A 107,606-nucleotide genomic window follows, 5' to 3' on the forward strand; every position below is an offset into this window, starting at 1 on the left:
CTTCTCAGGAAACTCCGCGGTCGATACGGAGCACGCGGCCAGGACTCGACCGAGTAGTAGCTCCGAAGCCGTACCAGGAGCCGGTTGGGCTTGTTGGGACAACGAGCCCAACCGGCTGACGTTCTCATTTCCACCGACGGTCGGCGACATGACGGCGCGGGTGACCATCTCGGCGGCGACGAGGTCTTCGAGGGCTTGGCGCTGAACGGCGTCGTAGCTGTCGATACGACCGTTGGTCCAGACACGGTAGGCCTGATGACAGCAAGGCTCCGGCTCTGTTGATCTCTGTTGCCACTCCCCTCATAGGCGGTGCATACCCCGCTGCGCTCATCGAGGCGGCAACGCAACCAGCAGGACGACCGGGACAACGTGACAGTTGTGGGCCGGAAACGCCCTCGGGCGGGCATCGCCAGAGGCCCAGAGGAGTGGTGCGCCCGGCGGGGCTGGAGGGGATCCGGGGAGGGCTGGGCAAGGGTCAGACCGGTGGGGGTAGGCCCGGTGCGGAGGTGGGGTGAGGGGGGCCGGCGGCTCGGGGTTTGGTTTCGGGCGCGCCGTCTGCGTCACCTTCCACGACCGGCGAGACGGGAATGCCCGGCCGGGCTGGAAGGGGCGTGAGCCGGCCCGACCGCGCCCGACTTTTGTCCGCGGACAAAAGTCGGGGGCCGCCAACCGCACGACCAAGTCGGTTTCGGCAGCAAGAACCTCCTGCGGTTGCGGCACGTTTGGTGATCCCCGCAGGCTCAGGAAGCTGGTCTCGGCGGCAAGTAGGTCGACCGCCCGTGTGGGTTCATCCTGGGCAGGGAGCAGACCTCCAGGTAGCTGAGGGTACGCCGGCAGCGGGTTCATCCCCGCGTGGGCGGGAGCAGGACGCCGGCGCGCTGAGCCTCAGCCTGATCCGGGGTTCATCCCCGCGTGCACGGGGAGCAAGTGAGGTAGCCGGACGCCTCCGTGATCACGTGGGGTTCATCCCCGCGTGCGCGGGGAGCAGCGCCAACGTCCGCGCCATTCGCAGTTGATCCAGGGTTCATCCCCGCAGGCGCGGGGAGCAGGCCACTACTGTGACGCCCCATTCGGCCCGATGGGGTTCATCCCCGCAGGCGCGGGGAGCAGCGATCGAGTGCGCTCTCCATGGCGGTGGGGCGGGGTTCATCCCCGCAGGCACGGGGAACCGGCTTGCTGAGCTGGGACTCTATGCGGGGATGCAGCCGTTCTGCATCACTTTCATCGAACTGGGCAATCGCCGCGCAACCGGCATTCGCTTGGAGCGGGGCAATGCCCCTCCCACCGACCCCCCAAAAGCCCTGACCCACCGTCATAACCCCCGTAAGGTGCCCAGTAGTGATCACCAACTCACGGACAGGGGCGGGCGCCATGGGGGGCGAGCGGAGCCGGCGGAGTCGGATCGTCGGGTACTGGCGTGCGGTGGAGCTGTTCAGCCCGCAGAAGATCCCGGCACTGTCTGTCCGGGACCGGGTGTATGCCGCCGAGCCCGGCCAGCCCATGCCATGGGAACCGGGCCACCCCCTCCGGACCGTGCCCCTGGAGCCGGGCTACGGCTGGCAGCACGTCGTGTACGGCGGCGCCTACACCCTCAGCGCCGTACGCGACACCCTGCTCCACGTCTTCGGCGAGAGCGGCGAGGACCACGACGGCCGGATGGACGGCGAGAGCGCCCTCTTCGCGTTGACCGTCACCGACGAGGGCCGGCTCCTGCTGGACTCACCGGTCTTCTCCTCCTGCGCCTGGGCGACCGGGCGCGCCGGCTCCCCCGGTCCTGCCCGCCGCGGCTGGCTCGACGGATTCGAGGAGGAGGCAGACGCCTGGGTCAGGCGCGCCTCCGAGCTCGGCGCCCCCATCGGCGGCCTCGTCCCCGGCGCGGCGGGAGTGCCTTCCGAGATGCCCTCCGAGATGCCCTCCGGGCAGGCGACACCCGACCCGGACGACGAGTCGCCCATCGGCCCGGGGCTGGTCACGGCCCGGCACCTGTTCGGCTTCGCCGACGAACTGGCCCGTGCCTGGGGCGTCGACGTCCCGCTCAAGCCCGCCGGCATCCGCGTCCGCAGCGTCGCCGTCCGCCTCGACCACGCGACCTCCGGTGGCGGCGCCGACCAGCAGGACTTCCTCAACAGCTTCATCGCCGCAGACCTGGATCTGGTCGCCACCGAGCTCGCCACCACCGATCCGGGCGCCGGACTCGCCGCCTACCTCACCCCCGACACAGCCTTCGACCGCACCCGCCGGATCGACCTGCGCCTGCATCCCGAAGCCGCCCTCGCCGGCGTCGCGCCCGGCCGGACTCCCCCCGGGCGCTGGCCCGCCAATCCCAAGCACCCGCTGGCCCTCAGCCAGCAGTTCGCCGTCAACGCCGTCCACTCCGAGCTCTCCCCCGCCGCCGGGGTCTTCGCCGTCAACGGCCCGCCCGGAACCGGCAAGACCACCATGCTGCGCGACTGCTTCGCCGCTGCCATCGTCGAGCGGGCCCGCCGCCTCGCCGCGCTCCGCCTGCCCTCCCAGGCCTTCGCCGAGCAGGCCCCGTACGTCTGGAAGAACGGCGACTACACCCGTACGGTCACCCCGCTGCGCCCGGAATTCACCGGCTTCGAAATGGTCGTCGCCTCCGCCAACAACGGGGCGGTGGAGAACATCTCCACCGAGATCCCCGCCCGTGCCGCACTCGGCGACGACTGGCGGGAGGAGGCGGACTACTTCGCCGAGCAGGCGACCCGTCTCCTCAAGGGCGAGCCCGCCTGGGGCTCGGTAGCTGCGCGCCTGGGCAGCAAGCGGAACCGCCTCGAGTTCGTCAACCGGTTCTGGCACGGCAAGTACCGCCAGACCGACGTCGGCGCCCCTCCCCCACCGCCCGTCCCGGCCCAGTCATCCGCCGGCCGCCGCACCCGCAACGTCTGGATCGACAGCGGCAGCGGCCTCGCCCACCTGCTGCGGCAGTGGCGCGACACCCCGCAGACCGGGGTGTGGCGCGAGTCCAAGCAGCGGTTCGAGGCCGCTCTCACCGAGGTCGAGCGGCTGCGCCGCGAGCGTGCCGAGGCCGCCGAGGCGTACGCCGACCGGCAAGGCGCGTACGAGAACCAGCTCCGGACCCGCCGGGCCGTGGAACAGGGCACGGCCGAGCTGGTGCGCGTACGGGAGGCGGAAGTGCCGGCCGAGGCCGCCCTGGCCCGTGCCGAGCAGGAGTTGGCGGAGGTCGAACAGAGGCATGAGGCCCACCTGGCCCGCCGCCCCGGGTTCACCGTAAGCCTGTTCACCCTGGGCCGCGCCGCGCGCACTTGGCACGCGGAGGAGGCGGAGGCCGCAGGGTTGGTCGCCGCCGCCCGCCGGGCCCGCGACACCGCTTTCGCCCGACTGAACGACGTACGCGCGACCGTGGGCGCGGCGGCCGCCGCCCTGCGCCGCGTCCAGGAGACGCAGCAGGCTGCGGAGGCCCGCGCCGACCGTACGGACCGGACGTTGACGGCGGCCCGAGCCCGCTGGGAGGGCTTCGTACCGGAGGAGTCGTGGCTCACCGACGACACGGCGCGCGAGCTCTCGGCCCCCTGGTCCGACCCGGAGATCACCCGGGCCCGCAGCGAGTTGTTCCTCGCGGCCCTCGACCTCCACCAGGCGTTCCTGCGCTGCACGGCCCGCACGATGTACGCGAACCTGATGGGCGCGATGGACGCCGTCGCCGGCGCGGTGCCGAAGACGGTGCCCGAGCCGCACCTGCGCGCCGCCTGGCAGAGCCTGTTCCTCGTCGTCCCGGTCGTGTCGACCACCTTCGCCTCGCTCGACCGGGTCTTCGGACGGCTCGGGGCGGAGGCGCTGGGCTGGCTGTTCGTCGACGAAGCCGGGCAGGCGACCCCGCAGATGGTGGTGGGCGGCATGTGGCGGGCCCGCCGGACGGTGGTGGTGGGCGACCCGCTGCAGCTGGAGCCGGTGGTGGTGCTGCCGTGGACGGCGCAGCGGGCGCTGCGGGACGACTTCGGCGCCGCGGAGGAGTGGGCGCCGGGGCGTACGTCGGTTCAGCAGCTCGCCGACCGGGCGAACCGCTACGGCACGCTGCTGCCCGCGGAGCTGCCGGACGGCAGCCACGAGGTGTGGGTCGGCTCGCCGCTGCGGGTGCACCGGCGGTGCGACGACCCGATGTTCTCCATCAGCAACGCGGTCGCGTACGACGGTCTGATGGTGCAGGGGGTCGATCCGGGTGCGCGCGAAGCGTACGTGTACCGGCCGGCCAGCAGCTGGGTGAACGTGGTGTCGACGGAGGCGGACGGGCACTGGATCCCGGAGGAGGGGCGGGCGCTGCGGCGGATCCTGGAGCGGCTGCGGGACGAGGGCGGGGTGGACCTGGGGCGGGACGTGTTCGTGATCAGCCCGTTCCGGCAGGTGGTGGCGGGCGCGAAGCGGGCCTGCCGGGACCTGATGCCGGCGGAACGGGTGGGCACGGTGCACACGACGCAGGGCAAGGAGTCGGACGTGGTGATCCTGCTCCTCGGCACGGACCCGCGGCGCGCGGGCGCCCGCGCCTGGGCCGCGTCCCGTCCCAACCTCCTGAACGTCGCCGTCAGCCGCGCGAAACGCCGCCTGTTCGTGATCGGCGACCTGGAATCGTGGCGCGACCAGCGCTTCTTCAGCACGCTGGCGGAGTCCCTTCCTACCCACACGTGGCAATCCCGCGAGGAGGGGGACCGCGCGTAGACCGCGGGTGGTCGTCCCCGCGGGCGCGGGGCACAGACAATGTCGATGTATCCAGGTCGGAGGATGTCGGGTTCATCCCCGCATGCGCGGGGAGCAGGGCCGAAACCCCCAATCTGGTCCCGTCACTGGGGGCCATCCCTGCACGTGCGGGGAACAGACCTCCAGGAAGAAGGTCAGGGTTGCCTCGTAGGGGTCATCCCTGCATACGCGGGAGAGAGCCTGTCAAGGGCCTGCCCGCAGTCCGGGTTGGGTTCATCCTCACGGGGCGGGGACCAGGAGGCACTATGGGTGCCCGTCGCATAGCCCGTGGGTCCATCCCGCATGCGTGGGGGGAGCCGAGCTCTACCAGGCTAAGCCGGAGCGGTGGATTCCTCCCTGCGCGCGCAGGAATCTGGCCACCGTGGACGGCAACACCCACCTCTACGGGGGTCCATCCCCACGTGCGCGGGGAACAATCAAGTAGCCGTCTCGACCCTTGAATGCCTCGGGGTCATCCCCGCCTACGGGAAGTGTCACTGCGGAGGATGCCGTACGCACGGCTGGCAGGTTCATCCGCGCACGCGCGGAAAGCAAACGAGCACCCTGGCCCTAAGCCTACGGCTCGCGCTTCTACCCGCGTGGCGGGGAGTAGACGAACAGCCTGACCCCTGTACCCGCGGTGGGACCATCCCCGCATACGCGGGAAGCGGACGGACTTCGCACCCTGTGACTTTAGACGCAGCGCGGAGCGTTCTCGCTCGGTTTCTCAGAACTGGACATTGCGGATGTTCCCCTGCGTGGACTGGCGCCCCCCATCCCCTCTGGCACTGGCGCCGTAGACACGGTGGGCGGCCCCGGCCCAATACTGCTGTCCGACCCGGGGCGCGGCGGATATAGTGGGGGCAACTTGTTACTCAGGCGCGAAGGGCCCTCCACCATGTGGAGGGCCCTTCGTCTTTCCGCGTCCGGTTCAGGCGACCTGGAGCTTCGGTCGGCCCGTCGGAGTCGGCGGGGCCTGCTGGTACATCGGCAGCTTCAGGTTGGGCAGGTCGCCCGCCTGGATCCGCGCGAGTGCCGCGCGGAACGCCGCCTCCATGGCCTCCGGGGTCTCGTACTTCGCCGCGAGCGGGTGGAGCCGGTACGAGTTCCCGTTGCGCTCCTCGCTGCGCGGCCGCAGCACGATGTTCAGGTCGCACAGCGGAGCGATGAGCCCGCTGACGGCCTGCGGGGTGACCCCGTACTCCGCCGCCATGTCCTTCTGCCGGACCTGCAGCGTTCCACCGAAGTCGCTGCGGGCGACCAGGTACTGGAGGAACTTGACCGCGGACCCTGACAGCGGCAGGGCCCAGATCCGTTCCGCGACGATCGGAGACATGACGTTAGCCATGAGACAGCCTTCCTCGTGAGCGGGCGCCCGCGCGGGGGCATGGGAGCACTATCACCCGGTACGCCTCCTTCCGCGAGAGCTGATCTCGGTGGGCCCGAAGTCGAGCTCCAGCTCTTCCTGGTGGGCGCCTTCCGGCCCCACCGCGTAAGGAAACGACTCGACGTCGTGTTCGTGCCGGTCAGCGAGCTCGGCCAGCACCTCGTGCTGGGCCGTGCTGTTGCCGTGGAACCACAAGCGCACGTTGATCTGGATCCGGCCGTTGCCGACCTTCTCCACCCAGTTGTAGCCGCACAGCGCCTGGACGGCACGGTTGACCGTGGAACGCGTGATCATCTTGCCGCCCTTCTGAGCGGCGATCTTGTTCAGCCCGTCCGTGATCTCCTGCTGCGTGTACGGGGTGATGCCGGTCCCCGGCACCTGCCCGCCGGCCACGAAGAGGAACACACAGAGCTGGGACTTGGTGATGCTGTTCGCGACGGCCAGCTGCGCGAGGAGCTGCGTGAACCAGTTGCTGGCCAGGCTGTAGCCGGCGCCTCCGGCCATGTCGTGGACGGCCTTCGGATCGGCCGCGTACTCGAAGTGGACTCCCGTGAGCCGACGACGGCCACCGGGGTCGGTGGTCTGCGCCACCTGCTCCCCCAGCTGCTGGCCGAGGACGGCCAGGATGTCTCCGTACTCGGCACCGTCCCCTGCGGCGGTGGGGGCCGGGATTGGACGGGGCCCGCGCTGTCGGCGACGTGCGGGCGGATCAGATGTCACAGGACCTCCTTGTTACTCAGGCGGTCCGAGAGTATCCAAAAAATCAACGTGTGCTTGTCTTTTGCTCTGGCGACACGCCAGACGGGGCCTCGGATCCCGGCCCCGTTCGAACGGGGCGCCAAAAGTACACGGCTCCTGAAGTTTTTCGGCCTCCAAGCCCCGAAAGTACACGACTCCTTGAGTTCGCGTGTCGTGATGGCGGCACACTTCGAGAGCCCTCCGTGTACTCACCTCGCGCCGGGCGCCTCCGACCTCAAGCCTCTGACCTGCAGCGATGCGCGAGCGCAGCCTGCGCCCAGAAACTCAACGTCTGCTTTACTTTTTCGCGAAATGTGCTCGCCAGATACACATTTCAGAGACCCAAATGTGTCCTGGGGAGCACATGGGTCTCGAAGAACCTGCAGGTCAGAGGCCATGTCGCGGCCGCGCCCTCTTATAAAAGAGCAACCTGACCGACGGCCTGTCACCACCCCCATCAGCGACCTCTGTTGGGCACACCGACGCCACGCAACCCCTCTGTCTGGCTCCGCAGGTCTCACTCAACCTCCGCCCTCGGTGACCCTCCTGAACCTGCACCACCGAAAGTCAGCCACAGTGATGCCCGCACCCTCAGGAGCAGGCGCGTGTGCACCTCAGCCACTTCCCGGTCCCAGCCACGCTGCTGCTTCTCCTAACCCCCATCGGCCCGTCCGCCGCCACGAAACGTGTCGGCCCCGGCGGGGCACCGCAAGCCCGCCAGGGCTGAGGAGCTACCGACCCGATGCGATACCCAGGAGCTGGGTGAAGGTAGGGAACTCGGGCACCCATCGGGTTCTGACCTCGTGGCGGGATGCCAGCAAGAGTGCTGATCCAGGAAGCAGCACCGAGCGTCTCAGGGATCACATCGACTCGGTCAGAAGCTGGATGTCGGCCGACAGTCAACCCGCACGGTATTCCCTAGCGACGACTCAGCAGCTCGGCGATGCGCATGAACCCGTCAGCGCCGTGGCCCTGTCCGATGGCTCGGCGGGCCAGACCTTCTGCCGCGCGCATCACGCCCGCGTCGATGCCGTGAGCCTCGGAGGTGTGGACGATATGGGCCATGGACGACGCCGCTGAGGTGAGGGGGTTGCCCTCGCCGGAGAACGTTCCGTTGTCCACGTCCTCCGCGAGCCCTTCGAAGATAGGCGGGAGTATGTCGCCGATACCCTTGGCGAACGGCGCCAGTTCTCGCGCCGTGATCCCTTCTGCTCGTGCCACCGCCAAGGCATGGGCATAGCCCGTCATGGCGGTCCAGAAGATGTCGAGCAGCGCGATGTCGTATGCCGCCGCCCGGCCAATCTCCTCGCCGAGGTGGGTATGGGTGCCGCCCAACGCCGCCAGGACGGACCGGTGCTCGTGGTAGAGACCTTCTGAACCGCTGTGAATAAACACTGCGGCCGGGGTGCCGATGGTCGTGATCGGCGTCATGATCGCACCGTCCAGGTAGCGAACGCCGTGCTCAGCCGCCCACGCTGCGGTATCCCGGGCCCGGTCCGGCGTGTCTGCGGTCAGGTTGACCACCGTACGCCCCTTGAGCGCGTCGGTGACCGCCTCGCGCCGCAAAACGGTGTCCACCGCGTCGTAGTCCACCACGCAGACCACGGTCAGCCTGCTCGAGGCAGCGGCTTCCTCAGCCGACCGGCAGCTGACCGCGCCCCGCGCGACCAGCTCCCGGTCCCGGCCCGGCGTCCGGTTCCAGACCGTGGTCCGCAGGCCGGCATCCAGGAACGCGCCCGCCAGGGATCGACCCATCGGACCCAGGCCGAGGACGGTGACGGCAGACTGTTCGGTGTGTAAGGACATGGTTCAACTCCATTGAAATATCGGCAAAATGTAACGAATGGGGCGAAGATGACACGCAGTCGTGCCCAGGACCCAAATGTCTGTGGGGTAACCGCCGCGATCGCTGTGATCGACGGAAAGTGGAAGACGACTCTGCTCTGGCTGCTGGAATCCGGTCCGCACCGCCCGGGCGAGCTGCGTCGGCGGCTGCCGGGCCTCAGCGAGAAGGTGCTGACTCAGGCGCTCCGCGAAATGGAGACCGACGGACTGGTGCACCGGGAGGTGCACGACGTACTTCCGCTGAAGACCACGTACTCCTTGACCGTGTTCGGCCGAGAACTTTCCGAGGCGTTGGCTCCCCTCTCCGACTGGGGCTACCGCCGTTTGGAAAAGCTCACCGACGCCCAGTCGGCTTCCTGACGCATCGCACAGCCACCTCACGTCTCACCCGGATCTGGTGGCCCTCCGACCGCCCTTCACCAGGATCGGTCGGCCGCTGACCGCCGCCAAGTACCCACAAAAAAGTGGCTACGGGCTCAGATCGGCGTCGACTGTGCCGTGCCTTCGGCGTACGAAGCAGTCCGGCGTATGGCTCACCCGGCGGACCCGGCCGCAGTACCGCCACGACAACCGGAACGGCTGCGAGGCCAGCCCGCACACCTCCGGCTCGGAGTCGAGCCCGCCCGGCCGTCTCAAATCGGACCGACAAAGCCAGACGCGCGACCAAATCGTTCAGATAGACCGAGGCTGGCCCACCTCCAGCAAGACAGGTCACAGGTCATACCGGACAACAGTTGGCATTCAGGGGCAAGATCTGCCCGCGTGGCTCGTCGCCTTCCTCGGGGAAAGTTAGTAAGGTACCCGCATGACCGCTCCATACGATCCGGAAGTCAGGGAAAAGGTAGTCGCGAAGCTGCCGGCCTCCCTGCGGCAGGAACTCAAGGTCCGCGCAGCCCAGTTGGGCGTGGACATCCAGGACGCCGTAACCGAGGGGATCGAGGCCTGGCGTATGGACGCCTCCGCCGCCACCCCTGTGGACACGTCCGGCGCCTCTTCCTTCTCCACCTACCTCCCCACCGGGCTCTACGGGGACTTCAAGGAGGACTGCCGGGCCCGGGAAGTCGCGTACAACCAGGGCGTGGCCCAGTCGATTCGGCTCTGGCTCGACACCCACCCCTCCCCCGCCGGGCGCCGCAGGCCGTCCACCGAAGGCGCGCGCCGGATCGTGGTCTGTAACCAGAAGGGCGGTGTGGGCAAGAGCGCCATCAGCAACGGGCTCTCGCAGGCCCTTGCCGAGACCGGTGCCCGGGTCTGTGTCATCGACTTCGACCCGCAGGGTCACCTGACCCGTCACCTCGGTGCGGAGATGCTCGGCATCAAGGAGCCCAGCCTTGCCAAGCACATGCTCGGCGAGAACGAGGGACGTATCAGGGAGCTGCTCGTACCCATCGAGCACGGGGTGTTCGCAGGCCGGCTGTTCCTGCTGCCGTCGTGCAAGGACGCCTTCCTCCTGGACGCCAGGCTGGCGACCACGCGCCACGTCCGGACGAAGGAAACCGCCCTGGAGAAAGCCCTGGAGGATCTGGAGAAGGAGTTCGACTACATCGTCGTCGACTGCCCTCCGAGCCTGGGCTACACCATGGATACGGCCCTCTATTACGCGCGGACCCGCGAGGGCGAGGAACCGAAGACCTCCGGCATCGTCGTCCCGGTCCAGGCCGAGGACACCTCCGCCGACGCGTACGACATGCTGAGCGAGCAGCTCGAGGACCTGGTCGACGACCTGGACATCGAGATCGCACAGCTGGGCTTCGTCGTGAACCTCTACGACAGCCGCAAGGGCTACGTGGTGACCTCCTCCCTCGACAGCTGGAAGGAGTTCGGCGACCCGCCGGTCATCGCGGTCATCGCCGACCTGAAGGAGCAGCGGGAAGCCGTGCGCGTCAAGCTGCCCCTCCTCCACTACGCCCCCGAGTGCGAGCAGTCCGACGCGATGCGCGAGATCGCCCGGAGGATCGCGGCATGAGCAAGAGCGACCTCCTGGGTACGGGTGCGGCCTTCAGCAACGCCCGACGAGGCAGCGGCGGCCGGAGCGAGCGCGGCCGGGCCAAGGCCATAGCGCAGGGCGACCTGCCGGCGTACGAACTGATCCGGATCCCGCTGGAGCAGGTGGCGGCCACGCCTCTCAACCCGCGCCGCAACTTCGGTACGGACGAGGAGAAGACGCGGTTCGGCGAGGAGCTGCGGCAGGCACAGCTGTCGGCGTGCGTGGCAATCAGCCGCAGCGCCTACCTGGGGCTGTGGCCGGACCACGAGTCCCGGATCGGCGCGGCGACGCACGTCCTCATTAACGGCGAGCGGCGCTTCCGCAGCGCCCTGCACGTGGGTCTGGAGACGCTGGACTTCGTCGTGCGCGACGACCTGGCCGGCTCGCGCACAGACTTCATCGACCACCTGCTCGCGGAAAACCTCGAGCGCGAGGACTTCGACGTCATCGAGCGGGCCCGCGGTGTGCAGCAGCTCGTCGAGACGTGCGCGGAGGACGGCCGGGAGCACGGTGCGAAGTCGCGGGCGGCGGAGCGGCTGGGCAAGTCCCCTTCGTGGGTGACGAACCAGCTGGTGCTGCTGGAGCTGCCCGAGGAGATCCAGGCGATGCTGAGCTCGGGGGACCTGCCCGAGCGCGACGGCAGGCTGCTGGCGCGGACGGCGAAGGACCGGCCGGGAGCCGGGGCTGCGGAGCTGCTGGACTTCCTCCGGGCGAGCAAGGAGCAGGAAGCCCAGGTCAAGGCGGCACAGCGGGAGATCCTGCGGAGCGCACAGGAGGCTGCTCCGGTGACCGCGGCCACCGCTGACGCTCCCGATTCGGGCCCTGCCGAGGACCCTTCGGAGCCTGAAGCGGGGGATGGCCGGCAGGCCCGACTTTTGTCCGCGGACAAAAGTCGGGAGCCGGAATACGCTCCGCCGGCGGTGTCGGAGACGCCTCGGGTGGCGAGCGAACCGGCCGCGGTCAGCCCCACTTCCCCGCCGGCTGCGGCAGCCACGCGAGCGCCTGCGCCTGAGGCCGAGCCTGCCTTCGCTCCCGAGCCGGAGGGTGTGATTCCGAGCCAGGGCAGCAGGAACACGGATGCCTCCCCGGTCTCCTGGCACGACCCGAAGGCGGTCTTCGACGCAATCCAGCAGAACATGTCGGCGAAGCAGCGTGCGGAACTGACGATGCTCCTCATCGACAACAACTAGCGGAGCCGAAGCGCTCAGCTCCTACGAGCCCCACCTTGACGTTCTGAGGTGGGGCTCGAGCCATGTCGGCGAGAGGCTGCTGCCGAAGCAGCGCAGACGCCCTGGCCGTCGTACCCGGTCTACTCGACGGCTTGCCGCGGGCCCTTCGATTGCCTGCGTTCTCAGCGCGCGGTGTACCGTGCTCGCTCACGTCGCAGTTGGCGGTGCCGGAGGGATGTCGGGGCGTGCGCGGCGCGGGCGGTGCGGCGGTCTCGCGGGATTCCGGCTACGTCCGCCCGCCTCCTGTCCGGCAACCCTTGCCGGGCCACTGCCCACCTTGGACTTCGGCAGCACCCGGGCCCTTTCGTCGTGCAGAGCACAACCATCGTCCCGAAGCAACTAGGACGGGTGCCGGAGCACTATGGATGAACTCCTTGACCTGCGGCAAGGGTCCCTGATCGTTCGCAGGCGTCCGACGTTGTCCACGCCGGATGTCACGCAGTTAGTCACTCAGGCCAACGACAGGCAGGGACCCCGCCCTACGATGCTGGGACGATCCATTCGGTAGCCGTCTTGGCGCTCGACGGGTGATAGACGATCTTCGCGGGCCGCTGGTTCTTGGGAACGGGGAAGGGGATCCTTCCGCGCAAGCAGTCACCTGCTTTCACCACGGTGGGGATCGTTGGGTACTCAGGCTTGGGTAGGTCCCCGCCGTTCAAGCCCGTCGTCTGTGTCCGAGTGCCGTCGGCGAAGGCAAGGGACCACGGCTGCTGATCACTGCTGATCTCCGCCCCTTGTTTATTGCAGATCTTCACCTCGACCGCAGCCCACACACCATCCACGACACCAAGTTCCGCCCCGGGTGGAGTAACCCCCTTGACGAAATGTTGGTAAGCCAGCACGGTCGTCGTGCCACTTGCCGTTTCGTTACCACTTTCTCCCCAAATGGCCTCCTGGCCAATCTGGAGCGGGGTAGCCGGCGTGGTCGGAACCTGGGTCGGCACTTCTGTCCTGGGCGTCGGAGTGCTGCTGGCCAGGTCAGTAGAGTCTGTCGATCCTGAGCAGGCCGTCAGACTAAGGAGCAGGCACACTCCCACGACAGTGCGTACGCGCATGGTGTCTCCCAAGCTGCTGATATGCAGAGACGATCATCTCGCTTCACTGCCCGGTGCGTCCTAGAGATTGGGCATTTACACACACGCAAACGCAGTTGAACTCGGGCGACAAGCCTGCTGGAGCATGCCTACGGCCAAGTGCCAGCCCCGCCATTCTTGCTGCTGCTGCGGGTGGCTTGCTTCCTAGGCGTCCAACACCTGCTGGCGGACACGCTTTCCAAGTCTGTTGATGCAGGTCAGAGGGGCATTCACTCTGGTTCATCTGCGTTCGCAGACATTGTCGGGTGGCTGCCAGTCAGCGCTCCAGACGGTGCCGAGCGATGGCGCACGAGGCTGAATGAGACGGAAAAATGAGACGGCGCTCACTGCGATGCATGCTGTGCTCTCTTGGTGAGGCCAGGTCGGTGCGTCCCTGCAGGAGCGGGGAGAAGTGGTCGCCTTCCTGAGTCTCAAGGCCCGTCACGGGTTCATCCCTGCGTACGCAGGTCTGGGGCTGGGTCGAGGCTTGCGCGATCCAGGGACCATCCCCGCATGTGCGGGGAGCAGTACTTCGTCAACAAGTACGGTGCGCGCTTCCCGGGGCCATTCCCGCATGTGCGAGGCATAGTCTTCTCTTGACCCTGCAAGATTATGGTGCTCTGCCTGTTCCTCGCTGCACTTTCCCCGATGCTGGCAGTCCCTCTTCCTGCAGATTGGCCGGCCGTCCGCGGTCGTGCCCCTGATGCCGGATCCCAAGGAACTGCCCGAAAGCAGCGTCTCTGCTCGTACAGTTGCAGGTCACGAAGCCTTCTTCCCGCGCGTGCGGGGATGGACCCGACATCCTGAGACCTGGATACATCGACGTTGTCTGTGTCCCGCGCCTGCGGGGGATGAGCCCCACCTGTGCCGCATCCGGGGTTGTTGCAACGCTGCTCCCCACCCCTGTGGGGATGAACCCCAGGTCAAAGGCGGCTTGCACGAGAAGCCGGAATGCTCCCCCGTGGGCGGGGGATGAACCCAACACCACCACCGGCGACGGGCCGATGTCGCTGTGTTCCCCGTGCACGGGGATGGCCCTAAAGCCGAGGACCTGGCAGACACGTTCAACGGCTGCCCCCGCGCCGGCGGGGATGAACCTGTCCAGGCAGGTGTCACAGGAGCTGCGCCGGATCCCCCTCCCGCTGCGAGCGCGCCGAGGAGGCAACTGCCTCTCCCTTAAGCATGGTTGGACTTTCCCGAAACCTGCCAGATCGTCCTCGTTCGCCTGCTAGCGTCCTGCCTCATTCCAGCAAGCAACCGTTATGAGCAGAGAGCGAACGATGCAACTTGGCTGAATCACGCACCCTGCGCGACGGGGCGATACGCCCCCGATGGGATCCCCGGCAGGAGGCATGCGTCACGGCACTGACCCTGGACGACCAGCTCGTCGACCTGAACCTCGTCGACCTGCTCCACGATGCCGACGAGATCCGGACCGTGGAAGGTTCCACTCCGGGGGAGAAGGTCGCGTTCATCGAGTTCCTGCTGGCCATCTGCTACGCCTCGGGCACCTGCCCGACGTGTGCAGAGGAGTGGCCGGCCTGGGTGGACGAGAAGCACTCCCTCCGCCCCGTCGCCGAGTGGCTCGCCAAGCGCCCCGACGACGAGGTCTGGGACCTGTTTCACCCCACCGAGCCGCTCGGGCAGAACTCGCTCCTCGCCCCCTTCCTCGACGAGCACGGAGCCGGTCCGGCGCAGCTGGTGATCGAACAGGTCGGGGACTACAACCAGTTCTTCGACCACCACCACCTCGAGCACCCGCGCCCGTTACCCGTCGCCCAGGCCTTCCGGGCCCTGCTCACCCAGCACGTGTACGGGCCGGCCGGCCGGGCCCGGATCTCCGGCAAGGAGACGCTCGGCCCCACCATCACCAACCTCGCCGCAACCCGCCTGGGCACTCGGATCCGGGTCATTGCGCTGGGCTCCACCCTCGGCGAGACCCTCCGCCTGAACCTGGCCCCCGTCGCCGGGCCGCCCGGCGAACTGAACCTCTCCTGGACCGCGGGCAAGGAGCGCCGGGGCTTCAAGACGAAGCCCAACGGCCGCCCCGTCAGCGGCCCGGCAGACCTGCACAGCTACCTCGGCCGGTCGGTCCTGCTCCGCCCGACGCCGAAGGGGGACGCCGTCGACCGGGTGCTGCTCGGCGCGGGGGAGTTGCTCTCACTCAAGGACGAGCACCTTCAGGACGCCGTCTACGCCAAGAAGGCGGACGGCACGACGAAGCCGCTGTGGGCATCGGCGTCCCGCGCCGTGTGGCGCGACGCCCACGCCCTCTACGCCGCGGTCGCCGAGGCCCGCTCCTCCAAGGACGCGAACGACGGCGACACCTTGTACCGGCGTCTCGCGCTCTTCCCCCCGGAGGACGTCGCCCCCGAACCCGGCCAGCAGCCCGCGCGCCGCGTCGAGCTGTGGACGGTCGGACTCGTGGCCAAGCAGACCACCGCCATCACCTGGGTCGACGGCGCCTTCCCCTTCGCCCCGGGCCTGGAGGCCAGGCTTTACCTCGCCTCCCGACGCGGTTCGGAGATCGCCGAGTACGTGGCCACGGCCCTGAGCAGAGCGGCGTACGCGGCCTGGACCGTTGCGTACCCGAATCCCAAGCCGGCCGATAAGGCCGGCCAGATCGCACGCTTCGACGCGCGCCGGATGCACTTCGAAGCCACGCGGGAGCCGTTCGACCTGCTGATGGACGAGACCACCATCGGGGAGCCCGTCCACGAGTGCCTGCTCGACTACGCCGCCACCGTGTCCACCGCGGCCCGCAGGTTCCTCACCGAGTGCCTCGACTCGCTGCCCAGGAACTCGCAGGGCGCCAAGGCACAGGCCGCCGCCCTCCAGCGGTTCGACGACGAACTGGCATCGCCGAAGGCCCCGGCCGAACTCCGAGGGGAGAGGGCATGACCACCCAAGCCACGTCCGAGTCCACGCCCGGACCCGAGAGCAGCGAGAGCAGTGCCGCCCTCACGGCCTGGCTCGCCAGCCTCGTGCACAACCGGAACTACGGGAGCCTCGCCGAGCTCCGCCGGCCCCGGGTCCGCAAGGAACCCCACTTCCGGGCCATCTGGTACAGCCCGACCGAGGAACAGTGGGAGGTCTACGAGCAGGTCGCCTTCCTCTTCGCGGTCTACCACCAGGGCCGGTCGAAGCCCGCGTACGGCTACGGCAGCCTGGGCGAAGCCGCCCGCCGCATCGGCAGCGGGGCTGGACGCGGTCCGGACGATCCCGGTGCGGCCCGACTCGTCGACCGGATCGTGTCCAGCCGCCGGATCCCCTGGCGCCACCTCCAGCACGCCGTCGCCCGGCTGCGCGCCTGCGACCAGCCGCCGCCGAACTGGGCCCGGCTCGTCGACGACCTCTGCCAGTGGCACGACCGCAAGGCCCGTATCTCCTACCACTGGGCCGTGGCCTTCCACATGCCCTGGTCCCGGTCCGCCAGCGCCCGGACCAGCAGCACGACCGCCGCCGACACGACCCAGAAGGGCACCACCACGTGACCAGCAACGCCTCTTCCACCGGCAGCCAGTTCCTCTCCCTGCACCTCCTGGAGACCCTGGTGGCCGTGCTGCCGGTACGCGATGAGAACGGCTCTCCGAAGTCGATCGTCTACGGCGGCGCCGAGCGCCACATGATCACGAGCCAGGCCCGCCGCCGCGCCGAACGGGTCCACACCCGCGACCGGGCCAACGCGGGCGTCGGCGCCCTGGCCGGGCGGAGCACCGGCATCCGGACCCGCGAGTGGGCCCTGATCACCAGCCGTGCGCTGACCTCCGTGCACGGCTGGGACTCGGACGAAGCCGTCCGTACGGCCCGTGCCGTCATCGAGGCCACCGGGCTGAAGTTCGGCGATCCGGCAAAGAAGACCGTCGCCAACCTGACCAAGGTGCTGCTGTTCGCCCCCTCCGACGCGGGCGCGCGCATCGCCGCCCACATCCACGCGCAGGCCGAGGAACTCCGGCCCTGGACGGCGGAGTATCTGGGGGTCCAGGCGGCGGCCGCGGCCAAAACCAAGAAGGGCGGCCGCAAGGCTGCCGACCAGGAGGCCGCCGACGCGGCGGACGAGGGAGCAGACGGCACCGCTGCGGGGGATGCGAAGCTGCCCGGTCTGCCGCCCGCGACCCGTGCCGCCGTCCTCACCGCGCTCGCTCCGCGCGACGCCATCGACATCGCCCTCTACGGCCGCTTCCTCGCGGAGATCGCCGATTCCCCCAACGTCGACGGCGCCGTCCAGAGCAGCCACGCCTTCACCGTCCACGAGGCGGAACAGGTCGACGACTTCTACGCGGCCGCCGACGACGCGAAGCTCGACCGCAAGAAGAACGCCCTGGACTTCCTCGACGCGGCCGACGACGCCGGGGCCGGCATGACCGGCTACCAGTCCCTGATCACCGGCACCTTCTACCGGCACGCCGTACTCGACCGCCTGAAGCTGCGGAGGAACCTTCAGGCCGCCGGCATGACCGCCGAGGAAGCCGAGGAAGCGTCCGTCGCGGCCGAGGCGGAGTTCGTCAACGCCTTCGTCGACGCCTTCCCCGAGGCGAAGAAGAACTCCACCGCCTCCACCGGATCGCTGCCCGCCCTGGTCCTCGCCTTCGAGGGGGAGCGGCCGTACAACTACGCGGCCGCCTTCCAGTCGCCCATCGACGAGAACCCCCTGGACAAGGGCGGCGAGGGGCCGGCCGGGCCGGCCGCGGTCAAGCGGCTGCTGAAGCACCACGCCTTCGTCAGCCGGCGCCGCCCCGACATCACGTCCGGCCGCGTCCTCACCTACGACCCGCAGATCGACGAACTGCTGGGCACCCTCAAGGCGCCCGGCGCCACGCCCGTGACCTCCGCCGAGGAGCTGACGGCGTGACGTACGTCCTGCTGGTACGGCTCGCCGCTCCCCTGCAGTCCTGGGGAGCGGGGTCACGGTTCTCCCACCGCGACACCCACAGCCGGCCCACCAAGTCGGCGGTGATCGGCCTGTGCGCGGCCGCCCTCGGCCGGGACCGCACCGATCCCGTGGACGACCTCGCCCGGCTGCAGTTCGGTGTGCGCGCCGACCACCCCGGCACCCCGGTGCGCGACTACCACTCAGTCGGCGCGGGGAAGTACCCGCTGCGTCCCCGGGACATCATCACCGACCACCGGCGGGCGGCCGCCGTCGCCAAGAGCATGGAGGCGGCCGACGGACCCGGCTTCGGCCACCACGAGCTGGCCGGGTGGTACGGGGCGCCGAAGAAGATCGCAGCCGACCCCGTCTCCGGCGCCCTCGTCTCGGGGGAGGTCTCCCGTACGGCGCTGATCACCGAGCGGCGGTACCTGTCGGACGCCGCCTTCATCGTGGGCCTCCAGCACGAGGACCAGGCGCTGCTGGAGGAGATCGCCCACGCCCTGGAGCATCCGAAGCAGCTGCTGTGGCTCGGCCGGAAGTCCTGCCCGCCCTCCGGCACCCTGGCCGCCGGCATCCTGCCCGGCACGATCGCCGAGGCCTTCGCGGCCAAGCGGCTGCTGCCCGGCCCGGACGGCCCCGACTCCTCCGGCCGGCGCCCGTGGGCGTGGATCCAGACCGTGCCCGGTGCCCGGGGAGCGTCCCAGGTCAACGACCAGCCGGTCAGCTTCGATCCCGCGCGCCGGGTCCATGCCACGCGCTGGGAGACCCGTACGCGCGTCACCATCGCCCCGACCGCCACCGATTGGGACATCATCCCGTGAACAGCACACGTGCCTCCACAGCCCGCTTCGTCGCCACCCACTCCGTGCTGTCCCTGAACGCCCGCCATCCGCTCGTCGCCAAGTCCCTGGTCGACGCCCAGGAGATGCACCGCACCGTGATGAGCGGGTTCCGCGGCTGGGTGGAGGACGGCGATCCGGCGGCCCGTTCCCAGATGGGCGTCCTGTCGACCTGGTCGGTGGACCTCAAGGCGGCAGCACTCGTCCTGGTCGTGCAGTCCCGGGTCCCGGGAGACTGGTCGCGCATACCCCGCGCGGCCTTCACGGCCCCGCCGCACATCATCACCGTGGACCGCACTTTCAAGGCGGGGGAGGTCGTGGGCTTTCGTACGGTCGTCAATCCGACCCGCAGCAAGCCCTCCGGCAAGCCGGCCGAGGAGAAGGTCCGCGGCACCCGGACCGCCCACACCACGCCGGACCACGTGAAGAACTGGTTCCTGCGCCGCCTCCAGGCCGACGGCGAGCCGGGGACAGCCGAGGACGGTGTGGTCCGCATCGGCGCCACCGCAGACCCCGACACGCTGGGGATCCGCATGCTGCCGACCGTCTCCAGCGCCCACAGGCGCAAGCCCGTGCGCATCGGCCGTGCCGAAATCCGCGGCACCCTGACGATCACCGACCCGGACACCCTGGCCACCACCCTCTCCAACGGCCTCGGCCACGCCCGCGCCTACAGCTGCGGTCTGATCCTGACCCGCTGAGGATGCTGATCTGGGGGCCGACTTTTGTCCGCGGACAAAAGTGGGCCTCCCCAAGAGGGCGCTCCGCAGCCCCTCCCGCTCCCGCAGGGATGAGCCGGTGGCGACCCCATGGTGTGTCGCCGACCTCGGTTGCTTCGCTTCCCGCATCCGCGGGGATGAACCCGTCGGCCTGGGCACGTTTTTCCTCGGCGGCGCCTGTCGACCTCGCACATGGGGATGGACCCGGCACCGGCCCGGCCCGGATTTGTCTCTGCTCGGGTGCCCGACTTTTGTCCGCGGACAAAAGTCGGGCACCCGGCACCCGATTTCCCTGACGCACGGCACGAGGCCACACCGCAGGTCACGAACGCAGCGGAGGCCAACGGGCCAGGGGGCCGGAGGAGTCGCCGCGGTCGCCGCCGTCACGGATACCCCGTTCGAGGAATGGCTCCACGGGGCGCTGGGCGCACGCTGCCTTCAGGTATCCGTCCACCAACGAACATGCGCCGACCAGGTGATCATCCGCCCGTACGGACCCCGCGTGGGACTGGTTTGGTCGTCGGGCGGACGACGCCCGCCGGGCCGGCGACCCCCGCGCTCACTGCGCCGGGCGCGGCGCTGCGATGCTCCTGTGGGCTGATGCCGTACACCCGCTTGAAGGCCGAGCTGAGGGCGAATCCGCTGCCGTAGCCGACCTGCCGGGCGACGGTGTTCAAGGTGGCGTCGGATTGGCGCAGCAGGTCGGCGGCCAGGGCCAGGCGCCACTCGGTCAGGTAGGTCATCGCCGGCGTGCCGACGGCGTTGCGGAAGGACTCGGCCAGCGTCGCCCGTGACACGCCGATCTCGGCGGCGACCCGCGCCAGCGTCCAGTCGTTCGCCGGGTCCTCGTGGAACAGGCGCAGCGCCTCGCCGGCCACCGGGTGTGCGTGGGCCCGGTACCAGGCCGGAGCCTCGGTCTCGGGCCGGTCGAACCACACCCGCAGCACCGAGATGAGCAGCAGGTCGAGCAGGCGGTCGAGCACGACGCCCTGGGCCGGCCCCTGTTTGGTGGCCTCTTTGGCCAGCACCGGGATGAGCGTCGAGTCCCACGTGTCGTCGGACACGACCAGCACCGGCGGCAGCACGTCGAGCAGGCGCTGGCCGACGGCGCCGACCTCCTCGTACACGCCGAGCAGCATCTGCACCGACCCGTCGGGATTGCTGCCCCACGTGCGCACCCCCAGAGCCATCCGCTCGCGCAGCTCGACGCCCTCGGGTGTGACGCACTGCTGGCCGGGGTGCACGATGACCTGCGGCGGGGTCGCCGCCTCGTCGCTCATCACGTAGGGGTCCGTTCCACGGACGATGGCGACGTCGCCCGGGCGTAGCCGCACCGGCTCGCCGTGGTCGGGCTCGATGCATGCTTCGCCGCTGAGCATGATGGCGAGGCACAGCGGTGATCCGTCCTGGACCCGGATCGACCAAGGGGGGTCCAGCACGATGCGGAGGAGGAAAGCGCCGCTGGCCCGCGGCCCCTCGAGTAGCGCTGCGAGTGCATCCACCCGACCGACACTAGACGATCGGTTATGGATCCTGGCATCTCGGCCATGGACCGTCCAGATCGGTGCCGTTCAGACTGCTGGCATGACAACAAACGAGCACACGATGTTGGTCCTCGGTGGTACCGGCCGGGTCGGCCGCCGGGTGACCCGGAGGCTGATCGAGCGAGGCGTGAACGTCCGGGTCGGCTCTCGCACCGGCGAGCCCCCGTTCGACTGGGAAGACCCCTCGACCTGGGCCGGCGCCGTCGCCGGCGTCCGGTCGGCCTACCTGATGTACTACCCCGAGGTCGAATGGCCCGGCGCCGGCGACGCCATCGCCGCCCTGGGCCGGCTGGCGGTCGACGCCGGCGTCCAGCGCCTGGTCCTGCTGTCCGCCCGCAACCAGGACGAGGCCGTCCGGTGCGAGAACGCCGTGACGAGCCTCCCGGTCGAGTGGACGATCGTCGCCCCGTCTTCGTTCAACCAGAACTTCGACGAGGGCGTGTTCCTCGAACCGCTGCGTCACGGAGTGCTGGCCCTGCCCGCCGGCGACAACGCCGACCCGTTCATCGACGCCGACGACATCGCCGACGTCGTGGTGGCGGCCCTCACCGAGGACGGGCACGTGGGCGAGCGCTACGAGCTGACGGGCCCCCGCCTGTGGACCTTCGCGGAAGGCGTCGACGAGATCGCCCGGGCGACGGGCCGCGCACTCCGCTACGAGCCGATCACCCGGGACCAGTTCGCCGACGCCATCGTCAACGACGGCGCCCCGCGCGATTTCGCCGAGCCGCTGGCCACGCTCATCTCCGAGTTCTTCGACGGCCGCAACAGCTCGCTGGCCGACGGCGTCGAGCGTGCCCTCCACCGCAAGCCCCGCGACTTCGCGGACTGGGTGGCCGAGATCGCGCCCACCGGCGTGTGGGACGCCGTCTAGGGTGCGCATCATGACCATGAACGGGGAATATCTGCGTGTTACACCAGCGGAGCTGGACCACGCACTCAGGGATCCGGACTGGGCCTACGGCCTCGCAGAGGAGGCGATGGATGCCACCGGGGAGGGCGACGACACCCCGGCGGACGCCCGGCACTTCACCACGCACCAGACGTGGGCTCTGCTCGACTTCCTGCTGCGACGCTCGGTGTTCCCCGTCGACATCGTGAACGGCGAGGAACCCCTTGCCGAAGCCGACGACTGGGGCTACGGCCCACCCCGCTACCTGCCGCCGGCCCGGGTGAGGCTGGCCGCCGACGCGTTGCGCGTGATCTCGTACGACCAGCTCATCCGCAATGTCGACCCTGCTGAACTGACCCGGGCCGACGTCTACCCCCTGATCTGGGACTCCCCGGACTGCCTTGAGTGGGCCCGCGATCTGTTCACGGACCTGTCGGCCTTCTTCGCAGCAGCGGCCGGCGCGGGTCACAGCTTGCTGCTCTGGATCGACTGAACCCCAGCTCCTGATTCTCCCGATACCGAGCCGCCCGGCGTTACGGACGGGGCTGTTGGGTGCACTCAACAGGTACGAGGGTCCCCATCCGCCTCCTGCGCCCCCCGGGTAGCATTCGAACACTTTCCGGGGGGATGGTTCATTCACCGCTCTGTCCGTAGTCCGCCGTGTGCGTTCGCGACAGCGAGTCAACGCCTCCCCCGGTTTCACCTGATCCAGGGGGGATCCCTTGTCTTCTTCGCGCTCCCAGCGCCTGGGCCGCATCGCGGCCTGCACCGCCCTTGTCGTCGCGGCGGGCACCCTGCTGTCGGCCGGACCGGCTTTCGGCGCCCCGCAGGAATCCTCGACCGCACCGGGCAAGTCCACGTTCGCTTCCAAGCCCGCCAAGCCGCGCCTGGACCTGGACGGCGACGGCTGGAGCGATGTGCTCTACCGCAACCACCGGGGCCTCTCCTACTCCGTCCAGACCACCAGCAACTCGCTTAGCGGCACTGGATTCAAGGTGTACGGGCAGGACAAGGAGGCCGTCCGGGACATCGTCGCGCTCGGCAACATCCGCGGCGGCTGGGGCCCTGAGCTGCTTCAGTGGTCCCGTGACGGCCGACTGTCGCTGCACCAGGCGTACAAGAGCGGCACCCAGGCTCCGACCTGGACCGGCACCGGATGGCAGATCTACAACAAGCTCATCGCCGTCGGCGACCTCACCAAGGACGGCCGCGGCGACCTCCTCGCCCGCACCCCCTCCGGCAATCTCTACCTCTACCGCGCCACCGGCTCTGCCTCCGGCAACCCCTTCGCCGACCGGATCAAGGTCGGCAGCGGCTGGGGCAGCTACGACCAGATCGTCGGTGCCAACGACCTCGACGCCGACGGCATCGCGGACCTCGTCGCCAAGAACCCCGACGGCAACCTCTACTACTACAAGGGCACCGGCAACGCCTCCGCCCCCTTCAAGACGCGCACCCTCGTCGGCGGTGGCTGGAACATTTACAGCAAGATCGCGGGCGGCGACGACTTGACCGGCGATGGTAAGGCGGACCTGTGGGCCATCGCTCCCGACGGCACCCGGTACATCTACGCCAGCAAGGGCAACGGAGTCTTCGGCGGCCGGATGATCGCTGGCGGGCCCAACGCCGGCCCCGGCTGGACCAACGCCGACCTGTTCGTCAACTCCGGTGTCACCCCCATCTACGGCAAGCACGGCGTGCAAGGCGTGGATGCATCGCGGTCCGTCTGGGAACACGGCAACCTGACCACCGGACGCTTCGCCCCTGAGCCTTTCCCCTACGCGGAGAAGCTCCCGGCCGGCATTACGCTGATCAACGCGGCCGCCGTGAACAAGTACAACTGGACCACCCGCTACGGCTGGAACGGCTCCACCCTGACCGAAGCGTCATCCGGCACCCCGATCAAGGGCACCTTCACCGGCAGCAACCTGATCCTCGGCCCCGGTGACCTGACCGGCAACGGCCTCGGCGACCTCCTGACCCGCGACACCGGCGGCACTCTGTGGCTCCGCGCAGGTAACGGCACCGTCGACTGGTTCGGTGCCCCCACCAAGATCGGCCCCGGCTGGGGCGCCTACAAGTCCATCGTCGGCGGCGGCGACATCACCGGCGACGGCCGCACCGACATCGTGGCCGCCGCCACCGACGGCAAGCTCTACCTCTACCGCGGCACCGGCAAGGCCACCGCCCCCTTCGGCGCCCGCGAGCTCATCGGCTCCGGCTGGAACACGTACAACACCCTCGCTTCCCCCGGCGACCTCAACGGCGACGGCCGCGCCGACCTCGTGGCCCGCGACGCCAACGGCGACATGTGGCTGTACAAGACCACCGGCAACGGCGGCAGCAAGACCTTCACCGCCCGCACCTTCCTGGACAAGGGCTGGAACGGGTACAAGCAGTTCAACTAACCGGTGTTGAGCAAGGGTGGGTGAGCAGATCAGCGTGTTGGCCGGCCTGCTCGTTACCCGTCTGGCCAGGTAGGTGCGGACTGGCTCAGACTCATCCGCCTGCTGGCGGTAGGGGAGCACGCAATCGAGCTGCTCGAACACGGCCTGTTCGGCCGGTCTCCGGCTGCATCCCCGCGCGCGCGGGAGCTGGACTGACTCTGCTCTTAACGGGAGCCATCCCCGCGCACGCGGGGTGAGCTGCAGGCGCAGTGCGAACACCTCTGACGGGCCATCCCCGCGATTGCGGGACATAGTGACTGCAGGTATGCAGCCGGAACACCTCTGACGGGCCATCCCCGCGATTGCGGGACATAGTGACTGCAGGTATGCAGCCGGAACACCTCCGACGGGCCATCCCCGCGATGGCCGGGAGCACCGTACCGGCCGAGGTTAGCGCCCTGCGGAGCACGCGACCAGGGTCTGCAACCATGCCAGGGCGCATGCAGCCCGGCATCTGCCTGCATGAACCGCACCCCTCGTCCACCGGTCTGTTCTAGGCTGGAAGGCGGCTGTGAGCCGGCCCGGATTCTTGCCTCCGACAGCTCTGGGCCGCTACAGAAGCCGTCCCTTCCGGAGTTGGCCCCCGACCCGCTGGAACGGGTCAGGGGCCCGGTGAGAGGGGCGACGATGGCTGCTCCTCGGCGTTGATAGCGCGCCGAGTAGCAGCCATCACCACATGGTGTCGACCAGTTTGGCCGTCAGCGCGGTAATGAATCCCGCGACGACGAGTGCCAGTAGCCACTTGACACCAGTCAGCGCAAGCCGACGCACGTCGGGCTTGCGCAGCCTCTCCCGTAAGCGAACCTGCATCTCGGATACCTCCTGCACCGAAAGCTCCTCCCCACGGTGGGGAGGACGTTTCGGGACAGGGCTCCTCGTTGAGGTCCACGGTGCTCAGCAAATCACGAAGACGGCTCTGAAGTAGGGGAGTTGGCGAAGGTCGCCACGAATGGCTAACTCCTCTGAGTCACCTCAAGAACTCGGATGTGTTCTCTCTCCATACCGTGTCGGCGGCATGGTGCATCGCATCGGGATTGTCAGTGTGGCCCGGGTGCCGTGGCGGTGCTGCGGTTGCGGGAGACTACGGAGGGCACGGCCACCGTGAAGACAGCGCTGGGGCGCCGTGGTAGAGGGCTATTCGCTTTTCAGTTAGGGGATGCGGTGATTCCGGAGAAATCTGCAGCGGACGGTGCGGACAGCGGTGGGACGGTGGACGGGAGCGCCCGGTTACCGGGCTTCATCAAGGACTGTTTGAACAAGCCCTCGGCTCTCCTGCCCGTGGCCGGTCCGGGTACGGGCCGCGCGCCCTTGTGGCTGCCCACCCTGGCAGGAGCACTCGTAGGCATCGACGCCACAGAGGACGCCGAGCTGCTGATCGGCATGTGGGAAGACCCGGCCGATCGGGCGCGGGCGCACGCCGCCATGGCTATGGCTTACGCAGACTTGGGCCTCGCACACGATGCGCGGAGGCACGCTTACCAGGCAACGGAGGGGCCTCCCGCCGAAAGTTGGGCGCACGCCGCGCAGGCGTTGGCCTGCGCGGGAGAGGGGCCGGCCGCGGTCCAACTCATCGAGCAACACACGATGCCCGCGGACCGCAGCCAGAAGGCGGCATGGAGGAAAGCCGACCGGCTCGCTCGCATTGCCGTAGCCGCCGGACTGGCGGACCGTGATCCGGAGACGTCGGGCGAGATGCTGATCCCGCTCCTCGACGATCTGCACGCCAGCAGGAAGGCGCCGCGCGGGCTGGCTGCCCTGCTGGCCCGGTTCGCCGAACTCCTTCCCGCTGCGGCCGATACCGGGCACCCGTACGAGGCGCGGCTCAATGAGCTGAAGGACGCCGGACTCGCCTACGCGGACAAGAACGGCCCGGAGACCTGGCTGCCCGAAACGGTCCTGGTGCATGCCCTATTGCGGATCGGAGCAGGGGAGGATCCAGGCCGACAGCTGGACTGGCTGACCCGTGACCTGGCGAACCGCGGGCCCGAACACTTCCCCACGGCCGCCCTCGCAGTGGTGCACGCGGCGCGGGGCGACGTCGAAGCCGCCCGGCGGGTGGCCGAACAGCCCTCGGCCCCTTGGACCCGCGCGGCCGCACTCGCCGCGGTCGCGGGGCACCTGGCCCGGGTGCCGGTCCGCCCGGTGCCCGGCACCCACCCAGGGCAGACGGATCCCCTCACACGCGCCGTCCAGCACCTGGCCCTGACCAGCTCCCCGTACACATCAGCCGACACCCAGGCAGTCACCGGGTTCCTCCACCAGGCCCTGGACACTGACGGCTGGTACCACGCCTTGCCGGTCCTGGCGCAGATCGAACCCGACGCGGTCGCACGCGTCCGGGACACCGCCCTCGTCCACGTTCGCGCCGCAGCAGGCAGCTGATCCGTGGGCGTCAGTCCCGCGGTCAGGAGCGGAGGCGGTCCGCGACGTTGAAGACGGTGATGCGGAGCATGCGGATGTCGGTGATGAGGCCTCATGCTCGCCGCCAATAGAACAAACTCCCCCCGCCCTGCACCGCCGGACCGGACGAAGGTGATGATGGAGAGGTGAACGCCCGCGACCTAGAACTCACCCTGGCCGCCGCCCGCGCCGTGGGCCCCTGCCCGCCGGGGGAGGAGGCCGCTTGGAGCGAACAAGTCCGGGCGCGGGCCGTCCACCTCTACACCCTGGCCGACACCGTCGGCATGGACCTGGCCCGGCTGGACGCGGCGAAGCAGTTCACCGCCACCTTGCTCTCAGTCCGGGTCGAGGACACCAGCACCCGCGGCGTCCTGCTGCTCCGTAACACTTCCGGCGAACTGGAGCACCTGCGCACCGACCGCGGTGACACCGAGGCCGGCCGGGCAATGATCGAGCGTGCCAGGACGCTGGTCGGCCACCGGCTGCGCGTCTACCGGCTCAACGAGCAGATGGCCTCCAACGCCAAGCTCCAGGTCCGCACCGTCGTCCACCTCACCGACCACGGCCCCGACACCGACCCGGTCCAGGAGCACAGCGCGAAGGAGAACGTGCTGGCCGCCGCCGAGGGCGACAAGGAAGCCGCGCGTAGCGCCTGGCAGGAGGCGGGCCTACCCGAGTCGGGCTCGGTGTCCGTACGCCAGCTCATCGACGCACTGACCCGCGTACCGGCGGCCGACGCCGCACCGTAGTAGCGCTACCCGTCCGATTTGGGATTAGGGCCTGTTGTGAAAGTCCTGGTCGCGTGGGGTCTGGCGTACATAGGGGGCGTCGTTGTCAGTGGTGCTGTGCATGATCGGCGCGTCAGGTCTTCGCGGAGGTAGGAAAGCGCCATGCCGATCACAAACCAGCAGGTGGAGGGACACGCATTTCTGCGACAGATGTACGACGACTCGTACTTCCCTGATCGCGTAGTCGACCGGGGGAAGGCGATCCTGCTGCGGCTGTGCGAGCGAATTGAGGCCGAGCAGCCGTCGGATCTGGGGACCCCGTATGCGCTCACCCAGGCTGCGACGGAGCAGTTCAACCTGCTGGACAGGGAGTTCGTGGCGGCCGGGAGCGGGATCGAGACGGCTGCGCGTGAGTGGATCTGTGACGAGTTTTGCTTCGTCGCGTCGGCATACGGGTTCACAGACGCGGATGTGGAGGTGCTGACCGCTGGCCGGGACTGGTGAACGATGGCGGGAAAGCCACCTCCGATCAGAGCCATTCGTTAAGGGCTGCGGGGAGCAGGCTTGCTGACCAGGGAGGTTACCTGGGAAGTCCATGGGTTTCGTACACTTTCATGGAATCGGGCAAAGGGGACAGGAGCGCCTTCCTCTGTCGCTTCCCGACGGTCTCGTTGCGCCACCCACCTTCGCTTCGGTCGACTACCCCGTTGTCTCCGCAGTCCACCCGACGCGCTTACGCCGGTGACGGCTGTGCACCAGGGCAGCCCACGAGCACCGCCAACATCAACCCCTTTCCGTGAGCGCCGCCAGGGAGCGCTCCACCCGGACCATGCAATCCGCCCTCCGCTGACAGCCCCGGCGGAGCCGGCCCCCGAGGCGCGCGACACCAGCCTGGCTGATAACTCGCAAACTCAATGTGACCTGCGAGAACACGGTCGCCTGATGAGTCCGGCCCGGTGGATGGTGCGGCTGCGCTACCGGAGGCGGGCGCGGCACGGGATAATCGGGGCATGGTTCCGCTGTCCCACTCGCTCTCCCCGTCCCCCGCCGCCGACGTCCTCCGCGCGCGGTACGCGGGCCGTCTGCCGGCCTCGCTCGACGACCTCGCCGGTCCCACGAGCGGTCAGGTGGAGCTGCCGCTGCATGTGGCCTGGTCGGGCCTGCGTACGTACGACCTCGACCGGCCGCGCCAGCGCATGAGCCTGTACCGGACGGTGCTGGCCGAGGGGCAGCACGACGATCTCGTGCGCTTCCTGCACCGCGATCTGCTGGCCGCGCAGTGGCCCGTCCTGCGCACCCTGGTCAGCCGGCATGTCCGGCAGGTCTGGGAAGACCGCTTCCCCGCACTCGCTTCCGCCGGCCGGACGTCCGCCGCCGCGTGAACCTCAGCGCCCTGCACCGCCGGCTCCTCGCCGATGTCCTGGCCATCGGCAGCCCGTACCCGCTCGTGATCACCGGCGGCTACGCCGTCCAGGCCCACGGCCTCGTCAGCCGCATCAGCCAGGACCTCGACGTCGCCACCGAGAACCCGGCACCCATGTCCGACATCGCGGCCGACCTGGCGCACCAGCTGGGCAAGCGTGGCTGGCACGTCCGTGTCGTCAGCACCGACCCGCTGTCCGCGCGCCTGATGGTCACCGACCCGCAGGACGGGGCCGAGTGCGAGGTCGACGTCCTCAAGGAGAACCTCTGGGCCGCACCCGAGCCCACCGAGTACGGGCCCGTGCTTGCCCTCGACGACACCATCGGCACAAAGGTCCGCGCCCTCGCCGACCGCGGCGCCGTCCGCGATCTCATCGACGTCCATGCCGCGTCCCGGCTCCGCAGCGACGCCGACCTGGAACGGCTCGGGGAACGGCACGGCCGCGACGCCTTCAGCCTCGACGACCTCCGCGACCGCCTGACCGGAGCGGACTGGTACGACGACGAGGAATTCGCCGCCTACGGTCTCGACGAGGCGGCCATCTCCGACATCCGCGGCTGGGCCCAGCGTTGGGCCACAGACATCGAGGAACGCCTGGCCGCAGCTGAATACGGCGACGGTACTCCGTAAAGAGCTGCTTCCCGACAGCTGCTTCAGGCCGGCACACCTCCCCGAACCGTCCATGCCAGGACCTGCGTGTACGCCGCTGGCGGCTTCGTACCACCTGCTGCCGTCGCGCTCGCGGAGGGCGGCGGCTCGGGGCCGCAAGCGCGGCGTCGAGGCGTTGTAGTTCGCGGAGCGGCCGACGAACAGGGTCGGGCGCAGCGGCCGGGAACCGGGCCTCCACCTTGAAGTACTTCAGCAGCAACGCGACCCAAGCCGGGTCGCCTCCGGCTGGAGGCGACCCGCACTTCTGTGCGGAATGATGGGGATGTCGAGTGAGCTAGGGAAGGTTCGCGGGCAGGGTGCGCCCTCCATCGGCAGGACAGATCTGGCATGGAGGCCCCGGACACGATGTCCGGGGCCTCCTGTCGGTTCCATCCAGGCCGCTCTACCGGCGGATCTGCACCGTGATCTGGATCCCGCCGAAGCCGAGGGCAGCAGCTGCAACAGCCCCGACGGCCGTCGCGGTCTCGCCCTGGCCCATGGCCACGAGCACCACCACGGCGATGACGGCGATGAGCCCGGTAACAGCGGTCATCCAGCCCAGCAGATGGGCTTTGGGGTGGGAGGGCGTTGGGGTACGGTCAAGTGACGCCAAGGGTCTGGTCTCCTCGCAAATGGGCGGCCGCCCGACGTAGGCGAGAGGGAGATTCCGCGAGGCCGGCCCTAGGAAGCATGGGCCTCAACGGAGTCTCCCTTCGCCGTTTGACGGGCGTCTGATGGGCCATAAGGCTACGTGGGTATCCCTACATGGACACGCGTGCCCACCCCCAACACCCTTTGGCGGCGGAGACTTTCATGCTTCTACGCCTATCTCACCGGCGCCTGAAAACCCGCCTCCGGTGGGCCCCGAAATCTGCTGGTCAACGCGGCTTCAAATGCAACTGGTGTCGCATCGCGCACTACGCAGGAACGAAGCCTACAAGTGATGCAAGTCACATGAATCACTCGGGGTCGTACGGCTTCTGGATGTAGCCGGTCGTCTCCCAGGTGGCGTGTCGGCTGGTGGAGCCACTGCCTGGCCCAGCTGCCGAGGACACCATGTCCCGGCCTTCCGGAGTCCGGGCATGCCGCTATCGAGACGCCGGGAGAGGGTTGGCGCGACCTCGGCGCGCCGCGCTCCGTCGGGAGTCACCCTTGGCGGGGCGGCACGCGGGGTAGTGCCCGGCCGGCGGCCACCGCCGGTGGCCGTGCTGGAAAAAATTTCGGCCCGTGGTTCAACCCCGGCCCACTTACGGCGCTGCAGTGGGCAGGGCTGCGGCAACGGGTCGCGGCGCGTAAGGTTCACAAAAGTTGAGCCAGCACCGAAACTCGTGAACATCCCGGCCAGGCTGCTGCCGCCAACCGCCTCTCGAACTGACGTCGAAGTGCCGTCCGTTCTCGGGTTCTGGCTCAGGTTGTGTGATCCGTGCACTGGGAGTGACGGCTGAACTCCCTGTGGCGCCTCGGGAAGTTGCCTCAAAACGAGCAGGGGCAGGAGTGGGTGGGCAGACAGTTCGGGGCTGTGAATGAGATCTTGCTCCGGCTGGAGGAGTTGTTGTTCCCGTCGATCGCGGTCGTCGCGGTGCTGTCAGTCGACGTGAACATCGCGATAGTGCGTGTTGATGTGCGGTGCACCGCCGCAGGCGCCTCGTGTCCGGGTTGCGGAGGGTGGTCCGCCCAAGTTCATGGCTACTACCTGCGGTTTCCCGCTGATGTTCCGAGTGCGGGGCGAAGCGTCGTGCTCCAGCTGCGGGTCCGCCGGTTCGCCTGCCGGAACGCCGGGTGCGGGCGCCGTACGTTCGTCGAGCAGATACCCGGCCTCACCCGAAGGAACGGCCAGCGGACCGAGCGGCTCCGCTCGACCCTGGCCGCGATCGGTCTCGCCCTTGCGGGCCGGGCCGGATCCCGGCTGGCCGCCATCGTCGGTGCGCCGGTCAGCCGCAGCACCGTCCTGCGGCTGGTCGACGCGCTTCCCGAGCCGGAGGTACCCGCTCCGCGGGTGGTCGGCGTCGACGAGTACGCCACCCGGAAGGGCCGCCACTACGGGACCGTTCTCGTGGACGTCGAAACCCACCGGCTTGTCGACATGCTGCCCGACCGGGAGTCATCGAGCCTGGCCGCGTGGCTGGCCCAGCGGCCCGGAATCGAGGTGGTATGCCGGGACCGTGCACCGTTCTTCGCCGAGGGCGCGACTGCGGGCGCCCCGCAAGCCGTGCAGGTCGCGGACCGGTGGCACCTCTGGCACAACCTCAGCGAGGCCGCCGAGCGGAGCATCGCCCAGCACCGCCAATGCCTGCGCGTCCTGATCCCCGAGGCGCCTGAACAGACCGAGACCAAGACCGACCCTGCGGAGGAGTCGTCCGGCTCGCCATGGCCGACCGGCCACCGCTTCGCCGACCGGACCCGGACCACGCATGCCACGATCCATGCCTTGGTGGAGGCAGGGCACAGCCGCCGCGCCATCCAGCGACAGCTGGGCATGACGAGCCGAACCGTCAAACGCTACGCGGACGCCGCCAAACCGGAGGATCTCTTCGCTGGGCAGTGGCAGACCCGGACCTCGGCCCTCGACGAGTACAAGAGCTACCTCGACGACCGCTGGAGCGAGGGCCGCACCAACGCCTGGAAACTATGGGAAGAGATCGTCCCACTCGGCTACCAGGGCAGCTACCAGCGCGTTCGCGCCTACCTCCGTCAGAAACGTACCTCGCCACGACCCATGATGGCCCGGCTGCCCTCGCCCCAGGCCGTCGCCGGATGGATTCTCCGCCGCCCGGAATCCCTCTCCGAGACCGAACACCTCCACCTGAAGAACATCCGGGCCAACTGCCCCGAGATCGACGCCCTCACCGGGCACGTCCGCTCCTTCGCAACCATGCTCACCGAGCGCCAGGGCGAGCGCCTGCCTGACTGGCTCGACGCCGTCCGGCAGGACGACCTGCCCTGCCTCCACACCCTCGCCGTAGGCATCGACCGCGACCGCGACGGCGTCGTCGCCGGCCTCACCCTGCCCTGGAACTCCGGAGTCGTCGAAGGCCACGTCAACAGGATCAAGATGCTCAAGCGCCAGATGTTCGGCCGGGCCGGCTTCCAGCTCTTGCGGAAGCGAGTCCTACTCGCGGGATGAACCCTTGTGCGCGGCGCGATAGATTACGGGCGACACGAGAGAAGAGCTCGCATGGACTCCCGCATCCCGCGGCTGCGACGCAAACTGGCACGCATCCCTTACACACCCAACCGAAGCCACTCCTTCGGCGAGGAACGGCACGAATTTCACCTCGGCCCCCGCCTGCCCAAAGCTCAGGCAGATGCCTTTGAAGCCGAGCATGACGTGGAACTCCCACAGCCTTATCGAGACTTCCTCACGAACATGGGTGGCAGCGGTGCGTCCCCGTACTACGGACTGATCCCGCTGGAAGGCTGCACCCTCTTCACGATGAACCCCGGAACTGACAACACCGGTTCAAGGGGATTCAGCCGGGCCTACCGCTCCACACGCGACGGTCACCTCTTCCTGCACGTCATCGAACGTGGCTGCAGCGATCTCGTCCTCATAGGCGTAACCGGCCCTCTCACCGGGCGCATGCTCATCGGCAACGCCGACGGCTTCTGGGGCCCGAACGTCTCCTCAGCCGCGGACTTTCTCGCCTGGTACGAACGATGGCTCGACCACATGGCCGCCGGACTGGACAACCGAGCACTGGAACTCACCTCGCCTCGGCTCCACGCTCACCCAAATCGGTACCGTCTCGCTTCGAAGATCTGACTGTCAGTGACCACTCCACAGAAGTTGAGCCAGAACCCGTTCTCGTGAATAGAGTCAGCGGATCAGAGTTCGCGGCCGTCGGCCGCGCAGAACTGTTCCAGAAGCAGTGGGGTTCCCAGGGCGAGGGCCGTGAGTTTGCGGTGGGCTGATTCCAGGGTGCGTACAGCCGCGGGTAGGCCGGCCGGGGGAGTGGACTGTCTGGCGCGGGGGCGGCCGGGGGAGGTGGTGACCCACAGTTCGTCGACGTCTCCGCCCTGGAGGACTTTGAGGTGGCCGGCGGTGAGGGCGTGGTGGGTGATGGTCCAGCGGACGAGGGCGCCTTGGGAGGTGGTGTCGAGGGGATGCCATTTGCCGCGTACGCGAGCCCGGGGGAGAGGGCGGTCGAGTTCGAGGTCGGCCCTGCGCATGGGGTGAAGGGCGGCCATGCCGTGTCCGGTGCAGACGGCGAGGGCGATGAGCGCGACGGTGCGTTCCCACGTGGCCTGCTGCATGCCGGCGGGGTGGTGGCTGGCGAGCAGGCGCAGGGTGCGGTGGGCCTCGGTGGGGGTGAGCCGGGTGGCGAAGGTGGGTGGGGGCGGCTGGAGCCCGAGGGGGCGGCCGTAGTGGCGGGAGAGGGTGTTGAGGCTTGAGACCCGGGCTGCCATGGAGTTGGTGGAGGCGGGAGCAGTAGGGCCTCCGAGGCCGGGCCTGCGTCTGGTCGTGCCGCGTTGGGCGGCGTCGAGCCAGCTGAGGGCGTTCTCCTCGTCAAGCAGGTCTTCGGCGGTGACCCGGGCGGGGGCGCACTGCTGGTGCTCGGCGAGCCAGGTGACGTACTCGTCTAGGAACGCGCGGCGCTGACGCCGGGTCGATGCAGCCTTGAGGGTTTCCAGGAAGCGCCCGACGGCGACGGTCGCCTGTGCTGGGAGAGTGGTGGTGTCGGGCACGCGCGCTCTTTCTCCTTCGTCCGGCGGGGGTTGTTGCCGCCCCCTCTTCCGGAACATAACAGCAATAGGCGAAGTGGCGGGTAGCCCGTTCGCAGCTGGCCCATCGTTCCGGCTCGTGTCGAACCGAGTCGGACGTGCCGGTCCAGTACGAACAGTGCGGGACTCCGGGCTGCCCGGCACGGGCGTGCATGGATGGGGCAGACCCCAGGAGCACGATTGAGCTTCTTGCTGTTATTTTTTCGTGACGCGGCTCTGGCGGACGACATCGGTCGGTCCCCGAAGCCCTCCGTCAGTACGCCCGCGCCTTCGCGATGCACTCGGCGACAGCCGGCTTGTCCAGGTAGCGGCGGACATCATGGGCGTTGAGCCTGCCGTTGTTCACCTTGACGTCCGTGACCCCCACCGCGAGGTGCGCAAGGCCTCCGCCCCTGTTCACCGGATCGTTCGGAGCGTACAGATTGGTCCACTCCACCGCGGCCGGCACCGACAGCGGTGTATTGGGCGTGTGCACGCCCTTCCTGACCGCCAGCCAGCTCAACGGCGAGCCGCACGTGATCAGGGCCCTCACCCCGGGCCCGCCGTCGGCGGCGGCCGGGACCTCGCCGCGGCTGAGCATGTCGTAGAACACGACGCTTCCCAGCGAGTGCGCGATGACCATCCGGGTGCCCGTGGCGACCAGCGCCGCCCGGACCTCGGCCCGTACGGCCGCCCCCGTCTCCTCGTGCCGCAGGTAGCCGTGGGCTTCGCGGACCAGCCACATCAGACGGTCGGTCACCCCCTTGCCGACCACCCGGTCCACGGCCTGGGTCCGCCGCAGGATCCGGGGCGTGAAACGGCCCCTCCCGAGGGTCTGGCCCGCCATCGGCGATGCGTCCTCCACCTCCACGGATGCCGGCGCGTACGCCGCCAGGGCTTGCAGGATGAACGCCTCTTCCTCGTCGTCGACCGGCGCGTCCCCGTCCCCGTCGGCGGCCTCCGGGCCCAGTCGCATGTAGCGGGTGGCCGTCTTCGGGTAGACACCCTGGTAGGAGGGGACGGTGAGCCTCACCGTCCCGACCGCCGCGGCGTGGCCGGGGGCGGCCAGCGCCTCGTCCACCGGTTTCTGCCAGGCTCGGCTCAGTCCCTCCGTCGTAGCGGACGAGCCCTGCCGGATGCCGTGCACACCGACGATCTGCAGCGTGTTCACGATGCCCCGTTCCCCCAGTCCTCCGGACCTTCCCGCCCGACTGTAGCCGCGTGCGGCCCACCGCGGAGCCCGGTTAGGCTGACGCCCCCGCGCGCTAGGCACCGCGCGGAACAGGGGGGAAAGTGACTGCGGAAGAGCTGGACGGCATCACCCGGCGGCGGCTCGTCATCGTCGCGGTCAGCGGCTACGAGAACAGCCCGCCCGGCTTCGACGAAGCCATCGCCGCCCAGGTCGAGCGCATCACCGACTGGCTCGCCCATCCCGACCTGGACGAGGACCGGCGCTTCGAAGTGAGCCGGGCCCCCGCTATGAGCTCCGTACAGGAGGTGCGAAACTTTCTGCACGGAGAAAACCTGGCTGCCGCCGAGTACGACGAAGCCGTCGTCGTCTACATCACCGGCCACGGCTTACGCCGCAACACGCAACGGCACTACCTAACGCTCGCCAAGACGGAAGAGAACCGGCTGCTCGCCACGGCGTTCCCGAGCAGCGAGCTCATCTCCGCGGTCCTGGACAGCGAGTCCGAGCATGTGCTTGTACTCGTCGACTCGTGCTTCTCCGGCACTTTGCACGCCGAGCTGTCGTCACTGATCCAAGACCTGTCCAACGACCGCCACGCCTTCGACGGGGCCGCTGTGGTCACGGCCGGGAACCACTACGAGCAGCCGCTAGTCGGCTCCTTCACCGAACGGCTGGCGCTGGCGTACGAGCGGATGCAGGACGAGGCCGCCGGGTACACGGCCTCGCACCTGTCGTTCCACGAGTGGGAACAGCTCCTGGACGAAGTCGGTCAGGACGAGGACGGCAGCGAGAAGGACCTCGTCAGCGCCGAGTGGATCGTCCCGCGTAAACGCAAGAAGCGGCTGAGCGCCTGCCTGCCGAACCCGCGCTACCAACCCGCCGTGAGCACGGCCGGCCCGGCGCTCCGCCAGCTGACCCTGACCACGACCGCGGGCACCGACTCGCTCTCGAGCCCCCTCGACGAGTTCTGGCTGGAGCGCGCGTCGGGTCGTGCGGCCGCCAACGACCCGGGCTGGTACTTCAGCGGCCGGGCCGAGCCGATGAGGGCCCTGACAGAGTTCCTTCGCGCCGGCGAGGTCGAGGGCGAAAGCGTCCTTGTCGTCACTGGCGCTGCGGGCTCCGGGAAGTCCGCGCTGCTCGCCCGCCTGGTCACCCTCTCCGACCCGGGCTTCACCGCGGATCCGCACTACGCCGCCATGGTGGCGGGCATCCCGGCGGAACTGAGGCCCGACGTAGGAGCAGTGGACATCGCGGTACTGGCACGCAACAAATCCGCGAGGGCGGTCGTGGAGGACCTCCTGACCGCACTCGGCACGACCGGGAACAACGACGGGGACGGGTCCGGTCCGAGTACGACACTGCCTCTGCAGACCCTGCTGATGCGTGTGGCGGCACGTACCGAGGGGGCTCCCGGGCCCGTCACCGTGGTCATCGACGCGCTGGACGAGGCCCAGGACCCGCTCGCCCTCGTCAACGACGTCGTCCTGCCGCTGGCCCGCCTCAACGGCCCGGACCGCGACCGCCCCGTGCGCCTCCTCCTCGGGATCCGCAGTTCCCCGCTCATGGGCCATCAGGGCGGAGCGGAGCTGCGCGACGAGCGCGCGGACCAGCTGCTGTTACGTCTGACCGACGCCCTGGGCAGCGAGGGCATCCTGGCCCGGATCCTGCGCAGCGACGGCCCGCACTGCGCCGACGACATCGCCGCCTACGCCGCCACCCTGCTGCTCGCGCCGTCCGACAGTCCCTATTACGGCGCAGCGGAGGCCGCCGCCGAGGCTGCGCGCATCATCGCGGACGCCGTCGCGCCCTCCTTCCTGGACGCCCGGATCGCCGCCGACCAACTCCGCAAGGCCGAAGGCCTCCAGGACCTCACCGAGGAACGCTGGCTGGAGCGTCTCGCCGACGGCACCACCGGACTCCTCCGCGAGGACATCAAGGCCGTCTCTCTCAGCACCGGAGTCCCGACGGACTTGCTGGTGACCGCCCTGCGCGCGACCACGTTCGCGCCGGGTGCCGGTCTGCCCTGGGCGGATGTCTGGCCGGCCGTCACCGTCGCGCTGGCCGCGGCCGAATACGGGCCCCGATACGTCAGCACCGACACCGCCGACCATGCCATCCGGACGCTCCGCAACAGCCGCCTCACCGGCTACCTGGCCACCGCCGAGGAGGACGCCCGTACCGTCTACCGTCCGGTCCACCAACGGCTGACCGACCTCCTGATCGCGGACCACGACTGGCTGCTGGCTCCGCCGTCCGCCACTGCCTCCCGCTGGTGGCGCCCGGCCACCGGCCCGCAGGCACTCGCCGCGGCGAACGCCGCGATCACCCCGGCTCTGGCGGGCCTGGTCGAGCGGTCCTGGCCGCACCCCGCCCACCCGTACGTCCGCAGGTACTTCCTGCACCACGCGGCGGCCGGAGGGTTGCTGTCCGACGCGGGTGTACCACTGCAACTGCTGTCCCAGGAGACATCCGGCACGCTCCGGGCCCGCCTGGGTTTGCCGCTGCCGGCCGGGGACTCGGAACGCCGGATGCTGACGGCCGCGGCGCTGATCGAGCCGTACGCCGACGAGACCGTGGACGTTGCTTCGCGTTCGGGCAGCATCGTGTTCCAGCGCGGCGTACAGGGTGAGTCGAGGGAGGCGCCGCCGGACGGGCTGCCAGCCGTACTGACCTGGGGCTGGTGGGCGGCACGCACGAACGTCCTCGCCCCGACCCAGGGGAACACGAAGAGTCTGTGCGTCGTGCCCACCTTGGACGGGCGGACTCTCATCGCGGTGCTGTCACCGGACGGGGACGTCGAAATCCGGGATGCGGCGACGGGCCGGCTGACGGCCGAGATCCGCTCGGAAGCAGATCCGGTGCTGTCCCTGCGCCCGATCCAAGCAGCCGGCGGGCGGACGTTCCTGGTCGCGCTGACCTCGGGCAGTGCCACGATCCACGATCCGACGTCGGGCCAGCCCATCGCCCACGCATCCTTCCCGCTCGCGGAGGAGGCACATGTCCTGAAGGACGGTTCCGCGGGCTGGGAGGTGTTCGTCCTCACCGGGCAAGGCGCCTTCCTGTGGAGACCCACCGCACATGGCTCACACGAGGCCGGGGCGGCGAGGGTCTTCGGGGCCGAGGCGTTCCCGGCGGTGTACCGGAACCCCCTTCAAAGGGCGACAGCCGTCGTACGCAGGGCGGACGGACTCGCCCTGGTGGCCGTGGCCACCACGGACGGCATCCGGCTCTGGGACCCCTCATCGGGACTCACGGCCCATCCCCCCTTCGGCGGCACGAACGCACACTCCCCGATGGTCGTCCCACGGCAGGGGGAAGACGACTTGCTCCTGATCAAGAACGGAGTCGCATCGGCTTCCCTCAGGCAGGTGTGGAATCCGTTCCGCGGCGAACGGGTGCCGCACCAACGGATCGACGGACGCGCCGCGACGGTGCTGCCGGGTGGCAGCTCACTCGCCTACGCCGAGAGCGGCCGCATCTCGGTCCGCAACCTCGACGGCACGATGTTGAGGTCCTTCGCTGTCGACGCCGCGTCCGTCAACGCCATTTCCGCGCTGGAAGGCCCGACCGGTCCGAGGATCGTGTCGGCCGGACTGCAGGGCCTCAGGCTCTGGGACGTCGGCAGGCAGGGGGAATCGGACGGCGCGCAGTCAGCGGAGACCGTGTACGAACCGCCGTTGGGAGGGCAGCTCCACTGGGGTGCGTGGCCTCTGTGCAGGTCGGAGGATGCCTCCTCGGGCAGGGGCGCCCCCGGCCTCGTCGTGGGGACCCGCAGGGGGCTCAACGTCCACGATGTCGCGACGGGAGCACCGCTGAGGCGGGTCGACACGGGCCCCGTGGTGTTGGTGGAGCCGCTGCCTTCGCCTCCGAGTACCTCGTACGTGGCGGTCAGAGGGCGGACGGACTGGTCGATCTGGGACCTCTTGTCCGGTGAGTCCGTGGGCCGTCTGCAAGGGGCTCGCTCCGCCAATGCGCCTTCCTGTATCGCCCGGACGCCGACGGGCCTGCCGTTGTTCGCCTCCCTGGCCAAGGACGGGGAGATCATTTGTACGACGTGGGATCCGGGGAGTCGTGAAGCAGCGATCTCGACCGTCACGTACCACCACCGCGTCCAACAGGCACGTGCGCTCGCCGCCCTCCCCCCGGGGAGCGGTGGTGGCACGACCGTCATCGCCGTGGCCGGCTCTGACGGGATCGGCCTCGTTGACCTGAGCTCTGGGAACCTCGTCTGTATGTTGCACGCCGAGGGGCAGCGCCTGGGTGCGTACACGTCCCAGTGCGTCGCCTTCCAACTGGGCGAGCGCACGCTGCTGGCCGCCGCAACGCTGTCCGCCCTCCACGTCTGGGACACCGCGGACGGCACGCTACTCGCCGCCTGCACAACCCGCGACACCCTGCCCCTGTCGAGCCTGCCCCTACCCGACGGCCGCACCCTGCTGGCTTCGGGGAACCCGAGCGGTGTCCGTATCTGGGACCCCCTGACCGGCGAACTCCGCCACACCCTGCTCACGGGTGCCCCGGTCCACGCCCTGGCCGCGGGCACCGGCCCGACGGGCACGGTCCTGCACATCCACGGCCCGGCGGGGCTGGCGACGCTCTCGCTGGACGAGCGGCTGTTGTGACGGCTCGTTCGCCCGGGCTCTCTTCACGTGTCCGGAAGGCCTCCATTCGCCAAGGCCAGGGGCACGAGATGGGCCTCAGAGGGGCAATGGGGGTGATCTTGAAGCCCTGAAGGGCCGGCCCGTCACTCACCTCGGGTCTGGTAGGCATGTTCAGGGGTCGCGTACTCGCCAAAGGTGCCGGTCAATCGTCACCCCCGTGTCGGTGCTCTGCGGCATGATGACCGCCGTGAACACCGAGATACTGATAGACGTCTGGCAGCGGCTTCTCGCCGACCCTCGCAAGTCGTGGGTGCTGTTCGAGCATGGCACTTGTGTCGTGCTGACCGCTCCGGATGGAGAGCTCGCTGAAGAGGCCACCGAGATCCTGAAGAAGTTCGGCCCGGCGCATGCCGGATCTTCGGCAGGAGACTTCGGGGTGATCGACCTCAAGGACGCCGAGGGATGGGTCGTCACCGGGCATCACAATGACGTCCTTACCTATGTCGGCCCTGATGAGCCTCACGATCAGTCGAAGATCGCTGTCGGGCTGTTCGGACGTTCCAAGCGCCATCGGGATGGCACCGAACTTCACGTCGTCCACGTTGAGGACAAACGAGGTTCAGCGAACCCAGCGTGAGTACCTGCGCTTCATCGCCGGTGGTCGCCGGGGCGTACCGGCTCCAGGTTCCGCCGCCTTCGGTGACGGCCCTGTTCTCCCGAGGCTGCCCCGAAGTGACAAGTAGCTCTCTGTAGCGGGTCTGGGGTCTGCTTGTCAGAGTTTTGGATCTTCCGGGCTCATCGAGCGCCGTGCTCGGCGAGGTTGGTCCGGTCATGACGACCGGAAGGAGCCTGGGGTGCGGGAGGAGCGGGAGCCGGAGGACCTGATCGAGGTCTGGACGCTGCTGGAGGAGGACCAGGAGCGGCTGCGGAACAAGTCGGGGGCGAACCGGTTGGGGTTCGCGCTGTTGCTGAAGTTCTTCGAAGTGGAGGCCCGGTTCCCGGAGGACGCCGGGGAGATTCCGGTACCGGCGGTGTCGTACATCGCCCAACAGGTGAAGGTGTCCGCGGAGGAGTGGGCCGCGTACGACTGGTCGGGGCGGGCGATCAAGCGGCACCGGACGGAGATCCGGGGCGCGTTCGGCTTCCGTGAGTGCACCAAGGATGGCTTTACTCACTAGTTTGAGCAGCGTTTGTTCACGAGCTCGGGAGGCGGTGCCGCGGCTTGGCAATTCGAACGACTGCGTTGAGGAGTCGCCCTCGGCCACCTCGCGGCTCCAGGAGTGTCGTGTAGCCAATCGCACCACGAGACCACCGACACGGCACCTAGCGTGATCGCGCAAGTTCAACAGGTGATCTAGCACGCCGCTAGGCGGCGCGGCCAGCATCAGTGCGGTGTACCCGAGGACGTCCATCCCCGCGGCCCGCGCGGCGAGGACGCCGTTGGGGCTGTCCGTCGACGACCAGGCAGTCCCGTGGCGCTAGGCCGGGCGACACCGTGCACATCTCCGAGATGTTCCGCCTCGTACGCGGCACCGGCCACATCCTCGACGTGCTCGACGTCCTCCACCGCGACCAAGTGGCGCTGCGCATCCACGACGGCGCGTTCTCCGCGATGGACCTCACCGCCCGCCACCCCCGCACCGGCGAGCTGCTGTCCACCGTGAAGTTCATGGTGCAGACCCTCGCCGCCGCCGGCGAACTCCAACGCGACCTCCAGCGCGAGCTGACCTACGACGGACTGCGCGCCGCCGAGGCCAAGGGCAGCAAAGGCGGACGCCGCCCCGCCGTCCCGGCCGGCAAGACCGCCGACGTGCGCACCGCGTACCTGGAAGGCCGCTCCATCGCCGCCCTCGCCCGCGACCACCGGGTCAGCCGCGGCGCGATCCGCACGGCCGTCGCCGACCTTCTGCCCGACCACACCGCCACCGAGGAGGACGCCCCCGCCCCGGAGTCGCCGGTCACCCTCGACATGCCGGGCAAGGTCGCCGACTTCCTCCGCACCGCCGAACTGGAGCCCGCCGAGCGGGCCGCGCTCGACCAAGGGGCGACCGTACGGCGCGGCCAGGGCTACACCCTGCGCGTCAGCGCCGTCCGCGCCGTGCACCGACAGCTCCTCGCCCGCTGCCAGCCGCTCGACGGCAGCCAGGGTCTCCCCGCAGTCCCGGCCCAGCGCAAGGCCCGCCGCGAGTACGGGAACCGGGTCAGCACGCTCACGCCCTGACCAAGATCGTTCTCACCGATAACCGCTGTACCGATGTTCCCCGAGGCCGAGCCCGAGCGGCGCCCGGCCCTGTAGGCGGGCTCGACATGTCCGAGCACGACGCCGCCGCCGGTGACGACTTCGTAGTGCCGGGTTTCGGCGTCCCTGAGGACCAGACGCGCGTCGTCGACGAACTCGCGGGCCTTCTTCTGCGACATCGGCCCCTTCGGCCGCCCGGCCGCTTCGGTCAACGGACACTCTCCTCGATCCCCTCGCCGGATCCGGCGGGCTGGGCGTCGCGGATGTTGGCGCGGCCGGCGGCCTCGCGCAGGGCTGCGGCGCGGGCCCGGGAGCGGGCGGCTTCCTGCGGGTAGTCGATCTTGGGGTGGAGGGGGAGGCCCCCGCGCTCACTTTCGCGGATCATGCGTTCCTGGAGTTCGGCGTGGAATTCCCAGAGGTCGGCCTCCGCATGGGGGTCGGGCAGCAGCTGGTCGATCCGCATGCGGAAGGCGGCGTCCCCGACGAGCAGCGACATCTCCCGAGTCGAGTACCGGGGCAGGCTGCCGCTGACCGGGTGTTCCTGGTCGGCCCAGCCGTCGTGCCGGCGCAGCCAGCGGTCCAGCGCGGCGGCGGTCTTCTCCGCGCTGCCAGCCGCGGGGACGGCAGCGCCCGGTGCGTAGCGGGCGCCGTAGGGGATGCGCCGGTCGTCGGCGGTGCCGTCCGGGTGCCGACGCTCGGGCTTCTCGAATGGCTCGGTCCATTCGTTGACGTACTCGGCGAAGCGGGCGTGGGCGGACTGCTTGGTGATGCCCAGGGCTTCGCCGATGTCCTCCCAGCTGGTGCCGCGCTCGCGTTCGTAGACGACGGCGCGGCGCTGGGCGTGCTCGGCGAGCCGGAGCAGTTCGGCGGCCTCGCGCACGAAGTCGCCCGGCGCGATCGTGTCGGAAGAGTCGTCGTGGGTTCCGACGCGGCTGAGCGCGGTCTCAGCCGTGTCGCGGTGCGCGTCGGAGAGCATGAGGCGCGCGAGGGCGCCCCTGGTATACGGGTGGTCCGGTTCGGCGTTCGTGTCGGTCTGCGGGCTCATCTCGGTCATGCTCGTCAGCATAGAACTGACACCCATGCAATGTCAGTCGGTGCCTGACTTTCGGTGAGCGTCAGTCCGAAGTGACCAGCATCAGCTAATGATTGATGCTGACCACACACATTTGCCAGAGGAAGCCTGACAGGGGATTCAAGTCAGGCGACGGCTGACGTGCAGAGCGCCGCCGTGAAGTGACAGGATAATTACGGTTATCCTGTGCGTATGCTGACGCCCGATCAGGATGTACTGGAATCAGGTGAATCACCCGACATGCCGGGGTCGGCGCTTGCCCGCTCCCCCCGCTCGACCCTCACGACCTTCCGGCGCGACCCTCGCGCCCTGTGGCCGGAGCACGCGCGCAAGCTGTACGACTACCTGCACGCCATCTACGGCGAAGACGACGTGCTGCCGACACTCGCCGCGGCGTGGATCGCCCACCAGCGATCGGCCAACACCCAGAAGTCCTATGCCCGCGGGTTCCGCGTCTTCGAAGAGTTCGCCCGGGAGCACGGCACGCACCCGATGACCGTGAAGTTCGTCCTCGCCGACACCTTCCGGATGCACCTGGAGACCTCTCCCACGTGGGTGCGCGTCAAGGGCGGCCGGCGGGGCGAGATGGTCCGCACCGGCAAGCCGTACTCCGAGGCCTCGCGAAAGAACGCCCTGTCGGCGGCCTCGTCGTTCTACGTCTACCTGGACAAGGTCAGCGACGACGGGGTGAAGAATCCGTTCGACGCGGTCCAGCGGCCGTACGTCGACCCGACCTACTCGCCCACGCCCGGCTACACCGAAGCCGAGTGGGCCCGGTTCGTGGCCGTCGCCCGCGACGAGCACCGGGTAGCGGCTTACCGCAAACGCGCGTACGCCCTGCTGCTCATCCTCTACACCTGCTGCCTGCGCATCGACTCGCTGCTCAACGCCCGCGTGGAAGACCTCGGCTACGACAAGGGGCACCGCGTGCTGCTCCTGGAGAAGGTCAAGGGCGGCGGCCGGAAGAAGAAGCCGATCCCTCCCGTGGCCTGGGACGCGCTCCAGGACTACCTCGACGGACGGGAGACCGGCTGGCTGTTCTGCACGGCGTCCGGCGCCCAGCTCGACGAACCGGCCGTATGGCGGCTCCTCCAGTCCCTGGCCAAGCGCGCCGGGCTCCCGCTGCGCGGCCCGCACGGCGTGAAGGGGGACGCCGTCACCCACGCCTTGGCGAAGCCGGACGCCCGGCCGGACAAGGTGCAGCAGTGGGCCGACCACAAAGACTCCCGCACCACCCAGCTCTACAACCGGCGCCGGGAACTCCTCGACGACAGCCCCGGCTACGGCCTCGCTGCCGACGTTGCCGGCGCCCTGGCGCGCGACATCACCTGACTCGACGACAGGGTCGGGCAGAGCTCGAACCGTGGCGGCTGACCTGTCACGACTGGTCCGGGTTTCCCTGGACGAGACGTTGCTGCCGATCGGCTTCCTCAGCCTCGGCGGTCATCTGCCACTCCTCCGTCTTCAAGTCGAACGACTCCTCGGCCTCCTTGAACGCCCTATTCGGCTTCGGGAGGTCCGCCTCGCCTCGGCGCCAAGCGAAGAGGCTCTGCGTCATGTCCTCGACCAGACCACGCAGTACCCATCGACGGCCGTGTTGGTGGGTCGCGTACTCCAGCATGTGCAGGCTCTCGCCGTACTTAAGGCTGTCGAGCAGTCGGTGCCGAAGCTCCTCCTGCTTGATTTGCAGAGCACCAACCCTCACCGGGTGTGCCTTGCTGCGCCAGATGCCCTCCCACTGCTTCTCTGCCTCGCGCTGGCGCATCCGGAACTCACGCACATCGTCGCCCCGCGGAGGATTGGTGTCCTCGGGCACGCGGCGAGCGTGGTCCTCCAGCGCCTCCAACTCCTTGGCCAGTGAGGCAACGACGTTGGCCCGCTCGGCGTCGGCGCGCGCCGTACGCGCGTCGCTCAACTGGGCCTTGAGCACGAGAACCGCAGTGACTGTGCTCGCACTCGCACCGAGGAGGGCGCCAACGAGGCCTGACACGGGGGAGATCCAGTCCATGGTCGGAGTCTCGCCGAAACGTGCAGCACGCAGGTCGGAAACCAATCAATCAGAGCGCGGCGTCTGGAACTTCGACTTCGCCATGGTGGGCCTGCGCCCCGGCCGAGGACCCCGAGTTCTGATGTCTCCGCAGCTCAGGTCCTTGCGGGCTCGGGATGGCATCTTATCCGAGGTGATCTGGGAGGGAGAAGCGACAGGGCAGGCTGGAAGGACTCCGGTCTGGTCTTCAGTACAACGGCGAGATCCGCCTCCCACACCTGCAAGTCGGTCTCACCGCTGTGGGGCGGGCGAAGTGAGGCGGTGGCTTTGAGTCCGCGGGGATGCCCGAGCAGGGAGCGCGGCCGTCCGAGGTGGCCCGCGGGTTACGGGTATCGCGCAGGTAATCAGCAGATGGCTCGCACGTCCGCCGCAGCCGCTCACAAGCTCTCAGTGGGCGTTAAGTCCGTTTCTGGTAGCGGCCTCGTCCGGGTTGAGTGAGGAAGCCTTGACGGGTGAGGCGTCCGAAGCGGCTGCGGGTGATGTTGACGGATGCCTCGTCGGTGGGCATGTCGAGGAGTTCGTGCAGATCGCGGGCCCGGGACACACGGTCGGGGTGCTGGTTGAAGGCGTTCACGATGGCCTGATAGGCGGTGCTCGACTCGGGCGGATCGGGGTCGGTCCCGGTCGGTGCGAGTTCGGCGATGATCTTGCGGGTGGTGGCCAGGTCCGCAAGATGGGCTTCCGTCTCGGTGAGGGCGGCAGTGAAGTGCGCGATCTGCTTGCGGAGTTCGTCCGCCCGGGCCGTGGCCTCATGCTCCCGGATGTGAAGGTCCACCAGGAGTTCGGTGATGTTCACGCGGCCAGCCCGATGGTGTCGCGCCAGGCCGGGGTGGGGGTGGTGAGGCGACGGGCCATGTTCGCGGTGGAGGCCCAGTAGACGCGTGAGTAACGGGCCTGAGCCCCACCCTGTGTCGTTTAGGTCGGCGAACTCGATAGCGCCTGCGCGGGCCTCGTGGTGATCTCGTAACGCAGCAGACCGTTGCGCTTGCCCGACTCCGGCGCTTGGCCTTGACGTCCCACCTGCCAGAGCAGTCGTCCGTTACGTGTTGCCACCATTGCTGCTTGAATGCTCTTGGCCCCGCCGGAACCACCGGCGGGGCCAAGAGCATTCAAGCAGGTTTCCTCTGCCGGAGAGCGAACCAGCATCGGGGAAACAGGGATGTCCTCTCGTACCGCGCGTGACCGCTACATCATTCCCAAGAAAGGACCGAACTTGGATGGTGTCATGGAGTTTCCGTCATCTTCATGCCACAGACAGTGTGCTGCATAAATATAGCCGGCACCCCCGTTGAGTACGAACCACTTACCAGGAATCCCCTCAAGGTCGAATGAGTCCAGGGATCGAAATTCCGGATCCACGCAGACCTCAAGCCGGCTCCAGTTCATTGGCGTATGAAGGAAATGAACGTGCGAGAATAGCACATCGACTCGAGTCGGAGATGTCTCTGCCAAGCTGCGCATGACCAGCTGGCGATAGCTTAGGGAGTAGTGCCAGATCTCGAAGGGGCGAGCCCACCCGGCAACGAATTCCATCAAGAACCTCCGAGATACCGAGAGCCCGAAAAGACGTCACCGGTGACATCCTTTTCTCCCATATAGAAGAAGAGTCTATCCTTGCCCAGCTCACCCACACGGAAGGCGCGCTCCAGTATCGCCATCTCCATCTGCGTGGTCCTCGGGTAGGCGCCCGTTCCGGCCATCACGGCGTGATCGAACAATTCGGCCGCTCCACCATCACTTCCGTCATTCTTCTTGAATCCGTCAAGACGGACATGTATACGAGTCTCGGGGTGCGAATTCGCGACGTCTCGAACTTCACCAACGGCATCCTGCCACGTCGCAGAATCCATGAAGTGGGTGTACTTCTTGTCTTCAGCAAAAGCCACTAGACCTTCTCGACTTAGCCCGAGGGCCACGTTCTTGATGTCTTTATCGCAGTTGTGAACCAGGACAGGCTTGACGCCCGCCAGTACATAGTACGTATGGAAGTCGCCGACGGTGATGTTATGCGTTGTGACTGCGTACGGATAGTTGCGGACGATCTCGACGGTGAGTGTGCGGCCGTCAGGCTGGATGAGTCGGTCGCCCGGGGTGAAGTCACCAGCGTCGACCCACTGCTTGCGGGTTTCGTTCCAGTGGGGGTGGTGACGGGTGGAGGTGAGCTGGGCCGGCGGGCCGCGCGGGTTTGCGTCGTCGGTCAAGGTGAGGTCGGTGAACTCCTTGTCGTCCGGAGTGGTGATCGTGCCCGTGACCTCCTTCGGGCGGGTCTTGCCAGTCTGCGGGTCGGTGGCCATGACGGTGTCACCGACCTTGACGTCCTGGATCTCCTTGGTCGTGCCGTCGGCCATCTGGACGCGCGTCCCCGTAGGGAAGCTATTCGTCTTGCACGCCGGACCGGACGCAGCTTCCGCGCCGCCTCGGGACTCGGCACTGCCAGCGCCCGCCTCGGCGTCGGCCTCGCTCTTCGCTGCCTTGGCCTCGGTGCCGGCGGCATCACCGGCCGACTCGTCCGCTGCCTTTACTTCTGCTGATTTCGCTGCTTGGGCTTGAGCAGCGCGGGCTTCGTCGCCCGCCTTCTTGGACCGGGTGAATGCTTCCATGGCCCTGGCCGCCCGGCGCTCGCCAGCTTGGATCGCGTCGTAGGCCTTGTTCAGCTGTTTGTAGATCTTGTATGCCTTGATGCCGATCTTGACGGCCTTCAGCAGCTTGCCCCAGGGGACCGCGTTGAGGGCGGTGTTGATGCAGGCCATGGCGTCGCCCTTGGTGAAGCAGTCGCGGGCGTCGTTGTAGCCGATCAAGTCCATGACGATGTTGATGACCTCGCGCTTGAGTTCATCCCGTCGCTGCTTGGCGCTATTGAGGGCGGCGTTGGACTCGTTGAGCTCCGTCTGTGCCTGCTTCTCGGCGCCCGTCTGTCCTGTCGCGCCGCTGTTCTGCTTCCTGTGGCGCTCGTACACGCCACCACATCCAGGGCCCAGGTCGCCGCAGGCTTCGCGGAGACCGGTCGCGTCCGACTTGTTGATGGGGCCGTTGCTGGAGTACGCGTAGGCGTTCCACTGCTGCGGGTTGCCCGGGTCGATGATGGGGTCGGGGCTGATGAAGCGGCCGGTGGTGGGGTCGTATTCGCGGGCGCCCAGGAGGGTGAAGCCCGTCGATTCCTCCTTGGTGCCGCCGACGAAGCCCTTGTCGCCGGCCCAGGTGCCGGGGGCGGGCTGGGTGCCGCGGGCGTTGCCGAAGGGGTCGGAGTGGCGGCGGACCTGAGTGAGGTTGGCGGAGTCGAACTGGACGCCGCCGGTGCCGTGGTGGTCCGAGCCCTGGTAGGTGAGCTCGCTGATGCCGCCGGTGGTGGTGCGGGTGATGGACAGGCCGCCGGGGGCCGCGTAAGTGCGGACGTTGGAGACCTTCTTGGTGGCGGTGTCCAGCGTGATCTGGTCGCTGCCGAGGTTCAGGACCGTCTTGCCGGGGTCGCGGCGGATGAGCTGGTTGCCGCCGGTGTCGTAGAGGTAGCTGGTGCCCGCGCTCTCACCGGTACCGGTGATCTTGTCGAGCTTGCCCTGGCCGTTCCAGGTGAGGGTCTTGGTGCCCGGGGTGCTGGTGATCGAGGCCGTGTTGCCGGCCGCGTCGTAGGTGTAGGAGGTGACCTTCGTACCGGAGGGGCTGGTCTCGGTGGACTTCAGCAGGGCGTGCGGGCCGCCCGTGCCGCCGCCGGTGGTGGGGTCGGTGGACGGAGTGTTGGGCCCGGTGCCGAAGGTCTGGGTGACCGTGACGTCCTTGGCCGTGGCACCGGTGGTGTCCTTACGGATCAGCTTCGTGCGGTTGCCGATCATGTCGTACTCGTACTGCTGCCAGTACGGAGCGGGGCCGCCGACGCTGGGCTTGCCGGTGCCGTCGATGGACGGGCCGCCGGCGTTGGTGCAGCCACCGATGCCGCGGACGGACGGCTGGGGCGCGGTGTTGGTGGTTCCGCTGTCGGTCCAGGACTGGGTGAGGCGGCCCAGGTAGTCGTGAGTGAAGCACTGCAGGTCGGTCTTCGCACCGTCCTCCACCGTACGGATCGAGGTCAGCGAGCCCGCCTTGTTGTACGTGTAGTCGGTGACGTCGACGCTCGCCGTGGCAGCGGTCTGCTTGTCCAGCGTGGTGCGGACCGGGCGGCCGGTGGCAAGGTCGTAGTCCACCGTCGAGACGACCTGCTTGCCCGTACCGCCGATGGTCGTGCGGATCGCCCGGCCGTAGGCGTCGTAACGCAGGTCCACCACGTACGGGGACTTGGCGAGGCCGATGGTTCCGACCATCCCAGCGAGCGTGCCGGCCGTGTAGTAGGAGAAGCCGAGCGTCTCCGCACCCAGGCCGGCCTGGGCGATGGCGGGCAGGACCGTGGATGTCAGCTGCCCGTGAGCGTCGTAGGTGTTGGTGGTCTGGTAGGTGCCGGCAAGTTCCTTCTCGACGGCAGGGATGGTCGTCTTGGCCCCGAGGGGCCGGTAGCCGGCGTCATAGCCGGTGACTTCGGAGACGTACGCCGCGCCCGTGGCGCCGCCTACGTAGCGGGTGGTGGTGGACGGCTTGCCGAGCACCTTGGTGTCGTAGGTGAAGCCGGCGACCTGCTTGGCCGGGTCGACGGCGGTGCCCTCGTACGTGGCGATGGTGCGGCCGAGGAGGTCGGTGACCGTGGTGGCGCTCTTACCCCGGGCATCGGTCTGGGTGACGAGGTTCTTGCTGTCGTCGTAGCTGCTCGTCGACGCGCCAGAGTCAGGGTCGGTGGACTTGGTCAGGCGGCCCAGCAGGTCATAGCTGAAGGTCCACTCATTGCCTGCGGAGTCCTTCCGCCACAGCTCCTTGCCCTGGGCGTTGTAGCCGTACCGCGTCTCGTCATAGTCGCCGATGGGTGTGTTGGCCTTGTACTGGCGCAGGGCGACGGTCTGGCCGAGCCCGTCGCTGATGGAGGCACTGGCGAATCCGCCGTTCGGCGGGATGGAACGGACCTCATCCGCACCCGGGTACTCGGTCTTCGAGCGCCACTGCTCAACGCCGTACGACTGGAAGACCGACGCCGTGGTCCGGCCCAGGCCGTCAAAGACCTGCACCGTCTGCGCAGGGATCTTCGAGTCCGGGTTCACTCCGCCGTTCGGCAGGAACAGCGCACCGGAGGGGGCACCCTCGTCGACCCAGTACGGGGCGCTGGTCTTGACCTGCCACCCGTGCGAGTCGAACAGCGCATCGGTGACCATCCGCCCCGTGTCACCGTTGGCCGGAGTGGCCTGGGTCTGGCGGACCCGGCCGAGGCCGTCGTAGATGGTGTAGGCGCTGATGTACTGGTTGTTGTTCATGAGCGTCTGGCTCAGAACGGTGGTCGGCGCGTTGGTGCCGTTCATCGTGTACGAGAACTTCCGGACCGGCAGGAAGCCGTCGACCTTCTCCTGGCCGGGCTGCCACACAGCCGTGACGCGACCGAGCGCATCGTACTCGCGTTCGGCGACGTGGCCGTTCTCGTCAGTGGACTTCAGCGGCAGGGCGCGGCCGATATCGAGGGTGTTGTACGACTTCCAGCCCAGCGGGTTGGTGTGGACGACCTCGGTCGGGAGGGAGCCGGTGGCCGGCTTGTACTCCGTCCTGGTGACCGCACCGGCCGGGTGGGCCGCGTCCTTGCGGACGTTGTTGGTGGTGGTGGTGACGCGTCCGTACGCGTCGTAGGTGGAGGTGACGTTGCGGCGGTAGACCGGATTTCCGGTGCCGTCGTACTTCTCCAGGACCTCGGTGCCGGTCTGGTCTGCGGTAGCTCCGGACTGGCCCAGCGGCAGCCCGTCGTAGTACGTACGGGTGTCGCCGACCGTGTTCGCAGTGTTCGGCGTCTGCCCGCAGGTCCCGGAAAGAATCAGGGTGCGGGAGGCCAGCTGAGTCAGAGCACCGCCGGGACCCGAGGCGTACTCGAACTTGGTGCACAGGCGCTGCTCCGGGCGCGAGATGTCCGCCCAGTCGTCCACGTGTTCCGGGCGGAAGAACAACGTGTCGTCGTAGGTGGAGGTCCGCACGGAGTTGCGCCAGCTGCCATTGGCGAGCTTGGCGCTGCTCTTGACCTTCGCGGTGTTCATCGCGCGGGCCGTGATCGCGGGCATGCCTCCGGACTGGGCGCGGGTGGCAGTGACGGGGCTCAGCCAGGGGCTGGAGACCTCGTCGGCGACCACGCTGCCGCCGTCGCGCTCATACGTCTGGGTGCGCAGGGCGAAGCCTGAGAGGACGTCCTCATCGGGCTTGGTTGCGCCCGAGGCGTCGATGTAGGTGACCGAGCGCTTGGTGCCGTTGGCCAGGACGTCCCCGTCCATACCGCGCAGGTAGGTGGAAACGGTCTTGGTGCGCGGTGCCTCGCTGGCGTTTCCGTTGCCCGTCCGGGTGGTGACGGTCTGGAAACCGCGGAACTGGTCCCATGTGCGGGTCTTGGGGTCGGGAAGTTCGGAGTCGTTGCGGTGCCAGGCGATGCCGCCGCCGTACTGGTACGTGGTCACCTTGGCGACGTTGGGGTCGCCGTCGGCGACGGCGTCCTGTTCGGTGACGGACTCGACGATGATCTTGTTGAACCAGTCGTTGACCGGGTCGGGGTAGGACTGGCCGGGCAGGTACCACTTGACCGGCATGCAGGCCATGGTGTTGCTGTCTTCGGAGGCCGGCATCGTGTTGTTGACGCGGGAGCACTCCGCTGACTTGTAGACGACGTTGATCCGTCCGCCGGTCTCGGTGGTGATGCTTTGGATGCGCGGCCGGTTGTAGCGCGGGGCGGACGCCTCGGTTCCGTCCGGGCGCTTGACGATGCCGTCGACGCGGTTGGGGATCTGCAGGGGCTGGAACGTCACCGGCGGCACGGCCAGAGTGGCCTGCCCGTTCTTACCCAGACGCTGAATGGAGTCCAGCCAGAGGGAGGGCGAGGTGCCGTCCTGCGGATCCTTGAAGGTCTGCTTGAGGCCGAAGGTGTCGACGCGGCGGTAGACGGTGCCCTCGAGGACCTCGGTGTCGATCCAGGTCAGCTTCTTCGTCGTGAAGTAGGTGGGTGAAAGGTTCAGGCAGGTGCCGGTGGACTTGCACTCCTGGTCGATCGGGACGTCCGGCCAGTACGCGGCGTTGGCCGTGGTGCGCTGGGCGGGGTCGTTGCAGTCGGGCTTGGCCGCGGTGTCGCAGCGCTCCGCGGTGCGGAACCACACCTGAGCGGCCGGCTTGGCCGTGCCCTTGGCAGCGATCTGGTCGGGCAGGCGCTGGCCGTAGCCGACCCAGGTCGGGTAGCTGCCGCGCTGGTAGGAGGTGAGCGTGCCGGTGCCGTTGTTCTGGCCGCCACCGCGCGCGTAGTAGTTGGTCTCCTGCGCGTAGCGGTAGGAGATCAGGTTCTGGTGCGGGTCGACGACGTAGTCGAGGTTCCACTGCCAGCCGAGGTGGTTCCAGGAGCCGGTGGCCGGGGACTGGGCCCCCATGCACTTGTCCTGCCCGCCGGGCCAGTAGACCGGCACGCGGGACACCGAGTTGGCGTCGGTGTCAGTGCCGTCGCCGCCGGGGAGGTTGTTGGCGCCGAAGTAGTACTGGGTGCCGTCGCCGGTGGTGACCTTCCAGGCCTCGCCGGCCCAAGCAGTGTTGTTGCGGCCGGTCAGGCGTTCGATCTTGCTGCCGTCGTCACCGCGAAGCCGGTAGACGCAGGAGGTGTCATCGCGGACGATCTCGCCCGCGTGGCCCGCGAGGTTGAGGGAGAGGACGTCGCCGCCCCAGCACTCGTCGCCCGAGTTCTCGATCCCCGCGTCCTTGCACGTCTTGTACGAGCGGGAGATCGAGCCCGGGTGCCAGTCCCAGCCGTCACCGATCCAGCTCGCCTGCGCGTTCGTGGACGCCGTACGGCCGTCCAGCGAGGAAGAGTCGTAGGCAAGCCCGACGCTCGGCGCCGGACCGGCGATCGCGGACGGCACCTCGACGGTGTAGCCGTACGTGAAGTTGGCCGCGTTCGAGCCCGCCTGCCACGACATCGACGGCAGCAGCGGCGACGCGGAGAAGTCACCGGCCGCGCCGGACGGGCCGCTCTCCACGCCCAGGACCACGCCTTGCGGGGCCAGCACCTGCGGGGCTGCTGCCGGCTGGGCCTTCAGTACGGACGGAGCAGGGGCCTGCGGGAGGTCGATCTCGGCGACCAGGCGGCCAGAGACGGCGTCACGGTGCGACGGGACAGGAGTCCGGGTGGTGCAGCCCTTCGCGCCCGGGCTGGTCAAAGCGCAGGCGGGGAGCTGGACGAGCCGGGCGCGGTCGGCCCAGTTGGCGCTGGTCTTCCTGGCCCAGGCTTTGACGTCGAAGCCGAGCTCGAGCTTTCCGGCCGGGCTCGTGCTGTCAGTGTCGGTGAGGGTGATCAGGGCGCCGTTGACGCCGGCCGCGCGGGCCTGGTCGGCGTCCTTCACCGCGACCTTCAGCGCACCCTTGCCGCCCGTGGCGCCGGCAGAGGAAACAGCCGCCGAACTCTTCACGCCGTTTGCTGGCGTGATCCACACAGGAAGAGATCCGGCCTTGAGGGAGGACTTGCCGAGGACGGATCGGGATGCCTGCGCATCGCCAAGTGCCACCGTTGCGGCGCCCGTTAGAGGTGCAGTGTTCGATTCAGGGACCCATTCCCGACCGGCCGGCGCCGCCGACGGTGTCGGGCGCTTTGCGTTCGAGCCCTTGACGGGCTTGGCGTCCGGCAGCGGAGTCTTGGGAGGTACCCACACCTTCGGTGGCTTTGCGGCCGCCTCGACCAGGGGAAGGCCCAGGCCGGAGAAGAGCACGGCGAAGGCTGCGGTGACCGCGACACGCGACCGCCCGCGCTTCGAGCGCACGAAGAAGCCACTCCGACGAGACAACAGGATCCCCCCACAGGAAACCAGGCATGGGAAAAACCGGGCCAACAGGGCCCGGATCGATGGGCACCTTACGGAGTGGATGTTCGACAAGTACAGCTAAACATTAAAAGATCCTTTAGTGATCAACATCACGCGCCGGGCACTCCGGGCTCATCGACCGAGAAGAGACATTTCCATCTGACGGTTTGTTGACGGCCTTGCACAAGTGAAGGATTCTGCGCCTGACTTCTGCCCGTTTCCTGCTCACAGCGAGGACTGCCACCGTGAGGCCGTCACTTCTTCCTTCGTGGATATCCAGACCGGGGGCGTCCCGCCGACGGCGGGCCTCAGGTGCAGCCCTGGGCCCGGCCGCCGGTGCCGTGGCACTCGCCCTCGGCATCGGCCTGATCTCAGCGCCGCCCGCGCTGGCCGAAGTGGACCGCGGCCACGGTCCTGCCGACACCGATTGGCCCGCCACTGCGCCCAATCCCTCCCCGAGCGAGGAGGAGAAGGCTCTTCTCGCCGCTCAGGAACAGGCCAGAAGTACCGGAAAGCCGGTGCTCGTCAGCCACCTGACCACGGATAGCTCCCAGACGTTCGCCAATCCCAGCGGCTCCTTCACCACCGACTCGACAGCGACCGTGCAGCGCGTGAAGGGCGCTGACGGGGGCTGGAAGGCAGTGGACGCGACCCTGCACCCGAACGCCGACGGAACGCTCGCCCCGGCCGTTGTGCCCTCACAGCTGAGGCTGTCCGGCGGTGGAACCGGCCCCATGGCCACCATGACCACCGCCGACGGCAAGAAGCTGGCCGTCACTGCGCCCTTCGCGCTGCCCCAGCCCGTGCTGGAGGAGAACAGCGCCCTGTACAAGTCGGTCCTTCCTGATGTGGACCTGCGGCTGACGGCGAACAAGCTGGGCGGATGGCGCCAAGTGCTGATCGTCCACACCCCCGAGGCCGCCGCGAATCCCACGGTGAAGAAGCTGCGCCTGGGCGTGGAGGCCGACGGGCTGAACGTGAAGGCCGACGCGGCGGGCAACATCACCGTGACCGACACCGACGGCACCGTGAGGTTCTCGAGCCCCCCTTCGCTCATGTGGGACTCGGCCACTTCGTCCACCGGTGCAGCCGGCACCGACAGTGCCGAGGGGGGCATGCGCACGATGATGCTGTCGGCTCCCTCCGCGGCCGCGGAGGACGAGGCCGTTGCTGCCTCGAGCCCGGACGGGCCGGGTGAAGGCGCCGCCGTCGCACCCATCGCCGTCACCGCGACCAACCAAACCATCGACCTCGTGCCCGACACCGGCCTGCTGAGCCAGGGCACCGGCCCCTGGTACATCGACCCCGGATTCAATCCCACGGCCGACAACACACGGCAGGCGTACTCGCAGGTGCAGGAGGCCTACCCGGACACCAACGGGTTCAACGGCACCGTATACGGCCAGGACAAGCCGGCCGCCGGATACTGCGGCTACAACATCGGCGACCCGCCCTGCACGGAGGAAGGCCGCACGCGCGCCTACTTCAAGATCGGCATCAATTCGGCCATCCACAACAAGGCCGACCGTGAGGTCACGGTCCTCAACGCCCGCTTCCACGCCACGATCGTTTCCTCCTCCAGCCCGTCGACGAGCACGCCGATGGGCCTGTACGCCACTTCGGTGATCGACAACCCGACGAGCTGGCGGGACCAGCCGTGCGGGACAGCGTCCCGCATGGGCGGCTGCGCCAAGCTCGGAGCGAGCGTTCCCGTCTCGGGTACGGGGGACATCTCCTTCGACGTCACCACCACCATGCGGGCCGCTTCGCAGGGCAACTGGACGTACCAGACCTTCGGCCTCGCACCGGATGACGAGTACAACAAGTACTACCGCCAGCGGTTCGCCAACAACCCGCACATCGTCGTCGAGTACGACGTCAAGCCCACCATCTGGTGGCCCCGCACCCGCCCGACCCCCGGCTTCGCGCAGAACGGCACCTCCAACGACTGCCGCACTCCGGGCACCGTGAACCCGTGGGACAACCCCGGCTGGGTCGGCGCCAACAGCAACATCACCCTGACCGCCAGCACCTGGTCGCCGGTTCAGCGGCAGCTGAACACGACCTTCCAGCTCTGGGACGACGACAACAACGGCCACACCACCTACCACAGCACCGGCTGGCTCGGAGACTACGGCGACGTGACCGTCGACGTCGGCCCGCTGTCCGACGGACACCAGTACGGTTGGACCGCCCGCACCACCGACTCCACGCTCACCAGCGGCGATTCCGACTGGTGCTTCTTCCGAGTCGACCGCACCCCGCCCACCGCGGACGTCAACTCCACCGACTTCCCCGAGTCCGGCACCATCGGCGCCCGGCCCAAGTACGCGGGCCAGGAGGGCACCTTCACCCTCACCGGCACCGACCCCGCCCCGGCGGGCGGCGTCCGCACCTCCGGCCTCGCCTGCGCCCGCTGGACCACCGACCCCGTCCAAGCCGCAGCCACCAACTGGAACTGCACCGACGCCGCCACCGACTCCCGCATCATCACGATGATCGGCGGCAAGGCCACCGTGAAGATCACGCCCCCGCGCTGGGGCACGAACTTCGTGTACCTGCAGACCCAGGACAACGCGGGCAACATGTCCCAGCCCGCCGTCTACAGCTACTACGCCCCCTCCAACCTCAACGGCGCCGCCCCCGTCTTCGGGGACATCACCGGTGACAGCAAGCCCGACATCGTCCTGCCCGACAGCTCCGGCACGCTGCGGACCATCGAAGGCCGGGCGGGGGACCGCGACCCGTCCACAGCCGTAGCCTCCAAGATCAGCGCAGCTCCGGCGGGCAGCGGCTGGAGCAACATACAGATCGCACACCGCGGCAACCTCGCATACAAGAACGTCGACGATCTCTTCGCACACGACCCGAGTGATCCGCAGAACCTGTACCTCTACAGCAATGCCAATATCGATGGCGTCTTCAATCTGCGCGACCGCATCACGGTCGCCAAGCCGGCCAACTGCGTGAACACCAGCTTCACCGCCATCAACTGCTCCGCCTACTACGGCAGCGACTGGTCCAACGTCACGAAAATCGCTGCGTTCGGAGCGCCGACGGGCGATGCTCCGGTCAACGGAGCTCTGCCGCAGTCGTCCCTGCTCTTCGTCGAGAACGGCAGGCTCTGGCTGAGCAAGGCCGCCGCCGCGAGCATCAACCAGCTGGACACTCAGGCCATCCTCCTCTCGGCCAACGACGACCGCTGGAAGGACTACACGCTGATCGCGCCCGGTCGGGCGAAGGGAACCAATTTCCCGACCCTCTGGGCCCGCTCCAGCAACGGCAGCATCCACTCCTTCGCCATCACCGGCACTCCGGAAGCTCCCGTGCTGACCGGCTTCACCGATCCCACCAAGGGAGCCATCCCCGGCATCGACCTCGATCCCGCCGCCTACCCCCGCGTCGGCTCCGACGGCGACATCACCGGTGATGGCATCCCGGACCTCTGGGCCGTCGACACCAAGCAGCAGCTCGTCGCATTCCGGGGTACCGGAACCGCACCCAACGGGACCACTGTCCTGCATCCCACCGTCACCGGCTTCGAACCGGCCCCGGTCTCCCTCGGCAACATGAACAAGCCGGCCGGCCAGTGGAAGTTGACCACCGACGACGCGACCATCGACCCGACCGCCGAGGTCACCTGGCCAACCGCCACCATCGGCGGCACCAGCACCCCCTATGCAGGGTTCAGCGGCCCAAGCTCCCGCGCGACCCTGGCCGGCCCGACCATCGACACCCGCACGAGCTTCACCCTCAGCGTCTGGACGAAGAGCTCCGGCTCCAGCGGCGTCGTGGTGTCGCAGGACGGCAACCGGTCCAGCGCCTTCACCCTCTACCCCGACGGCGGGTCCAAGGTATGGCGGTTCGCGCTCGCCCGAGGTGACGCCGACGGCTGGAACTACGACTGGACCAGCGCCTTCAACGACGCCGCCCGCGTTATCCCCAACGCCTGGACCCGGCTGACCGCCGTCTACGACGCGCCCACCGGCCAGATGCGTCTTTACGTCAACGGCACTCTCGCGTCCACCGGCCACCACAAGGCCACCGACAGCCCCGCACCGGCGGGCGTCCTCGTGCTCGGCCGCTACAAGCGGGACGGCTCGATCGACACCGCCGGCGGCTACACCGGCGGCATCGGCAACCTCGCCCACTACTCCTACGCCGCCTCCGCCAGCGCCCCCGGCGCCACCGGACCCATCACCCTCGCATCGTCCGCCACCAACTGCGTCGACAACGACAACGGGCGCAGCACCGACGGCAACGTCATCCACCTGTGGACCTGCAGCGGGATACCCAACAATCAGCAGTTCCAGATCCACCACGACGGCACCATCCGTATCCAGGGCAAGTGCCTCAACGCCGAGAACGCGGGCACCGTCAACGGCACCCTCATCCAGCTCTGGACCTGCAACGGAACCCCCGCACAACGATTCCTGCCCCGGGCCGACGGCAGCGTCCACAACCCCGCCTCGGCTCGCTGCCTCGACCTGCCCCAGGGCAACAAGACGAACGGCACCCGCCTCCAGCTCTGGGACTGCAACAACACCGGCGCTCAGCGCTGGACCATCCCCACGCTGAACACCGCCGTCCTCCCGGCCCCCACGTACACGTCCTAGCCAACCGACGACACCAAGCTGTGCCCGCCTCCGCCACCATGGAGGCGGGCACAGCCGTGTATTCGGAGCTTCCGCCCCCGGACTGTCCCTGGGGCACCACTGCCGCCTCATCACGAACCCGCAACTTCGCCGCCCGAAGCCTGTCAACAGAAGGAAGCACGGCCCGTCCCCGCCATCCCCGCATGCAGGGAGCAGTTCGACGACGCCGTCGCCCAGGTCTTCCCTCTCGGTCGCCGCATGTGAGGGGAGCGGGTTTGTTGCGGTGCCATGTTAGGTGGGACGTAGACAGTCGGGAGGTACTTCCGTCGATCAAGGCGTCTGCCGCGAATAGGCCTGATCGGTTTAGACCAGTGTCTCGGCAGCCCATCTGGTGCTGTGACCGGGAAGGTTCGCCGGGTTGAGTACGCTGAGCCCCGCTGCGGCGCACGAGGAGGCCTGCATGATGCGGAGACCGTCGATGGACGAGGCCGTGGGACTGCTTGAGGGCGAACTGGGTGTCGGGCGGCGGTCGCTTGCTGACCTGGACACGGAAGACGCCTGGCCTGCCTTCCTCCGCTTTGGCCGACTGCTGTTCGACGTTCCGGACACACCCGATACTGATGGTCTGCTGTTCCAGTACGGGCCCTCCTCGTTTGACGGTCCTCCGACGTTCACGCTGGACCTCACCCGACAGTTCGCGATTGCCGACAGCGACGGCGATCACGACCACTACGTGCAGGTCCACTGCGAGCTTCGATACAGACCCGCCCCCGCCCTGCAGGCCCTGGGAAGCTTCGACTCGTGGTTCTTCCATGGTGGCGGAGACGATCTCGACGCGTGGGCCGAGGGACTAAGCAAGCGAGCGGCCTGGGCAACGATCCGCACACTCAAGCCCGCCGAGATCAGGGTGTACCAGGAGCAGGTGTAGCCGCTCAGGCAGCCGTCGTGGTGGGGCCCCCGACCCAGCTGGACGGCTTTCTCGCTGCGGATGCGGGCACGCTCGCGTCGTTGAGCGGCCAGGACATCGGGATGGCGGGTGTTTCGGTTGCGCCAGCGCAGGTAGGCGTGCAGGACCGCGTCTGGGCGGTGTGGTTGGGGTGGTGGGAGTTGGCGAGGGTGAACTGCCGCAACGGTTCCGAAGTGCGCTTCGATGGGGTTGACCCGGGAGGCGTAGGTCGGGGTGCAGCTCCGCTCGCCCTTGTTCTTCACCGCCCACCGCCTCATCCGCCAGTTCGTGTGGGCGGAGAGGTTGTCGAGGGTCACGTAGATCGGGGCGCCGTTGGGTCGGGCAGCACGGATCTGAGGTCCATCCCCACATACGCGGGAAATAGCCGAGCCAGCGCGCCACGTTGACGCTAACCGCAGGATCATCCCCCCTGTGCGGGGAACAGTACGAGTCTGGCAGGTCGCCGATTTTGCACACCGGGTCATCCCCCGCATCGCGGGGATACTGCGCCGTCGGATCACACGGCCCCATGCGCTGTGAGTCATCCCCGTGTCTGCGGGGAGCAGGCGTATGGATTCCGCCGCGCGCACGCTGTGGCTGGGGCATCCCCGCGACGCGGGGAAGTAGCATCGGGCCACGGATCCCTGCCGTCACCCCATGAGACATCCCCGCGTACGCGGTAAGCAAGCTGCCTGCCTTCCATGATGGGGTATAGGCGGCTGGAAGGTACGTACTTCCGTTGGGTACGCCATTCTGACGTGATCGGCCTGGTTGCTCAGGGCGATCTCCGACAACCGACATCTGGATCCTGAGATACACGGTGTCTCAGGGCCTCGCCGGTTCCCTCGGTTCCTGACCGACACTACTGGGACGCCCTCTCACTCGCCCCTCATCCTCCTGCGCCGGACGCTCACCTCCCCCGCTGCGGTGCAAGACCGCGAAGTCCCGTGGGAGGGCCCGGATCGCGGGCAGCATCCCGCTGTCGATCCGGCAGCGGCGGCCGCGAGGGGCACGAGGGTGGGCTGACAGGTATCGCCATTGGCGACGGGCTCACGGCGGAGGACGCCCTTGCCGACAGCCAGTCGGGTGCCTGCCGTGTCCACGTCGGGTGGGCCGGACTAGTGTTGGCCGTCCAACCCGGGTGTTTGATGCCGCTGCCGAGGCATGTCCGCATACAGAGCCTCGGCCTTGCCGTTCTCTGAGGGGTTGGGCACTTGTTTCTTCCAGGGGGTCTTGTTGCGTTCTCTTCACTACCGGCGGCTGAGCCAAGTCGCGGCCGCCACCGCGGTTGCTCTGTGCGCAGGGATGTTGTTCTCTGGCCCGGCCGTGGCCCTCGACGAGCCCATCCTCCACCCGCAACACACTGCCAAGCCCCAGTTGGGAGGCAACGCGGCCAAGCCGCGCCTGGACCTCGACGGCGACGGCTGGAGTGATGTCCTCGTCCGAAATTCCAAGGGCAAGAGCAGCAGCTTGCTGTCCACTGTCGGGAAGACCGGCGGCTTCACGTTCAACGGGTCATCTCAAGCCGTTCCGCGCGACGTCGTCGCGCTCGGCAACATCCGGGGCGGCTGGGGCACCGAAGTGCTGCAGTGGTACAACGACGGCCGGCTGTCGATGCACCAAGCGTTCAGCAGCAGCACGCAGGCACCGACCTGGACCGGCCACGGCTGGCAGGTCTACAACAAGCTCATCGCTGCCGGCGACCTCACCAAGGACGGCCGAGGAGACCTCCTCGCCCGCACCCCGTCAGGTGACCTGTACTTGTACCGCGCCACCGGCGCAGCCACCGGCAATCCCTTCGCCGGCAAGGTCAAGGTCGGCAGCGGGTGGAAGATCTACGACCAGATCGTCGGCGCCAACGACCTCGACGCCGACGGCATCGCCGACCTGGTGGCCAAGGACCTCAACGGCAACCTTTACTACTTCAAGGGAACCGGCAGCGCCTCCGCCCCGTTCAAGCCCCGTACCTGGGTCGGCGACGGCTGGAACGAGTACAACAAGATCATGGCCGTCGACGACCAGAACGGCGACGGCAAGGCTGACCTGTACGGGGTGGCACTCTGGGGCCAGCTCTACTTCCACGCCTCCGAGGGCAACGGCAAGTTCACTGCTCGCAAGCAGATCGGCCACTACTGGATTGACTCCGAGACGTGGGTGAACTCCGGCGTGACCCCCGTCTACGGCAAACACGGTGTATACCTGCTGGACTGGTACGACTGGATCCGCGAAGCCGTCAACCTGACAAACGGCCGCTTCGCCGGCCTTACGCCGTTGGATCAGAACCCCCCGCCATTCCCCTCCTCTGAGCTGGTGACCGTGGCGGGACTCGACAGCAGTAACCGCAGCTACCCGTTCAGCTTCGACCGCTACGCGCCGAAGCTGATCAACACCACCAAGGGCAAGTCCGTCTGGACGCTGCCGACCACCGACATGGTCATCGGGCCCGGTGACCTGACCGGCGATGGCAAGGGCGACCTGCTGTTCCGCGAAAGCAACGGCCGCCTGTCCGTCCGCGCCGGTAATGGTGACGGCGTGACGTTCGATTACGCCGGCAGCGCCGGTACAGGCTGGGACACCTACAAGACCATCGTCGGCGGCGGCGACATCTCCGGTGACGGCCGGCCCGACATCGTGGCAGCGTCCCACGACGGCCATCTCTACCTCTACAAGGGCACCGGCAAGGCCTCCGCGCCGTTCACCGCCCGCGAGTGGTACAGCCACGGCTGGAACGGCTACAACGGCATCGCCGTCCCCGGCGACCTCAACGGCGACGGCCGCGCCGACCTCATCGCCCGCGACGGCGACGGCACCATGTGGCTCTACCGCTCCCAGGGCTGGGGCGGCGCCCACACGTTCGCCAGCCGGGAATGGCTGGACAGCCAATGGAACAGGACCGACCGAAGCTTCAACTGATTCGGTTCGCCGGGCCGGGCCCGTGACGGCCGAGGCGGGCTGGCCTGGCCGGCGTACGGCGCCGGTGCTCACGGTTCGCCGCGACGGCGGAGTCACCACGGCATGGGCCCGCTCGGCAAACGGCCTTGATGAGGCAGCCGCAGGCGAACGTGAGGGCATCGTGCGCGGCGCTCTCGCACGTGTGATCGACGCCGTGGGCTACCTCGAAGCGCCCGAATCCGAAGAAGCCGTAGCTGCTGCCGCCCTCGTCGCCGCGCAGTGGGCCGGAGGTGAGCCTGCCGATTCCGTTTACGGGCCGGAAGAGCCTGGCTGCGTAGGTGAGATGCGGCTCTGGCTCAAGTTTTGTGGAGCAGTTACGCTCCGTGCCGCCGCCACCCCGTTCATCAGACCCGGGCCCCAGATGGATCCCTTCCGTCCCGGGATCACCGCAGGCGTATTCCGGCCCCACAACCTCAGCTGTGTGCTTGTTGCGAGAGGATGGGGTGGTGATCCGCCACGACCCCGAGATACAGGCCCTGTACCGCCGCTATTGCCTCCCCGGGCGTCGCTATCTGAAGCTCGGCGGAGCGGTACTTCGTATGTCGCGCGAGGAGTACGAGCCGTTCGTTCGTGCCCTGGCCGCTGATGCGAAGGCTGTTTCCGACTCCGAGCTGACCATCCTCTTCGAAGGCAGCTGGCGCGAGCGGCGGACCGCGGCATGGCTCGCCGCCGTCTCGCGCCGTGACCACTTCCGCGAGCGTCTGGGGGCACTGCTGCTGGAGAGCGAGGTCTGCTGCGCGGGTGGGGCCTACTGTGTGGCGCTGGCGAGTTTCGGCACTGCACGAGACGCCGACCTGCTCGCCGCATACTTGAATCGCTACCTGCGTCGGCCCGACCTCGCCTACGACCAGCCCACGGCCATGGGCGCCCTCGCTTACACCGACTCCGTCCTGCACGGCGACCGGGCCCGCGACTTCCTCCAGGAGGGCGGCCTGTGGCCGCAGTGGTTCCAGGACGCACCCCACATGCACGGCGATGACGGCATCTCCAACGACCTGGGCGGCATCCGCCTCGCCTGCGCAGTCATCGAGGAATGCGCCGACAACTGACCCCATTAGCTTTCACGTCAGGCTCTGGCTGAAGGTCTGTGGCGCGGCCGTTCCTCCGTCACGCCAGTAGGACCCGCTTGCGGAGAAGGTGGAAGCCAGCCCGCCCGAACATCTGGCGCTTGAGCATCTTGATCCGGTTGATGTGACCCTCGACGACGCCCGAGTTCCAAGGAGTGGAGAGCCCCGCGACGACCGCTGCCAGGTCGCGTTCGAGGCCGTTGGCGAAGCTGTGCAGGCCGGGTAGGTCATCAGCACGAACAGCCGCGATCCAGTCCTGAGTGAGATGGCCTTCGCGTCGGGTGAGCATTTGTCCGAAGGAGCGAACGTGCCCGGCGAGAGCCTCCAGCTCAGGGCAGTGGGCGACGGCGATCTTCATCCGCAGCTGGTTCTCGTCGGGCAAGGCGTCGGGATGCGTGAGGATCCAGCTGCTGACAGTCCGTGCCGAGGGTGGTCGGATCGCAGGGGTATGCGGAACTGTTCGGAGTGGACGGAGGTAGTCGCGCACCGCGGCGTATCCGCCTTGGTAGCCGCGGTCGGTGATCTCCTCCCAGAGCTTCCAGGCGTTGGTGAAACCGTCCTGCCAGCGTTGGTGGAGATAGGGCTTGAACGTGTCCAGCTTGGTCGGGCGGTCTTGCCACTGGCCTTGGAAGAGCGCCTCTGGAGTCCTGGCGTGGGCGAATCGCTGGACGGTGCTGAGGCCCATGCCCAGCTGTCGGGCGATCGACCTTCGGCTGTGGCCGGCTTCGAGCAGAGCGTGGACCTGGGCATGTCGTGCGCGGGTCCGGTCCGCGAAGCGATACCCCGTCGGCCAGGGCGAAGTGTTTCGCTCCTTCGCCACTAGTTCTGGCTCTGCCTCAGTTGCTGCCGGGTGGCCGCGCAGGCAGCGTCGGTGCAGTGACACGCACCGCTCGGTGGCCTGTCTAAGGTTGTGCCACAGGTGCCAGCGATCGGCCACCTGGAGGGCCTGCGGGGCGCCGAGCGTGGCACCTTCGGCGTAGAACGGGGCGCGGTCCCGGCAGATGACCTTGATCTGCGGATGCTGGGCAAGCCAGGCTGCGAGTGTCTCTGGTTCCCGGTCCGGCAGGAGTTCCAATGGCCGGCGCGTCTCCACGTCTACCAGGACCGTGCCGTAGACGCGGCCTTTGCGCATCGCGTACTCGTCGACGCCGACCGCTGTCGGCTGCGTCGGGTTCGGCTCGGGGAGCGCATGGACGATGCGCAGGACGGTGCTGCGGCTGACCGGGACGCCGATCAGTCCAGCGAGCCGTTCGCCTGCTCGCCCGGCAAGCGCCAGGCCCAGCGAAGCAAGCTCCGATCGCAGCCGCTCGGTCCAGCTGCTGTGCCGGCGCGTCAGTCCTGGTATCTGTTCCACGAAAGTCCGCCTCGGGCCCCCAGGCCTCCTGCAGGCGAAGCGGCGCACTCGCAACGACAACACGACAGGTCTGCCCGAGACCGGCAGATCGCCGGGAAACCGCAGGTAAGAGCCATGGAGGCGGGATGACCATGCTCCACAGCCTGGGCATGAAGCACCGTCGGTCGTACTGCGGATCTCGACGCATAGGCGGTCGTCACCTGGGTCGACGGAGGTCACGGCAACGTCGGCGAGCGGCGCGAACAACATCTCTGAAAGGCATGTCACGGTGCTGGAGCCTCACCCTGCCGGGCATCAAGCCCGCCCCTTTTCAGGCAACTTCACGTTCGAACAAACCTGTTCCGGATGCCACGGAAAGTTACTACGTCACAGAAGTTGAGCCAGAGCCTGAGATGCAGGAACGAATGCTGGCGAGTGTTGGCAGCGGTTCCAGCCCAACGGGGCATCGAATGTTAGTCAGTAACAGAAACGGTCGGATGGTAAGAACGTCGATTCCCCGCAGACGCACGGGGCCAGGTGCGTCGCCAACGGTGGGTCTTCAATGGCTTCCTGCCCTGAGCTGCGCAGCGAGCTTCTCCGACTTGAGGACTATTCGTCGCGGAGTGATGTGACGGTGTGTCCACATGCCCGTCACCGGCCTGTTGTGGCTTGATCGTCGGACGGTCCCAGGCAGGGTGCCGTAGCAATCCACCCAGTTGGTATCACTGGTCGAGGAGCCTTGAGCGTGAGACTGACCATGCATCATGCGGTATCCCCGCGACGTGGCGCCGAACGGCTTCGGCATCCGGTCCGGCGCAGCACCCTCTTCCTCGCCATGGCGGCGCTGCCGGCGGCTTTGGTGGTGCCCCTGGCCACGCCCGCCGCGGCGGCGCCTGTGACCGTCACCTTCACCCCCGGCGCCAACCAGCCCTTCACCGTCCCGTCTGGCGTCATCCAACTGACCATCACTGCCACCGGCGCCTCAGGGCAGAACGGGACCGACGGAGGAGTGGGGGGTGACGGCTCCACCGTCAGCGGCACCGTCAACGTGCCGTCGGGCACCACCACCCTCTACGTCAACGTCGACACCGGCGGAGGCGCAGCAGGCGGCAACTTCGAAGAGGGCGGTGCCGGCGGCGGAGCCAGCGACGTACGCACCTGCGACTCCACCAGCCCCAGCTGCTTCCTCACCGGCAACACCGCCACCGACCCCCGGCTGATCGTCGCGGGCGGCGGAGGAGGCGGAGGAGCCGGCTTCGGCCCATACCCGAACCCCGAGGCCACCGGAGGAGACGCCGGAATCACCGGTCAGACCGGCGGCAGCAGGCCCAACAGCGGAGGAGGAGGCGGCGGGGGAACTCAGACGACCCCCGGCGCCGGTGGAGCCGGATGCCCTTCCACCGGCGGCCCCGTACCCAGCACGCCCGGCACCCCCGGTGGCGGCGGTACCGGCGGCACCGGCGGCGGTCCTTTCTCCGCCGGAGGCGGAGGAGCCGGCTGGTTCGGCGGAGGCGGCGGCGGCGGCTGCGACTTCATCTCCGCTGGGACGTATGGGCCTGGTGGCGGCGGTGGCGGGTCCAACCGCGTCCCGGCGGGCGGTACCTCCGGACCCGCAACCGGTCCGGCCTCGGTGACCATCACCTACGAACAGACCAACGGGAACAACGGCGGAGGCAACGGGTCGGGGTCGATCCTGCCCATCAACCTCAGCGGCATCCTCCCGATGTTCAACAACATCAGCACCAACAACAACATCAAGAGCCCCGGCGCCAGCAACACCACCACACAGAACCTCGGCCTGAACACGCCCTGATCCGCAGCACGCCGCTCCGGAGCGTGCGGTGCGTAAGCGGGCCCATACATGCCGGTCCCGGCGAGTGCCGCCGGGACCGGCATCGGTCTCTCGCCTCGTGATCCGCGGTGCCAGCGGCGACGAATACTGTCCGACAGCGACGGCAATGTCGCGGCGAACTTTCCGGCTCCACGTGGTCCATTGAACTCAACATCGGCTCAGAAGACCCGGTGGACTCGATCATGCTCCACATGCGGGGCTCCGGCGACGACGTGCTGGCACACGTCTTCCGCCTTGCCGAGGCTCTGCGGTGCAAGGTACTCGACTGCGCGGAAGGGGACCTGATGACTCCGGGGCAAACGTCAGGCTGGCACGCTTTCCAGGAATTCCGCGATCGAGTGGTCGGACCCTCTCGGTGATGCCTCCCGGTCGCAGCACTGGCATCCACCCCATGCACCCTGAAGCCCGATTGAGTCTTGAGGGCCCGCTCCCGCCCGGTCGGATGGTCACGTCCGATGAAGGCGACGGAGGTGTACAGCCCCTGTGGCTCAGCGACGGGCCGGCCACGACTGAGCTGTGGACACAGATGCACGCCGAACACACACGCTCCGGCTTGTGGCCGTTGCTGCTCGACTCGCTGGATCCGAACGATGGCGAATTTCGCCCATGGGGTTCCGGGGAGGTCTTCCCCGAGCAGATGTCCTCCCCGGCGAGCCACGACCCTGCCGGCCTCCTCGCCCAGTGGTGGGTGACCTACACGGCCGTCGATGAGGACGACGACATGCTCGACACCGACCGGCGCCTCGCCGTCACGGCCCCCTTCGGGCAGACCTGGCCCGGCCTCGCGCCCAGGCGAGATACGGCCACGAGCCCCGGCCAACCGGCCTCAGAGTTCGCGCAGGCGTTCCTCGCCGACCGCCCACGGACACGCCTGGGGCTGGTTGCCGCAGAGTCCGGTGCCGAGGCGTTGACGGCCGCGGGCTGGAGCGGACCCTGTAATTACGACAACGACACCGCGAAGTTCTCCGCGGTCGTCCGCGATTGGGAGCACCGGTTCGGCGCCCGTGTCGTCGCGGTCGGCTTTTCCACACTGCACCTCAGCGTCGCCACGCCACCGGCGAACGAGCACGAGGCTCTCCTGGTCGCGGCCGAGCACTTCGCGTTCTGCCCGGACAACATCTGGCAGGGCAGCAGGCCGTACACCCTGGCCGCGTACGCCGAGCGGATCACCGGTGCCCACCACTGGGACTTCTGGTGGGACTGATCCGTCCCTCACCTGGCAAACGGACCGCATGGCCCGGCCACCAGCAGGCCAAGGCCCTCTGGCGTGGGATGTGTGGCTGCCGGGAGATGATGTCTCCTGCATCGGAGGCCGTGCCTGGGGAAGGCCGGCCCCCGATGCCGGGGGCGGGCTACTGGCCGAGGAAGGTTTGGCGCCACTGCAAGGGGGACATCGTGAGCGCGGCTTCGGCGAGGGCTTGGGCGGAGGGGGTCTTGAGGCTGTTGAGGGAGGTGTCGATCCAGTCCTGGACCAGGGTGTTGCCCTGGGCGCGGTACTCGAGGGCCTGGAGCAGGCACTCCAGCTTGTCGGCGTCGTGGGCGACGGTGACCTCGAGGCTGTCGCCGTTCTCGTACTCGTCGACGACGCGCTGGACGCCGGCCTTCACGGCCGGGTGGGTGGCGGAGACCTGGTCGGCGGTGACCCTCTCGTTCGCGGCGGCGTCGATGTAGCGGCGTCCGATGTGGGGGATGTCCCCGATCCGAGTCTCCTGGGTGTCGTGGAAGAGGCACATCAGGGCGACCTTGGCGGCGTCGGCGCCTTCCATCATGGCCAGGACGGATCCGACGATGCCGACGCGGAAGGAGTGCTCGGCGATCGACTCGGGGTTGTTGTTGCCGGTGAACCACCAGCCGGTGCGCTTGGCGTTCTTGAGGACCCCCATCTCGAAGAGGAATCCGGCCGTACCCTGCGCATTCGCCGTCTCGTCTGCCATGCGGTGACCTCCGGTGGGATCATGTGCGGTTCTGGCGTAGAACGTAATGGACGGCGCTCAGTTCGCGCCTGGCCCTTTTGGAGAGAACTCCCTCGCTCAGGAGCCTGTCCGTCCGGGTGTCCAGGGATGCGGCCAGGGTCGGGGAGGCGAGCGGCAGCCAGGGATGGGCGGTCAGGAGTGCCCACAGCGAGTGCGTGTACAGGTCGACGTAGCCGGGGGCCAGGTGGAGGCCTTGGGTGAGGGCGCGCAGCAGCGTGATGGGATCCCATCCGGCGTCGGGGTCGCGCATGAAGGTGTCGTCGGCCTGGGGCCGGCGGGCGGCCCCGAGCCAGTACGCCCAGTAGTTGAGGTTGGCCGTCTCACCGGTGTCGTCGTCGGCCATGGCCCGCTCGATGAAGTCCAGCAGGGGTACGGGATCGCCGAGGCGGGCGAGGGCGGTGGCGGTGGAGCGGGCTTCGGCCCACTGGGGGCTCCAGCCGCGCCCGGCCAGGACGCCGCGCCGCGCGTGGAGGGTCTGCGCGGTCCAGGAGACGGCCTCCGGGCTGCGGTCGTAGGAGGAGAGGTAGAGGGCCTGGCGGTGCAGGAGTACGCCGCGGTTGTCGGTGCGGTGTGCGGATTCGGCGAGATCCCGCAGGTGGGTGAAGAACGCGCGGCGTTCCGGGGCGGGCAGCAGCGGTGCGGCGGCGACCGGGCCGCGGCGTGCGGGTGCCGGACGGCCAGCGAGGGCCGGGGGCGGGGCGCCGGTCAGGGCCCAGGCAAGCATGTGGGCGGTGTCGCGGGTGTGGACCCACTCGCCGAGCGGATGCAGGAGACGGGCGCGCCCGTCGGGATGCAGGGAGGCGCTGATGATGCGGTCGGCGTCCATCGCCGCGTCGAGCAGGGCGACGAGGTCCGCTTCCGCGCCTAAGACGGCCAGGTGGCGTCGCAGGTCGAGGAGGGCGGATGCCTTCATGTTCGCCAGCGGGCGCCGGCCGGACTCCCAGCCCTGGAACGTGGTGAGGTCGACGCCGAGGGCCTCGGCCATGGACCGCTGTGTGTGAGGGGTGCTCTCCCGGGCCGTGCGCAGCACGAACCCGCTGATGGTGCCGGAGACCGCGCGTGGCCGGGCGGTTGGTCTGGCGGTCATGACGCTCTCCGAGGGGGCGTGCCGCGTGCCGCTGCCTTAACTCGTACCCGTGGTCAGTCCTACCGCATTCCCGGCGACCGTACGGTCACTACGTGAAATCGACCAGGGTGCGGGCAAGGGGCCCGGGTTGACGCCACTCCACTGACGGACGTCACGGCCTTCTGTGCGCGCTCGGCCCCCTCCCGCCCATCCGAGCCGTCCGGTGCCACCAGCTCCTCCCGGCTGCCCTGGGTCGGCCGCCGTCAAGGCCGCATACGCAAGGAGACAGAAAGGTAGGACTGCTCATGTCCCCGAAAAGCCGCAGCCGTCAGCGCCAGTCCGTCCCGAGCTGGGTCAGCGAAGGCGCCCGCATCTTCGATCCGCTGGAAGACCGCCAGGGGATCGTCCAGTTCATCGGCGAATGGGAGAACCCCACCACTCGGACGGTGGTCGCCAACGCCGTGTTCGCCCGCCCCGAGGGCGGCGGCCGCGAATGGATCGTGCAGGACCCCCGCCGCCTCGAACGAGGCTGACCGATCCGACCCTCTTGCCCCCGGTGCCCCGCCCGTTCCACGTCACGGGCGGGAGCCTCCCCTCCCGCTTCTCCCCTCGGAAAGGAACCCGCATGGCGCTCACCGAAGAAGACCTGCGCGCGGAACTGTCCGGCACCACCGTGGTGGTGACCGGCGGTGGCGGACTCGTCGGCAGTCGCATCGCGGTCCGGCTCCGCCGGCTCGGTGCCCGGGTCATCGCCGTCGGCAAGCTGGATGCCTACCCGGCCCGGGTCTACGGCCAGCTGTTCGGCGTACGCCCCGAGGACCCGGACGTCATCGTGGGCGACATCGCCGACACCCAGCTCATGAAGGCCGTCGCCTCGCAGGCCGACTACGTCGTCCACGCCGCGGCCGTCGCGGACGTCGCCTTCTGCACCCGCAACCCCCTCGCCGCCCTCCAGACCAACATCAACGGCACCCAGATCCTCCTGGACGCCGTCCGCCCGCACGCCGACCGCATCCGCCGCTTCGTGTTCGTCTCTTCCGCGGCCGTCTACGGCAACGGCGACCCCGCCGAGCCGGGGATGCAGTGCTGGACCGAAGACCGACCACCGGCGCCACTGTCCGTGTACGCGAACACCAAGGTGTGGGGCGAGCACCAGAGCGCGCTGGTGATGGACGCGGCCGGCATCTCGCACACCAGCGTCCGCTACTTCTCCGTCTACGGCGAGCCACAGACGGTCAAGGAGAACTCCCACTCCTGGGTCGTCGCCTGGCTCGCGCAGCGCGCCAAGCTCGGCCTGCCGATGCGGCTCAACGGCGGCGGGCGGCAGGTCCGCGACTTCGTCCACGTCGACGACATCGCCGAGGCCACGATCCTGGCCATGGTCGCTCCTCGGGCGCACCGGCAGGTGATCAACGTCGGCTCCGGGGTACCGACCTCGATCCGCTCGATCGCGGAGGAGATCCTGACCCACTACCCCGACACGCGGGTGGAGGAGACCCCGCTGCCGGAAGGCGACCCGCTGGGCGGCTTCGCGGACACCACCCGCATGCGTACCCTGCTCGACTGGACGCCGTCCATCAGCGTCAGCGCAGGAGTGGCCCGGTACGTGGCGTGGCTGGACGACAACCCGTACGCCCTCCCGGACTTCCTCGTCGCCGAGGCCGCCCGCGTCCGGCAGGGTCACGGCAAGCGGCCCGAGCCGGCAGCCCTGCCAGCCTAGCCGTGGCCTAGCCGTGGCCTAGACGATCGGCGGGCGCCCGAGCCTGGTCAGCCGCCACACGGTGGCCCACCGGATCGGTTTGCGCCGCCCGCACGGCGTCCGTACTCCTTCGACGAAGCCCGCCGCCCACGCCTTCAGGCCCGACAGCGGCGGGCGCCGCACCAGCGTCAGCACCGTCCACACCCCCAGGTACACCGGCACCAGCAGGGCAGGAAGATGCCGCCTGGCCAGCCAGACCCGGTTGCGGGCGACCATCCGGAAGTACATCGCGTGCCGGGCAGGAGAGGTACGCGGGTGCTGGAGCAGCAGCTCGGGCTCGTAGCGCACCCGCCACCCGGCGTCGATCGCCCGCCAGGCCAGGTCGGTCTCCTCGTGCCCGTAGAAGAACTCGGTCGGCCAGTCGCCGACCTGCTCGAACACCTCGCGGTGAATGGCGTGCCCGCCCCCGAGGAACGTGGTGACCTCGCCCGCCTTCATCGGGTCCGACGCCCGCAGCCGCGGCACGTGCCGGCGTTGGGTGTGGCCGGTCTCGTCGGCAATGCGGAAACCGACGATGCCCGTGCGCGGATCGGCGGCGAGGATCTTGCGGAGCCGCGCGAAGGTGTCCGGATCGGGCAGGAGGCCGTCGTCGTCCAGGTCTACGACGACGTCCACGTCCTCGTGCCGGCGCAGCGCCTCCCAGCAGGCGTTGCGGCCTCCGGAGACGCCGGTGTTCGTCTCCAGCGCCACCGTCTCGACACCTTCGCCGAAGTCGCCGAAGTCGCCGAGGTCTCCGAGGCCACCGAGGTCCGCGGGATCGCAGCCGTTGCCGACGACGACCGTGCGCACCGGCTCGCCGTGCTGGGCGCGTACGGATGCCAGCAGGGCGAGCAGGTCGTCGGGGCGGTTGCCCATCGTGACGATGGCCACCCCCAGGCGCGGCTCTGCCACGGGTCCCTCATCTCCCTGTGCGTACGTCGAATCCCGCGATCGTAGCGGCCCGTCCACCTTCCGTTCACCGCGAGCACCCGTGCCCGTGGCCCACCCTTCGAGGCTTCTCATGACCGCCACACCCCGCGCCGGCGACGGCCCCCAGACCGCCCTGACCGCCCTGGCCTCGGCCGGGCTGCTGCCCGACCACCAGTTCATGGATGCGCCCACGCTCGACCGGATCGCCGCCGCCCGCCCGGCAGGCCTGCCGGCGCCGCGGCTGCCCTACCGCCTGCCGCCGCCGCTCATTCCGCTCGGCGAGTGGTTCGTACATCCCCGGCAGGCCGACTCGCTCCACGGCGTCCTGCACAACTCCCGGGTGGCGACCCTGGCCACGATCCTGGCCCGCACCCACGGCCTCACCCCGGCTGAACAGCGCACGTTGGCCGTCGCGGCGGCCGTACACGACTGCCGGCGCCACAACGACCGCGACGACCCGCACCACGGCCGCCGCGCCGCCGACTGGCTCGACCGGCACCACCGGGACATCACCGCACACCTGGCACCAGGCCCGGGTGCGGCCGACGACGAACCCGCCGCCCTCCGGCAGGGCGCCGTAACCGCGGTGGCCCTGCACGACGTCCCGTACGCCGCCTTCACCCGGGAGCAGACCAGCGCTTACGGACGGGCCCGGCTGTTCACGGACCTCCTGAAGACCGCCGATGCGCTCGACCGCTACCGCCTGCCCTGCACCCGCTGGTGGCCCAACCCCGCGCTGCTGCAGGTCGTACCGCCCGACTGGCTGCACGCCGTCGCCTTCGACCTGGTCCTGCACAGCGAACGCGCCCGCCTGGACGGCGCCGACCCCCACCAGGCCCTCACCCACGCCCACACCCTCGTCGCACACGGACCGGCCCATGCCCATGCCCATGCCCATGCCCATGCACGCTGAATGGGACACCGCCCACACCGACCACACCACGACCCCCCGCCGACCCGAGCCCCGGCAGCTCGCCGCGACCAGCGCCCAGTGGGACGACCGCCTCAAACACACCACGCCGCACGGCTGGCTCCTGGCGGGAAACTCAACCACCGCCGCCCTGACCAGCGGCAGGCCGGTGTACCTGCTGCACACCACCAACGGGATCGACGCCATCAAAGCCAGCGGCCAGCTCCACGCCTCGACCGGCTGCCTCATGGCCGCCGTCTACTGCGCCCCTCTGACACCGCTCGCCGCTGGCCTGCGCCCGCACAACCTCGCCCGCTACCTGCTGGAAGCCAAGCGGCACACCGAGACCCTCGTCTTCGAGGTCACCCCCGACCGGCCCATGCCGCCCAAGGGCATCGACTACCTCCGGCTCGGCCCGATCCACCTGCGCACCTTCACCACGTACCAACACCTCCTCACCGAGGAAGAGCTGGCGTTGCTCCAGAACGCGGTACGCGCCCGCGTCCGAGCCTCCGCCTCCTTCCTCGCCACGACCCTGAGCATCGCCACCGGAGGACCGGGCCCGTCAGCCGCCGACTTCGTCGACCAGCTGGCCGCCGCCGTGCCGGGCCTGGGACTGCTCGGCTACCTGTACTTCGAGGTGCTCTCCGAGTACCTGATGCTGAACTCCACGTCAGATGAGACGTGCCGGCTCGCAGACCTCGCGGAGATGAACAACCACCTCTACAAGCGGCTCGCCTTCGCCGCCGTGGCCGACATGGGCAGACTCTTCGACCTGGCGAAGTTCGCCCCCGACCAGGCGACACTCGCCCGCCTCCTGGGCCGGGTCGACCCCACCCTGGACCCGGCCGCCGTGACGACCTACGTACGCGGGCGCCTCCCGCACCTCTTCACCTCGGTCTTCCTCGCTCCCGACCAGGACCCGACCGCCCTCACCCTGAGCGAACTGGACTACGTCGACCTCGCCGCGACCGCCCCCGGCCTCGTCGGCCAGCTCGTCTTCCGCGAACTCCGCACGATGAGCCGCTACCCGCAGCTCTACGCCTGCTTCGAACAGGCCAAGGCGCTGGAAGCCTGGGCGTACTGGGGCAGGGAGCGAATCTCCGTCCCGTTCAACGGATGCATGCCCAAGGGCGAACTGGGCCTCAACCCCGCCTACCCCGGCCTCCGCTGCCGAATCTGGACAGCCGAGACCAGCGCCGACGGCCTCGTACACCCAACTGCCGAACTCGACGTCACTCCCACGCCCCGCATCGTCGACCTGAACCTGACGGCCATGCGTCGCGACGAACACGGCAGACCGGCCGGGCACCCCGGATCTACGCAGGCTCCTGCGGGAACCTGGGCAGGGTAGGCCTCGGCTCTGGGCGCGGCGCCCTGGTGTGCCGAGAGCCGAGGCGAAGTCCGAAGTCCCCCACCCGATGCCCTGCAAGGGCTCATCCCGGTACGCGCGGGGAGCAGCCTGGCGTGTTCGGCGAAGACCAGACACGCGTGGGTTCATCCCCGCACGTGCAGGGAGCAGTTCGCCCCGTTCGCCTGATCCTGGTCAGCGCGGGTTCATCCCCGCACGCGCGGGGAGCAGAGGTAGACGTGCCCAGCATCCGTCGGGTGCACGGGTTCATCCCCGCACGCGCGGGGAGCAGAGCATCAGCCCGGCCGAGCACCTCGGCAAGAGGGGTTCATCCCCGCACGCGCGGGGAGCAGTCCTCGTGCAGCCGTTCACCGAATCCGTCGAAGGGTTCATCCCCGCACGCGCGGGGAGCAGGGTACCTGGCCTCATCCCACGTACCCAGATGAGGGTTCATCCCCGCACGCGCGGGGAGCAGGCTTACTGAGCTGTCACTTTAGGCTGACCAGTAGCCTTATCGAAGCACTTTCGCCGAAACAGACATTCCACTACATTCCCCGCCTCTCAGCGGTACGGCGAGGTGGCGCACCGGGCGCCTCGTGCGACGCGGTCAAGTATCGGACACCACCCGGACGAGCGAACGCCGGGGCCAGCGACTCGACTGATAGAGATGGCGGTCGCCGTGCACAAGACGGTTCGCCGGGGCCGAGACCACCATCCGGACCAGGGTGAAGGCCAGGCCGCGTGTACATCGGCAGGCGCAGCGGTCCGCCTTCCTGAGCACGGCGGCGCGCGCTCGGCCGGAGGGGCCGGTTGTCCACATGCCCGCAGCCGTCCACAGGCTTCCCCCGAGGTCGGGTTCCGGATGGGACCATCACGCCATCCGGACATGAAGGAGGGGATGCTGATGTCCACGTCAGCCCTGACGGACCTCGGCGCGCAGCTCGATTCGGAGGACGCCGCCACGGTACTGGCAGCGGTCTGGGACGTGCTCACCCTGACCGCGGAGCTCGCGGACGCGATCACCTTCGAGGAGGGCAGCGACGAACTACAGGCGATGGTCGTCGCCCAGAAGTGCTCGCAGGCCCGCGACCGCCTGCCACTGCCAGCCCGGGGGGAACCGGTCCAGGCGACGGCACCGCCGCCCGGTGCCGTCGGTCTCGAGCCGTACGTGCACCTGTTGGAGCGCGCCCGGGACTCCGTGGTCCGGCTCGGCACGACCGCCGACCAGGTGGGTGAGGGCGCCAAGGGGTCGCTGGACGAGGTCGCTTCCCTGGCAGCCGGCGCCGCCGTGGCGCTGGCCGCGGTCCGGGAGCGGTGACGTGACCACGTTGGGCGAGCTGTTCGACGTCGCGGTCGCGCAGCTCCAAGAGGCCGCGCAGACGCCGCTCGCGTCGGTGGGCCCGGAAGAGCGGGTGGCCTTGACCGAAGGCCTCGTGGATGTCCTGGGGCAGATCAGGAAGGGTTTGGGGCCGGGCGCCTACACCCCGGTACCTACCAGCGAGGAACGGTGGCTCACGGTCCCCGAACGGAACCTCGACGAGTACCTGGATCAGGCGTCGGCGGCGCTGTCGACGGCGCAGCGGTATCTGCGGACCCCGGCCGCGCGGGATGCCGGCCCGGCCGGTGCGCGGATCGACTCGGCCGCCCGGACGCTGGGGGCCGTACGCGACACGATCGGCAGTCATCTGGGCCCGGACCGGGCGCCGCTGACGCCGTACGCCTATCTCCTTCGCCACCAGTCGGCCTTCTACTACCTCTCCGGACGGTACGCCGAAGTGGCGTGGCAGGCCGGGCAGGTCGTGCAGCGGCTCGCTCAGGGCAGCGAGCACCCGGGAGCTACCGAGGCCTTCGAGTCGGCCCGCACCCACCTCGACAAGGCGTCCGTGCTCACCCGGGTCGCCACCCGCGAGACCGACGCGCACCTGGGTGCCTTCCCGCTCGCCCTGCCCGTGGAGCCTGTCCGGGCCTCACCGGCCGATCCGACCGACGGCGTCGTACTCCGGCTGGGCGAGGACAGCGAGCGGCTGTCCCGGGCGGCCTACCTGGCCCTCCACGACCGCGACGAGCGGCGGCTGAGCGGATCGGATCTCCAACAGCTCTCCCGCTGGACCTCCATGGCCCGCCTCCTGGTCGGCCGCGTCCTGCTCCGGGTGGCGGAAGGGCTGCCGGACGGGGCGGTGGCCGACGGCGCCAGAGAGGCGGCCGCGGTGCTGCGGGAGTCGTCCCAGGCCTGGAAGACCGCCGCCGGCGGGTGGCGGCACGTCGTCGACACCACCGATCCGCGCGAGCACCCCGACCTCCCGCCGCCCGGCTATGACCTGGTGCAGCGCGGCCAGGTCGTACGGCTGCCGTCGACCACCCCTCACCCGGCCGTGGTGATCTCCCATACCTCGACCACCCGCGTGGGGCAGCTGCTGTTCGGCCCCCGCTGGACCGCGGATCAGGGACCGGGGACTGCCCGCCCGGCGGCGGACATCCTCGCGGACGCCGGAGGGCCGGGCCCGCTTGTGGCTGCGCTGTACCGGCTGCCGTCGTCCGGCTGGCAGTTGGCGGCCGCCGCCCCCTGGGCGATCCGGCGCGCCGGCGCCACCTTGGTGTCCGACGTCGTCGAACACCGCCCACCGGGCCTGGACAAGGCACAGCGCTTCTACCCCGTCCACCGCCGAGAGGTGGAAGCCCTCACGGGTGCGTACTCCGCGGTGATGGCTGCCGAGCAGAAGACGGCGGGCGCTCTGCTGGAGGCGGCCCGCCGGACCGGTACCGCCGTCCCGCGGGCAGTCCTGGACGCGTACGCACACCGGGCCATCGCCCAGGAACAGCGGTGGGCACCTGCACAGCAGGTCCAGCCGAAGCCCCAGCAGGTACCCAGGGCGTACGTGCCGCAGGAACTCCTGGTCCGCCGACCGGGCGCGCGCCGCTGACCCCAACGGTCCACGCCGGGTGCCCTTGCGCCGAGGAGCACAACCAACGTTGGTCTAAGCAGATGCCCGGGGGGTACGGGCTGCAGGCAGCAAGGGGGCGGCGACGGCCGGGGCCGGGGCGGCGGCGGTTCTTTGGATCTGCCTGGCGTCGGGCGGCACGGTTGCCGAGAGGCGGGCGGAATGGTGGTCGGCCGCCTCGGCCAGCACGCGCAAGGCCTGGACATCGCCGGGGGTGAAACGCGCTGAGCCGACGGCTGCGGTAACCAGGGATTTGGCCCGTTCGGCGACGTCGGCGTACGGGCCGACAGCCGGCCCCGGTCCGGCGTCGTGCGGCGGCAGCTTCTGCCAGGCGTCACGGAACGCCGCCACCCTGGGGTGACCGGAGCCGGCGAGCTCCTGGCCCATGGCGCTGCCGAGCCACGTCCGGAAACGCGCCGTCACCTCTTCTGCGGCCCGCACCGCATCGTCGCGGGTGGGGTACGGCTGCGTCTCGGGGCGATGGATGATCCAGTCGGTGGCGCGGAAGTGGGAGGAGAGAGGGCGGCCGAGCCGGGTTGCGTCGAACGGGCCGCTGGACTCGAAGACACCCAGGGACATGGGCCGGCCCAGGGTCTCTTCCCACTTGTTCGCCCACTCGGCCAGTGCCGGAAGGGCTCCCATGACCGTCTGCTTCTCGAGGTACCCGTGGCCGCCCATGAAGTCGCCCGGATACCGGTCGGAATGGTGGGCGTTCCAGTGCTCGCGGGCGGCCCGGACGATGGCGGTGCTGTTGATGTCGAGGTCGAAGTCGCTGGGCTCCGACTCGATGCCGAGGCGCCACATCAGGTCGTAGGGGCGGCGCACGGGACGGTCCTGGCTGTCGCCGACCCATTCCTGGAGTCGCCGCGCCGCGTCGGGGTTGCTGCCGGCCAGGTCCTCCTCGCGCGGCACGGTCTTGTGGATCCCGGAGAAGAAGCCGGCGCCGGTTCCCTTGAGGCGGATGTCGACGTCGGACGGTTCGATGCCGTCCCGCTGCAGCGCCTCCAGCATCTCCGTGCGGAACTGCTGGTAGAGCTCGGGGGTCATGCCCATGGGCGCCTCACCGGTGAGCATCCATCTGACCTGGACCGGGTTGATGCCGAGGAAGTCCAGGTCGCGCTTGGTGACGGCGTAGCCGGAGTCGTCCCGCGGCCACCAGCCCGGGTAGTCCTCCTCGCCGTCGAGGATCCGGATGATCTGGTTGTCGAGCTGGTCGGAGGGGTCGAGCCGGGCCGTGATCGTGAGGGGCTGCCATCGTTCACCGGCTTCTTCAACCGCCGGCGTCGGGCCTTCCGCCGTCCGATTCGCCGCGGTTTCCACGGCGTCGTCCAAAGCGGGGGCTCCGAGGGCGACGCTGCTCGCCGCCGTCTGCTCCACGGCAGGGGTCGGGGCTCCCCCGGTGACGACGCCGTCCAGCGTGACCAGGCTGTCGCCCGGCAGGAGCACCCACTCCTTCTGCCCGAAGTAGCCGATGCCGGTCATGGGGATGGCCAGGATGTCCCGCGCCGGTGTTCGGTCGACCAGGACCACCCCGCTTCCACCGCGCTGCTCCAACCAGTCCGCGACGATCCGGCGATCGGCCGACCAGCTCGCCAGCGGCCGCTGGCGGGCCTCGAAGGTGTCGCCGACGTCCAGGCCCGCCCAGTCCGGCTGCCCTGCCCCCTCCGGCCAGCTCAGCGCCCGGTAGGAGAGCACCTCGGTGACGCCGCGCGCGGCGAGGACCTCCTGGGTCATCTCGTACTGGGTGCGCAGGAAATCCCGCAGCGCGTCGCGGTTGTAGTCGAGTTCGAGGTCGACGCCGAAACGCGTCTTGGAGTCCATCCGCCACTCCAGCACCCCGGTGAGGCCGAATTCCTCACGGGCGGCCTCCTGCAGCGCCAGCACCCGCACGTTGTTGTTGGAGCCGTACGCCCAGGACCCCATCAGCTCGCTGACCGCGATCGTGCGGACCAGGGTGTCGGCCTGCGGGGTGTCCATGCGCACCACCCGGTCCGGGGCGTGCCGGGGATTCCCCGGGTCGAGTTCGTCGACGCGGAGAACGCCGGCCCCCATCGAGGGGTACTGCGGATTGTGCGGGACCAGCACGTAGCGGCCGTCGCCCAGATGGTCCGCCATGTCGTTGCCGATGTTCAGGCCCATGGCGGCGAGGACGAGTTCGGGCGTGGACGACCGCATCCGCTCGGCAACGGCCCTGATCGCGATGGTCTTGGCCTGGGGCGTATCGGTTATTCGGCCGTCGTCGGTCAACAGGGCCTCGCCGATCCGCTGGTGCTCTATCCGCTCCTCCGAGCCCAGCGGTGGCGGCAGGGGGTAGTGCCGCTCGGGTGTCGGATCGGGCAGCGTGACGGGCTCTCCGGGCGGCCGCGGCAGCAGCGGCGCGGTTCCGGTGGCATGTTCCGCCACCTGGCCGAACCGCTCCATGACCGTGTCGTGGAGGGAAGACCGGCCGAGGTGCTCGAAGAGCGGCCTCAGGCCCTCGAGATGGCGCCGCATGATCTCGATGTCGGCCGGCGGGACCGGGTTGTCCACCCAAGAGAACACGTGCGGCTCGACCTGCCGGAAGAAGGTGCGGACGAACGGGTTCGCCGCGTCGGGGAGCTCTCCGTACGTGGCGATGCCGTCCTCGACCGTGATCAGGCTCTGCTGTTCCCCGAGGACGACCTGGTTCACGGTGAGGCCGTGGGTGGCGGACAGCGCATGGTGCAGGCCCAGGAACACGCCGTCGCGGGTGGCGGCCACGCCGCGCTCCGCGAGTTCGGTGAGGCTTTGGTGGCGGTCGGAAGCCGGCTCCCCGGACATGTGATCGGTGTAGACCTCGCCGGCACCCACCGGGTGGGACAGCGGGACGCGAGAGCCGACCGCCCGGCCGACGTAGGAGTCGAGCACCTTGCCTGTCGCGTCCTCGGCCCGCCCGTACTCCGCGTAGACGGCCCGGGTGCCGTCGGCGAAGGTGGCCAGCTCTCTTCTCGTGATGTTGTCGCCGTGGTCGAGCGCCTCGGCGGCGACGACGTGCGCGCCGGTGACCGGGTGCGCGGGCAGCGGGAGCGCGGGCAGCGGGAGCGCGGGCAGCGGGAGCGCGGGCAGCGGGAGCGCGGGCAGCGGGAGCGCGCCGGCCGGGGGCGTGTCAGCACGTGCCTCCGGCTCGCCGTTCAGCACCACATCGAGCGCGGCCCGGACCCTCGGCCAGCTCGTGGCGAAGCCGGGATGCAGGTTGATGTCCGGGACCTCGGAGAGCGGGACCCAAGCCAGCGCCAGGGACTCGCCGTCCACGGGTTGCACGACCATCCGCTGATCGACCGAAACGATCACCGTGTCGTACGACCAGCCGCCGTGGTCGTCCCGGACCACCCGCTCCACGCGGACCCGGGCGGGATCGAGGTCGCTCTCCTCCACGGCCTCCCGGATCGCAGCCTCGGCTGCCGACTCGTGGCTGTCGCGCGCGCCCCCGAGCACCGACCAGGTGTCCCCCTGGTCGGTGTCCGCGCCCCGGTGGTGCAGGAGTACGTACGCCTCACCGTCAGCGCCGCGGTGTACGGGCAGCAGCCCGGCAGCGCCGAACCGGCCCCAGTGCCCGTGGCCCTGGGCACAGTTCACCCAGCCGTCTCCCGCCATCGCGGGCAGCGCCGCGGCCTGCACGTCTGCCCCGCCCGCCTCATACGTCGGCTGCTCACTCATCGCAGTCCCCCCTCTGCTTGTTTCGTTCTGTTCGTGCCGCTGCCGGGCGCCGTCCCCTGCGCCCGCTCCGCCGGCCGGGTCAGTTGCCTCGGAGGAATTCCTCGGCCTGGCGGCGGAGGGCCTCGGGCGCGTCAGGCCAGGCCGGGGTCCGCATCAGCTCGCGCAGCTTCACTTCCTTCACCTCGCGAGGGGCGTCCTCGCGCAGGCCCAGGTGTGGCCACACCCGGTCCAGCTCGTCGTACGGCAGGTCCCAGTGGGCGCCGAAGGCGGACTCGGGAGCGCCGACCGGTGCCGGGGGTGCCACGAGGACCTCGTCGGCGGTGGCGGCCGGGGTGATCTCGACGAGCGTGAGGCCGAGCCGGTCGACGGCGTCGCGGAACAGGGCCCGGTGGGCTTCGACGGTGCCGGCCGAGGGCCGCTGCCCCGAGTAGAAGAGGGCGAACACCCAGCCGGACTCGCCGGTGCGGGCGAGGTCCAGAACGAGGCGGCTGCCCGAGTCGTCGGTGAAGGAGCGGTGCGCGATGCTCTTCGCCGCGCCGGGCCCCTCGGTGCGGGGTGTCTCTTCGAGCTGGAACGTACCGAGGAGCCACTGCACCTGGTCGGGTGTCAGCTCACCGTGGGAAAGCGCGCGAAGTGCGGGCCAGAGCATGAGGGAAGTTCCCTTCTCGAGGATGGGGTGTCAGGGCCGGGAAACGTCCCGGAATCGATTCGTCTCTTGAATGTGCGGAATTTTGATGCTCGGTGGGTCTGTCGCCGAAAGAGCGGGGTGCTCGGCGCATCGGGACGAACCCCCCGTGGTCGAGATGTTCCGGGCTGCCTCGCTGCCGCCTAGAGCGGCGCGTTGAGCTCGGCCTCGCGGCGGCCGAGTTCCCCGGCAGCCGGGTGGACGGCCGTGGCGGACATCGAGTCGGAGAGGGTGAGGTACAGCTCGAAGGCCTCGTCGCTGCCGGCCGGCGGTGGAACGACGGGCGGCGGTTCCTGGTGGGTGCCGGTCGCGCAGGCAGCGAGCTGCAGGCGCGGGACGAAGGCGTGCAGGGTGTTGATCCAGTCGGCCTCGGCGAGCTCGCGACCAGGGGCTTCGTCCCCGGCGTAGGTGCGCATCCAGCCGGCGTAGAGGGCGGTGAGGTGTTCGACGACCGCAGAGTGCCGGTACCAACAGTGGGTGATCTTGTTGTGGAGCTCGAAGGTGGTGCGGAGCCAGTCGACCCATGCGCCGAGCTCGCGCATCCGCACGCCCCGCTCGGTGGGCTCCATGGCCGCCCACACCCAGCGTTGTGGTCCGGCCTGCGGGGCCTCACCGCCCGGCGTCGGCCAGAGATCGGCCGGGTTCAGCGGAACCGTCATCGTCAGCCGCCCTTCTTTCCGGCCCCGGCCTTGGGGTCAGCCAGGAGCTTTTTGAGGTCTTTGTCGCGGAAGGTGAGGCGCATCTTCACCTTGATCGGCGGCAGGTTGGTGTACTGGGCGATCGCGGTGAAGTCGGGGAGCTGTTGCAGGGAGTGGACGGGCGCGAGGTCCGTCTCGGTGGCCTGCGTGTTGGAGGAGTACTCGCCCCGTGACCGGCCGTGGCTGGTCTTCATGACCTCGGTCCGCCCATAGAGGCCGGAGAAGTAGCGCAGGGTCTCCAGGTCGCCGCAGCCGGGCAGCAGCATGCGCAGGCCGCTCGCGGACAGGACGGTGTTGGCCTTCTGGGTGCCCAGGGATTCGCGCAGCTGTGACAGGTCGTGCCACACCGTCAGCATGGTGATGCCCATGCCGCGGCCGGTGGTGAGGATATTGGGCAGGCGGGGGTAGCGCAGCATGTTGCCGGCCTCGTCGACGAGGATGCCGACGCTGGGGTCGATGGGCTTGCCGTAGGTGTTGTAGCGGGTCTCCGCAGCGTGGATCGCTCCGGCGATCAGAGAGCTGATGAGCGGGGCGAAACGGTCCGCGTCCGCCTCGGAGGCGATGACACAGATGGTGCCCTGCCTGTCGAGCCATTCCTCGAAGGTGAAGTCGGAGCGGGCGCAGGTCTCGCGGACCTCCTCGTCGGCGAAGACGCGGGCCAGGACGTTGAGGCTGAACTGGATGGATCCGATGCCGTCCTCGTGCAGGCGCAGCCAGGGCGATGCGTAGTCGTCGGCGACGTCGTTGCAGCCGTGCGCGAGGAGGATGGCGCGTACGTGGTCGACCGCGTCCTTGCCCAGCGAGATCCAGCGGCGCAGGTCGGAGATGCCGCCGCCGGAGAGGTGGGCGGCGAGCAGGATCCCCTTGAGGACGCTCTTGGCCTGGTCGACCCACGGGGCGGCCCGCTTGTCGCCACCGGAGGAGGCGGCCTCGGCCAGCCAGGCGGCCATCCGGTCCGCCGCCTTGGCATCGGTGCAGTACTCGACCGGTGACCAGTGGTCGCCGGCGCGGCCGGGGATGCCGGCCGGTGCGATGACCCAGACGGGACCGAAGCCGCGGCGGCGGGCGTAGATGACGTCCAGGTCGGCGGCCTTGGTGGTGGTCACCACCAGCGGCCCTTCCCACTCGGCGGCGTTCGGCAGGACCAGGCCGGTTGTCTTGGACGAGCCGGGGACACCGAACACCGTGGCGCTGATGTTGGGCTGAGCAGCCACGACCTTCTTGGTCCGCAGGCCGCGTCCGGCCGTGATGCGGTTGACCCGCTTGCGCGGGTCGTTGTGCGCGGACATCTTCCGCTCGATCTTCGAGCCGCCCCACTGGGCTCCACCGGAGCGTCCACCGAACGACAGCACGCTCGCCGCCTTCACGACCATGGCCCCCAGGGCGAGGACCAGGAACACCGTGAGTCCGTAGAAGAGCCAGGCGGGCGGGGCGGGCTGGTAGACCGATGCGGGGCCTTTGACGAGGGCGGAGACCACGGTGGCGGGGACACTGCCCGTGCGCTGCGCCCATCCGTTGCCGGACAGGAACGCGGCGAGCGGCCCGGCGAGGAGGACGGCGCCTCCCACGGTGACGACCAGGCCGGCGCCATACGCTGCGAGCAGGGTGTTGTCGTCGAGTCCTGCGGCGGACGGACCGGTGCGCCCGGACATCTCAGACCACCATCTTTTCGTCCGTCTCGAACAGCGTCTTCTCCGTGTGGCTGAGCATCAGCTGGACGGCGTGCGATCCGCCGCCCCTGCCGACCTTCCAGAGGGCGCGGCCGCGCTGGCCGGCGCCCCAGCTGCTGATCAGCTCGCATTCGGCGTCGGTCAGGCCGATCGCCTCGCGGGTGATCTGGAGGGGGGCGGTGTCCTGGGCGAGCTGGATCCGGGTTTCGCAGGACGCGATCAGGTCCTTGGCGATGGCGACCGCCTCGGAACCGGAGGAGCCGACGCTCTCGAAGTCGCTGAGCCGGTGCGTGGCAAGCACCTGGATGGTTCCGGTCGCCCGGGAGAGCCGCAGGTCGGCGTCGATCTTCCGGACCATGGCGGCGCCGCCGCTCCGCATCTGCCGCCACAGCTCGTCCCGTACGACGACCCACGGGCGCTCGCCGGGCCGGTCGATGGCGCTCTGCGCCCAGGAGGACACGCAGCTGAGCACCATGGCGACCGTGGCATCGCCGTACTGCTCCAGTGCGCTGATGTCGACGCTCTGGATCGGGGCGTCCCAGTCCAGGCCGACGCTGGTCTGCTCGTCGAACAGGCCTCCGAGGCTTCCGGTGATCATGCCGCCGAGCGCAGAACGCAGGGATGCCATCTGTTCGCGGGCCAGCTGGATGTCCTCGCCCCGTACGCGGAGCTCGCGCGCCATCGCCGGGGTGGGATCCTTGAGGACGGCGTAGACGGCGGGCAGGGTCGGCACGTTCAGGCGGCTCTGACCGTGCAGCTCGCCGGTCAGCTCGCGGACGGCGATGTCCAGGCTCTCCTCCTCCTCGGGACGAAGGCCCCGCCGCAGCTGGAGTTCCAGCAGAGCAGTCAGGAGGGTGAGGCGTCGGCGGTGGATTTCCTTCAGGCGGCCCTTGAACACCTCGGGGTCACGGACCTTCTCCAGGTCGAGGCCGAGCGGTCCGGAGTCCAGGGGGTTGAGCCGGCCGGGCAGGCCGGGGCCGAGACGGACGGGGTCGACCCCGAGGTGCTCGCACAGCGCCTGGTACTCGCCCTTGACGTCGCCCGCGATCAGCGTGCGGTGGCCCAGGGCCATCATCCGGAAGGCCAAGGCCTTGACGTGGGCACTCTTACCGGAGCCAGGGATTCCGGTGACCATGACGTTCGGGTTGGTCGCCAGCCCCTCCCGGACCCAGGCAGCCGGGTGTGCCGAGAAGGCCTGCATGGTCAGCGTGTTGTAGCCGATGTAGACGCCGATCGGCGGCAGCGAGGCCGCGTGGAGGAACGGGTAGATCCCCGAGGCCCGCTCGGTGTCCGCCCGGAACACCTCGGCCTTCGCCATCGAGGCGACCCGGCCCGCGAAGGGCTGGCTCCAGCCCTTCCGAGGGGCGACCCGCATGGCCGTCGCCGGGTCCTCGAGGAGCCTGGAGCGGCGCAGTTCGCGTGCCGTGAGCTGCCGGGGTGCCGGTACGGGCGCGCTCGCGTCGATGACGTCGGACAGCGCCTTGGACTTCAGGCGGGTATCGGTGCTCCCGCGCCTGCCGAAGAGTCCCATCAGATTCCCACCCGCCGCTCGGGCAACCCCTGGCCCAGGGGCAGGGCGGAGACGGTGAAGGCCGCGTCCTGGGCTCCCCACACCCGGCGGACCTCCAGGTTGGCCGCGGAGGCATCCGCCTGGAGCTCGGCGCACGCCGTCTCCAGTTCCTCCCGGTCGGTGACGGTGACAGCCACCAGTGCGGTGAAGCGGACCACGCCGTGGCCGGACGCGCGGGCCATGTCCTGGGCGGCGGCGGTCATCGACTCGCGGCGCTCGTCCTCGCTCTCCGCCCGGCCCGTCTTGGCCCGCAGCTGCCGGGCGGTCTGCCGCTTGGTCTTCTCTCGTGCCAGTTCGGCGCGGGCCTTGCCGGGGCCGATCGGCTCGTAGACGAGGCTCAGCATACGCCGGGCGTTCGACCTCGGCCTCAGGAGGGGCTGGAGGAACGTGGCGTACACGTCGCTGCGCGGGAAGCCGCGCACTTGGTACGTGACCGTCCACGCACCGTCGTGCCGGTACACACCCCACCCGGTCTCGGTGGCGGCGGGGCCGGCGAGCTCGGGGGCGACACCGCGGGGCGCGCCCTGCCACGCGGGGTCCTCCGCTGCGGTGTTGCGCGCGCTGAGGGCGAGGTGAGCCTCCGGGTCGTACGCAGTACGGATCGACTGTGCCATTGCCCGCGGATCCAGCCACTCGACGACTTGGAGGCCGGCGCTGCTCAGCGAGCTGTGCATGGCGTTGATCTCGCGGACGAGCACGGCGGCCGCACCGATCTGGCCGCCGCCGGCCCCCTTGACCGCCAGCCGCGCCCGGGAGGCGGACAACGTCACCGCCAGGTACGTCTCACGGATCGTCGCCGCCGGGCCCGCTCCCTCCATCAGCTCGCTCAGTGCCTGGACCGCGGCCGGCGGGGCGTCCGCCGAGGTGTGGCGCTCCGTCCAGGAGCGCAGAGCGGCGCCGTCGTCGGGAAGGGACCTCTGGTGCACCGAGATCCGGACGATGGCGCCGTCCTCCGTGCACTGGCTGCGCAGGAACGCGGCCCAGCCCTTGACCCGGGCGTTCTGCCGCTCGGTGTCGATCAGTGCGAGACCGGGGTAGGTGACCCGGCAGACCGCGGTGTAGGTGTTCTCCACGGGGTTGTGCATGACGGCGAGTTCCCCGCCGAGTCCGTCCGGCGCCTCCAGGAGACGCAGGCGCGCGAGCGGGCCGGGAAGGTCCATCGGCTGGGTGTCGTCGGCCGCTCGCCGTGGGGCGAACAGGCCGGAGAAGAAGTAGTTCTTGTTCGTTGCCACGGCGATCTGGTGCCTAACTGCGAGAACGATCCACTCATCCGCCGTCAGACCCAGCACGCGCCCGTACGCCAGAACGAGGAGGAGCGCGGCCAGGGGCAGCGCGATGAATGCGGCGCTCCAGGAACGGGTGTAGATGGGGATGAGCGCGATGATGGAGGCCGCGGCGACCAGGGTGAACCCCAGGCCGCTGAGGTTGCCCATGAAGCCGCTGCGCTCGGCCTGCCATCCGCTGTAGACGGCAGGTTCGGTGCTGGACACGGTGCGTCAGCTCCCTGGGTTGATGTCGGGCTGCGATGAGCTGAACTGAGATGGCGCCGCGGGTGTCGGGGGCGGGCTCTCCTCGGTTCGCGGCCGAGGAGTTGTGGCCTTCTCCGGTTCAGGTGCGGCGGGGGCAGCGGGGGCGGGAGCAGGGTCGGAGCTCTGCCGCGGTGCGACGACGGTGTGGCGGCCGCCCGCTGATCCGGGCCCCAGCCCGGCATTCGCAGCCTGGTTCGCGAAGGCCCCCTCGGCGATGTCCTTGCCGACGGCGGCGACCTGGAGGCCGAGACCGACGGAACCGCCGACCTTGGAGGCGAACGAGCCGCTGCCGCCCTTCATGGCCTTGGACCAGAACCCGCCACCGCCACCGCCACCGCCTCCGCCGACGCCGCCTCCGTGATTGGCGTTGTCCGCTTCGAGGGCCTTCGTGTAGCCGCTGCCGCCGCCGGCGGTTCCTGCCCCGGACGGCGCCGCCTGGTTTCCGCCGAAAAGGCTGGACACAGAGGAGCCGACGCTGGAGATCATTCCGGAGGCGGCCGAGTTTCCGTCACCGTTGGACGTGAACACGATGAACTTCGCGAGCACCGGCCAGGACGTCGCGGCGATGGCGAAGATGATGAAGCCGACGATGACGTTCCTGACGCCCTGCGCCGTCGACATCGCGGAGAAGCCGATGCTGAATACCAGCACGATCACGGGCTTGGTCAGGATGACCGCGATCAGGGCGTTTCTCGCCTTGGGCCACCAGTCGCGGGTGCTGTCGGCCATTTGGCCGGCGAGCATGATCGGCATGGATACCAGAAGAATCATGATGGCGGCCTGGCGGACCAGCATCTCGATCCACAGCGCGCCGATCGCCAGAATGCACAGGATGCTCATGATGATCACAAAACCGACTGCCGCCGGCGCGACGCCGCTGCCGGTGATCAGCGCACCGCCGGCAGCGGCACCGGCTCCTGCGCCGGTGAGGCCGGCGAAAAGAGCTCCGATTCGTTTCTTCATCGCCTCCGATGCGCTGGCTTCCGTTTCGCCGCCGCCGTCGAAGGTGTAGTTGATGAGGCTGGTACTGAGGGTGTCCGACCAGTTCAGCGCCACCTGTGTGGCGAGCAGGTAGACGGACAGGATGGCCGCCCACTTCGCCAGGCCGATGATGGCGGTTGCCGCGGGACCGCCCTGCTGGGAGACGCCGACCTTCCCGAACTGCACCAGGAGCAGGAAGGCCGCGACGAGGACCGAGATCCCTGTCGTGATCCCCAAGGCTGGTCCGATCCCCACCTTGGTCAGGTCGATGGTGGACACCTCGTTGAAGGCGTCGGCGAACTGCCGCAACAGCCAGATCACCGAATTGCCCAGCATGACCGCTGCTTCTTCGAGTGCATCGGCAGCCATCTTGGAAATCTTGCCCGCCACCCAGTCGCCGAGATCCCAGCTGGCCGGATATTTCGCTTCACCTTCCTGAAGGCAGAGCTGGAACGACTTCTTCTGTTTCTCGACGCACTCTGTCAGGAACGTGTTGAGCTTCTCGTAATTCTTGGCGTTGTGGTCGGCCTTGTCCCGCCAACGCTTCAGCTGGCCCTGTTCGTAGCGAAGGGCATCCTCGTCATCCTTGGAGCCTTCTCCCACGCACACGGTCGAGCCCGCCGGGTAGTCCTCGCAGTCCTGCGGAGGGCGGCAATTCTCGCGGATCTTCTGATCCTGCGCGTACAGGTCGCAGTATTCCCCGGTCACCTTGTGGATACCGACCGTCAGTCCTTCGAGCTCCGGGGGGTAAGGATCCGGTGGCTTGGCGCCGGCGAGCGCCACCGAGGTCCCCGACGCCATCAGGATGAGCAGGGCAGCCAGCATCGTCACGAGACGTGTGAGTGCTCTAGCCATGGTCGACCATTCGCCAGCCGTCGCTGAAGGCGTACTTGCTGTCGGGGTCGTACGCACGCGGCCCGAACGGCTTGCCGCTGGTGTACTTCGCCTCTTCGGTGACCTTCCAGTCCCCGGCCTCCCACTTCAGGATCAGGTGGGTCACCTCGTCCTTGAGGGGGCTCTCGTCGCCGCCCTTGTCCCGGATGACGGCATACCGGTCGTAAACCATCCAGACGTCGATGACGTCGCCGGACTTGTCCATGCTCCGCGTCAGTACGGCCTTGACACTCGTGCTGAACGTGATGCCGTCCGGGTTGCCCCCGGAGGGCGGCAGCCCGGCGCTCTCGCGGACCTTGCGAACCTCCGAGACGCCTCGGTCGACCGTCCCGGGTGAGTCCTTGGAAGCGATGGCTGCCCACTGCCGGCGGGCGATCGAGTCGTCCAGCAGGCTCAAGTCCTGCCAGTAAGTGACCGCGGCCGACGTCGCGCCGAGACTCGAATGTTCGAAGCCGCGGCCGATCCCTTCGGTGTTCGTCTTCGGCTTCAGCAGCGGTACGCGGGCAGCCGTCGCCGGGGTGAACTCCTTGGCGGGCGACGGACGGGCGGATGTGGAGGCGGTGGTACTGGGCGTCGGCTTCGCGTCGGCAGCCGCGGGCGGGCGGTCGTCGTCGCCGAATCCGACCAGCGTGACGACACCGCCGGCCACGACCGCCAGGACGGCGATTCCGATACCGGCCAGCCTCAGCCGGGCCCTACGGGCCTCGCTCTGGTAATCCATGACCGCGTCAGCCCTGCGTGATGCCGTAGAAGGCTCCCACAAGAGCCGCGGTCACGCCGATACCACCGCCGCTGATGAGGCTCCACAGGATCGCCTGCTTTCCACGAGCGGCGAGGCCCGCGCGCTCGGTGTTGTGGCCGATGGCCACGCAGGCCCAGCCGGAGAGGCCGCCGAGGGTCGCCAGGGCGAGACCACCGCCCGCCGTCCAGCCCAGGATCTGTCCTGTGGCCTTGCCGAGCGGGCCGGGCACGCTCGGGGTGTAGGCCGGCACCCCGGGGGCGGCGTCGGCCAGGACGAACGTGTTGGCGACTTCGAGCAGAGCGCTCATGCGGGCACCTCTTCTTCTACTGGAGCGGTTCGGGCAGGAAGGGCAGCAGTGGGGACCGCGGGTGTCGCGGTTGCTGCGGCGGGGATCGGCGCCGCGGGCAGCGGCTCCCCCCATGTGCGGTGCGCGGATTCGAGAACCGCCCGGACGAGGGAAGCCGCCGCCTCCCTCGTCTTGCGGGCGCTGATCCGGTGGGACTCGGCGAGGCCGTGCGTGCGGATCCGCTCGTCGAACGGAACGTGGACCACGGCCGAGACCTGGGGCTGGAGCATGGTGGCCGCGGCCCTGACCACGGCAGGGGGCCGGCCGTCGCCGAACTGGATGAGAGCGACGACCATGCGCTGCAGGGGCAGCCCCTCGGCAGCGGCCGCGCGTACGGCTCGCTGCAGGGCGGCTACGCCCGGCCCGGTGGCCGGAGCCGCCACCACCGGAACCGAGTACGGAAGCGAGCACCAGTCCGCGGTGAGGCCGGTCCGGCCTTGGACCCGAGCGGAGACGACGTCGTGCGCCACCGGGTGGGCGGTGTCGGCGACCACGGCCTGCCACCCGCCGGCCGCGGCCAGCTGGAGCCATGCGGCCGGTGCCGTCGGCAGGGCCAGCGGCGCAGCGCTCCACTCCTGATGGTCGGTCATGACATGCCAAGGCCCGCTCGGCCCCGTGCACACCGATGCCGCCGCACGCACTTGGCCAGGCGTCATCCGGCGGTCCGCCGGGACCGACGCCAGGCCCTGCCCCGGCTCACCGACCCAGGTCGGCCAGTGAGAGGTCAGGCGAGGAGCCGTATCGAGAACGACCGTTGTGCCGAGCGGGGCCAGGAAGGCTGCAAGCAATCCGGCCACTGTGGATCGGCCGGTCCCCCCGCCGGCCCCCAGCACGGGCACGACAATCCGCGCCCGGTCCGGCAGGACAAAGGCGTCATGAGACTTTCTCGCCAACACTCCCCCGTGCATTTGCAAAAGTAACCACATCAGTCGTGAGCTGATGGGTAGTCGAGCGGCAGTCTAATCACACCCGCCGACAACTCCAGTGATGCCATCGCGGCTGTTGAAGTGTCAATTCTTTTAGATCAAACAGCGATTGAGGCCTATGCGCGTTTCTGATCCGGTTTCAGACGTTTGGCGGGCATCTCGCCATGCGGACAGCACCTCTCCCTCGAGAAAGTTTCTTTGGGGTAGGAAATCCGATGTGGCAGGGTAAGCGGCGGGGGTGACGGGCGACTGTTGGGCCAATTCCAGCCGCTGTCCGAAAAAGACTGCGCGATGAACGCATGGGGGAGCGCATTTGAACGCCAAGCGGGGGATCCTCATCCTGGCCGCCCTTCTCGCCGGCAGTCCGCTGGCTCTGGGCGTCGGACTGGTCCTCTTCATCGCGGCGAGCGACAAGGACGACGACCTCGGCTTCGGCGACGGATACGTGCCCACGGGCGGCTCGCTCAGGATCGGGCCCGGCTACGTGCCCGCCCAGTACGCGGGCCTCATCGAGAAGGCGGCCGCAGCGTGCAACCAAGGCCTGCCTGCCGCTGTCCTGGCAGCTCAGATCAAGGCCGAATCCGACTTCAGGCCGGACGCGATCTCGTACGAGGACCCCAAGACCAAGACCCGCCCGATCGCCTACGGCATCAGCCAGTTCATCCCGTCCACCTGGGCCACCGAGGGCATCGACGGCGACGGCGACGGCGACCGCGACGTGATGGACCCGGCGGACGCCATCCCTTCCCAGGGCAGCATGATGTGCAAGCTGCTCAAGACCGCCAAAGCGCACCCCGGCTACAACGGCAGCCCGATAGAGCTCGCACTCGCCGGCTACAACTCCGGGTGGGGGTGGGTCGACTACTACAAAGGCGTCCCCCCGCCGCGCTTCGCCGACGGGCAGACCTACAACTACGTGCAGTTCATCATGAAGGAGGTCTCCCGGCTCACCGCCCCGGACACCTCCGGCAAGCCGCCGATGAACGGCGACTGGACCAAACCGGTCAACGCCGGGATCGGGACCGGGTACCACGTCCCCGGCGGCATGTGGTCGAGCGGATACCACACCGGCATCGACTTCCCCGTGTCCACGGGCACACCGATCCACGCCATCGGCCCCGCCACCGTGGTCTCCGCCGGCTCGGGCGGCGCCTACGGCAACCAGGTCGTCCTCCGCCACGCCGACGGCCTGTACAGCCAGTACGCCCACATGAGCCGCCTCGACGTCCGCGCCGGCCAACAGGTGCAAGGCGGGCAGGCCATCGGCCTCTCGGGGAACACCGGCAACTCCAGCGGCCCCCATCTGCACATGGAGGTCCGCACAGGTCCCGAGTACGGATCGGATGTCGACCCCGTGGCCTACATGAGGTCCAAGGGCATCAAGATCTGACCCTTCCGTCCAGCAGGAGCACACTGCATGCACCACACCCCTTTGCCCGACGACACCGAGCTGCTGCCCTGGGGTGAGGTCACCCCTGCGTTCTGGCAGCAGCCGACCGAGCCGACCGGACATCTGTCCGCCGAGCCGGCGCCTGCAGAGCAACAGGCGCCGTACGCCCCACCCGCGGGGGAAGCCGCCGTGGCGCCGCCGCCGGCGAAACCAGGCGCCTCCCCCGAGCTCCCTGCCGCCGCCGAGCCCTCCGAGGCAGCCGAACCGGGTCCGCTACCCGGTTCGCAGGCAGCTTCGGACGATGCGGTGCCGGACGAGTACCGAACCCGCATCGCCGCCATCACCGCGGCCATCGCCTCGCCCCACGAGGGGTCGCGCCTTGCCGAGGCGGAAGCGGAAGCCGGACGGCTGGACGACGAGCTGGCAGAGCGCTTCGGGGCGGGCCATGTGCACACGATCAACCTGCGCGAACTCCGCGGCTGGCTCGCCCTCGTCTCCGGCCGACCGGCTGCCGCCGCCCGCTGGTACCTGCACACCACGCAACTTCACTCGGCCGCGCACGGGCCGACACACCCTGCCACCGAGTCCTCGGGCATGCGGGCTCTGCACAGCTGGACACAGATCGAGGACGACCGGGAGGTCCTCGAACTCGCTCCCGAGCTGGAGGCCATGCTCACGCAGGTAACCGGCCAGGACAGCGACCCCGTGCGGTTCGTGCGGACCCGAGCCGAACGCCGACAGGCCGCCGCCCAGCCCTAGCTGCATTGATCGCTACGGTAGTCAACGCGCCAGACGAACTGCCGCGGATCCTCCTCGACACAGCCGGGCAGTGACCGCGGTTCCATGACGAGGGGCCGACCCAGCCCCGCTCGGTGAACCACGGGAGTCACCCGAATCTGAGGTGACTCCCCATCTGCATGCGGCCGTCGTACGGTGCTCAGCCTCCGGTGGGGTAAGCGAGGAGCTCACGATCCACCAGGACCAGGCCCTGATACTCGTTCACCAAAACAGGAGCGACCTCGGGCCTGGTCGGCATGTCCTTGCCGGTGCGGGCGTCGAGCGTGACCGCACTGGTCGACGACACCCGGGTATAGATCCTGCCGTGCCAGGACGCTGTGACCTCCGGGGCACTACGGCCGTCGGCCTGGTCGTCCTTCAGGCGCCAGAGCTCCTTGCCGCTGGTGGAGTCGAGGGCAACGATGATGCTTGAAACTGCGCAGACGAGGGTCTCGGCCTGATCGTACGGGCAGCTCACATTCGCCAAGCCGTCAGGTACGTCCGCTTGTACCTTGCCGGTGTCGGGGTTCAGCAGCCGATCGAAGTGCCGGCCGCCCTCGGCGTAGCCGCGCACTCGGACGAGGGACGGGCCGGCGGAGGCGACGCTGGTCGACCCTGCATTCTCTGCCCGCCACTTTTTCTCGCCGGTGGACGGGTCGAGACCGACCACCATGTCGGGGCCGAATCCCTCGAGGATGTCGACGCCTACGGCGGCCCGGGCGGTGACGGCCCCCAACCGGATGTTCTGCGCTGTCCACCGCAACTGGTGGGTGGTGACGTCGATGCCGACAGTCATCGCGTTGTAACCGGTGTGCACCGTCACGATGACGGCGCCGCCCGCGAAGCCGACCACGGACGCCTTGGGAGTGGAGGAGTCCCGTTGGGCCCACTCACGCGGGATCAGGACCGCCGTACTCCAGGCGACTTGTCCTGTCTCCGGCGTGGCAGCGACAACCTCCAGCGTGGTCGAGGAGGACTGTGTCCCGGAGCCTGGCTGTGTGACCAGGAAGGGCGTCACGACGGGGCCGTCGGCGATCAAGAGTGGCGCGGTCGCGTCATCGTCCTCGCCCAGGGCCTTGCCGTGGGGGCGTGCCACCCCCACCACGCGCCCCGTGGTCAGGTCCACGGTCTGCACCCGGTCGGCGGACGCGACATAGGCCGACGTGCGGTGCATGGCCACCCCGAGGTCACGCACATCGCCCAACAGATTGGTCCGCCCGTCCGTCGCCTCCGGCGGCAGGGCCACAGCTCCCCGGGCGTCGAACCAGGCCGGCGGGTCATGCGGAACGCGGGCCGGCTTCGCGTCCGCTGTGGGCCCGGTCGAAGCAGACGCCGATGGCACGGGGGCAGTCGGCGCTCGGTCCTCCGACGAACCGCAGCCCGCCAAGCCGAAGGCAAGGAGTGCAACAAGACCTAACCGCCGAGTGCGCACGAACTCCCTTTCCTCCCGCAGCGAGTGAACGCTGCCGTTAATGATCAAACCGCAGCATGTCATGCCTCGTGCATGGTCGGACGTGGATGTTCGGACTTTGGTCCCTGCTACGCCCCGATCCTCGCCTGGGGGCCGCTGGGTGGCGGTGGCAACGCGGGGTTATCACCTGCGCTGGACCCGTGGCGGGACTCTTGGCTTTCGAGTGAGGCTGGATCCGACCGCTCGCGCATGGGTGGGGAGACTTGGGTTCATCCCCGCGGCCGCGGGGAGCAGGTGCACCCTGCACGCCATCCACCCGTCGGTCGTGGGTTCATCCCCGCGGGCGCGGGGAGCAGAGGCGAGATCGAGCTCCCCACCGCTCACCCACGGGTTCATCCCCGCGGGCGCGGGGAGCAGCTGTGCTCCTCGTTGGTCAGGCGGGTGGAGTGGGGTTCATCCCCGCGGGCGCGGGGAGCAGAGGTTGTGCCAATAGAGCGTGAACCACACGACGGGTTCATCCCCGCGGGCGCGAGGAGCAGCGGTCGTGGTGAGCCATGGGGCTCTCCCTTCGGGGTTCATCCCCGCGGGCGCGGGGAGCAGCTCTCGTCCAGGTGCTTGGTCAGGAAGTCATGGGGTTCATCCCCGCGGGCGCGGGGAGCAGTTCAGTGCCTGCGCGACCTGCCAGTCCAGCTCGGGTTCATCCCCGCGGGCGCGGGGAGCAGCCGGACGCGGAGATGGCCACGGCCACCGGGTCGGGTTCATCCCCGCGGGCGCGGGGAGCAGTTCCGGTCGGCCGTCCTGGCCCGGATCACCGCGGGTTCATCCCCGCGGACGCGGGGAGCAGAACCATGCGGCGGACGCGTCGGCGGTGGCCCGGGGTTCATCCCCGCGGGCGCGGGGAGCAGTCGTCGAGTGACATGAACAGGTCGCGGATTCCGGGTTCATCCCCGCGGGCGCGGGGAGCAGACTTGCTGGCCTGCCACTTTAGGCTTGCGGGTAGCCGTTCTGAAGCACTTTCACTGAAATCGACAATCCGCCATATTCCTGACGAATCGCCCTGCCTCAACCTCTGCGCACAGCTCGCAGCATTGTTCTCGGCTGCAGCGAAGGGGTGGCAAGCCAGCATCGCCGTGACAGCAGTACGGCGAGACGTTCCGCAGGCGACGGAATCGACCGCCGCTCCACCCGGTCCACAGCGTCATAACGGACCCGGTCGTGCTGGTACAGCAACCTGTATCAGGCCCCGTCGGCCGCCTCCCAGTGCGCGAAGTACGCCGCCTGCCGCGCGCCACAGCACTCGGGCAGATTACGCCGCGGCGCCTATTCCGTAACCGCCACGGCCGCCACGGCCGTCCAGCACCGAGCAGCGGTATCCGCTCCTGCGGCAAGGGGCGGCGAGGAGGGCTGACCGACGCCCGCTGCGCGCTGGCCCGGGCCGCTCCCTGGCCCGAAGCGCACCCAAAGCTGGCGAACCTCTCGAGGCCTCCGCCCCTTAAGCCGCTCATCCGAACCGCGGTGGCGGGGACGTCTACACCGATATCACCTGGCGCCTTGCCCGCGCTTGATCCGCACGAGTTCACCGCTCAGTAGACGACTACGTCGACTGGAGCCCCGTCCGAGGGGGCGCCCGCCTCACCTCAGGCCAGGTGGCTTAGCCAGGAAGCTGGTGACTGGCATGGAACAGCGGATCCGCGAAGTAGGTCGGCATCGGCTTCCCTTCGCTGGCGTTCCACTTCTGTGCCGGGTCCGAGGTGATCACGAAGACGGTGTACAGATTGGGACGGGCGGCGACGTCGGCCCATGAGGTTCCGGGGCACAGGTGATCGATCTTGAGGGTGCCTGTGTACGGCTTGCTTCCGACGGGGTAGCCCAGAGCCGCGCCGCTCCGTGGCTCAGCATCGGTCGGCTTCTTGGTGCCCACAATGCTCCCCCCACGCATCAGAACGGCTGTCGGTGGGGTCGGACCGATGGGCACGGTCAGGATCTGGTTCGGGTCCGACGATGTGATTGACCAACTTGCCACCGCTTGGTCCTGTTGAACTTCGACACCGGTGATCGTCAGGCTCAGAGGGTCTTTGCGGTCACTCAGGGGCGGGTCAATCGCCTTCCCGCAGGTGAGGTCGCGGTGTTGGGTGGGCGCCGGCATCTGCGTCGTCGGGCCGGTGTCTGGCTCCCCGCTCGCAGTGCTGGATGCAGCGCAGCCAGTGAGCGCTATCAGCCCACAGCATGACATCGACAGGTGACGCATGAGCTTCGGCATCGGTGCTCCCTCGCTTGATGACAGCCACCGCTCGGACGTGCAGAGGGCACTTTTGGTTCAACGCCTCGAGGACGTCCGCGAGCGGTACGGCGCCGGCACCCCGCACTGGTGGTTCTTCGACCGCGGCGACGGCGCGGCCTTCGACTTCGCCGGATCGAGGAAGGTCAGCGTCTCCGGCGAGCGCGTCGGCCACGACCGAGTCCGCCCCACCTCGTCCAGCGGGAGATATCCGCCTCCGGCGCCCAGGTGTGCTGGCTGGCCGGCCACGGCCTCCTGATTCCGTACGGCTGGCACTCCGTCACCCACCGGCCGCGCGACGGCGAGGACTGGCGCGGCGAGGCGGAGCAGTGGAGGCGCGACTGGGCGATATCCCACGCGCGGCCCGTGCAGGATGCCGGGCGCTGGGGTGCTCGGTGAGGACCCAGTATTCGGGCTGGGAATTGCGGGGCATTCCATACTCCATGCCCTCCGCCGCCCGGAGCAGTTTCTCGCCAGATGATGCGAGCGCGTGGCGGAATCCAAACGGAGAGCCATGAACCGTCGATGCGAGGGAGAGTGGAACCCCCTTACCGAAAAGCATCACTCCATGGCTTGAATCTCGAGGACGGTTGCCAGATTTGAGGCGAAACTGAGATTCCCGTGTGACCTGAGACACAGATTGATCATCGGGGTTGAATGCGAACTCTCGAACTGAACAGAATCAACGAGTACAACGACTGCCGCACTTGCGATCATTTCAGGTAAGTGCGTTACATCGAACAATTCGAGGAGTTGGCGTGAGTTCCATGGTTTCGTCCAGGCGGCGTTCGGTCGGTTTCATTCTCGCTCTGTCGGCTGCAGTGGGTGCCATGACGACCACTGGAGTGGGAGTTTCCCATGCCACAGAGCTTCCTGTCAGCGGAATTCCTGCGGCCTCGGTTTCCGCCGATGGGAAATTTTTCAAGCCGGGCCCGAACACCATCATCAAGCTGAACGACGATCAGGCAGGCTCCGGCGGGTTAGCTCTCCCCTCGACGCCCTCGCCTTCCGGGACCACCGCCGCCCTTTTTCTGAGGAACGCAAAGTATATGGGTCAGACGTGCGGCACTGACGTGATCCAGCAGACGAGTGGACGCGGAAAGACCACGCTCGTCCTTACCGTCGAAAAGGGCGTTTCAACGACGGTCAAGAAGGAAATATCCATCGACGCAAAATATATCTCTGCTGGCATGGGCTGGGATGTCACGAAGAGCTATACCGTCAAGAACGAGACACGTTTTGAGGTACCCGCAGGAAAGTTTGGTACCGTGCAAGCCTACCCGCTCTACAACATGCACCAAGGCGATGTTTGGGAAGGTCTGCAGCCCAGCCTTCCCACGGGGAAGAGGGTATACGCATACAAGCCTGTCGGCGTCTGCTTCAACCAGTGGGTATCGTAACCAATAGCTGAAACGGCGATGTGAACGAGGTGCGGCTCCGTGAACAAAGGTAGGACTCTGGCTCTCGGAGCCGTGCTGGCCCTCTTACTTGCAGGATGCGACGGCGTCGACAGTCCATCGGGATCTCACGAAGACCCGTACGTGTCGATCGTGGCACTGCCGACTATCAACATTTCCGGCGATCCCCTGGCAGACTTGGGCGACTCGCTTGCGGGCAAAACGCCTAAAATTCTTGCTGAGGTATATAGCGGGTCGAAACGTCTCGTGATGTACACGGGTGGAGACGCCTGCGGCTTCACCACCATCACCGAGGATGGGTCCCAGGTGTCGCCGATCCACCTGAGCTCCACGTGGCCGAGCAAGGGTGAAGGTCATACCGACTACTCGGCCGGTCCTTACAACACCGCATCGGGGTCCGGCGACTCCACGGCCTGGGCATCCATGGCGTGCGGCAAAAACGCCATGGTGATCGAATACAGTCCGCGCATTCCGATGGAGGTTTCGCGGGCACGTGGCCAGGTCACGATCGAGCGCAAACCCGGCCACCCTTTGACCTTGGTCCTTATCGTTGGAGAAACGAAGGTCCGCGAGGAGATCGCCTCCCACCTTCCCCGAGGTTGAGCGGACAGTGCTTACCGTCGTCCCAGGACCCGGCGTCATCGAAGTCGGTACGGAGGACCAGCGAAGTCAGATCAGCGGGCTGTGGCAGGGGCGTACAGACGATCCTCTCAGCAGCCTGTGACTCGCGATGAGGTGGCAATGGTGCCCCGGGACAGTTGTGTCCGGGGCACCCGGCGGCCCAATCGGGGCGAGCTCACCGCCAGCGACGGGGGAGGAGACGACGCCAGTTCGATGCGTCCGGTTGGGCGAGGGCATGCAGCGGCATGGGTACCAGATTCGCAGCCCGGCATCACCAGCAGGGCGTATTCTGCACCGGGCGCCAGACAGCCAGCCGATTTCTGGGCTCTTCTACAGGGCTCAGCACCTTGCTGGCTATGTAGGCCACACGCAGAAACGGTTGTTGCCGGATTCTGGGAACGGCCCCGGGCGGCTGCTGTGGGAAATGTCGGCGAGAAGCAGGAACAGGGTCCTGCGCGTGTCGCGCGACGGCAGCCTGCAGCGGCCTCTCGTTGGTCAAGTTCCGGGCCCTCGTCCTAGGCAAGCACCCATTGGGGCTGGTGTCCGGGGTCGGCGGGGCAGGTGAATACGTGCAGGTCCCGGTCCCGGCCGAAGCGGAGTCGAGTGGGTTGGGCAACGGATGGACCGCCCCGGATCGAGGCCTTCCCCCGCCGGGACGGGCCGCGGTCTTCCAGCGGCACCCAGCTGTGCGAGGCGGCGTCCATCTCGTCGCCCCCGGCGGTCAGCAGCAGCCGCATCGGGGTCGCGCAGGACGCGCAGTCGATGGCCATCGGGCCCGTCGACGCCCAGCTGGGAAAGCCGCCGACCCGCCAGCCGGGCGGGATCGACAGGTCGCACTGGTAGTTGGGGGCATCGGGGCCGTATTCCGACGCTTGGGCGTCGTCCCATGCGTCGATGCGTGCGATCAGCGGGGCGGGCAGCGTTTCGTCTTCCGCCCAGGGATAGGTGTCCACCTCTTCGGGGTGCAGGACACACGGCTCGGGGAGTTCGTGCTCCGCCCGAAGCATGGGCACTTCGGGCGGAGCGGCGAGGAAACGCTCCGCGCGTTCGGTCTCCTCGGCCCGCCGCCACCGCAGGCGGTAGCGGCGCTCCAGGTAGGGACCGTGGGTGAACGGGCAGCGGAAGAGCTGTACCAGGTCCGCGCCGTCGGGCCCGGACGCCAGGCCTGGTATGTCCCGGCGGAAGAACTGGGCGAGTCCCACGAAGGGCACTGCTCCGTCCTCCCCAGGCGGTTTCGCGCCGGGCCACGGCCGGCTCGGCGGCCATGCGCCCGCGGCCCGGGCGCTGCGGATCTCGTCCGGCGCGTACCCCTCGGTCTCGCGCTGGTGGGGCTCGTGGCAGACCGGCCATGGTTCGCCGGCCGGCCACAGCATCGGCCCGCCGACATGGCTGTCGCGCATGCCGGGCCGCCCCGGCCTGGGATGCAGCCGGGTCGTACGGCCGCGCTGAGCGGCCAGTTCCGGGAACACGGCCTCCACGGACACCGGTCTGGCTGGCGTGGTCCTCGTCATGCACGGACCGTACGCGGCCAGGGACGCCTCCCGAACCGGGCTGTGTCGTGCGCCGAGCGCGTACTGCTCGTCACTCCACTGGCTTTGTAGGTGGGTTTCGAGAACGTCTGTTGCTCGGCGGCAGGAAGGCTCCCCTCTTTCAAAAAGTGATGTTGGCGAGTTCCGAGAACGCTTCAGTGCTTGCTTCAGGACCGTGGTTGTGCTCAGCACGACGTACGTCGAGGAGAACCCGGCCTGACGTGACCAGGCGCCGTGCGTCATCGCCAGACTGGCTCGCGGCAATCCGTTCGCGTGGGATCACCGAAGAAGTGGACCGGCTCGTGGGGTGAGGAAGGCGGCCGCCGGCCGTGAGGTCTGGCGGAGCCATCTGTGATGGTCAGCCTGTTTCGTTGGAACCTCCCATCACGGGTTCTCCGGAGTGGGATGACGTCCCGGCTCTTGGGTTCATCCCCGCGGGCGCGGGGAGCAGCCCTTCCGTCCGGGCTCGGCGAGCGGTTCGCGGGGTTCATCCCCGCGGGCGCGGGGAGCAGCTGCGCGACGGAACTCTCTTCGCCGCACCGACGGGTTCATCCCCGCGGGCGCGGGGAGCAGCTGCGCGACGGAACTCTCTTCGCCGCACCGACGGGTTCATCCCCGCGGGCGCGGGGAGCAGAGGGGCCGGAACCTGTCATTCGGCCCACACGAGGGTTCATCCCCGCGGGCGCGGGGAGCAGTCCCCGTCATCCCCTGTTCCCGGACCGACAAAGGGTTCATCCCCGCGGGCGCGGGGAGCAGTCGGACCGTCACCCGCTGGGCGAACAGCGGTCAGGGTTCATCCCCGCGGGCGCGGGGAGCAGAACTTCAGGTCCAAGGAAATGCGGCGGCGAACGGGTTCATCCCCGCGGGCGCGGGGAGCAGCCGGCCGCCTGCACCCGCCGCGACCGCTTCAGGGGTTCATCCCCGCGGGCGCGGGGAGCAGTTTCGTCGTTGTCGCGCCAGAAGAACAGGTGTGGGTTCATCCCCGCGGGCGCGGGGAGCAGACCCCGGCGGACTTCGGGCCCGTAGCGCTCGGGGGGTTCATCCCCGCGGGCGCGGGGAGCAGCGCACGTGGCACTTCACCCTCGACGACAATCCGGGTTCATCCCCGCGGGCGCGGGGAGCAGTTTTGAGGGAGCCTGAGTTCTCTTTCGCGGCCGGGTTCATCCCCGCGGGCGCGGGGAGCAGCCGAGGAGCGCGGTCGGCGCCGGGGACTTGCTGGGTTCATCCCCGCGGGCGCGGGGAGCAGGCCCATCCGAGTGAGCGTCAACGAGGGCAGCGCGGGTTCATCCCCGCGGGCGCGGGGAGCAGCGAAGCGGATCGCTTGCCGTACCGCCCTCTTCGGGTTCATCCCCGCGGGCGCGGGGAGCAGGTGGTCTCCAGGTAGCGGTAGCCGGGCCGCTTGGGTTCATCCCCGCGGGCGCGGGGAGCAGGCCCGGATGATCGCCGCGCTCGGCGACGCACAGGGTTCATCCCCGCGGGCGCGGGGAGCAGTTGGGGGAGAGGGGGCCCATGTCGGGATCGTCGGGTTCATCCCCGCGGGCGCGGGGAGCAGTCGGTCAGTTCCTCGGGGGTGATCACGGTCGAGGGTTCATCCCCGCGGGCGCGGGGAGCAGTGGAGCCGGTGCGCTTGGCGTGCCGCCGGGCAGGGTTCATCCCCGCGGGCGCGGGGAGCAGACTCACTGACGTGCCACTTTAGGCGCACGGGCAGCCGTTCCAAAGCGCTTTCGCTGAAACCGACATTCCCCCAGATTCCCAACCATTCACCCTGCCTCAACATCTGCGCACAGCTCGCAGCATTGCTCTCGGCTGCAGCAACGGGGTGGCAAAGCTGGCACCGTGGCAGCAGTACGGCGAGACGTCCCGCAGGACGGAATCGACCGACGCCGTCCACTCCATCCGGCGCACAGCGTCATCGCGGACCTGGCGTGCTCTAGCAGCGGGGACCAGGTCCCGTCGGCCTACCAGCGCGCGGGAAGCGTTCATGCACCACGCGGCCACCTCGTCGAACGACCCGATACTCACGCAGCCTGAACCACCTCAACCGACCTACAGGTGTTTTCTGTTACTCCTCTGTACGGATCAGAGGCTCGGTGGGCGAATCGGCGCCGGCGGGATGCGAGGCCAGGGCCGGGCGGCAGGAGCAGCAGGTGCGGGCGGTGTCCGGTACTGATGGGCGGGCAGGGCAGCCGCGCGCTCGCCGGACTCGTGGGCATGCCGGACGGGGGCCGTGGAGCGCATCTCCTCGCGCAGGGTCGCCTCACCTCGCATCGCGGCCGCGTTCGCCTGGTGCCGTACGGCCGTGGCTCGTTGCGCTGTGGCCTCGGTGCGCAGTTGCTGGACGTCCTCGGCGAGGCGGGCGTCAAGGCGGGCGGCCAGTACCGGAACGCGCTGCCGCATGGCGTCCAGGGTGGCGATCAGCGCTTGTGCGTCCGCGGGCGGGGTCCAGTTCCCGCCGGGCGCGAGCACGGAGATCTGCGGGCAGGCCGTGAGGATCCGGTCGGCCTCGCGCAGGGCCTCGGCCGAGGCACGAGAGGCCCGCCCGGCCTCGTCGATCGCGGCCGTGTACTGCTGCTGGTACTGGGCATGGAGGGCGAGCGACTCCTTCCTGCTGGTGCCGGCCAGCAGGAGGGCGAGGCGGCCCTTCTGCCCGGACGCCTCGATCCGGTCCCGGATCCGGCCCAGCGACTCGGCGTCCCGCTCCGCCGCCGCCCGGCGCTCATCTTCCCGACGCGCCTGTTCTGCCCACGCCCCGGCCCGGGAGAGGGCGTCGTACGCGGCAGCGGCGAAGGCGTCACCCGGGGTGGGCTCGGCATCCAGCCAGTACTGCTGCTCCGTGGCCCGGCGCTCGTACGTGGCGGCGAGCTCCTCGGCGCGCTGCGCAGCCGAACGTTCCTCGGCCTCCCGAACCGCCAGTTGCTGCGCCGGCAGGTGACCGTGGGGGCGCTGCCGCCACGAGGTGTACTCCGGCTCCTCCGCGGGCATGCCCGGGGCGGCCAGGATCCGGGTGAGCTCGTCGGTGACCATGGAGTCCTCGGCGTCCGCCTCGAGCCGGCGCCCGTACGCCGCAACAGCACGGTTCAGGCGGTCGGCGTCCGACCGGACCGGACCGAGGGCGGCTCTGGTGGGGTGGTCCTCGAGCTCGTCCAGGGGCAGGTAGAGGTGGCTCTCCTGGCGGGCGCGGGACAGGGCCGGGTACAGGGTGCGGGAGTCGGCGTGGAGTCCGTAGGCGAGGGCGACTTCGGCGGTCAGGCCCTGAGCGGAGGCGATCGTCATGGCGTACGCGTGGGTGAGGCGGCCCTCCGCAATGTCGCGGGCGGACATCCATGCCTCGTGCATCGCGAACCCGCCCGCCGGTCGACGACGGCGCCACTGGACGAGTACGCCCTGCTTCGCGCTCACCTCCAAGACGATGCCCCGGAAGCCGTTGAGGACGTCGACTGCGGTCTCGTCCCGCCGGCTGCGGTAATCGTTGCGGCGGATGTGGACCAGGTCCCCGGCAGAGAACTGGATCCGCCCTCCGCCTGCGACTGCGTACGTACGGCCCTCCCCCAGCTCGCCGGACACGACCAGCGCGGCGCGGGCACCGGCGTTGAGGGCGGCGACGTCCCCGCGGCGGGCGGCGAGCAGCAGAAGGTCGGAGACCTGTCCGTGGGGGTCACCGGCCCAGCGGGCTCGGACTTCGTTCCAGTGGCCGAGCATGGAGGTCAGGGCATCGGCGGCAGTGTCCCCGGCGTGCAGACGCCCGTGGTCGGCGAAGGCGGCGAGCGCGCTCGTGCGGCCGCCGGTCCGCCAGTCCTGCAGGGCGGACCTTTCGACGATGTCGCGCTGGCGGCGGTTCTCGGTGAGCTCCAGCCCGCCGACGATGCGGTGGGTCCGGGCGAATCCGCCTCCGATGCCGACCGCGCGCAGCTGCAGCGGGTCACCGACGGCGACGACCTTGGTGCCGGTTTCGGCCGCGTGCTGCAGCAGCGCGGCGAGCGCCCGGTCGTCGACCATGGCGGCCTCGTCGATGACCAGAACGCCGACCCCGTGAAGGCCGCGGCCGTCGCTGATCTCGCGGGTCCACGCGGCGACGGTCCGGGACTCGATCCCCGCCTCGGCAGCCAGGTTGGCGGCGGCGACGGCCGCGGTGGAGGCGCCGGCCACCCGCAGGCCGGCGGCCTCCCACCCGGTCCGGGCGGCCTGCATGAGGGTGGTCTTGCCCGCGCCGGCCACGCCGATGACCGCGTCGACCGCGTGCCCGGCGGTCAGCAGTCGCATCACCACCGCGCGCTGCTCGGCGCTGAAGGCGAAGGGGCGGTCGTCGCTGGAGTTGGCGACCTCGACGGAGGCGAGGGTCATCTCGGCGGCCTCGGCGGTCAGCTGCGCCAGATGCCGGCCCAGGCCGGCAGTGGCGCACTCGATCACGGCCTGCTCGGCGGCCACGACCGTCGTGTGCGTGTACCGCTGCCGGTGGGTGTGATGGCCGCGGTTGGAGTCAGCCAGCCGAACCGCGTGGCCGCCCACTGCCAGGACTTCGTCCGCCAGCGCCGTCAGTTGTTCCGTCGACAGGAGGTAGGGCAGGGTCTTCGCGACGGCCGCCATGACGTGCGTGTGGGAGACCGTCTTCCGCGAAGCGGTGAGCCCGTGCTCGGCATCCCAGATCTGGGCCGCGATCTCGCCCGGACTCGGCATCCGCGGGCCACCGCCGGCAGACAGCAGAGGTGCCGAACCGTCCCGCCCGGGCAGCGCGGCCGCCACCATCGCATCGACAACCGCCTCGCCGCCGAGCACTGAGGCCGCCCGGGTACGCCAGGCCTCCCGCGGTACGTCAGGACCGGCCTCCCCCTTGGACTCCGCGCTCTTGCGGGCCGCCGCCTTCTGTTGCTCACGCGAGGCGCCCTCGCCCGCCAGGTCGATGACCTGCTGGTGCCGCCGCGAGAACGCTTCCCGCAGGCCTTCGTCGACTCCGGCCAGCTCCCACGCCCCGGTGCGCTCGGAACGCGCGAAGGTGGCGCCGTACTTCTCCATGAGGCGCGCCCGAAGCCGTCCTTCGGCAATCTCGTTCACCAGATGCGCGTAGCGGTGGAGGTCCTCGCCGCCGCCCGCGATCGTGCGCCACTTGCCGTCCGAGCACTTCGCCATGTGCGCGATGTTCACGTGGACGTGCAGGTGCGGATCGCCGGGCGAGCCGTCGACCGGGCGCGCGGAACGGTGCAGGGTGGTCCAACCGATCAGGCCGGAGGTCTCCACCCGCTCGGCCTGCCGGCCGTCTCCGTGGTGGCCGGCCATCCCGTACGCCGCCCACTCCTCCAGCGCGTGGACCGCCTCGGTGACGGAGGCCAGCCAGTCCTCCTCGATCCGTCCGGCAAGCTCGGCGCCGGCCAGGCCGTAGGCGGCAGAGATGCTCTTCGGCAGATCGAGGGTGATGTCCACGCCGCGCAGGCCGACATCCACGCGATGCCGCATCCACTTCCGGGCCTCGGCCACGGTGTCCACGCCGTACAGCTCGTCGAGGGGAAGGCCCGCGGCCGCGGCCAACCGCTCGGCGTCGGCCAGCGGCAGCAAGTGCGTCTCACCGTCACGGACGATGCCGCGCTCGGCCTGGGCGAACCGCTTGGCCAGCGCGGGCCGGCCAAGGTACTCCGAGACCGTCCTCCCGACCTCGGTCGCCGCCTCGGCAACGGCGTCCACGAGCACCCGGGCGGCAACCTTCCCGCGCGGATCGAGGGCCTTCTTGCGGGCGACGAGCTGCTCGCCGGTACGCCAGTCCCGGCCGTCCATCAGCGCGTGGGCGGCGTCGGGATCAACTCGCTCACCGGCGACGAGATCCAGCTCGACCAGACCCCCGCCGATCCACCGGAGCGTGCTCTCCCCGGCGAGCCGGTACTCGACCTGGGCGTCCTCGGCCTGATCGCACCCGCAGTCTTCACTCAGCCGGTAGGCGACTTGCTCGGCGGCGTAGATGGGCGTCGCGTAGCCCACGTGTCCACCCCCTCCGCCTATGCCCACCGCATCATGCTCAATGATCGCGTATCAAAGATACCTGGAGTGCTAAGGCTCCCTAGCCCAAGGCTTCCGCTGCCAACGCCTCTGCTGGGCGGTGTGGTTAGAGGTCACGGCAGCGGAAGCCGATCGATCCCCGACTTTTGTCCGCGGACAAAAGTCGGGGACTATCCGCCGTTGGACATCGAGATGTCAGTGGGGTTGGCCACCGGATGTCCCCGAGCGGTCATCGGGGGTGTCAGTACCGCAGTGGCAGTGCGAGGGGGTCCCGTGCCTTCTGGTGGCGGTTCGGACCGACGATGTCACCGCAGGTGACCATGTCGGCGGCGGCGAGGTCTTCGAGGGCCTGGCGCTGAGCGGCGTCGTGGGTGTCGATTCCGCCGTCGACCCAGACGCGGAGGAGGACCTCAGCCTCGGCGGACTGGATGGGGCCGCGTGCGGCGGGATGGGGTTCTTCCGTCCGGTGAGGGCCTCGAACTGGTGTTGGGCGAGGACGTCGAGGCGCGGGGTGACGGTATAGGAGCAGTGGCCGCGCTCAAGGCGGCAGCCGCCGGCGAGGAGACCCTTATCGCCTCGTTCAGTGGCTCCCCCGGCCTGTGGCCCGGCCGGCGGGGACACGGTGCTC

73 protein-coding genes, 1 pseudogene and 3 CRISPR repeat arrays are annotated in these 107,606 nt (G+C 69.1%); of the genes and pseudogenes, 42 read left to right on the forward strand and 32 right to left on the reverse strand.

Annotation, left to right across the window (positions count from 1 at the left end; genetic code table 11):
• Positions 1 to 1,338 precede the first annotated feature (1,338 nt).
• Positions 1,339 to 4,692: a DEAD/DEAH box helicase gene (locus AB0447_RS22580; protein ID WP_366478514.1), complete on the forward strand. Its 3,354-nt coding sequence runs from the start codon at positions 1,339 to 1,341 to the stop codon at positions 4,690 to 4,692.
• A gap of 949 nt (positions 4,693 to 5,641) precedes the next feature.
• On the opposite strand, the gene AB0447_RS22585 is transcribed toward AB0447_RS22580, so the two are convergent.
• The 3 genes from AB0447_RS22585 to AB0447_RS22595 all read right to left on the reverse strand — a co-directional run bounded on the left by AB0447_RS22585 (position 5,642) and on the right by AB0447_RS22595 (position 8,641).
• Entirely contained in the window at positions 5,642 to 6,058 is a 417-nt protein-coding gene (locus AB0447_RS22585; RefSeq protein WP_366478515.1) for a hypothetical protein, read from the reverse strand.
• A gap of 51 nt (positions 6,059 to 6,109) precedes the next feature.
• Positions 6,110 to 6,817, reverse strand: coding sequence for a hypothetical protein (locus AB0447_RS22590; RefSeq protein WP_366478516.1), 708 nt, complete (start codon positions 6,815 to 6,817; stop codon positions 6,110 to 6,112).
• Between the two features lie 936 nt (positions 6,818 to 7,753).
• A complete protein-coding gene (locus AB0447_RS22595; protein WP_366478517.1) occupies positions 7,754 to 8,641 on the reverse strand; it encodes an NAD(P)-binding domain-containing protein in 888 nt (295 codons plus the stop codon).
• Positions 8,642 to 8,689: 48 nt separating this feature from the next.
• On the opposite strand from AB0447_RS22595, the gene AB0447_RS22600 reads away from it, so the two are divergent.
• The 3 genes from AB0447_RS22600 (at position 8,690) to AB0447_RS22610 (ending at position 11,857) form a co-directional block, all read left to right on the forward strand.
• Positions 8,690 to 9,040 carry a helix-turn-helix domain-containing protein gene (locus AB0447_RS22600; protein WP_366478518.1) on the forward strand — a complete coding sequence of 117 codons (351 nt, stop codon included), beginning with the start codon at positions 8,690 to 8,692 and terminating at the stop codon, positions 9,038 to 9,040.
• A 445-nt stretch (positions 9,041 to 9,485) separates the two neighbouring features.
• The gene (locus AB0447_RS22605; protein ID WP_366478519.1) at positions 9,486 to 10,646 is read left to right on the forward strand and encodes a ParA family protein; all 1,161 of its coding nucleotides are present in this window, start codon (positions 9,486 to 9,488) and stop codon (positions 10,644 to 10,646) included.
• Entirely contained in the window at positions 10,643 to 11,857 is a 1,215-nt protein-coding gene (locus tag AB0447_RS22610) for a ParB/RepB/Spo0J family partition protein (RefSeq protein ID WP_366478520.1), read from the forward strand. Before AB0447_RS22605 ends, AB0447_RS22610 begins: the two co-directional genes overlap by 4 nt.
• A 518-nt stretch (positions 11,858 to 12,375) precedes the next feature.
• Here AB0447_RS22610 and AB0447_RS22615 read toward each other — a convergent pair.
• Positions 12,376 to 12,840: a DUF4352 domain-containing protein gene (locus AB0447_RS22615; protein WP_366478521.1), complete on the reverse strand. Its 465-nt coding sequence runs from the start codon at positions 12,838 to 12,840 to the stop codon at positions 12,376 to 12,378.
• Positions 12,841 to 14,256: 1,416 nt separating this feature from the next.
• Between AB0447_RS22615 and AB0447_RS22620 the strand changes: the two genes are divergently transcribed.
• Genes AB0447_RS22620 through AB0447_RS22640 form a run of 5 tightly spaced genes read left to right on the forward strand, consistent with a single transcriptional unit; the run spans position 14,257 to position 19,382 of the window.
• Positions 14,257 to 15,870 carry a type I-E CRISPR-associated protein Cse1/CasA gene (locus AB0447_RS22620; protein WP_366478522.1) on the forward strand — a complete coding sequence of 538 codons (1,614 nt, stop codon included), beginning with the start codon at positions 14,257 to 14,259 and terminating at the stop codon, positions 15,868 to 15,870.
• Positions 15,867 to 16,463: a type I-E CRISPR-associated protein Cse2/CasB gene (gene casB, locus AB0447_RS22625; protein ID WP_366478523.1), complete on the forward strand. Its 597-nt coding sequence runs from the start codon at positions 15,867 to 15,869 to the stop codon at positions 16,461 to 16,463. Before AB0447_RS22620 ends, casB begins: the two co-directional genes overlap by 4 nt.
• Positions 16,460 to 17,821 carry a type I-E CRISPR-associated protein Cas7/Cse4/CasC gene (locus tag AB0447_RS22630; RefSeq protein WP_366478524.1) on the forward strand — a complete coding sequence of 454 codons (1,362 nt, stop codon included), beginning with the start codon at positions 16,460 to 16,462 and terminating at the stop codon, positions 17,819 to 17,821. The genes casB and AB0447_RS22630 overlap by 4 nt, the downstream gene beginning before the upstream one ends.
• Positions 17,818 to 18,663 carry a type I-E CRISPR-associated protein Cas5/CasD gene (gene cas5e, locus AB0447_RS22635; protein ID WP_366478525.1) on the forward strand — a complete coding sequence of 282 codons (846 nt, stop codon included), beginning with the start codon at positions 17,818 to 17,820 and terminating at the stop codon, positions 18,661 to 18,663. The genes AB0447_RS22630 and cas5e overlap by 4 nt, the downstream gene beginning before the upstream one ends.
• On the forward strand, positions 18,660 to 19,382 hold the full coding sequence (locus AB0447_RS22640; RefSeq protein WP_366478526.1) for a type I-E CRISPR-associated protein Cas6/Cse3/CasE: 723 nt from the start codon (positions 18,660 to 18,662) through the stop codon (positions 19,380 to 19,382). The genes cas5e and AB0447_RS22640 overlap by 4 nt, the downstream gene beginning before the upstream one ends.
• Positions 19,383 to 19,879: 497 nt before the next feature.
• Here the strand turns inward: AB0447_RS22640 and AB0447_RS22645 are convergent, their stop codons facing one another.
• Positions 19,880 to 20,902, reverse strand: a complete 1,023-nt coding sequence (locus AB0447_RS22645; protein ID WP_366478527.1) for an AraC family transcriptional regulator — start codon at positions 20,900 to 20,902, stop codon at positions 19,880 to 19,882.
• Positions 20,903 to 20,984: 82 nt separating this feature from the next.
• Here AB0447_RS22645 and AB0447_RS22650 point away from each other — a divergent pair, with 82 nt between their 5' ends.
• From AB0447_RS22650 to AB0447_RS22660, 3 genes are all read left to right on the forward strand, one after another.
• Positions 20,985 to 21,818 (forward strand): NmrA family transcriptional regulator, encoded by an 834-nt coding sequence (locus AB0447_RS22650; protein ID WP_366478528.1) that lies wholly within the window; start codon positions 20,985 to 20,987, stop codon positions 21,816 to 21,818.
• Positions 21,819 to 21,828: 10 nt separating this feature from the next.
• A complete protein-coding gene (locus AB0447_RS22655; RefSeq protein WP_366478529.1) occupies positions 21,829 to 22,329 on the forward strand; it encodes a YfbM family protein in 501 nt (166 codons plus the stop codon).
• 229 nt (positions 22,330 to 22,558) lie between these two features.
• Complete coding sequence (locus tag AB0447_RS22660) at positions 22,559 to 24,244, forward strand: VCBS repeat-containing protein (protein ID WP_366478530.1); 1,686 nt, start codon at positions 22,559 to 22,561, stop codon at positions 24,242 to 24,244.
• A 708-nt stretch (positions 24,245 to 24,952) separates the two neighbouring features.
• Here the strand turns inward: AB0447_RS22660 and AB0447_RS22665 are convergent.
• The gene (locus AB0447_RS22665; protein ID WP_366478531.1) at positions 24,953 to 25,111 is read right to left on the reverse strand and encodes a hypothetical protein; all 159 of its coding nucleotides are present in this window, start codon (positions 25,109 to 25,111) and stop codon (positions 24,953 to 24,955) included.
• A gap of 756 nt (positions 25,112 to 25,867) precedes the next feature.
• Between AB0447_RS22665 and AB0447_RS22670 the strand changes: the two genes are divergently transcribed.
• The 5 genes from AB0447_RS22670 to AB0447_RS22690 all read left to right on the forward strand — a co-directional run bounded on the left by AB0447_RS22670 (position 25,868) and on the right by AB0447_RS22690 (position 29,464).
• The gene (locus tag AB0447_RS22670; protein ID WP_366478532.1) at positions 25,868 to 26,665 is read left to right on the forward strand and encodes a hypothetical protein; all 798 of its coding nucleotides are present in this window, start codon (positions 25,868 to 25,870) and stop codon (positions 26,663 to 26,665) included.
• A 164-nt stretch (positions 26,666 to 26,829) separates the two neighbouring features.
• Positions 26,830 to 27,432 (forward strand): hypothetical protein, encoded by a 603-nt coding sequence (locus AB0447_RS22675; RefSeq protein ID WP_366478533.1) that lies wholly within the window; start codon positions 26,830 to 26,832, stop codon positions 27,430 to 27,432.
• 141 nt (positions 27,433 to 27,573) lie between these two features.
• Positions 27,574 to 27,915: a DUF5713 family protein gene (locus tag AB0447_RS22680; RefSeq protein WP_366478534.1), complete on the forward strand. Its 342-nt coding sequence runs from the start codon at positions 27,574 to 27,576 to the stop codon at positions 27,913 to 27,915.
• Between the two features lie 506 nt (positions 27,916 to 28,421).
• Positions 28,422 to 28,793 carry a hypothetical protein gene (locus AB0447_RS22685; protein ID WP_366478535.1) on the forward strand — a complete coding sequence of 124 codons (372 nt, stop codon included), beginning with the start codon at positions 28,422 to 28,424 and terminating at the stop codon, positions 28,791 to 28,793.
• Positions 28,790 to 29,464, forward strand: coding sequence for a nucleotidyl transferase AbiEii/AbiGii toxin family protein (locus AB0447_RS22690; protein WP_366478536.1), 675 nt, complete (start codon positions 28,790 to 28,792; stop codon positions 29,462 to 29,464). The genes AB0447_RS22685 and AB0447_RS22690 overlap by 4 nt, the downstream gene beginning before the upstream one ends.
• A 421-nt stretch (positions 29,465 to 29,885) precedes the next feature.
• Here the strand turns inward: AB0447_RS22690 and AB0447_RS22695 are convergent, their stop codons facing one another.
• Positions 29,886 to 30,035 carry a hypothetical protein gene (locus AB0447_RS22695; protein WP_366478537.1) on the reverse strand — a complete coding sequence of 50 codons (150 nt, stop codon included), beginning with the start codon at positions 30,033 to 30,035 and terminating at the stop codon, positions 29,886 to 29,888.
• Positions 30,036 to 31,061: 1,026 nt separating this feature from the next.
• Between AB0447_RS22695 and AB0447_RS22700 the strand changes: the two genes are divergently transcribed.
• Both AB0447_RS22700 and AB0447_RS22705 read left to right on the forward strand, forming a co-directional pair.
• Positions 31,062 to 32,606 (forward strand): ISL3 family transposase, encoded by a 1,545-nt coding sequence (locus tag AB0447_RS22700; RefSeq protein WP_366478583.1) that lies wholly within the window; start codon positions 31,062 to 31,064, stop codon positions 32,604 to 32,606.
• 51 nt (positions 32,607 to 32,657) lie between these two features.
• On the forward strand, positions 32,658 to 33,245 hold the full coding sequence (locus AB0447_RS22705) for an SMI1/KNR4 family protein (protein WP_366478538.1): 588 nt from the start codon (positions 32,658 to 32,660) through the stop codon (positions 33,243 to 33,245).
• 62 nt (positions 33,246 to 33,307) lie between these two features.
• Here AB0447_RS22705 and AB0447_RS22710 read toward each other — a convergent pair whose 3' ends face one another.
• Together AB0447_RS22710 and AB0447_RS22715 are read right to left on the reverse strand one after the other, a co-directional pair.
• Entirely contained in the window at positions 33,308 to 34,168 is an 861-nt protein-coding gene (locus tag AB0447_RS22710; protein WP_366478539.1) for a hypothetical protein, read from the reverse strand.
• 289 nt (positions 34,169 to 34,457) lie between these two features.
• Positions 34,458 to 35,354 (reverse strand): hypothetical protein, encoded by an 897-nt coding sequence (locus tag AB0447_RS22715; protein WP_366478540.1) that lies wholly within the window; start codon positions 35,352 to 35,354, stop codon positions 34,458 to 34,460.
• A 122-nt stretch (positions 35,355 to 35,476) separates the two neighbouring features.
• Between AB0447_RS22715 and AB0447_RS22720 the strand changes: the two genes are divergently transcribed.
• The 4 genes from AB0447_RS22720 to AB0447_RS22735 all read left to right on the forward strand — a co-directional run bounded on the left by AB0447_RS22720 (position 35,477) and on the right by AB0447_RS22735 (position 42,197).
• Complete coding sequence (locus tag AB0447_RS22720; RefSeq protein WP_366478541.1) at positions 35,477 to 39,997, forward strand: AAA family ATPase; 4,521 nt, start codon at positions 35,477 to 35,479, stop codon at positions 39,995 to 39,997.
• Positions 39,998 to 40,211: 214 nt separating this feature from the next.
• Positions 40,212 to 40,613 (forward strand): hypothetical protein, encoded by a 402-nt coding sequence (locus AB0447_RS22725; RefSeq protein ID WP_366478584.1) that lies wholly within the window; start codon positions 40,212 to 40,214, stop codon positions 40,611 to 40,613.
• A gap of 217 nt (positions 40,614 to 40,830) precedes the next feature.
• Positions 40,831 to 41,154 (forward strand): DUF4158 domain-containing protein, encoded by a 324-nt coding sequence (locus AB0447_RS22730; RefSeq protein ID WP_366478542.1) that lies wholly within the window; start codon positions 40,831 to 40,833, stop codon positions 41,152 to 41,154.
• A gap of 209 nt (positions 41,155 to 41,363) precedes the next feature.
• Entirely contained in the window at positions 41,364 to 42,197 is an 834-nt protein-coding gene (locus AB0447_RS22735) for a recombinase family protein (RefSeq protein ID WP_366478543.1), read from the forward strand.
• 226 nt (positions 42,198 to 42,423) lie between these two features.
• Here AB0447_RS22735 and AB0447_RS22740 read toward each other — a convergent pair whose 3' ends face one another.
• Positions 42,424 to 43,269 carry a hypothetical protein gene (locus tag AB0447_RS22740; RefSeq protein ID WP_366478544.1) on the reverse strand — a complete coding sequence of 282 codons (846 nt, stop codon included), beginning with the start codon at positions 43,267 to 43,269 and terminating at the stop codon, positions 42,424 to 42,426.
• A 210-nt stretch (positions 43,270 to 43,479) separates the two neighbouring features.
• Between AB0447_RS22740 and AB0447_RS22745 the strand changes: the two genes are divergently transcribed.
• Complete coding sequence (locus AB0447_RS22745) at positions 43,480 to 44,619, forward strand: tyrosine-type recombinase/integrase (RefSeq protein ID WP_366478545.1); 1,140 nt, start codon at positions 43,480 to 43,482, stop codon at positions 44,617 to 44,619.
• 46 nt (positions 44,620 to 44,665) lie between these two features.
• Here the strand turns inward: AB0447_RS22745 and AB0447_RS22750 are convergent, their stop codons facing one another.
• From AB0447_RS22750 to AB0447_RS22760, 3 genes are all read right to left on the reverse strand, one after another.
• Positions 44,666 to 45,295 (reverse strand): hypothetical protein, encoded by a 630-nt coding sequence (locus AB0447_RS22750; RefSeq protein WP_366478546.1) that lies wholly within the window; start codon positions 45,293 to 45,295, stop codon positions 44,666 to 44,668.
• Positions 45,296 to 45,731: 436 nt separating this feature from the next.
• Positions 45,732 to 46,130 (reverse strand): hypothetical protein, encoded by a 399-nt coding sequence (locus tag AB0447_RS22755; RefSeq protein ID WP_366478547.1) that lies wholly within the window; start codon positions 46,128 to 46,130, stop codon positions 45,732 to 45,734.
• A gap of 736 nt (positions 46,131 to 46,866) precedes the next feature.
• Positions 46,867 to 53,814, reverse strand: a complete 6,948-nt coding sequence (locus tag AB0447_RS22760; protein WP_366478548.1) for a polymorphic toxin-type HINT domain-containing protein — start codon at positions 53,812 to 53,814, stop codon at positions 46,867 to 46,869.
• A gap of 731 nt (positions 53,815 to 54,545) precedes the next feature.
• Here AB0447_RS22760 and AB0447_RS22765 point away from each other — a divergent pair.
• Both AB0447_RS22765 and AB0447_RS22770 read left to right on the forward strand, forming a co-directional pair.
• Positions 54,546 to 58,820 carry a ricin-type beta-trefoil lectin domain protein gene (locus AB0447_RS22765; protein WP_366478549.1) on the forward strand — a complete coding sequence of 1,425 codons (4,275 nt, stop codon included), beginning with the start codon at positions 54,546 to 54,548 and terminating at the stop codon, positions 58,818 to 58,820.
• Positions 58,821 to 59,277: 457 nt separating this feature from the next.
• The gene (locus AB0447_RS22770; RefSeq protein ID WP_366478550.1) at positions 59,278 to 59,727 is read left to right on the forward strand and encodes a hypothetical protein; all 450 of its coding nucleotides are present in this window, start codon (positions 59,278 to 59,280) and stop codon (positions 59,725 to 59,727) included.
• Positions 59,728 to 59,765: 38 nt separating this feature from the next.
• Here AB0447_RS22770 and AB0447_RS22775 read toward each other — a convergent pair.
• Positions 59,766 to 60,098, reverse strand: a pseudogene (locus AB0447_RS22775) (IS630 family transposase); the annotation flags it as partial.
• Positions 60,099 to 61,071: 973 nt separating this feature from the next.
• Between AB0447_RS22775 and AB0447_RS22780 the strand changes: the two are divergent.
• From AB0447_RS22780 to AB0447_RS22790, 3 genes are all read left to right on the forward strand, one after another.
• The gene (locus AB0447_RS22780) at positions 61,072 to 62,658 is read left to right on the forward strand and encodes a VCBS repeat-containing protein (protein WP_366478551.1); all 1,587 of its coding nucleotides are present in this window, start codon (positions 61,072 to 61,074) and stop codon (positions 62,656 to 62,658) included.
• A 64-nt stretch (positions 62,659 to 62,722) separates the two neighbouring features.
• The gene (locus tag AB0447_RS22785) at positions 62,723 to 63,283 is read left to right on the forward strand and encodes a DUF4259 domain-containing protein (RefSeq protein WP_366478552.1); all 561 of its coding nucleotides are present in this window, start codon (positions 62,723 to 62,725) and stop codon (positions 63,281 to 63,283) included.
• Positions 63,165 to 63,746 (forward strand): DUF6000 family protein, encoded by a 582-nt coding sequence (locus AB0447_RS22790; protein ID WP_366478585.1) that lies wholly within the window; start codon positions 63,165 to 63,167, stop codon positions 63,744 to 63,746. Before AB0447_RS22785 ends, AB0447_RS22790 begins: the two co-directional genes overlap by 119 nt.
• Positions 63,747 to 63,804: 58 nt before the next feature.
• On the opposite strand, the gene AB0447_RS22795 is transcribed toward AB0447_RS22790, so the two are convergent.
• Positions 63,805 to 65,367: an ISL3 family transposase gene (locus tag AB0447_RS22795; RefSeq protein ID WP_366478553.1), complete on the reverse strand. Its 1,563-nt coding sequence runs from the start codon at positions 65,365 to 65,367 to the stop codon at positions 63,805 to 63,807.
• A gap of 475 nt (positions 65,368 to 65,842) precedes the next feature.
• On the opposite strand from AB0447_RS22795, the gene AB0447_RS22800 reads away from it, so the two are divergent.
• Both AB0447_RS22800 and AB0447_RS22805 read left to right on the forward strand, forming a co-directional pair.
• The gene (locus AB0447_RS22800; RefSeq protein ID WP_366478554.1) at positions 65,843 to 66,910 is read left to right on the forward strand and encodes a hypothetical protein; all 1,068 of its coding nucleotides are present in this window, start codon (positions 65,843 to 65,845) and stop codon (positions 66,908 to 66,910) included.
• 676 nt (positions 66,911 to 67,586) lie between these two features.
• Entirely contained in the window at positions 67,587 to 68,153 is a 567-nt protein-coding gene (locus AB0447_RS22805) for a DUF4253 domain-containing protein (RefSeq protein WP_366478555.1), read from the forward strand.
• 148 nt (positions 68,154 to 68,301) lie between these two features.
• Here AB0447_RS22805 and AB0447_RS22810 read toward each other — a convergent pair whose 3' ends face one another.
• Both AB0447_RS22810 and AB0447_RS22815 read right to left on the reverse strand, forming a co-directional pair.
• The gene (locus tag AB0447_RS22810) at positions 68,302 to 68,883 is read right to left on the reverse strand and encodes an HD domain-containing protein (protein WP_366478556.1); all 582 of its coding nucleotides are present in this window, start codon (positions 68,881 to 68,883) and stop codon (positions 68,302 to 68,304) included.
• 19 nt (positions 68,884 to 68,902) lie between these two features.
• Positions 68,903 to 70,009 (reverse strand): helix-turn-helix transcriptional regulator, encoded by a 1,107-nt coding sequence (locus AB0447_RS22815; protein ID WP_366478557.1) that lies wholly within the window; start codon positions 70,007 to 70,009, stop codon positions 68,903 to 68,905.
• 284 nt (positions 70,010 to 70,293) lie between these two features.
• Here AB0447_RS22815 and AB0447_RS22820 point away from each other — a divergent pair, with 284 nt between their 5' ends.
• Complete coding sequence (locus AB0447_RS22820; RefSeq protein ID WP_366478558.1) at positions 70,294 to 70,521, forward strand: hypothetical protein; 228 nt, start codon at positions 70,294 to 70,296, stop codon at positions 70,519 to 70,521.
• A gap of 92 nt (positions 70,522 to 70,613) precedes the next feature.
• A complete protein-coding gene (locus tag AB0447_RS22825) occupies positions 70,614 to 71,708 on the forward strand; it encodes an NAD-dependent epimerase/dehydratase family protein (protein WP_366478559.1) in 1,095 nt (364 codons plus the stop codon).
• Positions 71,709 to 71,726: 18 nt separating this feature from the next.
• Here the strand turns inward: AB0447_RS22825 and AB0447_RS22830 are convergent, their stop codons facing one another.
• Positions 71,727 to 72,638 (reverse strand): glycosyltransferase, encoded by a 912-nt coding sequence (locus tag AB0447_RS22830; RefSeq protein WP_366478560.1) that lies wholly within the window; start codon positions 72,636 to 72,638, stop codon positions 71,727 to 71,729.
• 109 nt (positions 72,639 to 72,747) lie between these two features.
• On the opposite strand from AB0447_RS22830, the gene AB0447_RS22835 reads away from it, so the two are divergent.
• From AB0447_RS22835 to AB0447_RS22850, 4 genes are all read left to right on the forward strand, one after another.
• Positions 72,748 to 73,569 carry a hypothetical protein gene (locus tag AB0447_RS22835; protein ID WP_366478561.1) on the forward strand — a complete coding sequence of 274 codons (822 nt, stop codon included), beginning with the start codon at positions 72,748 to 72,750 and terminating at the stop codon, positions 73,567 to 73,569.
• Positions 73,553 to 74,920, forward strand: coding sequence for a hypothetical protein (locus AB0447_RS22840; RefSeq protein WP_366478562.1), 1,368 nt, complete (start codon positions 73,553 to 73,555; stop codon positions 74,918 to 74,920). The genes AB0447_RS22835 and AB0447_RS22840 overlap by 17 nt, the downstream gene beginning before the upstream one ends.
• 78 nt (positions 74,921 to 74,998) lie before the next feature.
• Positions 74,999 to 75,392: a CRISPR direct-repeat array (repeat unit 29 nt; unit sequence GGGTTCATCCCCGCACGCGCGGGGAGCAG).
• Positions 75,393 to 75,821: 429 nt separating this feature from the next.
• Entirely contained in the window at positions 75,822 to 76,235 is a 414-nt protein-coding gene (locus AB0447_RS22845) for a hypothetical protein (RefSeq protein WP_366478563.1), read from the forward strand.
• A 1-nt stretch (position 76,236) separates the two neighbouring features.
• On the forward strand, positions 76,237 to 77,838 hold the full coding sequence (locus tag AB0447_RS22850; protein ID WP_366478564.1) for a hypothetical protein: 1,602 nt from the start codon (positions 76,237 to 76,239) through the stop codon (positions 77,836 to 77,838).
• A 54-nt stretch (positions 77,839 to 77,892) separates the two neighbouring features.
• Here the strand turns inward: AB0447_RS22850 and AB0447_RS22855 are convergent, their stop codons facing one another.
• The 10 genes from AB0447_RS22855 to AB0447_RS22900 all read right to left on the reverse strand — a co-directional run bounded on the left by AB0447_RS22855 (position 77,893) and on the right by AB0447_RS22900 (position 91,236).
• Positions 77,893 to 81,531, reverse strand: a complete 3,639-nt coding sequence (locus AB0447_RS22855; protein WP_366478565.1) for an NUDIX domain-containing protein — start codon at positions 81,529 to 81,531, stop codon at positions 77,893 to 77,895.
• A 79-nt stretch (positions 81,532 to 81,610) separates the two neighbouring features.
• Positions 81,611 to 82,180: a hypothetical protein gene (locus tag AB0447_RS22860; RefSeq protein WP_366478566.1), complete on the reverse strand. Its 570-nt coding sequence runs from the start codon at positions 82,178 to 82,180 to the stop codon at positions 81,611 to 81,613.
• A gap of 179 nt (positions 82,181 to 82,359) precedes the next feature.
• On the reverse strand, positions 82,360 to 82,875 hold the full coding sequence (locus tag AB0447_RS22865; RefSeq protein WP_366478567.1) for a hypothetical protein: 516 nt from the start codon (positions 82,873 to 82,875) through the stop codon (positions 82,360 to 82,362).
• Positions 82,876 to 82,877: 2 nt separating this feature from the next.
• On the reverse strand, positions 82,878 to 84,566 hold the full coding sequence (locus tag AB0447_RS22870) for a type IV secretory system conjugative DNA transfer family protein (RefSeq protein WP_366478568.1): 1,689 nt from the start codon (positions 84,564 to 84,566) through the stop codon (positions 82,878 to 82,880).
• 1 nt (position 84,567) lies between these two features.
• Complete coding sequence (locus AB0447_RS22875) at positions 84,568 to 86,115, reverse strand: type VI secretion protein (protein WP_366478569.1); 1,548 nt, start codon at positions 86,113 to 86,115, stop codon at positions 84,568 to 84,570.
• The gene (locus AB0447_RS22880) at positions 86,115 to 87,644 is read right to left on the reverse strand and encodes an SCO6880 family protein (RefSeq protein WP_366478570.1); all 1,530 of its coding nucleotides are present in this window, start codon (positions 87,642 to 87,644) and stop codon (positions 86,115 to 86,117) included. Before AB0447_RS22880 ends, AB0447_RS22875 begins: the two co-directional genes overlap by 1 nt.
• A 6-nt stretch (positions 87,645 to 87,650) precedes the next feature.
• Entirely contained in the window at positions 87,651 to 89,489 is a 1,839-nt protein-coding gene (locus tag AB0447_RS22885) for a conjugal transfer protein TrbL family protein (RefSeq protein ID WP_366478586.1), read from the reverse strand.
• A gap of 22 nt (positions 89,490 to 89,511) precedes the next feature.
• Positions 89,512 to 90,279, reverse strand: coding sequence for a hypothetical protein (locus AB0447_RS22890; RefSeq protein ID WP_366478571.1), 768 nt, complete (start codon positions 90,277 to 90,279; stop codon positions 89,512 to 89,514).
• Between the two features lie 7 nt (positions 90,280 to 90,286).
• Positions 90,287 to 90,607, reverse strand: a complete 321-nt coding sequence (locus AB0447_RS22895; protein ID WP_366478572.1) for a hypothetical protein — start codon at positions 90,605 to 90,607, stop codon at positions 90,287 to 90,289.
• A complete protein-coding gene (locus tag AB0447_RS22900; protein ID WP_366478573.1) occupies positions 90,604 to 91,236 on the reverse strand; it encodes a hypothetical protein in 633 nt (210 codons plus the stop codon). Before AB0447_RS22900 ends, AB0447_RS22895 begins: the two co-directional genes overlap by 4 nt.
• A 649-nt stretch (positions 91,237 to 91,885) precedes the next feature.
• On the opposite strand from AB0447_RS22900, the gene AB0447_RS22905 reads away from it, so the two are divergent.
• Together AB0447_RS22905 and AB0447_RS22910 are read left to right on the forward strand one after the other, a co-directional pair.
• Complete coding sequence (locus AB0447_RS22905) at positions 91,886 to 92,962, forward strand: M23 family metallopeptidase (RefSeq protein WP_366478574.1); 1,077 nt, start codon at positions 91,886 to 91,888, stop codon at positions 92,960 to 92,962.
• A gap of 27 nt (positions 92,963 to 92,989) precedes the next feature.
• Positions 92,990 to 93,721 (forward strand): hypothetical protein, encoded by a 732-nt coding sequence (locus AB0447_RS22910; protein WP_366478575.1) that lies wholly within the window; start codon positions 92,990 to 92,992, stop codon positions 93,719 to 93,721.
• A 178-nt stretch (positions 93,722 to 93,899) separates the two neighbouring features.
• Here the strand turns inward: AB0447_RS22910 and AB0447_RS22915 are convergent, their stop codons facing one another.
• Together AB0447_RS22915 and AB0447_RS22920 are read right to left on the reverse strand one after the other, a co-directional pair.
• Positions 93,900 to 94,985 carry a PQQ-binding-like beta-propeller repeat protein gene (locus tag AB0447_RS22915; RefSeq protein ID WP_366478576.1) on the reverse strand — a complete coding sequence of 362 codons (1,086 nt, stop codon included), beginning with the start codon at positions 94,983 to 94,985 and terminating at the stop codon, positions 93,900 to 93,902.
• Positions 94,986 to 95,415: 430 nt separating this feature from the next.
• A CRISPR array of direct repeats spans positions 95,416 to 96,116; the repeat unit is 29 nt; unit sequence GGGTTCATCCCCGCGGGCGCGGGGAGCAG.
• Between the two features lie 685 nt (positions 96,117 to 96,801).
• Entirely contained in the window at positions 96,802 to 97,410 is a 609-nt protein-coding gene (locus tag AB0447_RS22920) for a hypothetical protein (RefSeq protein WP_366478577.1), read from the reverse strand.
• On the opposite strand from AB0447_RS22920, the gene AB0447_RS22925 reads away from it, so the two are divergent.
• The 3 genes from AB0447_RS22925 to AB0447_RS22935 all read left to right on the forward strand — a co-directional run bounded on the left by AB0447_RS22925 (position 97,397) and on the right by AB0447_RS22935 (position 99,449).
• Positions 97,397 to 97,687, forward strand: coding sequence for a hypothetical protein (locus AB0447_RS22925; RefSeq protein ID WP_366478578.1), 291 nt, complete (start codon positions 97,397 to 97,399; stop codon positions 97,685 to 97,687). The two genes, AB0447_RS22920 and AB0447_RS22925, sit on opposite strands and share 14 nt — an antisense overlap.
• Before the next feature lie 571 nt (positions 97,688 to 98,258).
• Complete coding sequence (locus AB0447_RS22930) at positions 98,259 to 98,828, forward strand: hypothetical protein (protein ID WP_366478579.1); 570 nt, start codon at positions 98,259 to 98,261, stop codon at positions 98,826 to 98,828.
• Positions 98,829 to 98,969: 141 nt separating this feature from the next.
• The gene (locus AB0447_RS22935) at positions 98,970 to 99,449 is read left to right on the forward strand and encodes a hypothetical protein (protein ID WP_366478580.1); all 480 of its coding nucleotides are present in this window, start codon (positions 98,970 to 98,972) and stop codon (positions 99,447 to 99,449) included.
• Positions 99,450 to 99,982: 533 nt separating this feature from the next.
• Here AB0447_RS22935 and AB0447_RS22940 read toward each other — a convergent pair.
• Both AB0447_RS22940 and mobF read right to left on the reverse strand, forming a co-directional pair.
• Entirely contained in the window at positions 99,983 to 100,978 is a 996-nt protein-coding gene (locus AB0447_RS22940; RefSeq protein WP_366478581.1) for a hypothetical protein, read from the reverse strand.
• Between the two features lie 440 nt (positions 100,979 to 101,418).
• A CRISPR array of direct repeats spans positions 101,419 to 102,670; the repeat unit is 29 nt; unit sequence GGGTTCATCCCCGCGGGCGCGGGGAGCAG.
• A gap of 405 nt (positions 102,671 to 103,075) precedes the next feature.
• Positions 103,076 to 106,960, reverse strand: a complete 3,885-nt coding sequence (gene mobF / locus AB0447_RS22945; RefSeq protein WP_366478582.1) for a MobF family relaxase — start codon at positions 106,958 to 106,960, stop codon at positions 103,076 to 103,078.
• Between the last annotated feature and the right edge of the window lie 646 nt (positions 106,961 to 107,606).

Source organism: Streptomyces sp. NPDC051211 (assembly GCF_040689505.1).
GTDB lineage: Bacteria > Actinomycetota > Actinomycetes > Streptomycetales > Streptomycetaceae > Streptomyces.

Excerpts from the sequence above, each read along its gene's own strand:
- AB0447_RS22605 (WP_366478519.1), top strand. The coding sequence starts at position 9,486 with ATGACCGCTCCATACGATCCGGAAGTCAGGGAAAAGGTAGTCGCGAAG.
- AB0447_RS22925 (WP_366478578.1), top strand. The coding sequence starts at position 97,397 with ATGAGCTTCGGCATCGGTGCTCCCTCGCTTGATGACAGCCACCGCTCG.
- AB0447_RS22725 (WP_366478584.1), top strand. The coding sequence starts at position 40,212 with ATGATGACCGCCGTGAACACCGAGATACTGATAGACGTCTGGCAGCGG.
- AB0447_RS22610 (WP_366478520.1), top strand. The coding sequence starts at position 10,643 with ATGAGCAAGAGCGACCTCCTGGGTACGGGTGCGGCCTTCAGCAACGCC.
- AB0447_RS22685 (WP_366478535.1), top strand. The coding sequence starts at position 28,422 with ATGGTTCCGCTGTCCCACTCGCTCTCCCCGTCCCCCGCCGCCGACGTC.
- AB0447_RS22855 (WP_366478565.1), bottom strand. The coding sequence starts at position 81,531 with ATGAGTGAGCAGCCGACGTATGAGGCGGGCGGGGCAGACGTGCAGGCC.
- AB0447_RS22930 (WP_366478579.1), top strand. The coding sequence starts at position 98,259 with ATGACGACCACTGGAGTGGGAGTTTCCCATGCCACAGAGCTTCCTGTC.
- AB0447_RS22670 (WP_366478532.1), top strand. The coding sequence starts at position 25,868 with ATGCCCGCGGACCGCAGCCAGAAGGCGGCATGGAGGAAAGCCGACCGG.
- AB0447_RS22870 (WP_366478568.1), bottom strand. The coding sequence starts at position 84,566 with ATGTCCGGGCGCACCGGTCCGTCCGCCGCAGGACTCGACGACAACACC.
- AB0447_RS22825 (WP_366478559.1), top strand. The coding sequence starts at position 70,614 with ATGGCGCTCACCGAAGAAGACCTGCGCGCGGAACTGTCCGGCACCACC.
- AB0447_RS22795 (WP_366478553.1), bottom strand. The coding sequence starts at position 65,367 with ATGTTGTTCGCGCCGCTCGCCGACGTTGCCGTGACCTCCGTCGACCCA.
- AB0447_RS22940 (WP_366478581.1), bottom strand. The coding sequence starts at position 100,978 with ATGACGAGGACCACGCCAGCCAGACCGGTGTCCGTGGAGGCCGTGTTC.
- AB0447_RS22810 (WP_366478556.1), bottom strand. The coding sequence starts at position 68,883 with ATGGCAGACGAGACGGCGAATGCGCAGGGTACGGCCGGATTCCTCTTC.
- AB0447_RS22865 (WP_366478567.1), bottom strand. The coding sequence starts at position 82,875 with ATGACGGTTCCGCTGAACCCGGCCGATCTCTGGCCGACGCCGGGCGGT.
- AB0447_RS22650 (WP_366478528.1), top strand. The coding sequence starts at position 20,985 with ATGACAACAAACGAGCACACGATGTTGGTCCTCGGTGGTACCGGCCGG.
- AB0447_RS22895 (WP_366478572.1), bottom strand. The coding sequence starts at position 90,607 with ATGAGCGCTCTGCTCGAAGTCGCCAACACGTTCGTCCTGGCCGACGCC.
- AB0447_RS22585 (WP_366478515.1), bottom strand. The coding sequence starts at position 6,058 with ATGGCTAACGTCATGTCTCCGATCGTCGCGGAACGGATCTGGGCCCTG.
- AB0447_RS22920 (WP_366478577.1), bottom strand. The coding sequence starts at position 97,410 with ATGCCGAAGCTCATGCGTCACCTGTCGATGTCATGCTGTGGGCTGATA.
- AB0447_RS22805 (WP_366478555.1), top strand. The coding sequence starts at position 67,587 with ATGTCCTCCCCGGCGAGCCACGACCCTGCCGGCCTCCTCGCCCAGTGG.
- casB (WP_366478523.1), top strand. The coding sequence starts at position 15,867 with ATGACCACCCAAGCCACGTCCGAGTCCACGCCCGGACCCGAGAGCAGC.
- AB0447_RS22885 (WP_366478586.1), bottom strand. The coding sequence starts at position 89,489 with ATGCTGGCTGCCCTGCTCATCCTGATGGCGTCGGGGACCTCGGTGGCG.
- AB0447_RS22815 (WP_366478557.1), bottom strand. The coding sequence starts at position 70,009 with ATGACCGCCAGACCAACCGCCCGGCCACGCGCGGTCTCCGGCACCATC.
- AB0447_RS22875 (WP_366478569.1), bottom strand. The coding sequence starts at position 86,115 with ATGGGACTCTTCGGCAGGCGCGGGAGCACCGATACCCGCCTGAAGTCC.
- AB0447_RS22745 (WP_366478545.1), top strand. The coding sequence starts at position 43,480 with ATGCTGACGCCCGATCAGGATGTACTGGAATCAGGTGAATCACCCGAC.
- AB0447_RS22740 (WP_366478544.1), bottom strand. The coding sequence starts at position 43,269 with ATGACCGAGATGAGCCCGCAGACCGACACGAACGCCGAACCGGACCAC.
- AB0447_RS22840 (WP_366478562.1), top strand. The coding sequence starts at position 73,553 with ATGCCCATGCACGCTGAATGGGACACCGCCCACACCGACCACACCACG.
- AB0447_RS22600 (WP_366478518.1), top strand. The coding sequence starts at position 8,690 with ATGACACGCAGTCGTGCCCAGGACCCAAATGTCTGTGGGGTAACCGCC.
- AB0447_RS22750 (WP_366478546.1), bottom strand. The coding sequence starts at position 45,295 with ATGGACTGGATCTCCCCCGTGTCAGGCCTCGTTGGCGCCCTCCTCGGT.
- AB0447_RS22695 (WP_366478537.1), bottom strand. The coding sequence starts at position 30,035 with ATGACCGCTGTTACCGGGCTCATCGCCGTCATCGCCGTGGTGGTGCTC.
- AB0447_RS22680 (WP_366478534.1), top strand. The coding sequence starts at position 27,574 with ATGCCGATCACAAACCAGCAGGTGGAGGGACACGCATTTCTGCGACAG.
- AB0447_RS22655 (WP_366478529.1), top strand. The coding sequence starts at position 21,829 with ATGACCATGAACGGGGAATATCTGCGTGTTACACCAGCGGAGCTGGAC.
- AB0447_RS22845 (WP_366478563.1), top strand. The coding sequence starts at position 75,822 with ATGTCCACGTCAGCCCTGACGGACCTCGGCGCGCAGCTCGATTCGGAG.
- AB0447_RS22910 (WP_366478575.1), top strand. The coding sequence starts at position 92,990 with ATGCACCACACCCCTTTGCCCGACGACACCGAGCTGCTGCCCTGGGGT.
- AB0447_RS22890 (WP_366478571.1), bottom strand. The coding sequence starts at position 90,279 with ATGGATTACCAGAGCGAGGCCCGTAGGGCCCGGCTGAGGCTGGCCGGT.
- AB0447_RS22860 (WP_366478566.1), bottom strand. The coding sequence starts at position 82,180 with ATGCTCTGGCCCGCACTTCGCGCGCTTTCCCACGGTGAGCTGACACCC.
- AB0447_RS22835 (WP_366478561.1), top strand. The coding sequence starts at position 72,748 with ATGACCGCCACACCCCGCGCCGGCGACGGCCCCCAGACCGCCCTGACC.
- AB0447_RS22900 (WP_366478573.1), bottom strand. The coding sequence starts at position 91,236 with ATGACCGACCATCAGGAGTGGAGCGCTGCGCCGCTGGCCCTGCCGACG.
- AB0447_RS22770 (WP_366478550.1), top strand. The coding sequence starts at position 59,278 with ATGGACGAGGCCGTGGGACTGCTTGAGGGCGAACTGGGTGTCGGGCGG.
- AB0447_RS22820 (WP_366478558.1), top strand. The coding sequence starts at position 70,294 with ATGTCCCCGAAAAGCCGCAGCCGTCAGCGCCAGTCCGTCCCGAGCTGG.
- AB0447_RS22705 (WP_366478538.1), top strand. The coding sequence starts at position 32,658 with ATGGACTCCCGCATCCCGCGGCTGCGACGCAAACTGGCACGCATCCCT.
- AB0447_RS22595 (WP_366478517.1), bottom strand. The coding sequence starts at position 8,641 with ATGTCCTTACACACCGAACAGTCTGCCGTCACCGTCCTCGGCCTGGGT.